The 115,343-nt window shown below is 46.2% G+C and carries 97 protein-coding genes, 8 tRNA genes, 1 other RNA gene and 1 pseudogene (1 of these 107 running past the window's edge); 43 read left to right on the plus strand and 64 right to left on the minus strand.

Annotation, left to right across the window (positions count from 1 at the left end):
* From lepA to WC773_01750, 6 genes are all read right to left on the minus strand, one after another.
* A protein-coding gene (gene lepA / locus WC773_01725) for a translation elongation factor 4 (GenBank protein MFA6082120.1) crosses the window boundary here: on the minus strand, window positions 1-1,748 show its 5' portion. Its footprint begins 52 nt before the window's first position; only the first 1,748 of its 1,800 coding nucleotides appear in the window; it begins with the start codon at window positions 1,746-1,748; its stop codon lies off the left edge, out of view.
* Window positions 1,748-2,338, minus strand: a complete 591-nt coding sequence (locus tag WC773_01730) for a hypothetical protein (protein MFA6082121.1) — start codon at window positions 2,336-2,338, stop codon at window positions 1,748-1,750. Before WC773_01730 ends, lepA begins: the two co-directional genes overlap by 1 nt.
* Window positions 2,339-2,362: 24 nt before the next feature.
* Window positions 2,363-2,899, minus strand: a complete 537-nt coding sequence (locus tag WC773_01735) for a hypothetical protein (GenBank protein MFA6082122.1) — start codon at window positions 2,897-2,899, stop codon at window positions 2,363-2,365.
* A gap of 7 nt (window positions 2,900-2,906) precedes the next feature.
* A complete protein-coding gene (gene murJ, locus WC773_01740) occupies window positions 2,907-4,550 on the minus strand; it encodes a murein biosynthesis integral membrane protein MurJ (GenBank protein ID MFA6082123.1) in 1,644 nt (547 codons plus the stop codon).
* Window positions 4,551-4,705: 155 nt separating this feature from the next.
* Window positions 4,706-6,493, minus strand: a complete 1,788-nt coding sequence (gene ftsH / locus WC773_01745; protein MFA6082124.1) for an ATP-dependent zinc metalloprotease FtsH — start codon at window positions 6,491-6,493, stop codon at window positions 4,706-4,708.
* A 183-nt stretch (window positions 6,494-6,676) separates the two neighbouring features.
* Window positions 6,677-6,754: transfer RNA gene (locus tag WC773_01750), tRNA-Lys, on the minus strand.
* 169 nt (window positions 6,755-6,923) lie between these two features.
* Here WC773_01750 and WC773_01755 point away from each other — a divergent pair.
* The 6 genes from WC773_01755 (at window position 6,924) to glyA (ending at window position 13,509) form a co-directional block, all read left to right on the plus strand.
* A complete protein-coding gene (locus tag WC773_01755; protein MFA6082125.1) occupies window positions 6,924-8,069 on the plus strand; it encodes a glycosyltransferase in 1,146 nt (381 codons plus the stop codon).
* 169 nt (window positions 8,070-8,238) lie between these two features.
* A complete protein-coding gene (locus tag WC773_01760) occupies window positions 8,239-8,763 on the plus strand; it encodes a hypothetical protein (protein ID MFA6082126.1) in 525 nt (174 codons plus the stop codon).
* A 153-nt stretch (window positions 8,764-8,916) separates the two neighbouring features.
* Window positions 8,917-9,204, plus strand: coding sequence for a hypothetical protein (locus tag WC773_01765; GenBank protein MFA6082127.1), 288 nt, complete (start codon window positions 8,917-8,919; stop codon window positions 9,202-9,204).
* Window positions 9,205-9,327: 123 nt separating this feature from the next.
* Window positions 9,328-10,014 carry a 50S ribosomal protein L25 gene (locus WC773_01770; GenBank protein MFA6082128.1) on the plus strand — a complete coding sequence of 229 codons (687 nt, stop codon included), beginning with the start codon at window positions 9,328-9,330 and terminating at the stop codon, window positions 10,012-10,014.
* A gap of 105 nt (window positions 10,015-10,119) precedes the next feature.
* Window positions 10,120-11,886: a threonine--tRNA ligase gene (thrS, locus tag WC773_01775; GenBank protein ID MFA6082129.1), complete on the plus strand. Its 1,767-nt coding sequence runs from the start codon at window positions 10,120-10,122 to the stop codon at window positions 11,884-11,886.
* 147 nt (window positions 11,887-12,033) lie between these two features.
* On the plus strand, window positions 12,034-13,509 hold the full coding sequence (gene glyA, locus WC773_01780) for a serine hydroxymethyltransferase (GenBank protein MFA6082130.1): 1,476 nt from the start codon (window positions 12,034-12,036) through the stop codon (window positions 13,507-13,509).
* 77 nt (window positions 13,510-13,586) lie between these two features.
* On the opposite strand, the gene WC773_01785 is transcribed toward glyA, so the two are convergent.
* The 7 genes from WC773_01785 to WC773_01815 form a co-directional block, all read right to left on the minus strand.
* Window positions 13,587-14,132 carry a four helix bundle suffix domain-containing protein gene (locus WC773_01785; protein ID MFA6082131.1) on the minus strand — a complete coding sequence of 182 codons (546 nt, stop codon included), beginning with the start codon at window positions 14,130-14,132 and terminating at the stop codon, window positions 13,587-13,589.
* 133 nt (window positions 14,133-14,265) lie between these two features.
* Complete coding sequence (locus tag WC773_01790; protein MFA6082132.1) at window positions 14,266-21,120, minus strand: LamG domain-containing protein; 6,855 nt, start codon at window positions 21,118-21,120, stop codon at window positions 14,266-14,268.
* A 166-nt stretch (window positions 21,121-21,286) separates the two neighbouring features.
* Window positions 21,287-21,862 carry a four helix bundle protein gene (locus WC773_01795; protein ID MFA6082133.1) on the minus strand — a complete coding sequence of 192 codons (576 nt, stop codon included), beginning with the start codon at window positions 21,860-21,862 and terminating at the stop codon, window positions 21,287-21,289.
* 147 nt (window positions 21,863-22,009) lie between these two features.
* Window positions 22,010-25,843: a hypothetical protein gene (locus WC773_01800; protein MFA6082134.1), complete on the minus strand. Its 3,834-nt coding sequence runs from the start codon at window positions 25,841-25,843 to the stop codon at window positions 22,010-22,012.
* A complete protein-coding gene (locus WC773_01805) occupies window positions 25,843-26,214 on the minus strand; it encodes a four helix bundle protein (GenBank protein ID MFA6082135.1) in 372 nt (123 codons plus the stop codon). Before WC773_01805 ends, WC773_01800 begins: the two co-directional genes overlap by 1 nt.
* 14 nt (window positions 26,215-26,228) lie before the next feature.
* Window positions 26,229-27,164 carry a hypothetical protein gene (locus WC773_01810; GenBank protein MFA6082136.1) on the minus strand — a complete coding sequence of 312 codons (936 nt, stop codon included), beginning with the start codon at window positions 27,162-27,164 and terminating at the stop codon, window positions 26,229-26,231.
* A 146-nt stretch (window positions 27,165-27,310) separates the two neighbouring features.
* Window positions 27,311-33,508: a tail fiber domain-containing protein gene (locus tag WC773_01815; protein ID MFA6082137.1), complete on the minus strand. Its 6,198-nt coding sequence runs from the start codon at window positions 33,506-33,508 to the stop codon at window positions 27,311-27,313.
* Between the two features lie 503 nt (window positions 33,509-34,011).
* On the opposite strand from WC773_01815, the gene WC773_01820 reads away from it, so the two are divergent.
* Window positions 34,012-34,272, plus strand: a complete 261-nt coding sequence (locus WC773_01820) for a hypothetical protein (GenBank protein MFA6082138.1) — start codon at window positions 34,012-34,014, stop codon at window positions 34,270-34,272.
* Window positions 34,273-34,392: 120 nt separating this feature from the next.
* Here the strand turns inward: WC773_01820 and WC773_01825 are convergent.
* The 8 genes and pseudogenes from WC773_01825 to xseA all read right to left on the minus strand — a co-directional run bounded on the left by WC773_01825 (window position 34,393) and on the right by xseA (window position 41,324).
* Window positions 34,393-34,469 (minus strand) — tRNA-Val (locus tag WC773_01825).
* An 86-nt stretch (window positions 34,470-34,555) separates the two neighbouring features.
* A complete protein-coding gene (locus tag WC773_01830) occupies window positions 34,556-35,041 on the minus strand; it encodes a cupredoxin domain-containing protein (protein MFA6082139.1) in 486 nt (161 codons plus the stop codon).
* A 79-nt stretch (window positions 35,042-35,120) separates the two neighbouring features.
* Complete coding sequence (locus WC773_01835) at window positions 35,121-35,657, minus strand: four helix bundle suffix domain-containing protein (protein ID MFA6082140.1); 537 nt, start codon at window positions 35,655-35,657, stop codon at window positions 35,121-35,123.
* A gap of 82 nt (window positions 35,658-35,739) precedes the next feature.
* Window positions 35,740-38,370, minus strand: coding sequence for an ATP-dependent chaperone ClpB (gene clpB / locus WC773_01840; protein ID MFA6082141.1), 2,631 nt, complete (start codon window positions 38,368-38,370; stop codon window positions 35,740-35,742).
* Between the two features lie 213 nt (window positions 38,371-38,583).
* Window positions 38,584-38,778: pseudogene (locus WC773_01845) on the minus strand (helix-turn-helix transcriptional regulator).
* 178 nt (window positions 38,779-38,956) lie between these two features.
* Entirely contained in the window at window positions 38,957-39,703 is a 747-nt protein-coding gene (locus WC773_01850; GenBank protein ID MFA6082142.1) for a PD-(D/E)XK nuclease family protein, read from the minus strand.
* Between the two features lie 11 nt (window positions 39,704-39,714).
* Window positions 39,715-39,933 (minus strand): exodeoxyribonuclease VII small subunit, encoded by a 219-nt coding sequence (gene xseB / locus WC773_01855; protein MFA6082143.1) that lies wholly within the window; start codon window positions 39,931-39,933, stop codon window positions 39,715-39,717.
* Window positions 39,934-40,142: 209 nt separating this feature from the next.
* The gene (gene xseA / locus WC773_01860; protein ID MFA6082144.1) at window positions 40,143-41,324 is read right to left on the minus strand and encodes an exodeoxyribonuclease VII large subunit; all 1,182 of its coding nucleotides are present in this window, start codon (window positions 41,322-41,324) and stop codon (window positions 40,143-40,145) included.
* A 225-nt stretch (window positions 41,325-41,549) separates the two neighbouring features.
* On the opposite strand from xseA, the gene WC773_01865 reads away from it, so the two are divergent.
* Both WC773_01865 and WC773_01870 read left to right on the plus strand, forming a co-directional pair.
* Window positions 41,550-42,119 carry an RNA polymerase sigma factor gene (locus WC773_01865; GenBank protein ID MFA6082145.1) on the plus strand — a complete coding sequence of 190 codons (570 nt, stop codon included), beginning with the start codon at window positions 41,550-41,552 and terminating at the stop codon, window positions 42,117-42,119.
* A complete protein-coding gene (locus WC773_01870) occupies window positions 42,106-42,357 on the plus strand; it encodes a hypothetical protein (GenBank protein MFA6082146.1) in 252 nt (83 codons plus the stop codon). Before WC773_01865 ends, WC773_01870 begins: the two co-directional genes overlap by 14 nt.
* 21 nt (window positions 42,358-42,378) lie before the next feature.
* Here WC773_01870 and WC773_01875 read toward each other — a convergent pair whose 3' ends face one another.
* The gene (locus tag WC773_01875; GenBank protein MFA6082147.1) at window positions 42,379-43,269 is read right to left on the minus strand and encodes a hypothetical protein; all 891 of its coding nucleotides are present in this window, start codon (window positions 43,267-43,269) and stop codon (window positions 42,379-42,381) included.
* Window positions 43,270-43,278: 9 nt separating this feature from the next.
* Window positions 43,279-43,632 carry a hypothetical protein gene (locus WC773_01880; protein MFA6082148.1) on the minus strand — a complete coding sequence of 118 codons (354 nt, stop codon included), beginning with the start codon at window positions 43,630-43,632 and terminating at the stop codon, window positions 43,279-43,281.
* Window positions 43,633-43,797: 165 nt separating this feature from the next.
* Between WC773_01880 and WC773_01885 the strand changes: the two genes are divergently transcribed.
* Entirely contained in the window at window positions 43,798-44,361 is a 564-nt protein-coding gene (locus WC773_01885) for a TetR/AcrR family transcriptional regulator (protein MFA6082149.1), read from the plus strand.
* Window positions 44,362-44,398: 37 nt separating this feature from the next.
* Here the strand turns inward: WC773_01885 and WC773_01890 are convergent, their stop codons facing one another.
* From WC773_01890 to WC773_01910, 5 genes are all read right to left on the minus strand, one after another.
* Complete coding sequence (locus WC773_01890; protein MFA6082150.1) at window positions 44,399-45,211, minus strand: hypothetical protein; 813 nt, start codon at window positions 45,209-45,211, stop codon at window positions 44,399-44,401.
* Between the two features lie 376 nt (window positions 45,212-45,587).
* Window positions 45,588-46,643: a galactose-1-phosphate uridylyltransferase gene (gene galT / locus WC773_01895; protein MFA6082151.1), complete on the minus strand. Its 1,056-nt coding sequence runs from the start codon at window positions 46,641-46,643 to the stop codon at window positions 45,588-45,590.
* A gap of 365 nt (window positions 46,644-47,008) precedes the next feature.
* Window positions 47,009-47,272, minus strand: a complete 264-nt coding sequence (locus WC773_01900; GenBank protein ID MFA6082152.1) for a hypothetical protein — start codon at window positions 47,270-47,272, stop codon at window positions 47,009-47,011.
* Between the two features lie 4 nt (window positions 47,273-47,276).
* Window positions 47,277-47,555 carry a hypothetical protein gene (locus tag WC773_01905; GenBank protein ID MFA6082153.1) on the minus strand — a complete coding sequence of 93 codons (279 nt, stop codon included), beginning with the start codon at window positions 47,553-47,555 and terminating at the stop codon, window positions 47,277-47,279.
* Entirely contained in the window at window positions 47,549-48,046 is a 498-nt protein-coding gene (locus tag WC773_01910) for a hypothetical protein (GenBank protein ID MFA6082154.1), read from the minus strand. The genes WC773_01905 and WC773_01910 overlap by 7 nt, the downstream gene beginning before the upstream one ends.
* Before the next feature lie 226 nt (window positions 48,047-48,272).
* On the opposite strand from WC773_01910, the gene ssrA reads away from it, so the two are divergent.
* Both ssrA and WC773_01920 read left to right on the plus strand, forming a co-directional pair.
* Window positions 48,273-48,664: a transfer-messenger RNA gene (gene ssrA / locus WC773_01915) on the plus strand.
* 165 nt (window positions 48,665-48,829) lie between these two features.
* Complete coding sequence (locus WC773_01920; protein ID MFA6082155.1) at window positions 48,830-49,102, plus strand: GIY-YIG nuclease family protein; 273 nt, start codon at window positions 48,830-48,832, stop codon at window positions 49,100-49,102.
* A gap of 171 nt (window positions 49,103-49,273) precedes the next feature.
* Here WC773_01920 and WC773_01925 read toward each other — a convergent pair whose 3' ends face one another.
* The 4 genes from WC773_01925 to WC773_01940 form a co-directional block, all read right to left on the minus strand.
* Window positions 49,274-49,903 carry a hypothetical protein gene (locus WC773_01925; protein ID MFA6082156.1) on the minus strand — a complete coding sequence of 210 codons (630 nt, stop codon included), beginning with the start codon at window positions 49,901-49,903 and terminating at the stop codon, window positions 49,274-49,276.
* Window positions 49,904-50,241: 338 nt separating this feature from the next.
* Window positions 50,242-50,874 carry a hypothetical protein gene (locus tag WC773_01930; protein MFA6082157.1) on the minus strand — a complete coding sequence of 211 codons (633 nt, stop codon included), beginning with the start codon at window positions 50,872-50,874 and terminating at the stop codon, window positions 50,242-50,244.
* 321 nt (window positions 50,875-51,195) lie between these two features.
* Window positions 51,196-51,696, minus strand: coding sequence for a hypothetical protein (locus WC773_01935; protein ID MFA6082158.1), 501 nt, complete (start codon window positions 51,694-51,696; stop codon window positions 51,196-51,198).
* A 258-nt stretch (window positions 51,697-51,954) separates the two neighbouring features.
* Complete coding sequence (locus WC773_01940) at window positions 51,955-52,458, minus strand: hypothetical protein (protein MFA6082159.1); 504 nt, start codon at window positions 52,456-52,458, stop codon at window positions 51,955-51,957.
* 332 nt (window positions 52,459-52,790) lie between these two features.
* On the opposite strand from WC773_01940, the gene WC773_01945 reads away from it, so the two are divergent.
* Both WC773_01945 and WC773_01950 read left to right on the plus strand, forming a co-directional pair.
* Entirely contained in the window at window positions 52,791-53,999 is a 1,209-nt protein-coding gene (locus WC773_01945; protein MFA6082160.1) for a DEAD/DEAH box helicase, read from the plus strand.
* Between the two features lie 76 nt (window positions 54,000-54,075).
* Window positions 54,076-54,603 (plus strand): 2'-5' RNA ligase family protein, encoded by a 528-nt coding sequence (locus tag WC773_01950; protein ID MFA6082161.1) that lies wholly within the window; start codon window positions 54,076-54,078, stop codon window positions 54,601-54,603.
* 81 nt (window positions 54,604-54,684) lie between these two features.
* Here the strand turns inward: WC773_01950 and WC773_01955 are convergent, their stop codons facing one another.
* Window positions 54,685-55,389, minus strand: coding sequence for a hypothetical protein (locus WC773_01955; GenBank protein MFA6082162.1), 705 nt, complete (start codon window positions 55,387-55,389; stop codon window positions 54,685-54,687).
* 65 nt (window positions 55,390-55,454) lie between these two features.
* Between WC773_01955 and WC773_01960 the strand changes: the two genes are divergently transcribed.
* The gene (locus WC773_01960) at window positions 55,455-56,114 is read left to right on the plus strand and encodes a class I SAM-dependent methyltransferase (GenBank protein MFA6082163.1); all 660 of its coding nucleotides are present in this window, start codon (window positions 55,455-55,457) and stop codon (window positions 56,112-56,114) included.
* A 5-nt stretch (window positions 56,115-56,119) separates the two neighbouring features.
* Here WC773_01960 and WC773_01965 read toward each other — a convergent pair whose 3' ends face one another.
* The 6 genes from WC773_01965 to WC773_01990 all read right to left on the minus strand — a co-directional run bounded on the left by WC773_01965 (window position 56,120) and on the right by WC773_01990 (window position 61,135).
* Window positions 56,120-57,517 carry an FtsX-like permease family protein gene (locus tag WC773_01965; protein ID MFA6082164.1) on the minus strand — a complete coding sequence of 466 codons (1,398 nt, stop codon included), beginning with the start codon at window positions 57,515-57,517 and terminating at the stop codon, window positions 56,120-56,122.
* Window positions 57,514-58,185, minus strand: a complete 672-nt coding sequence (locus WC773_01970; protein MFA6082165.1) for an ABC transporter ATP-binding protein — start codon at window positions 58,183-58,185, stop codon at window positions 57,514-57,516. The genes WC773_01965 and WC773_01970 overlap by 4 nt, the downstream gene beginning before the upstream one ends.
* A gap of 25 nt (window positions 58,186-58,210) precedes the next feature.
* Window positions 58,211-58,741, minus strand: coding sequence for a hypothetical protein (locus WC773_01975; GenBank protein ID MFA6082166.1), 531 nt, complete (start codon window positions 58,739-58,741; stop codon window positions 58,211-58,213).
* A gap of 68 nt (window positions 58,742-58,809) precedes the next feature.
* The gene (locus tag WC773_01980; GenBank protein MFA6082167.1) at window positions 58,810-59,628 is read right to left on the minus strand and encodes a thermonuclease family protein; all 819 of its coding nucleotides are present in this window, start codon (window positions 59,626-59,628) and stop codon (window positions 58,810-58,812) included.
* 89 nt (window positions 59,629-59,717) lie between these two features.
* Entirely contained in the window at window positions 59,718-60,545 is an 828-nt protein-coding gene (locus tag WC773_01985; GenBank protein MFA6082168.1) for a DNA-directed RNA polymerase subunit alpha C-terminal domain-containing protein, read from the minus strand.
* Between the two features lie 173 nt (window positions 60,546-60,718).
* The gene (locus WC773_01990; protein ID MFA6082169.1) at window positions 60,719-61,135 is read right to left on the minus strand and encodes a DNA-directed RNA polymerase subunit alpha C-terminal domain-containing protein; all 417 of its coding nucleotides are present in this window, start codon (window positions 61,133-61,135) and stop codon (window positions 60,719-60,721) included.
* 209 nt (window positions 61,136-61,344) lie between these two features.
* Here WC773_01990 and WC773_01995 point away from each other — a divergent pair, with 209 nt between their 5' ends.
* From WC773_01995 to WC773_02005, 3 genes are read left to right on the plus strand one after another with little or no spacing between them, the layout of a single operon-like run.
* Window positions 61,345-62,553 (plus strand): hypothetical protein, encoded by a 1,209-nt coding sequence (locus WC773_01995; protein ID MFA6082170.1) that lies wholly within the window; start codon window positions 61,345-61,347, stop codon window positions 62,551-62,553.
* A 10-nt stretch (window positions 62,554-62,563) separates the two neighbouring features.
* Complete coding sequence (locus WC773_02000) at window positions 62,564-63,409, plus strand: hypothetical protein (protein MFA6082171.1); 846 nt, start codon at window positions 62,564-62,566, stop codon at window positions 63,407-63,409.
* A gap of 16 nt (window positions 63,410-63,425) precedes the next feature.
* Window positions 63,426-64,046 carry a GyrI-like domain-containing protein gene (locus tag WC773_02005; GenBank protein MFA6082172.1) on the plus strand — a complete coding sequence of 207 codons (621 nt, stop codon included), beginning with the start codon at window positions 63,426-63,428 and terminating at the stop codon, window positions 64,044-64,046.
* Between the two features lie 518 nt (window positions 64,047-64,564).
* On the opposite strand, the gene WC773_02010 is transcribed toward WC773_02005, so the two are convergent.
* Entirely contained in the window at window positions 64,565-64,927 is a 363-nt protein-coding gene (locus WC773_02010; GenBank protein MFA6082173.1) for a DUF1801 domain-containing protein, read from the minus strand.
* A gap of 256 nt (window positions 64,928-65,183) precedes the next feature.
* On the opposite strand from WC773_02010, the gene WC773_02015 reads away from it, so the two are divergent.
* Window positions 65,184-65,390, plus strand: coding sequence for a hypothetical protein (locus WC773_02015; protein ID MFA6082174.1), 207 nt, complete (start codon window positions 65,184-65,186; stop codon window positions 65,388-65,390).
* 423 nt (window positions 65,391-65,813) lie between these two features.
* On the opposite strand, the gene WC773_02020 is transcribed toward WC773_02015, so the two are convergent.
* Window positions 65,814-65,888: transfer RNA gene (locus WC773_02020), tRNA-Asn, on the minus strand.
* Between the two features lie 70 nt (window positions 65,889-65,958).
* Entirely contained in the window at window positions 65,959-66,417 is a 459-nt protein-coding gene (locus tag WC773_02025; GenBank protein MFA6082175.1) for an SRPBCC family protein, read from the minus strand.
* Window positions 66,418-67,155: 738 nt separating this feature from the next.
* Between WC773_02025 and WC773_02030 the strand changes: the two genes are divergently transcribed.
* Together WC773_02030 and WC773_02035 are read left to right on the plus strand one after the other, a co-directional pair.
* Entirely contained in the window at window positions 67,156-67,566 is a 411-nt protein-coding gene (locus WC773_02030; GenBank protein MFA6082176.1) for a hypothetical protein, read from the plus strand.
* A gap of 138 nt (window positions 67,567-67,704) precedes the next feature.
* Entirely contained in the window at window positions 67,705-68,040 is a 336-nt protein-coding gene (locus WC773_02035) for a cupin domain-containing protein (protein ID MFA6082177.1), read from the plus strand.
* A gap of 63 nt (window positions 68,041-68,103) precedes the next feature.
* Here WC773_02035 and WC773_02040 read toward each other — a convergent pair whose 3' ends face one another.
* The 10 genes from WC773_02040 to WC773_02085 all read right to left on the minus strand — a co-directional run bounded on the left by WC773_02040 (window position 68,104) and on the right by WC773_02085 (window position 80,344).
* Entirely contained in the window at window positions 68,104-69,663 is a 1,560-nt protein-coding gene (locus tag WC773_02040; protein MFA6082178.1) for a hypothetical protein, read from the minus strand.
* Window positions 69,664-70,224: 561 nt separating this feature from the next.
* Complete coding sequence (locus tag WC773_02045) at window positions 70,225-70,488, minus strand: hypothetical protein (protein MFA6082179.1); 264 nt, start codon at window positions 70,486-70,488, stop codon at window positions 70,225-70,227.
* A gap of 1,021 nt (window positions 70,489-71,509) precedes the next feature.
* Window positions 71,510-72,640, minus strand: a complete 1,131-nt coding sequence (rpoD, locus tag WC773_02050; GenBank protein ID MFA6082180.1) for an RNA polymerase sigma factor RpoD — start codon at window positions 72,638-72,640, stop codon at window positions 71,510-71,512.
* A gap of 105 nt (window positions 72,641-72,745) precedes the next feature.
* Window positions 72,746-74,482: a DNA primase gene (gene dnaG / locus WC773_02055; protein MFA6082181.1), complete on the minus strand. Its 1,737-nt coding sequence runs from the start codon at window positions 74,480-74,482 to the stop codon at window positions 72,746-72,748.
* Window positions 74,483-74,654: 172 nt separating this feature from the next.
* Window positions 74,655-76,877 (minus strand): hypothetical protein, encoded by a 2,223-nt coding sequence (locus WC773_02060; protein ID MFA6082182.1) that lies wholly within the window; start codon window positions 76,875-76,877, stop codon window positions 74,655-74,657.
* Between the two features lie 216 nt (window positions 76,878-77,093).
* The gene (locus WC773_02065) at window positions 77,094-77,750 is read right to left on the minus strand and encodes an NAD(P)-dependent oxidoreductase (GenBank protein MFA6082183.1); all 657 of its coding nucleotides are present in this window, start codon (window positions 77,748-77,750) and stop codon (window positions 77,094-77,096) included.
* Window positions 77,751-77,879: 129 nt separating this feature from the next.
* Window positions 77,880-79,112 (minus strand): hypothetical protein, encoded by a 1,233-nt coding sequence (locus WC773_02070; GenBank protein MFA6082184.1) that lies wholly within the window; start codon window positions 79,110-79,112, stop codon window positions 77,880-77,882.
* 266 nt (window positions 79,113-79,378) lie between these two features.
* Window positions 79,379-79,594, minus strand: coding sequence for a hypothetical protein (locus WC773_02075; protein MFA6082185.1), 216 nt, complete (start codon window positions 79,592-79,594; stop codon window positions 79,379-79,381).
* A 58-nt stretch (window positions 79,595-79,652) separates the two neighbouring features.
* Window positions 79,653-80,093, minus strand: coding sequence for an SsrA-binding protein SmpB (gene smpB, locus WC773_02080; protein MFA6082186.1), 441 nt, complete (start codon window positions 80,091-80,093; stop codon window positions 79,653-79,655).
* Between the two features lie 89 nt (window positions 80,094-80,182).
* The gene (locus tag WC773_02085; GenBank protein ID MFA6082187.1) at window positions 80,183-80,344 is read right to left on the minus strand and encodes a hypothetical protein; all 162 of its coding nucleotides are present in this window, start codon (window positions 80,342-80,344) and stop codon (window positions 80,183-80,185) included.
* Window positions 80,345-80,497: 153 nt separating this feature from the next.
* Between WC773_02085 and mgtA the strand changes: the two genes are divergently transcribed.
* The 6 genes from mgtA (at window position 80,498) to WC773_02115 (ending at window position 88,130) form a co-directional block, all read left to right on the plus strand.
* Window positions 80,498-82,990: a magnesium-translocating P-type ATPase gene (gene mgtA, locus WC773_02090; GenBank protein ID MFA6082188.1), complete on the plus strand. Its 2,493-nt coding sequence runs from the start codon at window positions 80,498-80,500 to the stop codon at window positions 82,988-82,990.
* 51 nt (window positions 82,991-83,041) lie between these two features.
* Window positions 83,042-84,121: a hypothetical protein gene (locus WC773_02095; protein ID MFA6082189.1), complete on the plus strand. Its 1,080-nt coding sequence runs from the start codon at window positions 83,042-83,044 to the stop codon at window positions 84,119-84,121.
* Between the two features lie 250 nt (window positions 84,122-84,371).
* Entirely contained in the window at window positions 84,372-84,923 is a 552-nt protein-coding gene (locus WC773_02100; protein MFA6082190.1) for a hypothetical protein, read from the plus strand.
* Between the two features lie 163 nt (window positions 84,924-85,086).
* A complete protein-coding gene (locus tag WC773_02105; GenBank protein MFA6082191.1) occupies window positions 85,087-85,281 on the plus strand; it encodes a hypothetical protein in 195 nt (64 codons plus the stop codon).
* A 17-nt stretch (window positions 85,282-85,298) separates the two neighbouring features.
* Window positions 85,299-87,044, plus strand: a complete 1,746-nt coding sequence (locus WC773_02110; GenBank protein ID MFA6082192.1) for a hypothetical protein — start codon at window positions 85,299-85,301, stop codon at window positions 87,042-87,044.
* A gap of 345 nt (window positions 87,045-87,389) precedes the next feature.
* Entirely contained in the window at window positions 87,390-88,130 is a 741-nt protein-coding gene (locus WC773_02115) for a hypothetical protein (protein MFA6082193.1), read from the plus strand.
* Window positions 88,131-88,290: 160 nt separating this feature from the next.
* Here WC773_02115 and WC773_02120 read toward each other — a convergent pair whose 3' ends face one another.
* Together WC773_02120 and WC773_02125 are read right to left on the minus strand one after the other, a co-directional pair.
* Complete coding sequence (locus WC773_02120) at window positions 88,291-88,530, minus strand: hypothetical protein (GenBank protein ID MFA6082194.1); 240 nt, start codon at window positions 88,528-88,530, stop codon at window positions 88,291-88,293.
* 400 nt (window positions 88,531-88,930) lie between these two features.
* The gene (locus WC773_02125) at window positions 88,931-89,467 is read right to left on the minus strand and encodes a hypothetical protein (GenBank protein ID MFA6082195.1); all 537 of its coding nucleotides are present in this window, start codon (window positions 89,465-89,467) and stop codon (window positions 88,931-88,933) included.
* 140 nt (window positions 89,468-89,607) lie between these two features.
* Between WC773_02125 and WC773_02130 the strand changes: the two genes are divergently transcribed.
* The 3 genes from WC773_02130 to WC773_02140 all read left to right on the plus strand — a co-directional run bounded on the left by WC773_02130 (window position 89,608) and on the right by WC773_02140 (window position 91,215).
* Window positions 89,608-89,684 (plus strand) — tRNA-Arg (locus WC773_02130).
* Window positions 89,685-89,854: 170 nt separating this feature from the next.
* Window positions 89,855-89,930, plus strand: a tRNA-Lys gene (locus tag WC773_02135).
* 136 nt (window positions 89,931-90,066) lie between these two features.
* Window positions 90,067-91,215 (plus strand): polymer-forming cytoskeletal protein, encoded by a 1,149-nt coding sequence (locus WC773_02140; GenBank protein ID MFA6082196.1) that lies wholly within the window; start codon window positions 90,067-90,069, stop codon window positions 91,213-91,215.
* Between the two features lie 169 nt (window positions 91,216-91,384).
* On the opposite strand, the gene WC773_02145 is transcribed toward WC773_02140, so the two are convergent.
* Window positions 91,385-92,002 carry a CHAP domain-containing protein gene (locus WC773_02145; GenBank protein MFA6082197.1) on the minus strand — a complete coding sequence of 206 codons (618 nt, stop codon included), beginning with the start codon at window positions 92,000-92,002 and terminating at the stop codon, window positions 91,385-91,387.
* Window positions 92,003-92,240: 238 nt separating this feature from the next.
* On the opposite strand from WC773_02145, the gene WC773_02150 reads away from it, so the two are divergent.
* Both WC773_02150 and WC773_02155 read left to right on the plus strand, forming a co-directional pair.
* Entirely contained in the window at window positions 92,241-93,155 is a 915-nt protein-coding gene (locus tag WC773_02150) for an ABC transporter ATP-binding protein (protein MFA6082198.1), read from the plus strand.
* A 1-nt stretch (window position 93,156) separates the two neighbouring features.
* The gene (locus WC773_02155; protein MFA6082199.1) at window positions 93,157-94,239 is read left to right on the plus strand and encodes an ABC transporter permease; all 1,083 of its coding nucleotides are present in this window, start codon (window positions 93,157-93,159) and stop codon (window positions 94,237-94,239) included.
* Between the two features lie 31 nt (window positions 94,240-94,270).
* On the opposite strand, the gene WC773_02160 is transcribed toward WC773_02155, so the two are convergent.
* Window positions 94,271-97,024, minus strand: coding sequence for a GDSL-type esterase/lipase family protein (locus WC773_02160; protein MFA6082200.1), 2,754 nt, complete (start codon window positions 97,022-97,024; stop codon window positions 94,271-94,273).
* Window positions 97,025-97,109: 85 nt separating this feature from the next.
* Window positions 97,110-97,601 carry a hypothetical protein gene (locus WC773_02165; GenBank protein MFA6082201.1) on the minus strand — a complete coding sequence of 164 codons (492 nt, stop codon included), beginning with the start codon at window positions 97,599-97,601 and terminating at the stop codon, window positions 97,110-97,112.
* 117 nt (window positions 97,602-97,718) lie between these two features.
* Between WC773_02165 and WC773_02170 the strand changes: the two genes are divergently transcribed.
* From WC773_02170 to WC773_02210, 9 genes are all read left to right on the plus strand, one after another.
* Window positions 97,719-97,994 carry a hypothetical protein gene (locus WC773_02170; protein ID MFA6082202.1) on the plus strand — a complete coding sequence of 92 codons (276 nt, stop codon included), beginning with the start codon at window positions 97,719-97,721 and terminating at the stop codon, window positions 97,992-97,994.
* Window positions 97,995-98,087: 93 nt separating this feature from the next.
* Window positions 98,088-98,161: transfer RNA gene (locus tag WC773_02175), tRNA-Glu, on the plus strand.
* Window positions 98,162-98,310: 149 nt separating this feature from the next.
* On the plus strand, window positions 98,311-99,009 hold the full coding sequence (locus tag WC773_02180; GenBank protein ID MFA6082203.1) for an NUDIX domain-containing protein: 699 nt from the start codon (window positions 98,311-98,313) through the stop codon (window positions 99,007-99,009).
* A gap of 147 nt (window positions 99,010-99,156) precedes the next feature.
* The gene (locus WC773_02185) at window positions 99,157-100,059 is read left to right on the plus strand and encodes an NUDIX domain-containing protein (GenBank protein MFA6082204.1); all 903 of its coding nucleotides are present in this window, start codon (window positions 99,157-99,159) and stop codon (window positions 100,057-100,059) included.
* Window positions 100,060-100,074: 15 nt separating this feature from the next.
* Complete coding sequence (locus WC773_02190) at window positions 100,075-101,463, plus strand: nicotinate phosphoribosyltransferase (protein ID MFA6082205.1); 1,389 nt, start codon at window positions 100,075-100,077, stop codon at window positions 101,461-101,463.
* A gap of 93 nt (window positions 101,464-101,556) precedes the next feature.
* Window positions 101,557-101,940: a hypothetical protein gene (locus WC773_02195; protein ID MFA6082206.1), complete on the plus strand. Its 384-nt coding sequence runs from the start codon at window positions 101,557-101,559 to the stop codon at window positions 101,938-101,940.
* 10 nt (window positions 101,941-101,950) lie between these two features.
* The gene (locus WC773_02200; GenBank protein MFA6082207.1) at window positions 101,951-102,940 is read left to right on the plus strand and encodes a hypothetical protein; all 990 of its coding nucleotides are present in this window, start codon (window positions 101,951-101,953) and stop codon (window positions 102,938-102,940) included.
* Between the two features lie 493 nt (window positions 102,941-103,433).
* Entirely contained in the window at window positions 103,434-103,844 is a 411-nt protein-coding gene (locus WC773_02205) for a hypothetical protein (protein MFA6082208.1), read from the plus strand.
* A gap of 196 nt (window positions 103,845-104,040) precedes the next feature.
* Window positions 104,041-104,116: transfer RNA gene (locus WC773_02210), tRNA-Thr, on the plus strand.
* 582 nt (window positions 104,117-104,698) lie between these two features.
* Here WC773_02210 and gap read toward each other — a convergent pair.
* The 7 genes from gap to WC773_02245 form a co-directional block, all read right to left on the minus strand.
* On the minus strand, window positions 104,699-105,706 hold the full coding sequence (gene gap, locus WC773_02215) for a type I glyceraldehyde-3-phosphate dehydrogenase (GenBank protein ID MFA6082209.1): 1,008 nt from the start codon (window positions 105,704-105,706) through the stop codon (window positions 104,699-104,701).
* Between the two features lie 124 nt (window positions 105,707-105,830).
* Window positions 105,831-106,772: a carbohydrate kinase family protein gene (locus WC773_02220; GenBank protein MFA6082210.1), complete on the minus strand. Its 942-nt coding sequence runs from the start codon at window positions 106,770-106,772 to the stop codon at window positions 105,831-105,833.
* On the minus strand, window positions 106,772-107,629 hold the full coding sequence (locus tag WC773_02225; protein ID MFA6082211.1) for a class II fructose-bisphosphate aldolase: 858 nt from the start codon (window positions 107,627-107,629) through the stop codon (window positions 106,772-106,774). Before WC773_02225 ends, WC773_02220 begins: the two co-directional genes overlap by 1 nt.
* Window positions 107,630-107,687: 58 nt before the next feature.
* Entirely contained in the window at window positions 107,688-108,308 is a 621-nt protein-coding gene (locus WC773_02230; GenBank protein MFA6082212.1) for a hypothetical protein, read from the minus strand.
* A gap of 4 nt (window positions 108,309-108,312) precedes the next feature.
* A complete protein-coding gene (locus tag WC773_02235; GenBank protein ID MFA6082213.1) occupies window positions 108,313-108,753 on the minus strand; it encodes an RpiB/LacA/LacB family sugar-phosphate isomerase in 441 nt (146 codons plus the stop codon).
* 202 nt (window positions 108,754-108,955) lie between these two features.
* Window positions 108,956-110,746, minus strand: a complete 1,791-nt coding sequence (locus tag WC773_02240) for a carboxypeptidase regulatory-like domain-containing protein (GenBank protein ID MFA6082214.1) — start codon at window positions 110,744-110,746, stop codon at window positions 108,956-108,958.
* 96 nt (window positions 110,747-110,842) lie between these two features.
* Window positions 110,843-110,919: transfer RNA gene (locus WC773_02245), tRNA-Asp, on the minus strand.
* A 2,398-nt stretch (window positions 110,920-113,317) separates the two neighbouring features.
* Between WC773_02245 and WC773_02250 the strand changes: the two genes are divergently transcribed.
* Complete coding sequence (locus WC773_02250) at window positions 113,318-114,607, plus strand: ABC transporter permease (GenBank protein ID MFA6082215.1); 1,290 nt, start codon at window positions 113,318-113,320, stop codon at window positions 114,605-114,607.
* Between the two features lie 21 nt (window positions 114,608-114,628).
* Window positions 114,629-115,294 (plus strand): ABC transporter ATP-binding protein, encoded by a 666-nt coding sequence (locus WC773_02255; GenBank protein ID MFA6082216.1) that lies wholly within the window; start codon window positions 114,629-114,631, stop codon window positions 115,292-115,294.
* The last annotated feature ends 49 nt before the right edge of the window (window positions 115,295-115,343 follow it).

A 115,343-nucleotide genomic window follows, 5' to 3' on the forward strand; every position in this document is an offset into this window, starting at 1 on the left:
ATTCTTTTTAACCTTTTTTTACCGGCTTTTTGTTTGTCTAATAATTTATTTTTTCGAGTTACATCTCCACCATATAATTTGGCAGTAACGTTTTTGCCTACCGCCGGAATGTCTTCACGAGCGATTATTTTGCCGCCAATGGCTGCTTGCAACATCACCTCAAATAATTGGCGTGGGATTAAAGTTTTAAGTTTGGCTAAAATGATGCGGCCTTTTTCGATTGCGGTTGATCGGTGCACAATTTGACTAAGCGAATCTACTTCTTCGCCGCCGACTAGGATGTTCAGTTTAACCAAATCACCGGTGCGATATTCAAGCATCTCGTAGTTCATTGAGCCGTATCCCGAAGTAATGCTTTTAAGGCGATCGTAAAAGTCGACAATTAACTCAGAAATTGGCAACTGATATTTTAGAATGGCACGATCTTCATCTAAATAATCTAAGTTAACATAGATGCCACGCTTGTTTCCCGCCATCTCCATTACCGCACCAATGTTACTTTTTGGCAGCACTATTTCTACCACTGCCCACGGCTCGGCTATTTCAGCAATTTTAGTAACTTCTGGCAGTTCGGATGGGGTGTGGATAATGATGGTCGATTCGACACCGTCAGCTTGTTTGTTTATGGTGATTTGGTACGAAACACTGGGCGAAGTGGCAATTAAATCCAAATTATATTCGCGCTCTAACCGTTCTTTAACGATTTCCATATGTAATAAACCAAGAAAGCCGCATCTAAACCCAAATCCCAGCGCTTCAGAGACTTCCGGTTCATAAATTAACGCAGCGTCGTTTAGTTTTAGCTTGCCCAACGCTTCACGTAATTCGGGATATTGGTTTGCATCAACGGAGAAAATGCCAGCGTAAACCAGCGGCTTGACTTGACGATATCCTTCAAGCGCAGCTACATTTTGGTCTGATTCAAGCGTTACCGTATCACCAACGCGCGCCAAACTAACATCTTTGAAACCAGTGATAATATAGCCAATTTGCCCGGCACAGATTGTATTTGATGGTTTAAGAGTTGGCGAAAAATATCCCACCTCAATTACGTCGGTTTCACTTTTGACCTGTATCATCCTGATTTTTTGATGCGCTTTTAACGCGCCACTGGTTATTCGAACATACGCAATCACCCCGCGATACGGGTCAAAAATGCTATCAAAAATGAGTGCCTTTAGCTCATTACTGGGATCAATTTTTGGAGCAGGAGTACGTTCAATTACGGCGGCTAGAATTTCATTTACGCCTTGACCAGTTTTTCCTGATGCAAATATAATTTCATCTTTAGAGATTCCGAGCAGTTTAACAATTTCTTCACTAACCTTTTCCGGCTCGGCTGATGGTAAATCAATCTTATTGACTACCGGAATAATGGTTAAATTATGCTCCATTGCCATATACAAATTGGCCAGAGTTTGCGCCTCAATTCCTTGCGCCGCATCAACAAGGAGGATCGCGCCCTCAACCGCGGCCAAGCTGCGCGACACTTCGTAAGAGAAATCGACGTGTCCGGGGGTATCGATTAGATTTAGCTCATATTCCTGGCCTTGGAATTGGTAGTGCATTCGCACTGGTTGCAATTTGATGGTAATACCACGCTCGCGCTCGATATCCATAGTATCGAGAAGCTGTTCTTTCATTTCGCGCTTGGCTACGGTATTGGTTACTTCTAAAAGACGATCGGCAAGAGTGGACTTGCCGTGATCAATGTGTGCAATAATACAAAAGTTTCGAATATTGTTCATTAATTTACCACTGTTGCGGTTATTTGACCTTGCTCAAGCTTTAGATTTGTTATTTTACCAATAATTCGACTATTTATCAAGTTTGATAGCGAATCTGCTAATCCGGCACGCACTTCGGTAGTCGCTAAAGGCAGCAACCGCACCCCAGCTACGGTAAGATCGTTTACACTGACAGTTAGCTTACCATTAGAATCAACCTTTGGGATCCAATAAAATATTAACGGCAGATCGGTAGGTGTGGTGTAAGTACCGGTAGTTTCTATTTGAGTGGCAGTTGTTTTGGACGAAAGGTTTTTGGTGTTTGGGATATTTAATTGAGTGATAATGTAGTTTATTTGACTATCGGTAATATAGACAAAATATTCTTGACTATTATTAGATGGTTTTGGCAGTATCACCTGAAACCATTTGGCCGAAAATGAGGTTGAGTTCCATGCTTTTTTGCTTAAGCTATCGCGAAATGGCACAATAATCCAGATTGTGAAAAATATTAGACCCATAATTAGTAACACAATCAGCACAAACAAAGCCCACGGAGACAACCGCAAATAAGAATGCAAATTGGTTTTTTGGGTTTTTAGACTTGACATTTTGTAACCCTTTTGATACATTATCTATAGATTTGGACGTAGCGGTGCCGATTTACCTGAAGTCATTGCGACCTGGTATTTAAGCGCTGGACGTCCATTTTTTGTTGAAAAACATTCCTTGTATATTGTTTCAAATGACAATATCAAGTCAGTTTTGTATTGCTTATGAAGTGTTTTAATCGCTCGGTCATGAGCCTCGGATAGCTTACCAAGGAGAGAGAAACTTACCATCGGATCAGGTATTTTTTTATCAGCGCATAAAGCATTTATAATTTTAATAATATTTTTTTCCTGACCAGGGTATTCTATATCTATGATGACATCAGGCTCATGTATCAAATCCGGTTTAAATAATAAATAACAGGCAGCACTAAAAACATAGATTACAAAATCTCGGGGCCGCCCTACCTGCCGAAAGATATCCTGCAACCGTCTTTTGGTGCGAGCAGATATCTTAACTGAACGAAACTGCTTGGACTTACCCATGTAAGATACACACGCCAAAACCGTGTCTTTTTGTGTTTGCTCAACTTTGCCCGATTGGTCAATATATATTTTCATAGAGGATTTATTCCTCAAGCTTTTTCTTCCTAATCAGCCAGCCAAGCTCTTCCATATTGAACCATTTTGCCATTAAGGCGTAGCTGCCAAGGCCAACCACCGCTGCCCCAAACGCCTGAATCATAATGCCAAGAACGGTTCTGGTGCCAAATCCTTCAAACCCAAACGGCACAATATCATTCAAATTTAACCCATTGCCAATTATGCGTAGGGTGAGCCAAGATAAGGCTCCGGAGATAATGGCGATAAAGCTGATCGGCAAAATTCGACGGTACACCTTTGTCATATCACCCCTCCACTGCGACGGTAGCCAAATAATCATTAATACCGCTTGCACCCACATTCCAAAACTATACGCCAGAGCCAGTGATGCCACATCATAACCAGATGCATTACTAAACCAAGACAGCTGAGGCAAAACAACCGCCGCGCCCACCGTGGCCAAACAACCAATAACGCTGGCGTACATTGGTTTCTTGGTGTCTTGCAAAGCATAAAACGCCCTGGCGGTGATAAATACTACCGCCTGAGCCACGAACGAGATGCAAAACCAAGACAATGTGTTGATAGCGCGAATAGTATCTTCCCATGAAGTATGATGGTTAAGACCAATGTATAATCGCATAATTTGAGCGCGAAGCAAGAAGACTAAAATGGTAGCGGGTATTAGTACAAATAAGCTTACACGCAAGGTGCGGAGATAATAGTGCTGGTATTTGTCATGATCTTTTTCGGCTACGGCGTCGGTGAGCGTAGGGAAAACCGCGGTAGCCATCGATGAACCGAAAATCAGCGCCGGGGTAGTTTGAAAATTATTAGCAAAGTTAAAGATAGTCCATGCACCAGCGGACATCGTAGCAGCAATACGAGTAAATGATAACAGTACAATTTGCATCATCCCGAGTGATAATGTGCGCGGGATCATTAGCATCACCACTTTACCCACATTTTTATCAAACATATTTACTTTTGGATTTAATCTAATGCCCACTCCAATAAGCGATGGGAGCTGAACACCAAAGTGAAGCGCTGCGCCAACCACCACCGCCCACGCCACCGCATTGATGCCATATTTTGGTAGCAGCAATGCGCCCACAATGATAGATAGATTATAAACCAGCGGCGCTACGCTATACGTAAAGAAACGACGATGTGCGTTTAGCACGGCGGAAACTGTGTATGATAGACAGAAAAAGAATGGCGAAAGTAGCATAATTCGCGCCAAATTGATCGTTTCGGTTTGCCGCGCCATGGTATTGACTGCGCTGAGTGGGGTAAGTAGCGGAATAATTATAGGCATTAGAAAAAACAAAATCACCAAGGCAATGGTGACAAAAAAAGTTAGCGTTCCCAAAACCGTATTTGCCATATTAGTAGCGTCGGATTGTGATTTGTTTTTGAGCAAATCGGTATAAATTGGAATAAATGCCGATGCAATTGCACCCAGTACCAGTAGATTAAAAATTAAATCTGGGATACGAAAGGCGGTAAAATACGGATCAAGCTGAGATAAAGATTGAGCACGGTTAGACAACAAAATATCCCGCAGCAATCCAAGAACATTGCTTAAGAACAGTGTAATGGTCAACAAAACTGTCGCAGATTTTAAGCTGTGCTCACCGTTAACTAGACCTTTTATCCGATCAACCATTTACCCTCATACATTTTGTTGTAGTAAGATCTATTTTACCTGAAAGAGAACAAAAAGACCAATAAGGGGGCGTAAGGGTTGTAAGGGCAGTTGGGGGTGTCATAACCTCCCCTAACATCCCAAACTCCCCTAAACTCCCTAATCGTCCCCTCCCCCTAGCTAAATAGTCCTTCAAACGTAGCTCGGTCAACTGATTCTTGTTCAAGCAACAACGCTGAAAGTTTGTCTAATACAGCGCGATTTTTAGAAAGCAATTTTTTAGCCATTAATTGCGCTTCGTCCACAATTTTGTAGACCTCTTTGTCGATTTTGGCTGCCACTTCTTCGGAATAATTGCGCTGCTCTGAAATTTCGCGGCCAAGGAAGATCATCTCTTCGTGCTCACCAAAAGTACGAGGCCCAAGTTCTTTACTCATACCGTAGCGCATCACCATATCTCGGGCAATTTTGGTGGCGTTTTTCAGATCATTTGACGCACCGGTGGTCATCTCATTAAATATCAATTCTTCAGCCACCCAGCCACCCATCATCACCACTAAATCAGCCTTAAAATGATTTTCGCTGACATAATGGCGATCGTCCAGTGGAGTGGTTAAAGTATATCCACCAGCCATACCACGCGGAATGATGGTGATTTTTTCTACCTTGTCGGCCTCTGGCATTAGTTGCGCCAAAACGGCATGACCGCTTTCGTGATATGCAGTCATTTTGCGCTCTGCGTCGGTATAACGATGTGATTTGCGCTCAGGCCCCATGGCCACGCGCTCTACCGCTTCACGGATATAATGCTGAGTAACAATTTTTTTACCGTCTCTAACAGCTAAGATGGCCGCTTCATTAACCACATTCTTAAGATCGGCGCCAGAGAAACCGGTAGTGATGGCAGCAATACGAGCCAAATCAATTTCTTTTGATAACGGCTTATTTTGAGAGTGAATTTCCAAAATTGCCACGCGCTCGTCTTTATTAGGCAAATTAACCATCACCCTACGATCAAATCGTCCGGGACGAAGCAAAGCAGGATCAAGCACGTCTGGACGGTTAGTTGCGCCCATAATAATCACGTTGGCTTCGGTTTCAAACCCATCCATTTCAACCAGAATTTGGTTTAAGGTCTGTTCGCGCTCATCATGACTACCGCCTAAGCCCGAGCCACGTTGTCGCCCAATAGCGTCTAATTCATCGATAAAAACGATACACGGAGCGTTACGCTTGGCTTTTTGAAACAGATCGCGCACGCGGCTAGCGCCAACACCCACGAACATCTCCACAAATTCGGAGGCAGACATGGCAAAAAACGGTACGCGAGCTTCGCCGGCAACCGCTTTGGCCAGCATTGTTTTACCGGTTCCGGGAGGTCCAACCAAAAGAACGCCTTTGGGAATCTCGGCGCCCATCGCCAAAAACTTGCCAGGCGAGCGCAAAAATTCCACCACTTCTTCTAGTTCTTGCTTTGGTTCTACTAAACCGGCCACATCTTTAAAACTCAAATGCTTGTTAGATTCGTACGCCTTAACCTTAGATTTACCAAAAGACATCGCTTTCATATTTGAGCCCTGAGCTTGGCGCATCATAATGTAAAAGAAACCAATAATTAATACCACCGGCACGATGGCAGAGAGCAGAGTAATCCACAGGCCGCTATTGCTGGATGGCTGAATATCTATGCTGACTTTATCTGGAGTGATATTATAGTCTTTAAGCTGAGCCGAGCTTTCTTTTTGTGATGTTAATTGGCTACCGTTTTTAAGCGTAGCGTTGACAGTATTTTCTCCAACAACCGTAATTTGCTTAACGTTGTTATTGGTTACTTCATTCGATATTTCTGAGATTGGGACAGTTTGAGAAGTGGCTTGGCGGGGGCGTAAATAACCAAACAAAGCTATGCCCACAAACAGGGCAATAAATATATAGAGAATTTGTTTTGAACAACCTTGTTTCAACGTATCTCCTCGATGAGTTAATTGATAATGTTTAGTTATAATAGACGTAGTGTGGGGTCATAACGTATTAAGCACTAAATTCTAAGCACTAAGCACTAAATAAATCCAAAATAAAAAATTCAAAAGTTTAGAATTTAGTATTTATAATTTAGAATTTATTTGCTATCGCGAGCGATAGCAAATTGGTGGGTCGTCTGGGATTCGAACCCAGGACACCCTGCTTAAAAGGCAGGTGCTCTAACCAGGCTGAGCTAACGACCCTAACGATAAAGATTATAACACAAAAGAAAGGGAATTGCCAAGACCGTTAGGGATTTTTAGGGAGTTTAGGGTTGTTAGGGTGGTTCCTTCCCTAATTGGTCCCCCGCTCTCCCAATCACTCCAATCTCCCTAATTCCCCCAATTGCCCTATTTCTGTTATAATGGCACTATGAAAATACTTGTTTGCACCGAAACCTATCTTCCAACCATTAACGGCGTCGTTAACTCAATTGAACTGTTTAGGCATCAACTTGAAAAAAATGGCCATCAAGTGGATATTGTCGCCCCACACTCTGCCGCCGAAAGCTTTAAGTCTAGATCTCACGTTTTTCGCCTACCATCGCTACCTCTGATCGGGCAGCCAACGCATCCGGTAGCATGGCCAAGCAAATCCCACATCTCAGCCATCATCAGCGAAACCAAACCAGACGTTGTCCACTGTCAAGGTATGTTTGCCTGTGGCTGGCTGGGTCTAAAAGGTGCGCAAAAGGCCAATTTGCCACATGTTTTAACTTATCACACTCATCTTGAGGGATATTCGCACTATGCCGGGCCATTATCGTTCTTAGCCAAACCAATTATGCGCTGGTGGACTAAAAAAATGTGCAACCAATTTGATTTGGTCATCACCCCATCCCCCAGCATGGCTAAGATGCTCAAGAGTTACAAAGTCAAAACCGACATTGTAGCGCTCCCAACCGGTATTGAGCTAAAGGATTACCGTTTTAATGATAAGAAAAAATTGCGAGCAATGCTTAAATTTAACCCAGATGAGGTTTATATTTTATCCGCCGGGCGGTTATCTGAAGAAAAAAATGTCAAACAATTATTAATCGATTTTGGGCGCATTCACGTGCGCAATCCTAAAGTCAAATTATTATTAGCAGGTGATGGCCCCGAGCGCAAAGCGTATGAAACGATAGTAGAAGCTAGAGGATTGCAATCGGTGGTTACGTTTTTGGGCGCACTAAAACACGAAGATCTAATAAATTACTTTGTTGCCTGTGATATATTTGCCTTTCCATCGCTAACAGACACCCAAGGCATCGTATTAATTGAAGCGATGGCGGCCGGATGTCCCAGCGTGGTGTACGATATGCTAGGCCCGGGCGATATTGTTAAGCACGAGGTAAACGGGTTAAAGGCAAAAGTGGGCACGGATCAGTTTTTCCAACACTTATTTGCGCTTGTTTCAGACCAAGATTTAAGAGAAAAAATCAGCATCGGTGGCTTAAGAGACGTTAGAAACTACTCTATCGAAAAAACCGCTGATCAATTGCAACAGATCTACGCTGTTTTATGTAAGAGGCCATAGGGTGTGTTAGGGAGTTTAGGGTTGTTAGGGTGGTTCCTTCCCTAATAGGTTCTACGCTCTCCCAACATCCCTAACGTCCCTAACTACCCTAACCGTCCTTTTCCTATTGACCACAACGACTACTTATTCCATACTATACTTATAGATCAAATAATGTGGGGCAGGATAAATGGGCGCAACATCACCAAGTTGGGACGCAGTAATTGTATTAGTTTACGTTATTGGTGTTGGATATAGTCTAATTTTGCATCGAGAACGAATTGCCGGGCAAATTGCCTCGGCCTATATTTCATTGGCCGTTACCTCGGTTATCACCACTCCGGTGTATAATTTTTTACATCATAACAGCTTCTTAATGAATCAACTTTGGGTACAAAATGACGCCACAACGCAAATGGTTTCGGGTCTGTTGTTTCTTGCTTTAACCATCATTCTTTCCAGCTTTCTGTCGGTGATACCAACCGGGCGAAAATCTGACAGCCTGTCTATGTTTGAGTCTACTTTGTTTAGCTTTTTGTGGGTAACGTTGTTAATTTCAACAATACTATCATTCCTACCGGTGGACAGATTGGTTTTATTTAGCAATCAGTCCAAACTCATCACTCTAATTTGGCAATATCACACCGCTTGGTTAATTATCCCGGCGTTTTTGTTAATTTACTCCGGCTTTAGACGCGGGAATCTTAATTATTAGACCAATTAGGGAAATTAGGGTCATTTGGGACATTAGGGGTTCTTTCCCTAATAGGTTCTACACTATCCCAATCCCCCTAATCACCCCAATCTCCCAAATCGTTTTCCTGTTGTAAAAAAACTATTTTTCGTTTATAATATGGTTTAGGTGATTATGAACAATTTACAACTAAAGCAAATCTGTTTGGAAATTCAAAGCAATTTGCGTTGTGTACATTGTGGCAAGCCATATCAGGCTAACAATATTCACCTACGTAGCGCTTTTAAGAACAATTACTTGTTTCATTTAGTTTGTGAAAATCATAGCGCTATGGCCACCATCACCGTGGTTGGCGAAAAATCACAAAACGTCTTAAAGGTAGTTACGCCGGATGATGTAATGCAATTTAGAACTCAACTGTCCAAGTTCAAGGGTGATTTTAACAAAGTTTTTAAAAAGTAATTCCTCCTCAACCGCCCTACGGGCACCTTCTCCTCCAGAGGAGAAGGGTTCCAAGGTTTTTCCCTCTCCTCCCTGAGGAGAGGGTGGCTGGAAGCCGGGTGAGGAGCCGACATAAGGAATAATATGAGCCTACAACTAAACGCAGATACCCGCAAAATAACTGGCAAAAAAGTTAAGTCTATTAGACGTGACGGTCTAATTCCATTGGTAATGTATGGAAAAGGCTTGCCAACTCATCACCTGCAATCCAACGCCAAACTGTTCTCCAAGTTATTTAAAGAAAGCGGTACCTCTAGCTTAGTTGATATTGCTATTGAAGACGCCAAACCAATTAAAGCTTTAATCAAATCGGTCAGCCTTGATCCGGTATCCAATGAAATTCTTCACGCTGACTTGTTACAGGTAAATATGAAAGAAAAAATCCGCACCGAAATTCCAATTGAATTTGTGGGTGATTCCAGTGTAGTTACCGAGCAAGATGGTAAATTGGTGTTCAACTTAGACGCTCTTGAGATTGAATGTTTGCCAGACGATTTGGTACCAAACTTTGAAGTAAATGTTTCATCTCTAACTGAATTTGATCAAGCAATTCACGTATCTGACATAAAAATCCCAGACGGCATGGAAATTCTAACCGATCCGGAATTGGTAATTGTAGTTGCGCAGGCTCCGTTAACCGAAGCTGAACTTGAAGCCGAACTAGCAGAGCCAGAAAAGACCGAGGAAGAGGCAGTCGCTGAAATGGCCGCCGAAGAACCAGCCGCCGAAGGTGAAGAATTGGGGGAAACCAAAGACGATTTGGGTAATTAGGGGCATTTGGGACATTAGGGTTCTTACCCTAATGAGTACCCCGCACCCCCAATCACCCTAATCTCCCTAATTCCCCAAACGTTTTCTTTATGCTATATTGGCATTATGAAACAAATACGCACAAACACACCCAAAACCAAAGAAATGTCTTCTCAAATTGAGAAAATGCGCCACACTCTAAGCCACTGCTTAGCGGCTGCGGTGCTAAACTTGTATCCCAAAACCAAGCTGGGTATAGGCCCGGTAATTGAAAACGGGTTCTATTATGATTTTCTGTTCGAATCTCCCCTATCACCCGACGATCTAATCAAAATCGAAAACGAGATGCGATCAGTTATCAAACAAAAAATGTCTTTGCGCCAATTTAATTTGAGCCGCGATGAAGCATTGGCAAAGGAAAAAGATCAACCATTCAAATTTGAATTGATTAAAGACCTAGGCGATAAGGAATTAAGTTTTTATAGCTTGGAATCCCCCAATCAACCCAATTCTTTCGTTGACCTCTGCGCTGGGCCGCACCTTGAATCTACCGACCAAGTTGGCGCGTTTAAGCTAACCCATCTTGCCGGCGCATACTGGAAAGGTGACGAAAAAAATCAGATGCTCACCCGTATCTACGGCGTAGCGTTTGAGACCCAGGAAGAACTAGACCAATACCTCAAGCAAATCGACGAAGCCACCAAACGCGATCATCGCAAATTAGGTGTAACGCTTGATCTATTTACCTTTTCCGACCTCGTTGGTGCCGGTTTGCCATTGTGGACACCAAAAGGGACTATTGTTCGCGATTTACTTGATGATTTTGTGTGGAGTTTGCGTCGTGCTAAGGGATACGAAAAAGTGGAAATCCCCCACATCACCAAAAAAGATTTATATGTTAAAAGTGGGCACTGGGATAAGTTTAAGGACGAATTATTTAGAATTAACACCCGTGAAGGCCACGAATTTGCGATGAAGCCAATGAACTGCCCACACCACACTCAAATTTTTGCCCGCAAAAGTTGGAGCTACAAAGAAATGCCGCAACGCTACGCCAACACTACGTTTGTGTATCGTGATGAGCAAACCGGTGAATTAAACGGACTGTCCCGCGTTAGAGCCATCACTCAAGACGATGCCCACGTGTTTTGCCGCGAAGACCAGATAAAAGACGAGATACTGGCAATCTGGGATATTGTAGATGATTTTTATGGTAAATTTGGCATCAAAACAGCTGCTCGTCTATCACTTGGCGACCAATCTCAACCAGATAAATATCTTGGTGATGCCAAAACCTGGGATAAAATGGAAAACACGTTACGAGAAGTAGTCAAAATCAAAAAAACCACCGCATCTGAGGCTATTGGTGAAGCGGCGTTTTACGGGCCAAAAATTGACTTTATGGGTATTGATTCCTTGGGCCGAGAGTGGCAAGTGGCAACCATCCAACTGGATATGAATATGCCAACGCGATTTGGCTTGAGTTTCACCAATGCTGACGGCCACGATGAGACCCCAATTATGATTCACGCCGCCATTATGGGCTCAATTGAACGATTCATGTCCATTTTAATTGAACATTACGCCGGCGTATTTCCGGTCTGGCTAGCGCCGGTGCAAGCGGTGGTGGTACCAATTGCAGATCGGCATAACGGCTATGCCACTACCATTGTCGATCAGTTAAAAGCAAGTGGAGTTCGGGTTAACCTAGACCTCAGACGTGAGACTTTGGGCAAAAGAATCCGAGATCTAGAAATGCAAAAAGTGCCTTTTGTCTTGGTTATTGGCGATAAAGAAGTCGAATCAAAGAAAATTGCCGTCCGCTCCCGTGATGATGGCGACCTCGGAGCAAAAAGCGTAAAAGAACTTATAAAGACCAATTTTCAATTTTAAATTTCCAATTTTTAATGAAAAGATAGCCAATTTTTAAATGACTAAATAAGGAACCATTTAAAATTTAATCATTCGGTACTCATTCATTAATAATTTAAAATTATTATTGTCTCCCAATTAATCCCATCAATCCAATTGAGAATAACTATGAGTAACGCAACAGACATTTTGCAGCTAATCAAACTTGAAGAAACGCGCCAACAAGAAGGCATGGAGCTAATTCCGTCTGAAAATTACGCGTCTAAGAACATTCGCGGCGCTTTGGGCTCGGTTTTAACCAATAAATATTCCGAAGGCTATGCTGGCGCACGTTATTACGGTGGCCAAGAGGTCATTGACCAAATTGAAACCAAGGCCATTGAACTTGCTCGGCAACTGTTCAAATATCAATTTGTAAACGTGCAACCATATTCCGGCACACCGGCCAATTTAGCGGTTTATAATGCTTTGTTACAACCGGGCGATACTATACTTTCGATGGCGCTTGATATGGGCGGCCACCTAAGCCACGGACACAAACTTAGTTTACCGGGAAAACTTTATAATATTGTTAGTTATGGACTACATGAAGAAAATTCGAAAAACGAAATACGAAATACAAAACAAATCCAAAATTCAAAAAAAGAAATTCAAAAAAATGGTACTTTTCGTGCTTCGGATTTCGAATTTAGTGCTTATGATGCCGGACGCATAGATTACAATCAAGTTGCAGAATTAGCCAAAACCCATAAGCCAAAACTGATTGTTGCTGGTGGTAGTGCGTATCCTTATATAATAGATTTTAAGAGATTCAGAGAAATTGCCGACAGCGTTGGTGCTATTTTGATGGTAGATATGGCGCATATTGCCGGACTAGTGGCTGGTGGCGTGCACCCATCACCCTACCCGTATGCGCACGTTGTAACCTCAACCACCCATAAGACAATGCGCGGGCCAAGAGGTGGATTTATTTTGACCGATGATGAAGAAATGGCAAAAAAAATTAACCGCGCAGTTTTTCCCGGAATTCAAGGCGGCCCGCACGATAATAACATTGCCGGTATTGCCATTTGCTTTGCCGAAGCCCTAGATCCAGAGTTTAAGGACTATGCCAAACAAGTTATTCTTAACGCAAAAGCCTTAGCAGATACTGTAGGGGCACCGTCCTCGCTACCGCATCGGATGACCGGTGGTCAACATGAATTGCCCGAGGTTCCAGCCATGGCGGGCGGACATATGAGTCCGCCCCTACACCCCCTAAAAAGAAATTCCTTCAATTCAAATTTCAAATTTCAAATTTCAAATTGTCCTCCCTCTAATTGGAACCCAACCACAGAGAATCACCTACTCTTACTAGACGTCACGCCTTTTGGCCTAGGTGGCTTACGCGCCCAAGATCTACTAGACAGCGTTGGCATTACTGTAAATAAACAAGTTTTGCCGGGTGATACCAGAAAACCGGCCGACCCATCGGGTATTCGGCTTGGATCACCGGCAATGACTACCAGAGGATTCAAAGAAGAACAATTTAACCAAACCGGAAAATGGATTATTGACGTATTATCAAATCCGGAAGACCTTAAGTTGCACCGCGCTATTCACCAAGAGGTAAAAGCACTGTGTAAAAGGTTCCTGGTGCCTTAGGGGAATTAGGGACATTAGGGTGATTGGGGGGACAAGGTACCATTAGGGTTTTGGTTCCCCCAATGTCCCAAATTTCCCTAATGCCCCCAACCGTCTTTCCTCTTTTGGTCTTTTCTGGCATTAAAAAGTTTTTCACTATAACCGCCTTCAGTTTTAAACTTTTCTTCTAGGGAAAGAAGCTGTTTATCTAATAAAAAGGTGGTTAAACTTACAAAGGTTACTAACATATTAGCCGCTAGAGTTGGGTCATTCGGAAAATTAGGTGTATTCAAGGTGTTTTCAGTTACCCAAATTGCCCTAAACTCTCTAAAAACCCTTACATTTTGGTCGTCCTTGCTAAACAAAGGCAAATTTCTCTGTCTCAGAAAATCTTGGAAGTCTAACAACAGCTCCTCTTGGGACGCTTTTGCAACGCCCACCAGTTTTATATAACTCTTTAATGACTTTTCCATATAACCTTCAGCTATGTTTTGCCTACCGCTGCGCGCCGCTTGCACCATTTGTTCAACCAGCCTACTGTTTTCTCTGCTATTAACAAACTGTTTGCAAAATTTGACTGTTAAATCATATACAACAGTCGCCATCATAAAGGAAGCTAGTGTTTTATAACCAGGCTGGGCCATGGTTCCTTTCTTAGGGGAATTAGTAGGCCAATTGGGGGAATTAGGGTCATTTGGGTCATTGGGGGTTCCACCCCTAATTGGTTTATTGTTCCCCCAATCTCCCTAATCTCCCCAAGCCCCCTAACCGTTTCTCTTATTTAACTCTAACGGTTCCGCCGCCGTTTACACGCACCGAACCAGAGTTTACCCGCACCCCAGAGTAGTTTGCCGCTTTAGTACTAGCGGTGTCATCTACCGGAAAACCGGCCAGACCGGCAGGCCAGGCACCGGCATCAGTGCCAACAATGGCAAGACCCCCTAAGCCCAAACCTAAGCTACTTACGCTATTTGAAGGCAAACTGGAATTTGCCGTGGTGTAAAAAACAATTTGTTTTTGCGTAGCTAACGAAATACTGGTTACCCCACTTGCCGTGCCGACCCAAAGGGCAGATTGGTTCTTAACCGGTGAGCCGGTGGACCAGGTGGGATCGTCTGAGGCAACGGAAGAGTTGGCACCAAGAGTGCCGTTGTACCCTAAGCCAGAGGAATCAGCCGCAACTTGCCCGGAGCCTTCATTAAGCTTCCACCAACCGAGAATATTGGCGGATGGATTATCAGTCCTACCAAGCCCGCCGTTATAGAGGGCAGCTACTTCGGCACCAGTTATTGCCCTTGAGTAGATACGCACATCATCAATTGATCCATTAATAAATGCAGAAGATCGGCCAATTTCTAAGGTACCATTAGCCGTATTCAAAGTTTCAGTTGCAGTCCCGGAAACCATTCCATCCATATAAATTGTTTGGCTGCTTGCGCCACTAACAAGTACAATATGATGCCAAGCACCATCATCGACACTATTCGTCGTGGTGGCAGAACCGGCATCGGTACCATCAACAGCGCAGTTCATTTTATGTGCAGTCACACCAGCAATTTTACATATTCGGTTGGCAGCCCACCTAAGGGCTCCGCCACTGTTTGTGGTAGTTTTAATCCAGAATGATTCAGTTATCGCCGATTGACCTGGAATTGATCCGGTGATGACATAGTCAGATCCATCAAAGGTTAAATCTTCCCCCAAATCCCCTGTTTTCATCAACCCCACCGACGTAGCACTGGCCGAGGTGCCACCGATAGCAGGAGAAACGCGCATGGGATCGGTAGTGGTAACGGTAGCGTCAGCACCCAGAGTACCGTTGTTGGCGTTACCGGAAGAATCGTACACGGTCTGCCCATTTATCCCATTAGCCCCACCGTACCGTTCGTCCAGGTGCCAAAGGCCAATGGTGTTTGCATCTGTGGTAAAAGGAACAACAGTGGGAGTAAAATATTTCGTATTAAGAACTGTCCCCGAATAACGTATTGAATTAGAAATACGCACTTCATCAATTGGACCGTTAAACCTTCCGGCTGAGGGACTACCACTTCCAATATATAGCGTTTCAGATGAGGTGTATTTGATATTTGCATTCATGTTACAATTGGCACGTAAAGTTCCATCCACAAATATCCTATATTTAAGATTGGATTGATCAATAGTACCGGCAACATGATGCCATACGCCATCGGCCTGTGAGCTATTAGTAGGACATTCTTCAGTTACCCCATACTGATTCACAAAAAATAAGGTGACTGTGCCATTTGAAGACCATCTGTTCATCCGAAAGCCGTACGCACCATAGTTTAATGGGTAAATAGAACTACCAGATGTTGTATTAAACCACATCTCTATAGTAAAAACGGTTGGTCTCAAACCGGCATTACCTGCAACCGGAACATAATCATCAGTTCCGTCAAACATAAGCGCGTTACCAAATGACTTGCTGTTGTAGTTTGATGTTCCGGTGGAGCCAGTGTTAACGTAATGCTCCACAAAACCACTAGCTTGGGTAGAGTGTTCCTGGATGGTTTCAACACCTAAGTTCGTACCAAGAGCAACAGTGTTGCTGGTATTATCTGCAAGAGATGTACCGGTGGTGACAGATATGGAATTAATGGTATTGGAACGCAGAGCAGGGGTGGAAGCGGTGGAATAGGTAACATCTGCTGTTCCTACTTGGTCGGCGGTGTCTGCATTTACAGCTGTGTAAACATCTAACCCGGCGTGAGTGGTATTAGCACCGTATACCGTGCCAGCATTGGTCATAAATACTTTGGTATAGGTGTCTGAGGCGGTTGGGGCATATTTGTACATTGGTGAATCGGTGGGTGCATTGTTGTTAAGACCTATTCCGGTTAAGTTATTCAAGACATTTAAGTCAGAGGCGGTGGCAAGCGCAACGTATTGTTTTGGAGGAGCTGTGCCTATTACAGTAGGTGAAATATCATTAACGGTAGTGGAGTTAAGAGCAGTTCCACCAGCTGCGGGATACGCCGAGGCGGCACCACGATTAGCTAGAGTAGATTGATAAATTGAATTGCCAGATGAAGTAAATCGTAAAGCGGTATCATCATCTAACCGAATATCGGTTAAACCATCAGCGCTGGCAACGTAAATACGACCGTTTAGAGCTTTTACCTTGAGTGTATTATTTGAGCCGATTAAATTATTACTGGCTTTGGCAAAGCGCGCCCACAGTTTGTTAGTTGATGCGTCTATGATGTCGAGGCCACCGTTGTTGGCCACCAAATTAGTTTTTGAAGGATAACTACGGAGTTTACCACGGGTTGTACCAAAGGATTCGATAGCCAAGGCGTTGATGCGGTAGGTGTCGTAGGTGGAATAGTTTCCTTGAGGGTTCCAACGTACGTAGATTCCGGTGGCACCAAGCTGTTGGAGGGAGGAAGAGATCTGTTGTCGGGTGGACCAGGCGTCTAAGGTGGGAGTGGGGCCACCGGTAGAACCTCGGTACTGGTAGAAGACCGGAGTTTCTTGCTCCACGATGGCGGAGTAAGCGGCTACCGTGGGCTCTGTTGTGGCGTGGAGGAGAGAGTTGTTGGTGACCCAGTTGGAGGTTGAGTTGAAGCCAAAGTTAGTAAGGGTACCATTGTTGCCTGAGCCGGATGAGTCTACGGCGGTGGTTCCGGCAGCGGTGGTATCGTCTAGTTTCCACCAACCAACTAGGCCGGAGTTGGAGACATAGGGAGTGTTGGTGTAAAGAGCTGATGCTTCTGTAGCGCTAATAGATCGACTGTATATTCGGACATCATCAAGCTGACCGTTTAGGTAATTTTGATAATTTGCTGGAACACCTCTCACCCCAAGGGAAAGGTAATTAACCGTATCGACACCAAATGTTGTGGTCTGAGTTAGCGATCCTTGGTTTAAGGAGCCATCAATATAGATACTAATCGTATTATTGCCAATTACACTTGTATCGGTAGTAATTACGGCTGATACCTGGTGCCAGTTACCATCATTCAAGCTCGAACTACTTGAAGATCGCGACATACTATTTCCACTCCCTGTTCCATCTTTTGTACTCACAATTATGATCCCGGCGTTGATTTTTACCCCCCACCCACCAGTGGAGGCCAAATAGTCTCCTTTAGCCACCAGTGTTTGTAGGGAGGCACTTGCAGTTTTAAACCACGTAGAAACGGTAAAAGTCGTGTTTGCAAAGCGATAGGGTGTTTCGTTTGTTACGGCGATATAATCATCCGATCCATCAAACTTCAGACCATACGAATTATAGGAAAGCGCACTGGATTTTTCGTTGAGGTTGCCATAGTAAAGGTAGTAATCAGCATCAGTACTAGAGGCAGCAATAGGAGCGATGGTCTTGAACTGGGTTTGGTTGATAGAGTCTACCTTGCCACCGTTGGTGACCCAGGTTCCGGCGTGACCGGTCATATCGCCGTTGTTAGTACCAGTTTGATCTATTACGGTGTTGCCGGTACCATCGTCCATATGCCAGAGTCCGGCGGTGTACTGATCTTTGGCAAAAGGCGTAGTTTGCGGGGTAAAGTTACTTCTATACCGTACTCTACTACTGACTCTCACTTCGTCAATCTGACCGTTCCAAAACCTACTGCCAGAACTCACTTTTTGACGACCGATTATCAAAGCTCCGGTTGAAGCAGCACCTGCCGTAAACAAACTGGAACTACCTTGATAAACACCATCAATATATAATTGTAATTTTCCATTCGTGTACGTGCATCCTAAATGCGCCCACGTTCCAATTGATACGGTACTACCGTAGGCACTAACACTAGCATCTGAACTATTTCTCATCGCGCAGTAGTACTTTGCTGTGCCGCTTACATCAGCTATACCAAATTGATACGGTGGGTTTGACGGTCCTCCACCCTCATCTTTACTGACGGCGGTCTGTAAAGCACCTGATCCGGGTGTCGGAACGGTGTTAGTTTTTAACCAAGCTTCGTATGTTCGATCTCCAGTTGTGTTAAGGGATGCGTTGTTGGGAATAGTAACGTAGCTACTGGTGCCATTAAAACTAACCGTGTGGCCGTGGGGGAGGAAGCGGGGAACTTCCTGGGTGGTGGAGATGGCACCGTCGGTGGACCAGGTGGGGGAGTTGGTAAATACACCGTTGTTTTGGTTACCAGACGAATCGGCGGCGATTGTACCGGAGCCTTCATCGAGGTGCCAGAGGCCAACAGTGTTTGCATCAGAAACAAAAGGAGTTGTGCGAGGTATGAATGTTCCATTGTATCGAGCAATGTTTGAGATTCGAAATTCATCCTCAATACCACCGAAGCCATAGCTAGTGCCTAGGTTCATCAAGAGTAGGTCTGTTGCTGAGGGCAGATATGCAGAGTAGGTAGCTGAACCATCAAGTTGTCCATTTAAGTACATTTTAAGGGTATTGGCCGAACCATTTCCAGAAATTGCTAAGTGATACCAAATGTTAGGGTCGATTATGTGAGATCCCGATATATTACGATAACTAGTACCGGTTCCAATGTGACAGAACATTTTCTGTGAATAAAAATTACAGCCAAACCCATCATGAGAGGATACCGGATTTCCTTTGGAAAATAGGTATGTACCGAAATCGGAATCAGTTTTTTTGAACCACAATTCAAAGGTATAGTTGGCTGAAAGAGAGGCATCAACATTAGCTGGAATTGTAATTGATTCGTTTGAGTTACTAGTTGTAGAAACGCCACTGGTGGTAAGTGCGGGTTGGTAGACGATGCGGGTGTCGTTGCCATCTGAACGCATTTGGTTGTTATCCATCAAAGTACCACGGTTGGTGGTTGACTCCACGCCGTAGCCCGGGGCGAGGATGGAAGCGACGTTATTGGTAAGATTGAGTTTTTGGCGGAATTGGTAGCCTGGGAGGGCCCAATTGGAAGATGTGTTCATAGACTGGATTCCCGCCTGCGCGGGAATGACACCATCGGTCCAGAGGGGTCCGTTGGTGGTGCCATCGGCAGCTGGGGAGTTGGTACTTCCATTCATGAGGGTGCCGGTGTTGCCGTTACCGGAGGAGTCTACAGGGGTAGTGCCGGTAGCATCGTCAAGGTGCCAGAGTCCTACCGTTGACGCATCGGTGGCAAAGCGGCGGGAGGGGGTGAAGTTGGAGGTATAGCGGGCAGTGTTAGAGATACGGACTTCGTCAATTTGACCGGTCCAAAAATAATTATCTCCGTTGGGATTACTTGCCAGTTTAGTATTATCAATGCTTATTGCCGATCCTGAACCAGCAGTAAACGCATCTAATGCGCCATTTATGTATAGGCTTAAACCAGCGCTATTATACACACCTGCAACATGGTACCATTGATTGACGCTAATAGTGGTGGCGCCTTGTGCAATGGTACCACCTTGGACAAATCGAAATTTTGTGCCATTTCTATCAAGGTACATTTTCTCTGATCCTGCCAGACTTGAATCAATAATTTTAATATACGCTCCACCTACTGTGCTAGTACGAACCCAAGCCTCAAAGGTTATCGTACTACTATTCAAAGATAGGCTTTGTGTCGTATAGTCATTACTCCCATCAAACTGCAGGCCACTGGACGGGACGGTTTTAACCTCGTAAGACTTTTTGGAGGTGGTGGAGGATTGGGCACCAAGGGTTAAGTTGCCTGCTCCGGTTTTGCCACCTGGGGTATTGAAGCTTGGGGTATCGGGGTTATCCCCCACAAACCCATCCATAATGGCGTTAGAGCCGGAGACAAAGATAGGACCGTTGGCTGAGCCATCGGCAGCGGGAGAGTTGGAAGCGCCGTTCATCAACGTTCCAGTATTAGCGTATTGGGATGAGTCTTTGACATAGCAAGGGTTGGCGGCTTCACAGGAGCCTTCATCAAAGTGCCAGAGACCAACGGTATTGGCATCTTCCGATAACCGACGAGAAGGAGTGAAGTTTGTGGTGTATCGTGCGGTATTGCTAATTCTAGCTTCATCATAATATGCACTAGTTGAAGAACTACCGGAGCTATTTGCCGCAAACGTCATTGCTCCTGTGCCAGTATTAGTTGGGCAATTTACAATAGACCTGGTTGAACCAGCTTGACTGCCGTTTTTATACAACTTTAAGGTCTTATCATTCTGATTGATAACATAAGCTAAATGCTGCCAAGCATTGGCTGTAGCGGAGGCTTGGGCGTTATCAGCGCAAGCTGTACTCCCAGAATAAAAAGTAATGCTAAACATGCCCGCTGCGTACAAGACATACAGTTTATTGTTTGATCCATTATTCTTAATAAAAACATAACCGGTTGTATTAATTGGTTTGATCCACATTTCCACCGTATAACTACCACTTCCCGGTCTAAGTGATTCAGAGTCAGGTATCGTAACATAATCATCACTCCCATCAAACTTAAGGGCGCTGGACTTTCGGGTGATGCCGTTCTGCCAGTTTGGATCAATACCTAACTGTTGTTGAGTGTCGGGACTGGAGTCCTGGGATGTATCATAAAGGGTAGTGTCGTTGACGGTGTTGGAAGCTAGGTGGGTATTGCCATCGGCATCGGTAGAGGAGGAGGTGTAGGCACCCGATACCGGGGAACTAAGGTTGGGAATGGTGCCAATTATGATAGCAAAGACGAGGAGAACGGCAGTGGCGGCCGTCAAACCCCGCGGCAAGGGATTTCTATTAGAAACTAAGGATTTTCTAAAGGAGACAATGGATGACCGAAGACGCCTAAAAAAGGATAACAAGGGATTGTAAAGGACAGCAAAGGGAGACAATGAAAGCCGTCCCATAGTTGCCCTTAGGGATTCCCTAGCCATCCTAAGTATTCCTTTAATCTTATTTCCCATTTTTGCCATCATTACCCTTATAATCCTTATGATATTTATCTTTCGTTGGATCGTAGCCATTCTTTATTACATCTTGTAACCATTTCTCATCCTCGACAGCTTTTTTACCTTCTTCATAGCGGAGTTTGGCCAATCTTTGACTTTCTGAAATTAGCCCTTGTTCCCCCACCATCACCTCAATTTTATCCATTTGATTTTTTAGCATTGTTTTTTCGCCCATGCACAGTTTGATTATTTTACTTATTTCCCCTAATGTCCCATCGCGATCCGTTACAATCCTTAACCCTCCCTTGATATCCTTTTCTAGAGCCATGCTATCCTCTAGTAATTCTAATAACGATCCGTTGGAAAAACCCAGAAATTCGTAATATTGCTTGGAATTGTTGCGCCCGTACCCTTCTGAAATGTTGCGAGTAACCGACCGTGCTGAATCTACCATGTGGCCAATGAGCCGGCTGTCTTTGATGGGATGAAGGTTTGCAGCGGTAAATTGTTTTACTAATGCATATATTTCTTCACCTTGGGTGTATGTTAGCAAAGCTTTATAACCTAATGGGTTTCTCATAGGTCCCTCCAGTTTAAGGATGATAAGGGATAGCTAGGGGTTACTATGGAACACAAGGCACCCTCGTTACCCCTCGCCATCCATTGATCTCCCTTGTTATCCTTCGTTGTTGCCATTTGTATTCCTTCATTTAAAATTTAAAATTAGTTATTTAATGTTCACTGTTCCTGTTCCAATATTTATGGTTCCGCCGTTAATTTGGGTGCTTTTTACCGTGCCACCAAACGTCCAGTTGGTATTATTGGTGCCATCGTGGCTGGTACCATTGTTAGCCAAAATGGCACTACCACCACTAACCGAAGCATCGGACCGCGAAACATTAACGTACGAGACGCTCTGCGTGCCGGTAACTTTGGTTAGCCAAGTACCAGATGTGGCAGAATTGCGGAAGAAAATCATCCTACCCAAACTACCCACCCAGTTGATATTGTTCCAAGTATAAGTATCGCCACTGTGGTACTGCACCCTACAACTTGGTGTGGTTATAGCATAGGTGTTGGTGGCTGTGGCGGCGGCACCAAAAATGATGCCGGGAACAAAGCCGGTGCGTTCATCGTCCGATGCATCGGTGCCAGACGGGTTAGATAGTGTTAGATTATAAAACGCGTTTGCGCCGGTCATTGTGCCGGAAAGCGTTTGCTGCCCCACCCCGTTCATATTTATTGTACCAGAGTTGGCGGTGAAAGTACCCGAGTTGGTATAGTTACCGGAGACGGTAAGTGGGGCGGTTGATGAGGCGGTAAATAAGCCTTGGGAAGATATGTTCAAGTTTCCAAGGTTGAGGGTACGGTCGTTTGTTTCGTTATCAAAGGTAGTAGTCCGAATATCGTCGCTCTTACCCACGTTCATGGTTGTGGCAGAAATTACGCCGGTTCCTCCGGTAGCAGCGGTAATGGTATAATTATTAGTTACTGAAGGGTTAGAGAAAGTTAAAGTGTCAAACACCCAGTTAAGCGCGCCACTGGTTGAGCCAAAATTCTTGGAGGCCATAACCCGATTCTCTACCGTGCTCCCCGTACCCATATTAAAAGTGCCAGATCCAGAGATAGTACCGGGGACAGTGAGATCATTGTTCCCTCCAGAAACGGTGCCGTTGTTGATGAGATCAAAAGAATTGGATGCGATAGAGAGGGTGGAGTGGTTAGAAGCTCCTCCATCGAAGCTCATGGTAGTGGCTGCAGCTACGGTAACGGTGTCATCGTTTTGCTGAGGAGAAACTGTCTTGGTGGTGTTGGTATCACCCGAGGCATCCCACACTACGAAGGAATATTGGTCTCCCACCACATACGCAGTTGGCGAGCCACCATCAATTTTAAAACTAACATTTACTCCCGCATTGGTATCAGTAAAAGTAGAACCAACGGTAGCGTTACCAACGCTTACCTCATCACGATAGATGGCGAAGGTAGTAGCATCGGTGGCTGAGGCACGATAGGCGTAGGGACCGGCTGATAAATCGGAGGTACTAAGATCGTAGTTGAGGTCGGTGTCTTCCGTACCGGTACCATAGTAACTATGAACCGAAGCGGACTTTTCCCAAGAGTTTGAAGCATAATCATACTTGTCTGTTTCTTCGGCTTGAGGGGTCTCCGCAACAGCTGTTGGGGTGGTATACGCTCCCCAGATTTTGGTCACACCACCCGAGCCGGCATCTTTTTTAGAAATTATTCCAGAAGAATTTGCTGATGTAATCCCGTTAATTGTTGAAGTTAGTGTTGTATTATATAAGGTTAAATAATTGGATGAAGATGAAGCCCTAAAATCGTAAGTATTAGCTCCCAAACTTCCAAAGTTTCCGTTAATAATTGAATTTCCGGACGACGATAAACTAAGCTGAAATGCATATGTATTGCTGTAGAGAGATGGGGAAACGAAAATATTGTTATTACTTGCCCCTAAATAATATAATCCGCGATATGAGTCATGTATTGTTAAGTTATTAAATATATTTTTCCCAACACTATTACCCAAATGGATTCCTTCTAATGCATAAGAGATATTAACGTTATAAAAATAGTTATTTGTAGACGTCCCTATTGATATTGGATACGAAGTATATCCAATTAGGTTTAGGTTTGATACAAATATTCCGTTACCATTCAAACCAAGTGCTCCACGAATAATATCACTATCATAAATTTGGTTGTTGCTTGTCAAAGTTGGCGAACTAGATGTGAAAGTTGAATTTGAAACAATGTTCCCGCGACTCTGAAGACTTACAGCATGACCACTGTAAAACAAGCATTGATCGATCAAGTTATAGCCAACCCCGGTAATTATGTATATTCCTTGTTTATACGCTTGTTGAACTGTGGTCTTGACAATTCCTTTTGAGTAGGTTGCGTTATTATTTTTACCGCCACCTAAATACATGGCGTAGTTATTTTTTTTAATCCATGTGTAATTTACTGAAACTCCTTCGTTGGCATTTGCTCCATTAACAGCTCCTGTGGCAATACCGGCATAAATGCCATTTGTCCCCCTACCTAAATTACATACATCTGCATGGTTCATCACCGTTTCAGAACCAGTAGGCGCAGAATAGTATGGGGCTTTGGTGCTGTCCACTGTTGATGTGCATGCCGTACCTGATTGGGCAGTCAAATGCGCAAACTGTTCGATCTCATAGTGATCAGTTGCTTGTAGCCCATCCGAAATATGGGCTGTGTGGCCAGTAGCAAGAGAAGTAATTGTGCCCGGATAGGGCACTACAGAAAAAGAGTCGAACGAGGAACCACAAGCAGCATCGGCATTAATTGAAGTTCTAATTAAAAAATAATCAGAAGAGGTTTCGTCATATAGGTACCTTCCGGCTTGCTGGTTGTCAGCCGTGATAAGAGTAGTTGAGTCAGAACAAACCTTGCGTCCGCTACCAGATCCCGATACTGTTTCGGTGAAGGAAGCTGAGGCGGTGGTAGTGTAGGTAAGCTCGGTGGTGGTGTTAGAGGTAATGGGGTAGATGAGGCCTTCAGCCAGTCCTGAGCTGATGCGTAAATATTTATTGGCTTCGGAGTTTGTAGTCCACTCCGCAGAACGAGCGGTATCGGTGAGAGTGGTTTCGGTAGCTCCGGTTGAGGCTTGATCTGCATAGTCCAGGGATCCGAGCATCTGTACCTTTCCCGTTGACTCGTTTTGGATGTAGGTGTCAGAGTTGGTGTTATCTGAGTTGAGCCTTAGGATGGTGTTCTTGTTGATAATAAGGTTACCCTGTCCTGCTCCAGAGGTGAAGCCAACCTCTACGAAGCAGTTGGTACAGTTAGCAGGAGAAGCGTTGTTGTTGATGTCAATGGTAACGGTGCTTCCAGGGGCCAAACCACTCATGGTTTGCAGAGTGGCAGTGTAGCCTGAGGCATAGGCAATCTTAGTCTCGCCATTCACTTCAAGAGAGTCACCGGTACCGTTTCCAACTGTGACAGTGCCGTAGTTAATCACTAGGGTATCGGCAGCGTTAGCAGCTGAGACTATCATAGGATCTTCGATGGTCCAGGTAGGGTTGTTCCCTGATCCGGCGTCAAAGATCACCTTATAGAAGGAGCTGGTACCGTTGAGGGTTCCTGAGAGGGAGTAGGAGCCTGAGGTGGCAGTAAACTTGACTGTACTGGTACTGGCGGTAAAGGTACCTAAGTTACTCCAGGAGCCGGTGGTGCTAATGGTGTAGCTTCCTCCATTTAAGGTGGCGCCGCTGTCTATAGTTATTGATGTAACAGCCGCGGTGGTAACATCTACCGTGATATCTTGCGCCGCAGCAATCTGCACGCTGTCAGCGGTGGTGGGAACTCTGCCGCACGTCCAGCTGGCAGTGCTGTTCCAGCTACCGGCCCCGCCGGCTTGAGATACACAGGCAGAAGCATGCGTCGTTTTCGCACCAAAGAATAGCCAGAGAACACCAATAGTAGCGAAAACGAAAATTCTAAGCACGAAATTCGAAGCACGAAACAAATTCTTAAATTCAAAATTAAAAATACTTAAACTTTTATTCATTACTTTTCCAATTTTTGAATAATTGATCCCAAAATTAACATTAGTTCTTTAGCTTCATTTTGTAGACTTGTTTTTTGTTTATCTGATTCGGAATTTTCTTCTACATAAATTAGATTTAACCAATAGCATGTTTCTTTAGCTTCTTTTCTAGAGATTTTCATTCTCATAACAAGATCTTTCTTGCTGAGTGAATCGTTAGCTTCAAGATAGTTTGCTCCAATAGAACCAGAAGAACGAACGACTTGTTTTCCGTCCTCAATATTTGCAATTGTTTTAGGTAAATTACGGATAAACACCCTAACATCACGGGCAAATTTAGCCGTTCTTTCTTCTAAGTCATAAATTGGGGTCGGATTTTGGTTCATTGTCATTTCTTGTTTTTAATTTAAAATTTATGTGCTTTTAATTTGTTTCGAATTTGGTGCTTCGTGCTTAGTGCTTTTCTAAACAGATGTTTTATGCCATTCCAAATACTTCGTCTAAATCTGATTATCGCAAAACAAACCAGTACTATCGCCCCCATCAACCACCACGGTAGAATCCAGATCACGCGCTCCGAATACATTGCCGGGAACCCGTTGACGGAAAAGATAGTTAGCTTGGCGGTGTAGCGGCCAAACATCAGACCGGAACCTCGCCATTTTGTGCTATACGAACCGGTGTTGTCGGGGTATAGCATTTTGCCGCTCGAACTGATCGCCGTAATACCAACCTCATTATTCTTGTAGTTGTAAAATGTAACGTTTCCACTTGGACGAATGGCGGTGGTAGTTGGATTGGAAATGGTGGCGGACAACTTGAGCGTTGGCGTAAGCGCAACTCGACTGAGCGAGAAATTAGTGATACTTGGAGTAACAGACGCTACGGTTTGGTTTGGATTATAAACCGTTAGGCGAATGAATGCCGCGTCACCCACACCAAACTGCATCGCTCCATAATAACTACCGGGCTTAGCTGATTTTGGCACATACACAGAATAATTGACTTCGCCTTTTTGACTAGCGTTGATAGTAATTTTGGGATTTGAAACAGTTATATAAGGAAGAGTTTCCGATTTATTAGCTTGAATAGTGTTGGTGCTATTTTCTGAAGCTAATTTTAGATCACCGGATGCTTGGTCTGGTGCGGCGCCTGTAACAGTAGCGTTTAGATTTACCGTCGAAGTGGTTTGGTTGATAATGCGCACAACTTGATTTTGAAAGCCACCTTGTGCAAGCGAGATTTCAGCAGTAGTGGGATTTAAGAAAAGCGGCTGCGTAGATGCATGGGCTGATCCGGTTAAGATGGCGAAACCGACAAATATTCCGATGGTAACCACCACAAAGGAACACAAGGGATCATGATGGATAATGGGGGAAGACAAAGTAGCCCTAGTTATCCTTCGGGCAGCTCTTATAATCCTTAGCCGTCCTTTGGTAAGAAGTTTAAAAATTAAAAATTGGGATTTGAGATTTATTTTCATTTTACCTAATTCAAGCTAATGTTTATCAACACAGATGGTAGGATATTTGATGCGTTGGTTTTGACTGCGCCAAAGCAAGAGTTAACCGCACCAATTTCAGTTGAATCAACCGCGCCCGCCGTGGTGGAGGTAACAGCGCAAGTGTTACGAACAGCCCCAAAGATGGCTTTTACATAAGCTTGGCCGTTAGTCATCATTATTGCTTGGCCACTGGCCGAATTTCCAACCACAATTACTCCGGCGGCACCGGTCATAGACGCTACGCCGGTTTGCTTGACTTGGTTGTCTGCCGAGGTATCATTAATAACTGCGCTGGCAGGCTCTGTGGCGGCTGCGGTGTTGGTATAGACGAATGTGCCACCGATAAAGAACCTTGTATCGACTATGTTTGATACGGTGTTAATCCCCGTTGTCGCTTTGGCGATAACTACTGTTGGATAGTTAGCGTTGTACGCTGGCAAATCTACCGACTTATGCACTTCACAAGCTTGTCCGGTGGTTGAAGCGGTACCACTTGCAGTAAGGTAAACGTATTCAATAGACGAAGCATCCAACGCAAGGCTTGAATCAGAATTTACAACACAACGGGAAATCTTGGTTGGGCTGGAAATGCTGTCAGAGGTATAAACTGAGCCAGCGGCAATTTTAATATTAAGCCCAGCGTCTATGCTTGGTTTTAAGGCACTGGTGGCTGAAGTTAAATCTCCCGCTACTGTTCCAGAGTTTGGATCTACACCGACAATCGGCACACCCGGCAAGCTGTTGCCTGAGGCTATTTTACCTGTTACATCAACAGTAAACACCGATACTGAAGAGCTATTCTTTATGGATAGCAGATCACCAGTTTGATCTTGCGCTGCGCTGATTGCCAAGGCGGTATCGGCCGCATTTGCCGATCTAATTACCACCGATCCAGCGTTTACCGTACCAGCAGTTATGGTGGTTGCATTTAGCGTGGTAGTGGTAATTACCGTTGCCATGTTGTTTATCTGAGATTGTAGACTGGCGGTAGTAGTTAATAACGAATTAATCTTTGGCGTGGCGTCGGTGATAAAGGCATCGTGAGATTGCAATATTGGCAAGTAAAGTACGGCCAGTTGGTTGTATTTAACACCGGTTATCTCGCCTGCAGCATTTCTAATTACCAAATCTGGCACGTGCTGGTCTGTTTCTTCAGCAATCAACCCAAAATCTTGTAATCCCGGGGTAGATGAATTTTGATTCCAGGTAAAGTTAACCGGCCGTAAGGATAAAATTGCACTGGAATCAATTACCTTGGTGGTGATATCGGTTTTATACTTTAGCGACGACGATTGCGGAATAATTGAGGTGCCATTTAAGACCAATGCGGTTCCGGCTCCAGCTGCGGCCAGAGTAGCGTCTAATGTCCCTGTAATTGTGGCATTGCCGGTAACAGTTAACCCGGCTGCGGCTGTTAATTCTGTAACGTTATAAGTTACACCGGCAGTGTTAAGATTGACGATATCAGTACCGGTTCCAACTGTGATTGTCTTTCCACCGGTTGAAGTGATGGATGAGTTCTCGGCAAAAACCAGGTTGGACGCGTTACCAGACGCTCCTAATAATAACTGATTAGTACCGGTGCCTTGCAAAATCAAATTACCGCTTGAACTAGATATTATGCCATCAGTTCCATCGTGTGTTAACTGAACGTAGTCAGTATTATCCGAAGCATAAACCCGCAAGTAGTTTTGGGCGCTTGCCATATTGATGTTGGCGATTCCGGTTGACGCCTGTAAATTAACATCGCCGCCTTGCGCAATTAGCGAATATGCCGCAGCTCCGGTTGAGGCAGTGCCTGAATATGTACCGCCTGACAACGTCCCACCTGAAATTGTGGCGCCATTAATCGTACCGGCTGCGGTGATAACACCGGCTGAGGAAACTGCGAATTTTGACACACCATTCAATTGCGCATCGATAAGATTACCAGTAAATCCGGTAGCGGCGTTGACACCGATGCCAGTACCGGCAGTAGACCATCCTGTTGAAGTGGTACCGGCGGGTTCGACTAGTAGTTGAGGCTTGGTAGTGGTAGCATCGCCCCCCGAGAACCAAGTGCCCGTCAACAACGCGGCGGGAGTAGAAGCGGCACCGTTCGATTGGCTGATTAGCTGTCCGGCTGCAATCTGCAACGCATAGTTTGCCGTAGTTGCACCGGATGCGGTTAAGTAAGCGGCAACGTTAGTGCCGGAAGTTGCGTTGGTGTTTGTAACACTGGAATAAAGTCCGTAAGCAGTGAAGGCGGTATTTGCGTTAGCCCCAGAAACGGCGATGTTAAGCGCTTTGCCTGATCCACTAGCTGTACCGGCGGTGGATGTAACCGCCAAGTTAGCCAGATTGCCCGAAGTAAGCGAGCTTGACGAAACATCAACCAAATTTCCAGTGGTAAGAGAGTTGCCTTGAACAGACATCCCCGCAGATGTGCCGGTTTGAGTGGTATTAGATGATGCCACCGCCAAGTTGCCGGTAATTGATTGGTTACCAACGATAGTGCTTCCGGTTGAGGTACTGGCACCAGCAGCTGAGATAGAGAATTTGGAAACGCTGTTTACTTGTAAGTCTAATAGATTTGCCGATTGTCCGGTGGCAGCGTTAACCAGTAAAGCTGTTGACGTGTTGCCGGAGTTGTTTACGACCAAACCAGTGGCTGCGGTAAGAGTAGCAACATTGTAGGTAACGGTTGCGACATTCAAATTAAATACATCAGCGCCATTTCCAACAGTAATAGTCTTACCACCTCCGTCGGCTCCACCTAGCGTTGAGCTTTCTTGGAATAACAAGTTTACCGCGGTACCGGTGCTACCTAAAATAAATTGGCTAGTGCCAGACCCGGTAAGTTGGAGCTCACCGGAGCTACTCGAAATAACTGCATTAGTACCATCATGAGTTAACTCAGCGTATTTTGTACCGGCCGAATCATAAACACGTAGGTAGTTTTGTACTCCGGAAGTATTAATCGCCACAATACCGGTGGTTGGTTGCAAGGCAAGGTTAGTGGCAGCTGGGGTAACGATGGTGCCAATTGATAACACATCGCCAGCAGTGGCAGTGGATATTGTAGTACCACTCCTGGACCAATATCCTACCGATCCGGTGCTAGACGCCACTAGAGTGCCGGCAATAGTTAAATTACCCGCAGAATCAAGTTTAAATATTGACACTCCACCAACCTGCCAATTTGCCAAGTCTGCCGCAGAACCGGCTCCGCTTCCCGGAGCATTCATGCCAAAATAAGTACCACCATTTGCAGCAGCATTTCCACCAACTATGGCGCTACCAACCTGAATTACTGACGCCGTAGATGATGCAGCCGGCACCGTGGATACAACCAACGAAGTACCAGAGACTTGATTAAACGTACCGGTTGACGCGGTCAATACTCCACCGGTGATAGTGGCGGTGCCATCGGTAAGTGTACCACCTTGAATAGTGCCGGTGGCGGTTACGGACGCGCCCGAAACTCCACCAGTAGCGCTAAACGATGCCGCAGAAACCGCTCCAGAGAACGATCCGGTGGTACCACCTGCGATAGATCCGGTATTAATAATTCCTGTAGAATTTAGATTCAATCCGCCAGCTGTAACTGTGACTCCACCAGCGGTAACCGCAAGACCGCCAGCAGTTATCCCAATTCCTCCACTGGTGACTGTAAGCAACCCGGTAAAGTTAGAGGTGCCGTTGACATCAAATTTGTATGCTCCAGGTGCGGCACCAACCCCAATATTCCCACCGTCTGTGCCCAAAATAATATTGCCAGTGCTTACATCACCAAGTGTGATTGTACCGGTGCCTTTGGCATTAATGGTAAGGTTTTCATTGGCGGCAGATGAAATCGTCGAAATATCAGCTCCGGATCCTGCCGCTTTGGCGGTAATCTTAATTCCGGTTGCCGCGCTGGCCGCTGAGGAATCAACCTGTAGCGAGTAATACGTTGAAGTAGTGGACGGTGCCACTATTAACGCGGTTGCCGAAGCATCTGAAGTGATAAGTGAACCCACTTTAAGAGTAGCGTAGGTTGATGCGCCAAGCCTTGAATACAAATCAAACCTGTCTGAGGCACCGGTCCATTGCAACGCTGCATAAGTACTTTTAACCGGGCCAAGATAAAACTGAATCTGCTGGCTATCAACATTGTCGGTAGCTTGATTGGTATCAATTGTAAACGACAATGACGATGTTCCATTCACGTTTGTTGACCCAATGTTTAGATTGTCAAAATAACCGGTGTCAAAGTGCGCGGAGGACGATCCTAAATTAATCCCTGCCCCAGTTGGCACGATACTGGAATTCGTAGCAATGTTTGACCCGGATAATGTTAGAGCGGTCGACCCACCCACACTTAAAGTGGCGCCGGTTACTGAACCAAGGGATACGATGTTACCGGCAGAATCGATGGTGGCCACGTTACTACCGTTACCTTGAACCTGAAACTTTCCCGTAGATCCAGTAGCGATGTTGACACTAAAGTTGGCATCGGTAGCGGTATTCGACAAAACAACAGTAAGATCCCTGGCATCGGAAGTGGTGATTGTATTACCGTTTTCGTATGCTGCTTGCAATGTGGCACCAGAACCTACCCCTGCGCAAGACCCAAACACCGGAGTACCTGACCCATCTGCGACTAAACATTGCCCGGATACACCAGCCGCCGTTACGCTAACATTGCCTGTACCATTACCGTACATAACCCCTTTACTGGTAATAGTGGTTAGCCCTGTGCCGCCATGCTGAACATCAATTGCCGAGCCTTGCCAACTACCAGATGTAATTGGCGATCCGAAAGCAAAACCCGCTCCTGCGCCTGTAGCCGTAAAGGTAGTCAGCCCATTTGCCGCTACCGTGGTTGTGTAATAGTTGCTGTTATCATACTTAACTGTTAATTGTGGTGCGGTGGTTGAGGTAATAGTAACTGGCACCGAGAAATCACCGCCCGAGCTGCTACCGATAAACGCGCCTGCAATATTAACATTTCCGTCTTTATCTACCTTGAATTTAGATACTCCATTGCCTTGAAGATTGATAAAGTCAGCTGCCGATCCGGCACCAGATGCGGGAGCATTTACACTGATATACGTACCTCCGTTGGCTGCCGCATTGCCGCCAACTAAGGCATTGCCAATTTGGATGACCGAAGATGTGGCCGATGCAGCGGGGAGAGTAGAAACCACCATTGAATTACCTGAAACTTGATTCAAATTGAGAGAAGTGGCGGTGATGGCACCACCCGTAATTGTCGCTGTTCCATCAGTCAAAGTACCGCCCTGAACCGTACCTGTTGCGGTTACCGATGCACCGGAAATTCCACCAGTAGAAGTAAGCGAACCGACAGTGACCGGCTTAGCAAACGTAAACGCTGCCCCCGCTCCCGCCCCATTAAATGTGGTAGCGCCATTGGCAGCAACCGAAGCGGTAAAGTAGTTTGACGCATCATATCCCACAGTCAATTGTGGAGTAGTAGTAGAAGTTACAGATATTGGAGAAGTAAACTCTCCTGAGGAAGACCCGCCTGACATGACCGTCCCCGATATGGTAAGGTTTCCACTCGAATCAACTTTAAAGATCGAAGTGCCACCAACTTGTAAATTTATCATGTCACCGACATAACCAGCCGTACTGTTGACTCCAAGGTAAGTGCCACTGGCGTTGCCACCAGTGATTGGCGATCCAAGCTGTAGTAATGAGGCGGCATTTGAGGCAACCGGCGCGCTCGAAATTGACACGGAACCACTAGTGTTACTGTAAATGACGCTGCTTGCACCAGTGCCCGGCTCCATATTCTGCAACTTGTCCGAGTTGATAGCACTGGCAACCGTGCCCAACTGACGGCGCGGAACTAATTCCGGGTCGGTCCCAATACGAATACCGATAAATAGGTTGTTCGATGAAAAGTCGAGCGAGGATGAAAATGCGGTAGATGATCCCAGCAATGTGTACAAAATACCGTTTTTGGCTGCAATAGTTTTAGTTTCAGTCCATAGAGCAGTATCGGAATTGGATGGATACGGATCAGCTGTGGTGCGATCGGTGGCGTAAATGCTGTAACGCACGGTGTAATTGCCATCGTCAATAGGAGTTCGGGTGCTAGGTTGAATAACGCGTAAAGTAAGAGGGATCTGACGTGCCGTAGCCGCTTGCACTTTTGTTGTAACAGGTAAATATGCCATGTTGGACAAAAGCATCGTCAGAATAATGGCGGCTATCCCAACAACCCCTCCGGGCGTATGCCCTACGGGCTGGAGCCTAATCACCCTTACAGCCCTTACGACCCCCCTTGTATTTCCACCTAAGGATGAGCAAAGGATCGCAAGGGATTGGCAAAGGGAGACAAAAGAGAAACCAACGCTTACGCGACCTTCTCGATTATGAGCAGGCTCTACACGTTTTGACCAGCGTGCAGATAGGTTTATTAACTTAGGAAATCTCAAATGGTTCTCCCCTCTTATGAGACTTACTAGTTAATTATATATAATCCAGCTAGATAATGTAAGAGCATTTTTGCGCTTAAATTGAGCACAAATATCGCGCAATAATTTGCGCAAAAGGAATGGATCGGTTTATTTGAACAAAATATAACGTTTTTGAGCCTGTCAATACCAGTTATCCACAGGTAGTCGGCAGCACACGGCTTAATTTGAAATTGTTTCTTGTTCTGCTATGATAAAATCACTGAACGAGAAAACATATGTTAGACATTGTCAACCCATCACAAATAAATCAACTTAATTCTCGAGTTAATCAGGTATCCTTGTCTGCATCGATATCGCTGATTATAACCTCTGCCATCCTTACGCTGGTTTTTGTCGGAGGTACTGCATTTTACGTTTACGGCAATAAATATCCCGGTAACGCTTCTGAGATAATCAATTCCAGAAACAAAAATAACACCGACGCTGGTGCTAATTTAACAAATTCAAACTACCTGGTCCCGCCAGGACCACAATAGTAAGCACTAAATTCGAAGCACCAAGCACTAAATAAATCGTAAATACAAAATTCAAAGCTTAAAATTTGGAATTTTGGATTTGTTTCGAGTTTAGAATTTCGAGCTTAGTGCTTTTCGTCTTGGTGGAACCGAGTGGACTCGAACCACTGACCCCCACAATGTCAATGTGATGCTCTAACCAACTGAGCTACGGCTCCATTATTACGATTATAACATAAAAACGCATAAGTTGAAACATGTGGCTCCAGAGCCACCCCTACACCCCTAACCACCCAAACTTACCCTAACGTACTACCACTTTTCCCGTCTGAGCGGGATTGTAGCGATTATAGTACCCAAAAGTGCCAGTCTTACTAAAACTAACATCTGCACTGCTTCCCACAGTAATAATGCCAATATTCAATGGCAGATAATCTGTGTTAGTAGGATTAGGATTACTAGATAAGTTTAGTTCGTTACTACTACTATTCACAAAATGAACAGTCTGGTTTTTACTTACGCTGATTGTCGCCGGCGAGAATCCGTCTTTACTAAAAGTAACTTGGTTTTCATAAACTATCGTACTTGCGGAGGGCGATGGGCTCGAAGCCGAACTAGGACTATTTGTACTAATTGAGCTCGGATTTGGCGAGCTAGTAACCCGATCAAACGTATTAGGAGTCGGTGAAGGCATTGGTACCGGGTTTTTATTTAAATTACTGTAAGCTAACCACAATCCCGCAATGATTATGACTAAGTAAATTAGTAAATTTAGATTCTTATTTTTCATAATTTAGGACTGTTAGGGTTGTTAGGGAAGTTAGGGCAGTTGGGAAAACCATTAACACCCCCAACCACCCCTAACACCCCTAATTCCCCTTATACTTTTGGTTTTTCCTTTCATTAAACAGTTTTTCACTGTAGCCACCTTCGTTTTTGAATTTTTCTTCCAGACTTGTAATTTGTTTACCCAACAGAAATGTAGTCTGGTTTATAAATGTTATCAGCATATTTGCGGCAATTTTAGGGTCACTGGGAAGATCGGGAGTATTAAGGTGACCTAGGTCTACCCAAACTGCCCTAAACTCCCTAAATCCCCTTACAATTTCATGGTCTTTCCCCAACAGTTCTAGGTTCCTTTGGCGTAAAAAATCTTGATAATCTAACAACAGTTCTTCCTGTGACGCTTTGGCAACCCCAGTTAGTTTGATATACATTTTCAGTGATTTTTCCACAGAGCCCTCGGCAATGTTTTGTCTGCCACTTCGAGCAGCTTGAATCATTTGCTCTACTAATCTACCATATTCTTTACCAGCCAAAAATTTCTGGCAAAAAATTACCGTTAAATCGTATACAATTGTTGCCATTTTAAATGAAGCTAAATTTTTGTAGCCTGATTGGGGCATTTGGTCCTTTTAGGGTAGTTTGGGACGTTAGGGTTGTTGGGAGAATAACCACCCCTAACACCCCTTACCGCTCTAACAACCCTTACGTAACTTTAAACCTAATTTGCTCTTTCACCAAATCAACCTTAATTGTTCCACCAGTATTTATTTCTCCGCGGACAATCATCTGTGAGATTGGATTAAGTAGCTGGTTCTCAATTACCCTTTTTAGCGGCCGAGCACCGTAACGACTATCATAACCGATTTTGGCTAAGTGATCTTTGACCTGTTTGGACACCACTAAATTAATATGCTGTTTATTAAGACGTATTAGTACTAAATTGAGCTGAATATCGACAATTTTGACCAGTTGCTCGGGTTTTAACGGATTAAAGATTATTACGTCATCTAATCGGTTCAAAAATTCAGGCTTAAAATGTTCTTTAAGTACCTCATCAATTTTTTCTTCCAGCTTCACCTCTTCTTCGGCCTCTGCGCTATCACCAGACACAAACCCGAGTCGCTTAATGCCACTTTCAGAAGCGTATTGTTGCATAATGTCCGATCCCAAGTTACTGGTTAAGATAATTACGCAATTCTTAAAATCTACATTACGACCCTTGGCGTCAGTCAATCTGCCGTCATCCAAAATCTGCAACAAGATACTGAATACATCGGGATGCGCTTTTTCGATTTCATCAAGCAGCACCACACTATACGGCCGGCGACGGATCATCTCGGTTAACTGCCCACCTTCTTCGTACCCCACATACCCTGGTGGCGAACCAACCATACGTGAAACAGCGTGTTTCTCCATATATTCGGACATATCAAGGCGCACCAATGCCGATTCGTCATTAAACAGTGCTTCGGCCAGTGCCTTAACCAGCTCGGTTTTCCCCACGCCGGTTGGCCCCAAAAAGATGAATGATGCAATCGGGCGCTTCTCTTCACTTAACCCAGCTCGCGAGCGTCTGATAGCATTTGCCACTGTTGTGATGGCCTCTTCTTGACCTACCACCCTGTGCGCTAAAATTGACTCCAAATCGTTAAGTTTAGCAAGCTCTCCGGACAACATTTTGGTCACCGGCACGCCGGTCCACCGCGCCACTACCGCTGCAATATCGTCCTCGGTTACCTTTTCTTTGAGCATTTTGGCACTTTTTGGTAGCTGTTCTAGCCGAACGTTCTCTTTTTGAATTTCTTTTTCCAATTTGGGAATTTCGCCATAACGCAGACGCGCCACTTCCTCCAAATTGGCTTCGCGCTCGGCAGTGTCGGCGTTCGATTTTAGCACTTCAAGCATTTTGGATTTTTGTCGCACACTGGTGATAATAGACTTTTCTAACTGCCACTCGGCTTCCAAGGTTGATGACTTTTCTTTTAGCTCCGACAGCTCTTTTTGCAACTTTTCTAAACGATCTTTATTTGAAGCGTCATCATCATTTCGAATCGCTTCACGCTCAATTTCCAGTTGCATCACTTTGCGTTTAAGATGATCTAGCTCGGCCGGCATCGAATCTACCTCCATGCGCAATGCCGATGTGGCCTCGTCAATCAAATCGATCGCTTTGTCTGGCAAAAATCGATCGGTAATGTAGCGGGCAGACAGTTCGACTGCTGCCACCAAGGCTGCGTCAGTAATATGCGTGCCATGATGCACTTCGTACTTTTCTTTCACACCTCGCATAATAGCGATGGCGTCTTCGATACTTGGCTCAGACACGTAAACCGGTTGAAATCGTCTGGCCAATGCTTGATCTTTTTCGATGTATTGTTGATATTCTTTCAGCGTGGTTGCCCCGATGGCGTGCAAAGTGCCTCGTGCTAGCGCCGGTTTAAGCAAATTGCTAGCGTCCATTGATCCTTCGGCCGCGCCGGCGCCAACCAAAGTGTGCAGCTCATCGATAAATAGAATAAATTTACCCTGCACCTCATCAATCGCTTTTAACACCGCTTTCAAACGTTCTTCAAAATCACCTCGGTGCTTAGCCCCGGCTAACATTGAGCCTAAATCAAGCGACATTACTTGCCTGTCTTTAAGCGTTTCGGGCACATCACCGGAGACAATGCGGGTTGCCAACCCTTCCGCAATCGCTGTTTTACCCACACCCGGCTCACCAATTAAAACCGGATTATTTTTGGTCCGACGCGTGAGCACCTGCATCACCCGACGCACCTCTTCATCCCGGCCAATAACCGGATCAAGTTTGTTGTTTCGCGCCATATCACATAGGTTGATGGCGTATTTCTCTAAGGCTTGATATTTTTGCTCCGGGTCGGTTGATGTAACTCGCTCGGTGCCCCGAATAGTCGAGAGCGTTTGCAACATTAATTCGCGATTAATACCAAGTTTAGATAGAATTTGTTTTGCTTCAGACGATACCTCTAACATTGCCAATAGCAGGTGTTCAATTGAAACATATTCATCGGTTAAGGTACGTGCCTCTTTTTCGGCTTGATTAAGCACGCGCACCAACGTTGGCGAGATCATAATTGAATTGGCCGCGCTTAGTTTAGGTAAATGCTCAAGCTGAGTTAATAAATCATCCCGAATCACGTCAAAATCTTTATTTACCGATTGAATTAGAGGGCGCATTAGATCTTCGCCAACTTCTAAACTGGCGTAAAACAAATGCAGTGGTTCAATTTGGCTATGATGCAATTCACGCGCCAACTCTTCGGCGCGGGTTAAAACCGCCGCAGTTTTACTGGTAAATTTATTCGGATCCATATTTTCCTCCCCATCCTATCGTAGCATAATCACAATGGCGTCCGTAAAGTAGGCGATCGACAAAACTTACTTACGTATTCTTACTTCAAGCAAATTATGGTCTAAATTGATATTAATATCATCTACGGTGATGCCTGGAACCTCTGCCTCAATAATTACTTCTCTTTTAGTTTGATAAACATCAACAGCAATGTTTTTAGGCAGCTCGGGGATATCTTCTTCAATGATAAAGAGCTGTTCAATTGGCGCCTCAAAGAATCTTGAGATGGCGATGGCCACCGGTACCGATGGTACACATCGCCCGGATTCAAGCGAGATAATCGATTGTCGAGATATCCCAACCGCCTCAGCCAACGCCTCTTGCGTTAGCTCATGCAATTTGCGCATATCTCTAATGCGATTTTTAATTATCGTAATTTCTTCTTGGCTCATTTTATTTCTTTTAGTAACATTGTAAAGTATGCTTTACATTTTTGTCAATACGTTTTGCTTTATGTTTCTTGTTCGAGCGAATGCGAGAACTACCCAATTTTCCCTATACATCACGGAGTTCTCGTTGCACTCGAACAAAAACGAGATTCTAATTCTATTCCCTATCTTCCATTTTCCATTCTCTGCCAATAGGACAAATATCCACAAACTCGCACCACTTGCACGTCATCCCCGGGCTGGCCGATAGTTGTTTGTCAGCTTGAATACGAGAAACAGTATTTACGATTTCTGATTCCATCGCCGTAATATCAGCCTGATCCGGCGAGAAAGCAAAGCGATCATTTTGTTCTAAATACCAGTAGCTTACTTCTGCCGGAATTTGATCCATCGCCCGCGATACCAAAACCGCGTAAGTTAGAAGCTGCGATTTATCCACATATTCCGGATTGTAGCGACTGGTTTTATAGTCAATCAGATGCAGCCCTTTATTCTCGTCCAGATCAATTCGATCGATTCGGCCGCTCAATAAAATGTCATCGGTAATTTCGGATTGAATGTGATGCTCAAAAAAAGTTGGGGTGTTTTTGGATTGATCTTTTATCGCCACCTTAACCATTTCAATCGCACGCTGACCAAAGTTGGCTTCTTCATCACGAGATTTAAATCCGTTACGATTATTACGCCAATCTTGACGCAAAATGTCAACAGATTTTTTTATCGATATTTTTTGATAATTCGGATCAGAAAAGATAGTTTTCAATGCCCCATGCACATGCTGACCCATCGTAAATTCGGGTTTGGCTTTGGCAAATTTGTCACGCAGATTTTCCACATAGATAAACTTATACCGCCGAGGGCACATGATGTAGTTTTTTAATTTATCATAGCTAGCTCGAAACATAGCACGCGCGCTTATTCTTCCCGATCTGAAATGTTTACATCCAGCACCTTAAGCTCGTTTTCTACCTTCGATAGCTGTTTACGCAAACTTTTAAGCAACTCCATACCGGTCTTAAATTGACCGATCGATTTTTCCAAATCCATATTCCCCTGATCCAATTTATCTACAATTTCTTGCAGTTGTGCATATTCTTCCTCAAAACTTTTCATAATATCCCTTTCTTTACTCATGTGATTACTTTTTGTCATTTCGACCCTGCGAGAATGTCGATTCGAGCTTGTTGGCCTCCGCTCGTAAAGCTACGGCTTGGAGAGAGAAATCTGAGAAAGAATCCCTTCAAGTCTTTTCAGGAGATTTCTCCCTCCGGGCTTACGCCCTAAGAGGGCAGGAAGCCACCCTCGACTTGAATGTCGAGGAGTCGAAATGACAATTAATGGCACTACTCATTACTCACCACTTTGCTCTCCACCCTTCCATCCACAAACACCGATGTTATTTGATCTCCGGTTTTGACACTTTTGGCGGATGTTAGCACCTTGTCCCCAATTTTGGTGATTGAATATCCTCGCTTCAAAACCTGCAGCGGATCCAAGCCTGACAATCGCACCGACATCAACCCAATTTTTTGATTCGCAGTCTGAATTTGCTGTTTGACTGCGTTCGACAATCGATGTTCTAAATCGTCCACCCGTCTTAACGGCATCACCAAACTACGATGCAAGCGATGTAATTGTTGGTCTAGCAGGCGTCCCCAATTTACTAAATTACGCTTGACTGCCGATTGCAAGTTGTTTTCAATCGAGTTAAGTTTTAGACCAAATTCATCGTAATCAATTACCGCAATCTCGGCTGCATTGGTAGGAGTAGCGGCTCGACGGTCTGCGACCATGTCGATTAAGGTAACATCTGGCTCGTGACCAACTCCGGTAATAATGGGAATTTTGCTGGCAAAAACCGCGCGCGCCACCGGCTCCGAGTTAAACGCCTGCAGATCTTCAAGCGACCCGCCTCCACGCGCCACAATAATTACGTCTACCGGATAGTTGGCGTTAAAATATTGCACCGCGTTTACAATGTCGGTAACCGCATTTTGACCTTGTACCGCCACCGGTAATAAGTTAATTTTTAGCCCACCTGCCCGATTGCTTAAAATTCGCATAATGTCTTGTAGAGCATCGCCATCTTTAGAGGTAATTAGTCCTAATTTGATCGGGAATAACGGTAGTGGTTGTTTCCATTTATCTAAAAACAGACCCTCTTTGTCTAACTTTTGTTTTAGCTGTTCAAACGCTTTTAGTAAATCACCTTCTCCCACTAATTCCAAGCTTTTGACGGTAAGTGAAAATCGGCCGCTTTTGGTCACAATTTTGGGTTGAGCTACTATTTTTACCTTCATCCCGTCTTCCAGAGCAAACGGCAGTGCAAACAACATCATAAAACAGCTGAGCATAGACTGATCATCTTTTATGTTAAAATACACGAATTTACTTTGGCTGATATTGAATCCGGACACCTCCCCTACCACAGTCAAAGTAAGCGGGTTTAAGATATCGTTAAGCAGATCCGCGGCTTCGGTAACCGAGAAAGTTTGTTCTTGAATTATTTCGGGATAATTTGTCATCGCAAAGGTTAGTTTAACAGCTTTGATTAATACTACGCAAGGATTGGATCAGTTGGGGAAATTAGGGAAGTTCGGGTTGTTGGGAGAGCCAATGGCCTACCAACCGCCCTAATACCCCCTAATCCCCCTAACCGACTCTTCAGCATTTTCTAAGGCTTTCCCCATACTGTTAACTTGTAACCAAAACCGTCGGTAATAGTGTAGAATAGAAATGAGGGGAAAATAATGGAATTAGATAAACTGGATGACAAAGCATTGGTTGCCCTAGCCCAAGAACAACATCAAGGTGCGCAACAGTTGCTTTATCGCCGATACTTTCAGCCGATATACGGCTATCTTGCTTCGCAACTTAGAAACACTCATAACGCAGAAGACTTGGCTCAGGAAACCTTTGTTCGTGCTTTTCAGGGATTGCATAACTATCGCGGTGAGGCAAGCTTCAAAAACTGGCTTTATAAGATTGCCAAAAATCAGCTTGCCGATTATTATCGTGATCAGCATTCCGGCGTAGTCGAGCTAGATGACGCCGCACCGCCAAGACAATTACAAAAGAATATGCTCGACGAAACCGACACCGAAGCAGCTGACAAACAAACAATGCGCCGCTTAAACAAAATGTTTTTCTACCTACCGGCAAAATACAAAAAGGTGCTGGTGTTAAGATTTCTTAAGGGATTCTCTTTAAAAGAAACGGCTTCTGAAATGAATCTAAGCTTAGCCAATACTAAAGTAATTCAACATCGCGCCATGAAACTAGCCCGAACTAAGACGGAATTTGTCTATGAAGAAAATTAAGTCCAAATTTACTTGCAATTCAAAATCCGTGCGCAAGATAGAGCGGTCTGTCTTAAAATTGGCCGGACACCCATCGGTTCGAAACGCCGGATTAGATTTTTATATCACCGAGCGTCAAATATTACTTCTAATTATCTTATCCACGCTGATAATTCTATCGGTTAGCTTTGGTATTCTAACGCCATCCAGAGCGGCTGCCCCAGAATTTAGCGGAACCAATGATATCGTAACACGATAAATATTCTCAATTTATCGTATTTTACCTGCCATTTAAAATGGGGGTTGCGGTTGGAGTATGCGTGACTGTAGGAGTTGGAGTGGATGTATGAGTAACCGTCGGAGTTGGGGTTTTTGTTGGGGAAGTAGCTGCCACCGGGTTAATAACTGCTTTGAAGGCCTTGATATCACCTAACGCCGCCACAGCATCGGCTCTAAACGCTTTTAAATCTGCAGTAACTGCGGCAATAGCGGTGGCAGAGGTACTAGTAGATTTAATATCAATTTTAGCCAAGTCGGTTTTTGCCAGATTTAAATTCGTATTTGCGTCAGCTACCTGTTTCTGATAATCAACTAACGTGGCGGATAAAGCGGTGGTATCAGTACCCGCAGCTTTCTGTGTAGCTATGGTGTTTTGCAGCCGAACGGTCATGGCATTGAGTAAGGCGTAAGTATTTTGTGCTCGATCAACCGCCGCCGATAAATGTAACTGAGGCATTCGCACCAAATATATATGATAATTATCGTAAATGCTTAGTACGTTTGTTTTGGTGGTGGCCAAATCGGTCCCAGCATCAATTTGGCTTTTAAGAGTTGTTAAAGTATTAATATCAGTCTGCGCAATTTGTCTAAGCTCTGTTGATTGAGCTGCGCTTAATCCGGTTAAGTCTTTGTTTATATATCCGTTTAAAGTTGCAATGCGTTGATCAATCAGTTTATCGCCCAGAGTCTGTAATTTAGCTAATTTGTTAGCTGTATTTGCAGATTTGTACGCAGCCAGTGCCTGATCGGCCGTTGCGGACGAGGTAGCAGCCGGGGATGAAGAAGCAGTAGAGGTTGATGGTGAAAAAGTTGACGTTGTTCGCGCCGCTGTAGCGGAGGCGGTACCGATAGTCAAAATGTTTAGTAATAACAGTAAAAATATTTTTTTCATTCTTGCCTCTTATAAACTTGGCTGATTTTCGGATGGCTGCGTTCCGGCAGCTGAAATCGAGCTATCCATTGTAGTAATGCTATTTGTTACAGATGTTGAGGCACTATCCAAATCTGTAGCAGTTACGGGTGCAGTGGAAACTGGCGTAGCGACAGCCGGAGATGCAGTTGAAGAAGCTGAAGAAGTTGAAGAAGTTGTGCTCGCAGATACGCTCGGCGCTGCAACAGGTGAATTAACTGAAATATTCGCAGATTCGCTGTTATTTTGATTGGTTAAATAATACGCGATAAAACCCGACCCCGCTACAATAATTAACCCCAGTACCCACCACAAAATGGCATGGCTTTTATGTTGTTCAGGCATTTTTCTCCTTTGGCTTGTAACTTAATTCTATTTAAAAACACCCCTCTTGTCCATCCTCTCTCCGAGTCTATCGGCTCGTAGAGTCGGAGACCATCCCCTATCATCTATCATCTGAAATGTTGACAACCGCCGAAACAAGTATAAATTAGAACCAAAGGTACTAATTTGAATAATAAAGAAAAAATCCTACAATTTGCGGCTAGCGAGATGTCCAGATTGGGCTTTAATGCAGTATCAATGGATATGATTGTTGAAAAAACCGGCATTGCCAAAAGCAATGCTTATTATCACTATCAAAATAAAGAGGATTTAGGGATAGACGTCCTAAATTTTTGGGCAGGAATTTGGCGCGAATTTTGTGAAGTTACCATCAGCAACAAATCGCTTGAATTCGATATGAAATTTGAGCAGTTTTTTGACCGGATAATTTTATACCAAACCAAAGCCCACTTTCCCGGCCCCCCGTTACTACAAATTGCCGGAGAAATGCAAAATGCACGCGCCAAAGAGATTTATCAAGAAACGTACCGATTTTACTATACGTCTTGTGCGAATTTTATCCTATTAGGGCAGCAAAAAGGTGTGATTAAACGTAATCTGAATGCTGAATTAGCCTCTAGTTTACTATTAAACGAGATTGGTGGGGCATTAATGGAATCGCGAATTTCGCAAAATGCCGCTCCAATTATTAAAGCTAAGCATATTATTAAGTCACTCATTTACGCATAAATATAGCCCGCCACCCTTTCGGGGCAGCGGGCCGTGTTCAGGTCTTGTGGTGATCCAGCCATCCGGCAACCTTGGCGAACATCTGGTAAACCGGCAGCGCCAGATCTTCAATACGGTTGAGCATAGCGGCGTACTCGTCTTCGGTTGGAGCACGCGATCTGGCGGGATCATCGTCACTCAGTGGCATAGTTGAGGCGGCATACCATGCTTCCAGCAATGCGTTGTACCGACGGTCAACAGCCACCGCTTGCGACAGTTCCTGAGCAATATCGCAACCGCGATGCTGTTTTGCCAACTCGATCACGAATTGCCGAGAGTCATCAGGCATCTCCACGCCCTGATACTCCAATACCTTGCGCGTGAGATGCACCGGCCCCTCGACAATCTTCTGTAGCCATTCCAACCGGTCAGCACCAACGCGTGGCTTAAGCAGTCGTGAGCCGAAGATGTGCAATTTGTGCACGAGGTAGTTCCCCAAATCAGCCCTTGCCGTCGTCCCTGTCAGATTTAGGTACCGAAGGGGCGACTGGATGTGTTTGAGCAGACCGTCCGCTTGCTCTGCTCGGCGTAGGTGTTGGCAGAGTCCGTATCCGATGGTGTGATAATGTCCACGAGCCAAGCTGAACGGGACTATGTAGATATTCAGCGGGACGTGATTCCCAGCTGCTTGGGCGATCATTCTTTTGCTCGTCTCGACCATCTCCGCGTAACAATCGTCCCGGCAGATGACCACAAACTCCACATCGCTTCGTCTGTTGATGCCGGCGGCGCGTTTTGGAAGCGTTGACCCAAACTGAATTGCCGCCACCGGCCGCATCTTGGTAATGGCGATTTTTGCGGTTCGAGCCACTGCCCGAATCTCTTCGGTAGTTGGTACCCGATGATGAATCAAGTCGTTCCACGAAAATATCTGTCCCTTTAGGGCACCTCCCCCGAGAAGTTTTGGTAAGGTTCTACCTGTTGACGCCTAAGCGTAGGACTTTTTAGCACAAATGTCAACCCCGTTAGAAGCGAATCCACCCTTGCCTCTAACGGGGTCAATCACCTTGTCATTCCGGGCTCGATTGTTCCGCTAGGGACTAACGATTCCGACCGCAAGGTAGCGAGGAGTATCCGGAATCTATGTAAAAGAATAGTCAAAACCGTGCTTATTTGGGACCTGTCCCCTATTAAATATAAAAGACGCTCCGAGGTTGCCCTCGGAGCGGTGTATTCCAGATAAGTCGCTATGCCACAGCAACCGGTGGAATGTTGAAGTTGAGCTCGGCAACCCTAAGGTCGCTGGCTGCATCCTCGGGAGCGGTCACGTTGATGTAGATTCCGGTGCCCAATTCGAACCCGGCGGCGATTGTCAGGCGGGGCATGATCGTCAGATGCCAATGGAAGTCGCACTCACGATCCTGGTTCACCGGAGCCGTGTGCAGCATGAAGTTGTACGGTGGATCGTTGAGGCTGGCGCCGATGCACCGCAGTATGTATTGGCAGATGCTCGCAAACGCGTTGATGGTGCCACGTTCCATCGCTGCGAACGAAGGCATATGCCTCCGCGGCATAATCCATGTCTCGTACGGGTACTTGGCCGCAAACGGGCAGAAGGCGACAAACTCTGGGTTCTGCGCCACGATGCGCTCGCCTAATTGCTCTTCCTGCTTCAGCATGTCGCAGTAGATGCAGCGATCATGGAAATCGTAGTACCGCGCAGCACCCGCAATCTTCAACATCACATTCGCCGGCACAATCGGCGTAGCGACCAATTGACAGTGCGAATGGGGTTGCGACGCTCCTCCGATTCTCCCCTTGTTCTTGAACAATAGGATGTACTGGAAACGCTTGTCCTGTGTCAGATCAAGAACGCGATCGCGATAGGCCCAGAACACCTCCTGAGCTTGAAGGCCGGTGACGGTCGCAATAGACCGATTGTGATCGACGCTCTCGATGATGACCTCGTGTGCTCCAATGCCATTCATCTGGTCATACATCCCATAACCCGTTCTGTCCAACTCGCCCTCGATGGCCAGCGCAGGGAACTTGTTAGGCACCACGCGCGCCCACCAGCCAGGCTTGTTTGGGGCCGAGTCGGCGGAACGGTAGGCCAACACTTCCGGCGGCGTCATGTACTCATTGCCGGGGCAAAACGGGCATGCATCTTCGTGCTCCCGAAGCGGCGGTTCCGCCACGATCTTGAATTCGTCCGTCCGCTTACTGCGGCCGGTAGCTACAATGACCCACTCACGGGTCACCGGGTCTTTCCGCAATTGCGGATGCGCCGTGACTTTTGGCATTGTAACATCCTCCCCCATGAGTTGTGTGGTACTCGGATGCCCCTACTGTATCTGTAAACAGCAAAATAAGCAATAAGAAAAACGGCCGGCCCCGCTAGGGAGCCGACCGTGGTCGAGTCTCGAAGATCGCATGGCATAACACGACTAAGCCCATTACAACCTTCAACGCCAGGATCAACACTACGATCGTGATCAGGTCACAGTACGGGCTGGCCTTTCTGGCGATGTCCACGGCGCTCGTGATACCACATGTGACCACGAAGACCGTGTAGAACACCCATAGACTCGAATTCCTAGTCTTGGGGTGTATCAACGAGAAGGCAAGGAACGCAAGCGCCATCCACGTAAGCCAGAGCATCATCGCTTCACCCCTCCGTCTCGTCGCTTCTGACAAACAACGTCAGATGCACCGCAACAAATGCGGCGATCAGTAGAACGATGTACATCCATACTTCCTCGAACACTGTCTTCGTAACCCACGTCATCACCACCGACCCCGTAACAGCCAGAGCGATTGTGGCAACGCACAACACTACCCGCACCTTCCGACGAAGACGAACTACGCCTTGAGCAAGCACAAAGACCAAAACGACCATCGCCCCGACGATCCACCACCACGCTACCAACATCGCCCTAACCCTCCTTGGACGCGAGTTGCCCCCGCCCCCAGCGCGTCGTGAACTCGTACACCTCAACCAGACCGATCGCGGATACAACCAGCACGACGCACACGCCCGGACTGGTGAACTGGGACGCCACCATTACCACCGTCAGTATAATCCACTTGGTATAGTAGACGTTCATCTCCGGGGATTGCGGATCAACCTCGATGCTGGACAGATAGCGCTGGTCGTTGGCGATGATTAGCCCCAGCACTGCCAGTGATACTGCCCATATCACCCACGTTAGCATCTTTTCGCCCCTCCATTGGTCTTGTTCCGCCTGGCGGATTTCAGACCCCAGATCAGAAGCAGCCACGTAGTCGGATTATCGGCAAGGGGTTGCTCTTGGTTGACTTGGTCAAGCAGGTCATAGATTGCGATGGCTACCAACAGCGCTTCCATCGCGCAGATGGCTGCCAAAGCCACATATCCCCAACCCGCGTAAGCCCAGCGATGCGTAACCCCTATCATGCATGCCAGCCAACCAACGCCCATAATAATGCGATCGCACACTTTAACACGCTCCGGGTACGCGATCGCGAAGATTACCACCGCTACCATAGCCAGCAGTACTACCGCTTGCCACCCGATCATGACAATCTCTCCCTCTCTGCTCGAAAGACAACCAGAAAACACCAGATGAGCAGACCCGACGCCACCGACGCCATCAAGCGGGCACACAACCACCATCTCCCGGCAAACGTCGAGGTTGGAAATGCGACGATCATCGCCAGCATCCAACCCACCAAAACCAGCAGACGACCATCCTTGATCGTCCTAAGATCGTGACAAAACGTCAGCGGAAAACCGCTGATCAAACAGACCGCCGAAAGGACCATGGCGGCCATTACTGCCCAATGTATTATGTCCATTTGTTCAGGTCCTCCCCCGGGTTCGTTATTGACAATGTACACCATATTTGGTACAATGTACATAGCTAGAACATTAAAAATTTGCAAAAAATCATGGGGCTGTATTAGATTCGACAGGCCGTCCACATTCACCCTTGCATAACGAGACGCTCACTCACTCGTAAAACGCGAGCAAAAAACAATAACTGCCAACAGTTTTGTTAGCAAAGTCAAAGGTGCTTTTGCATCTATGTCCTTTGCGCCAGCTTTCGCCTAAAACCGAAAGCCGTTTGCTTTCTTCTTCGTTGATGAAGAAAGGCCAAGCGTCATATTATCAACGCGCCAAAGTGTAGATTCATTCTGTAAACTTTGAAAGATACTGAATGTGCTGGGATAACTAACTTGGAGTGCTCATTATGTTAGACCAAAAGAAATTTGAACACCTAATTATGTAGAAAAGATGAATGTACCGGTTTGGACAGGAGTGCAACTCTCCTCAGCTCCACCACGCTAAGCGTGGTAATCGGGACGCTCAGCGTCCCACCAAATGTATGGAATTATTCCATTTTTAATGTTACGACGCTAAGCGTCGCAAACTTTGAAAAACGTTTGGATTAGTACTCTTAGCAACAAAAATGAACCAGAAATGGTTCTTTTTTGTTATAATAATATTATGTATTATGTTTATATTTTATTAAGTGATAAAGATGACATGCTGTATTTTGGTAGTACACCAAATTTACAGGAAAGAATCGCAAAACATGACGCTGGATTTGTTAAAGCAACGCAAAACAGGCGACCACTTAAATTATTATACTACGAGGCATATTCATCAAAAATTGATGCGCTAAAAAGAGAGAAGTATTTTAAGGGAGGGAAAGGCCATAACGACCTAAAAGTGCAATTTGAGAATACCTTGCTAAAAAATAATTATATATTTCTCTAAACATTTGTAGAATTCCGTCGCAGACATTTTTGATACCAACATGAAAGTGTTGGTGTTTTTTGTTACAAAAAAACCTACTCATTCAAGTAGGATGTAATCGCCAGAAAATAGAAGCGGGAGGCAGCCAATTGGCTGCCTCCCGTGTGAGACAGGTGTTGCCGGCGCCGTGGGCTAGTCGTGGCCTTGCGGGCAGGCCCGGACATAGTCACCGGCGAATACGCCCGTCACCTGTGTCCCGTAGTTGTACTGGTTGTCGCGGCAGTTGGAGACCCCGACGTAGTATACGCGGTAGGACGCCGGGTAAATGATGCGCCACGTCCACATCTGCCCGTTGAAGTAGAACTCCTGGTGTGTCGGAATGATCGCCGAGTTGTTGGCCCACGTTAGCCTGGAGTTGAAGTAGTGTGGCGCATCGGTATCATATTCGTGCGTGCTATTCCAGTACCAATCGTACGCCATGGCATGCGTGGCCCACGTCAACTCCTCATGCCACAGCTGGTTACCAACAGCGTCGTACGTGCCATTGGTGCCGCCGTACACCGACTGCCAAGTGGTCGTGGCGTTGGCGTCGGTGTAGAAGACCCACCTCGGGTGGATGGCGAAGGTCGCGTTGGCATTACCATTGGTGTATGGTTGACCCATCCACTCGAAGACGAAGAAGACCTCATCTGTCGTGTAGTTGTACGCGCACTCCCAGTCAACCTCGATGTTCGAGTTGTTGAGGTACCCAGGGGTCGCCTGAGCCATCGTCGGGAAGAGCATGACGGCCAGCGCCGCCAGCAGAACGAGATGCTTACGCAATTTCTTCTCCTAGCCCACAAACCGCGGGGGCGGGGTCGGTACTGCATGATGGGTACGACAATCATCGTACGGCATACGGCACCCGACTTGGCTAGTCTTACATCACGTCGATAGGCGCATTCCCCCTTGATTCCGACCGAACCAAAACCACTACCGGTCTTTTGGAAACCACATCTGTGTGGAATCCACCAGATAAGTAAGTTGTTCAGGTTCGGTGCTGTAATACACACAAAAGGTATAATAACACATCCATATTATTTATGTCAATATATTATAAGCGGGAGGCAGCCCGAAGGCCGCCTCCCGTGTGAGACAGATGTTGCCGGCGCCGTACCGGACTAGTCGTGGCCCTGCGGGCACGGCCTGAGCTTATCTTCCGAGAAGAAGCTGAAGGGGTCCCCCCAGTTTCGGTTGTTATCGCAACACTTGGTGTCAACGTGGTACGCCACGCGGTAAGTCGCGGGGTAAATGGCGTCGTAGTGATACATGTAAGGCGGAATGCCATCCCACACGAGCACGTAATGCCTAGGGATAACCGCCGAGTTGAGCGCCCAGGTCAGGTGCGAGTTGAAGTAGTGAGTCGTACCGTCGTAGCTGGCGTTCGATGTATCCCATTCCCACCCGTAGGTCATGGCGTGAGTAGCCCAGGTTATGGACTGTTGCCACAGTATGTTGCCAACTGCGTCGTAAACACCTCCGGAGCCGTACACTTCGTTCCACGGGATAGTGCCGGCGGAATCGGTGTAGAAGATGTAACACGGGTGAATGGTGAAGTCGGCCTCGGCTGACCCATTGCTTGTCGGCATTCCGCTCCACACGATGTTGTACGAGACGATATCAGTGGTGTTGTTGTAGGCCACATCCCACTGAATCGTGATGTCGTCAACGGATACGTATCCCGGTGTTGCCGATACGGGGAGCTGGGCAAACATGACGACCAGGGCCGCCAGCAAAACGAGATGCTTACGCAATTTCTTCTCCTAGCCCTCAAACCACGGGGGCGGGGTCGGTACTGCACCGAGTGTACGGCATACAGCGCCCGACTTGGCTAGTCTTACGGCTTCACGACAATAGGCATTTCCCCCTTGATTCCGACCGGACCAAAACCACTACCGGTCTTTTGGAAACCACTCCTGTGTGGAATCCACTAGATAAGTAAGTTGTTCAGGTTCGGTGCTGTAATACACACAAAAAGTATAATAACACATCCATATTATTTATGTCAATATATTATAAGCGGGAGGCAGCCCGAAGGCCGCCTCCCGTGTGAGACAGATGTTGCCGGTTGGCCCTTAGGGGGCAATCCATGCAGTCGTCGCGGACGTGGCGGTAGCACCGTCACCCTTCACGTACACCTTCAGGGTGACGAGTATGTACTTGTACGGCCACGGGACGTAGTAGGTGATGTCCCTATACGATTGGAAGCTCGGCCGACCCTCGTCGTAATCGGCGTAGTCCTGCCAGATGATGTTGCCGTTCTCGAAGGCCTGCGCTCCGGCCGTCTGACCGGAGGCAGAGCAGCTCCCCTTGAGGTCGCAGGTGATGCCTCCAGAAGTACCTATCCACAACCCGCTCTGCCACGCGTAGACAACAGAGTATGTCGCCGTGGCGTAGCTGTCGTTCTCGTCGTGCCCGACGCCCTTGAGATATCCGGAACCGACCGTGAACGTCCCGGTACCGGTGGTGCTGGTGATGACCGGGGTGGTCTGGGTCATCACCCAATCAGCCATCGAGGAGACGGACAGCGACATCAGCGCGCAGATCGCAACGAACAGCATGGTTAGACGCTTCATTGCTTGGCTCCTGTGTGGTTTGATACAACTGAGCGGGGTCGTTTTGTCTCTGCTGGGGGCATACGACCACAATGTACGTCACCTGGCTTGGCTGGACTAATATCGATTAGCCATCACCTCCTTTAGGAGTTGCGCAAGCCCGACTCCTTTTTGATTGCGATACGACTGAACTTGTCGAACCGCCAGCATATCAACAGTTGGCGACTTGCGCGGGCTACAGGGTACCCACATTATGTGGTTATCGGCTTATGCGCCAACTCAGTACGTTAACGCTGCGGCGTATGCGGTAGTGCCAGTGCCCTTCACGTACACCTTCAGGGTGACGAGCACGTACTTGTACGGCCACATGACGTAGTAGCCGTAGTTTTCCGCCGAGTCGTAGGACGTCGGCCCGTCGTCGTAATCGGCGTAGTCCTGCCAAACAATGTTGCCGTTCTGGAAGACCTGCGACCCCGCCGTCTGTCCAGCCGATGAGGATTGCCCACTGACTATACCCCTGATTCCCCCATTGAAGCCTAACGGTAAACCAGGGCCAACCCACGAGTAGACGACAGCGTACGTCGCCGTGGCGTAGCTGTCATTCTCATCATTGCCGGTGCCCGATAGTGAGTTGACGCCAGCCACGAAAGTGCCGGTCCCGGTAATCGAGTTGATGGTAACAGGACCCTCGAACATCACCCAACCGGCAGGGACAGCCATGGAGGCGACGGACAGCGACATCAGTGCGCAGAAAGCGACGAGCAGCACAGTGAGACGCTTCATTGCTTGGCTCCTTTTTGATTGCGATACGACTGAGCGTTACGACCGTAAAACACCTGGGTACGCAACAGGATCTTCGAGACCAGCTGTATTCCCCTTGCGATTCCTGTCAGTAATGGACTAAGTAGGTTGTTCAGGTTCAGCGCTGTAAAACACAATCAATATATTAACACATCCATATTATTCGTGTCAACATCCGATGCAACAATAAGTATTTGACATTTGAAAAAATTTATGTTAATATTAAAATAATGTGATTTTGAATATCGGGTATGTTGGTAGATGTCTCGTTGTTCAGCGCAAGAGATATAAACCAAACAGAAAGGTATTCATAAATGAATAGCTCTATTTCCTCAGGAACAAAACCGTCTTATAACCGATTTTCGGGCGGAAACCGTCGGACTAATTTTAGTGCCAGACCACGTTTTCGGGGTACCTACATTAGCCCGGAAAAATTTATCAATAAAGCAATTGTGCAAGCCGAACAACCGGCTTATCAGCCACAAAATCGTTTTCGTGATTTTCATTTTGTAGGGACGTTGCAACGAAATATCGAACAACATGGCTATGTTACCCCCACTCCAATTCAAGACCAAGCCATTGCCCCAATTTTAGCCGGTCAAGATTTACTAGGCTTAGCCAACACCGGCACCGGTAAAACAGCTGCATTTTTATTGCCAATTATTCAATTAATTCACGCTGATCCAAATTTAGGCACCGCTTTAATTATTGTGCCAACTCGCGAGCTAGCGCTGCAAATTGACATGGAATTTAGAGCATTCATTCGTGATATGCGTTTATATTCGGCAGTTTGCGTGGGCGGTGCCAACATTTTTCGTCAGATTTCCACTCTTAGACGCAAACCACATGTCATTATCGGTACCCCGGGGCGGCTAAAGGATTTGGCTGACCGCGGAGATTTAAACTTATCTACCACCAGAATTTTAGTACTTGATGAAGCTGACAGAATGTTAGATATGGGCTTTAGTAAAGATATCAATGTTTTGGTAGATATGATCCCCCAAAATCGCCAAACATTGTGCTTTAGTGCAACGATTACTGAAACAGTTAAAGGGTTAGTGGATAAATTACTCAAAGAACATCAAACCATCTCGGTCTGCGCACCGGTAGCCAGCTCTCACATCGATCAAGATGTGGTGCGATACAACTCACCGGAACATCGTCTGGATTTGTTAATTCAAATGCTAACCAAAGCCGAGTACGAAAAAGTGTTGATTTTTGGCGAAACCAAACGCGGCGTGCAAAAATTATCCGAAAAACTGATGCAATCTGGCATCACCGCCGAAGCCATTCATGGCAACAAATCGCAACCGCAGCGACAGCGCGCCTTGCAAGCGTTTCGTGATAACAACGTTAAAGCGTTGGTGGCTACCGATGTAGCTGCCCGCGGATTAGATATTTCCGATATTTCGCATGTAATTAACTACGATCAGCCAAATACGTTTGACGACTACGTTCATCGCATTGGCCGCACCGGTCGTGCCGGCAAAACCGGCAAAGCTCTCACCTTCGTCCAAGGATAGGAGACTGTTCTCAACGTCCCCTGCCTTGGTTTTGGGATGGGTTTAGTGTATAAAGATACCGAGGGGGAAGACAGCGATGGAATACTACGTTGGTGTGCCTCTGCCCCAACCGCTCGACTACTACATCCACGTGGTTAGACGCACGTGGGGGTGCCGAAACAAAAGCGACCCGCATTTGACCTTGATGGTGCCGCGGAGTCTGTTACCAAACCGGACTGAGCGTGAGCTAACCACAGCGCTGGCCGGAATTGCTGCTCAGCCACTGGTATTTGAGGTTTCGATTAACGGTTTTGGGGTGTTTGAGGAAATCGGCAACCTTCATCTGGTTGTGGATCGTAGCGACCAGTTGGTGGCTTGCTGCAAGGCCATCGATCATGCGGTTGAGGGGATTTTGGCACCTTCGGCGTCTAAGTACGCCCATATCCCCAGCCCACACATCACCGTACTAGACAGGCTACCACAAAAAGACCTTGCTTTGGCATTGGCACAGCTTGGCCCGTACAAGTTTGGGCCAACCCACCTTCAATGCAGCACACTCCACCTATTCAAAGATGGCAACTCGACCATCGGCTGGCAGATAGCCCAGACCATCAGACTCAGCTAAACCCGCCCGGTTAACGCCGCGGCGGGTTCAACTTATATAAAAAAGAGGGCGGCCGCGACATGCGCGAACGCCCTACTCCCCCTAGAACTTGACCTCGAGTGATGTGGTGATGGTGTCATTGATGCACCCGGAAGAGCTACCGACGCTCTTCTGCAGTGCAATCTCGGGCACCAACGTCACCTTGCCCGCGGCAATCGGCCGCTTGATGATCAGCCGAAGGTGGCTGACCAGCTCGGGCTGGGCGCCAAACGCGCCATCGTTCCCCCCGGCGGACAACTCCAGATTGCATCCCTTGATGGAGCTTTTGACTCCCACCCGCCAGAACATCCCGCCCTCCAGGATGTTGGGGCTGTCGGGTACGCAGCTGTCGACCGAGATAAACGGTCGCACCAGCCCGCGATTCGCCGTTAGAGACGTGGTCAGGTCGTGCACGTCACCCCGCCAGTGCCCCACCGGCATTAGGTCGAAGAAGCAATATTCGACATTGACATTGGCCTGTCCGCGCCAGATGTTGCTGGCATAGCCGACGCCGTAGTCGATTTCCGACGCCCAGTCTCGGTTCCAGCCCGACCGGGTGGGGACGCATCCCCACACATAGGCGTAGAACGGGCCCTTGGCGGCGGTGGCCATCCCCTGCACCACCGGCTTGTTGTAGATGACGTTCCCGGTCACACTGCCGGTGTACTGGCTGCGCCACTTGATCATGTACGACATCTGCTGGGCATCGGACGTGCGGGCCAAGCCCAGAGACATCAGAATGACTACGACCATCGCCCTGCAATGCATTGCCGTCTCCTTATGCAATCGCTGTAGATATCTGACTTGTCGTTAGCATTTTATAATACTTGAGCTTGTTTGTCAATATCATTGCTCTAAATACTCTAATCTATTACAATAAACTGACTAATAACTTTGGAGCGGCAATGCCAAGAGATACGGCGCATTTTCAAAACAGAGAGCCCAAACTGGAATCATACCTAAGATACCGGCGGTTTTTGTGCGTATCGAAACACATTAAACCAAACAGCAAAGTGTTAGATTTAGGTTGCGGTTTTGATGCCTATTTTCTAAATCGCGTTGCAGATAAGTTGCATACCGGTATCGGCATTGATTTAACCGAATCAAAACAAGCTAACCCACACATTACGGTAATAGCGCACGATGTAAACAAAGAATTGCCACTTGAGGATGATTTTTTTGACGCGGTAGTCTCTATGGCTAATATGGAGCATTTGGATAATCGGGTGCAAACGCTTAAAGAGGCTCACCGAGTGCTGGCACCAAACGGGATGCTGCTCATCACCACCCCATCCACCAAAGCCAAACCGGTTTTAGAGTTCTTGTCTGGTGGCTTAAGACTAATTAGTACCGAAGAAATTGAAGATCATAAATTTTATTACGATCCGCCAATGTTACGCAATGATTTGATTGAGGCAGGATTTGTTGATTCAAATATTTACATCCAACCGTTTCAGCTGAACTTTAATCTTTTTGCCAAATCGATAAAATAAGGTAATTATTCGTATCTAAGTGCTTCTACCGGATTAAGCCTAGCAGCGCGAATGGCGGGGATTAACCCAGACATCATCCCAAGCAGTGTAGTAAAGATAATTACCGCTATCACCAACCACCACGGGAACTCACCCAAATGCTCTAACGGCAAGCTACCTAGGCTGGCGCCGTATTTGGTAAATAGCAGTTTGGCAATTTTGACCAAACCGTAACTGATGATAATTCCAAAAACACCGCCAAAAAATCCAAGCAGTGCGGCCTCAAAAGTAAATAAATGCCTAATAGTGGCCCTGGTGGCGCCACAAGCTCGCATCATCCCAATTTCCTTGGTGCGTTCATACGTGGCCATAATCATGGTGTTGATAATACCAATAGTGGCCACGAATAACGAGATACCGCCAATTACAGCCAACACGATACTAATCAGTAGTAAAATTTGATTGATCTGATCTAGCATTGTTTGGGCGGTGGTGGCCCCATACCCCAATTTTTTTACGCTCTCGGCCACCGTACCAATGTTCTTAGTGTCATCAACCTTTAATAGAATTGACCCGTAGCCTTGTTGCAAAAAATTGTCGGTTTTCGTTAACTGCATAGTTGAACCACACTCGCTGTCTTTATCGCACTTTGGAAATTCCCACTGCACGTTTGTCATTAAATGTCTGGCCCAAGACAAAGTGACATAGCTCTGGCCGTCGTCAATAGCGCCGCTACCAGTAATGCCAACTATTTCGACCGGAATTTCAATGGATGGCTGATTTTCCCACCATGATTTATCGGCATTCATTGGAGGCCGTGGCGGTGGAGATCCCCAATCCGGGGCCGAGTTACCCCCGTTTTGAAATGTTAGGATAACATTTTTACCAACAAGATCATTAGGATGGCTGGTGTAACCCATATCTTGGACAAACCGATTACCGACCAAAATTTTGTCGGTATCGGTGGCCACCAGTTTTCGCCCAAACGCTGTACTGATATTAAAAACCGCGCTGTCCGGATCAAAACCAACAATACTGGCCCAAGTTTTTTTGTCTTGCCCTTCTAGTTTCATTGTTTTTACCCCAATACCATTTACTACCCCGGTTGCCGCAATTACATGATCAAGCCGACGTGCCTGGGCCAAGGTAGTATCATCCATATTCTTACCCTCAGACGGATCACCGTTTGAACCAATTAGACTACTTGAATTCACTGAGTTAGGATCTTTCACCACTGTCACCAAATCAAACGCACCCAGTTGCTTGAACTGATCGGTTAAGGATTGTTTGATACTAATAATGACCGACGCCATTAAAATTAATGAAAGCGAGCCAACCATAATGGCAATGATGGTTAAAATTGTTCGAGCTTTGGATCGGGTTAAATTCTTAAACGCCAATTTGACATAATCAGAAAATCTCATCGCACCCCCTTCAGTCGGCCATCACGAATTGTGACTATTTGCCGCGCTTGCCGTGCCACACTTTCGTCGTGAGTGATAACCACTAATGTGATGCCGGATTTTTTGTTTAAATCTTTTAACAGTTCAACAATTTCTATTCCTTTGCGAGTATCCAAATTTCCAGTCGGCTCATCGGCAATTATTATTTCGGGATTGTTGGCCAAGGCTCTAGCAATGCTAACCCGTTGACGTTGACCGCCGGATAGCTGATTTGGGCGATGATTTACGCGATCTTCTAGCCCTACCGCGTGTAAACACTCAAGCGCTCGTTTCTTGCGATCCCTGGCAGAGATGTGAGCAAAAACCATTGGAATCATCACGTTTTCCAAAGCAGTGTACATTGGCTGTAAATTAAAAGTTTGGAAGATAAAACCAATGCGTTTGTTTCGATAATTCGATAAATCCAAATCGGATACATGGGCAATGTTTTGCCCATCAACTAACACCTCGCCCTCATCCGGAATATCCAACCCGCCAATAATATTGGCCAAGGTTGACTTGCCAGATCCCGACGGGCCAACAATGGCAATAAAATCGCCCTTGTCCACGGTAAAGTTAACGTGATCAAGCGCGTATATTTTTTCGTTTCCCAGTTCGTAAACTTTGGAAACATTTTTTAGTACTATCATTTTCCCCTCCAATTCTGGTATTTGACTACAAAGCCGAGAACGGTAAGACCGAAATTAAAGTATTATCATAATACATCTTGAGCTCGTACTTTCCGGTGGTTAAACTTTCCGGCTCGCAGCTGGTATTTCCACCAGTTAGTGTGGAGTGAACCGCCGTTACTTTATCTACCACATTGGTTTTGGTGGCTAAACTATAAATTGCCATGGCAATATGGCCACTTTCAATTGTTCGCCTGGCGGTCATGTTAACGCAAAACTGATCTGTCGTAAAATTAAAAGTGGTTGTTTTGGTGGTGTTATTTGGGCCAACTTGTTCTCCAACTGCTAATTTTGATAAATATGATGAAGACAAATATTGATTAAACATATCTAAGTTAGGTTGCTCCGATAGCACCACCGGCGTTGCAGTAGGACTAGGACTACTAGACGAGGAAGACGTTGTAGTGGTTGAATTATTACTCAAAAACCACCACACTCCACCACCGAAAATCACTAATAATAAAACCACAATCACAATCCACAAAATGGCGTTACTTTTCTTTGGTTGTTCTTCCAAAATACCCTCCTTGTTGCTTCCCTTTAATGGTACCATCAACAATATTGCCGAGCAACATCGCAACTGGATTATTTTTGCGATTGAGTAGTGTTGCCACTGCAGGTGGATGGGGACCAAAAACCAAGTTGTTTTGATTTTGCATCGCTCTGAGCAGATTTGAATTGAGATTGATATTTATATTTTTGACTAAAATAAGTGTATTCGTGCGCGTAGCCGTTTGCAATCATCCATTCATTGTAAAGCGTGCCATCAGGTAAAAAGACGTACCTAAGCAACCGATCATACTTATCCCAATCGCCTTCTATCGGATCATATTCCAGCCTGACAGTTTGGTGTGATAGCAACTCTTTGCCTTTATCCGAAGCCTCGCGCCCAAAACATTGCACCGGCTTGCGTGGGTCTAGCACCTCTGGCGTATCCATCCCAATCAACCGCACCGAAATTTTACTGCCGTTTACATCAATCACAACCGTGTCGCCATCCACTACCTGATCGATTTTGGTTGATGTCTGCTCGGACAATATTTTAACAATCAGTTGTTTTGAGGCGGTGTTACGATTATTTTGCGGATAAAGTAAGCGATAACTGGCTAAATCGCCAATTTTATTCAGATATTTTTCGGATACAAAAGTAACTGCCCCTACACCGATAATTACGATGAGCACCGAGATCCAAGCCCGCTTAAAATGCTTGAACAATGACCATGCCAACATAAAAATGATCGTTAAACAAAGCAGATATTGGACCACAATATCGGCTTGGGTTGTTGGATATGCGGCGGCGATAATTACTAACGCCCAGCAAATTAGTTTGATCAGCTTAATAAACTGGCTATCGCCACGCTTAAACCAAAGCATTCGAACTAGATTAGAAATATTATTTTTCATTCGCTCTAATAATACTTTAATCCTTTATCGTTTTTTGACAAATAATTAGGGCGGGCACGGCATTCGCCACACCCGCCCACCGCGAGGAACTATCGGAACTTCTGGGGCACGTTCTCGGCGTCCGCTAGCCGATAACCGTTCTCGCCCAACCTCTGTACCACCTCGCTGTAATCGCTCCGGTTGAAGCCACGAATCGTTGATAACGCGGCCGGGGTGCACGCAGCCAGCTGCAGAATGGTTAGAATACCCGACTTCTGTAGCAAGCCACAGGTACGAGCAGGAAAGCCGAGCTCGATGATCCGCCTGATAGTGTCGAGACGCTCGCTCTTGCGGTGTACTTGATCGTCAACGCCGTCGATCTCCCACACTAGCCTACGGGCATCGTGACCCGCCTTACCGAGCAGCCGAGACAGCCGACTCACCCGCCCGTGAAGATTGGCGTTCACATCCATGACGCTTTTTGTCCGAGCAGAGAAGCCAACCACCTCCTCGGCCACCCGACCGTCCATGAACAGCGAGATGGCGGTAGTTGACGCCACTCTTCCCAATTGCTGGGCCAGAGCGGTGCGCAATAACAGGTCGGCGCGCATGGCAGAAAATGCCCGCTCATCCTGCAACACCAGCTTCGCCCGATCTTGTCCTCTCTCGCTGGTCAACCAGTCCCAGAAGAAGCGATAAAAGCTCTGATCGATCTCTGTCCGGCGCAAGAGAATGTCAAAGCTGACCGCTTTGTGTTCACGCTCGTGGTAGAACGTCCGCGCATCCTTGACCGTTGCCGACGCGATGATGGCGTCCATCAGAAGATCGTAGTTTGGCCAGCAATGCGACAACCAGAACTGCTTCGCCTCGGGCAGCACATCCGGAATCAGCTCCCACAACCGCTTCAGGTTGTTAAACGTATTTCTTTGCCCCGCCATCGCTCGCCCTCCTCAGGGTCTCGTGTTATTCATGTTCGAGACGCAAAGAACAATGCTGCGCCAACGTAATGCGCTGATTATATCATTATCGTTATGTATCGTCAATATTTGTTTTATTTACAAATAATTAGGGCGGGCACGGCATTCGCCACACCCGCCCACTTGCGGGAAGACTACCAGAAATCCTTTGGCAACACATCGGCTTCGGCCAACTTAACGCCGAGAATCTCCAACTTCTGCAGAACCTCGTAGTAGCCTTTTTTCCCGAAGTTGCGAACAGATGCCAGCTCGGACGGAGTCAACTCAACCAAGTCAGCAACGGTTAATATGTTAGCCCTCGCGAGTGACTTAAAAGGCCTGACCGAGAGACCAAGATCCCCAATCCATATATGGAGAATCGCTTGAGGAGTCTGAGCATCCGTGTCAGCGGCACCGCCCGCTAGAAATCGCTCCAGATCCCTTCCCTTCAGCTTTTCCTTGAAAAGGCTGACCAGCCGAAGGTTCTGCACCCTCAGCCGGCGATTCTCCTCTAGAACAGCTTGGCACTGCTCAAAGGAGACCAGCCCCTCCGAAGACTCTGTATCCACCATCGTCTAACCCTCCTTAGGGGGTATATTGTCGTGTACAAATCCAATACACAAATTCTAACATTATTTTTATTCATTGTCAATGTTTTTTGACAAATATATTTTTCAGCTATAATTAATTTATGGATCAGTTAGTTGGTTGATCGGTTACTTTGATTATCACCCACAATATCCCATCATAAATATGAATAGATTTTTTATTATCGGGAGGAATGATGAGGAACGTAAAAACAAAAGGAATTTTACCAATCTTTATCGCGCTCATTGTGGTTGGGGCGCTTGGGCTAAGCGCCGCCGGGTATGAGGGCGTTACTTACTACCAATCCAAAAAACTGGTTGAAGCAGGTGATAAATTAATGAATGATGGGCTGTATGCCGAAGCGCTGGCAAAATATGAAATGGCGGGCAATAAATTTAAACCGGGCAAAAGCAAAATTGACTCCAAAATTTCAAATGCTCGTGAACTGTTGACTCAAGATGATACATATAAGCAAGGCACAGCCAGTTATAACAAGCAGGAGTGGCAAAAATGTTTAGATTATTTCAAGCTTGTAACCGATAAATATCCGCAATACAAGGCGGCTCAGGTACGTTATTCCGAATGTCAGAAAAAACTGGCAGATGCGCAAACCGCAGCCGCAAGCTCGACAGCACAGCCCAGCCCAACTCCAACATCAACTCCTTCAACTACAAGAAAACGAAGTACCAGTAGTCCTTCAGCCAGTTCTAGCTCATCCTCCGGAGAATCTACTACTTCATCAAATAACAACTCTTCCAGTTCATCCAGCTCATCAAATGAAGTAGCTTCCAGTTCCCCAAGTAGCCAAACCCAAACAAGACCGGTCTTATATCTACCTTACTCCGGAACCAGCCCGGACAGACTATCTCCAATGGGCGAAACGGTTTTTCACCCCAAACCACAAAATCCTACCGGACATCATGGCATTGATTTTATCTGGTTAGATACTCCGGGAAATGTTGGCATTATCGCCTCAATGGACGGGGTGGTTACGGCCATAAACGCCAACACATCCCATGCTGGCGCGTGGGATGTGCTAACCAGGAGCGGAACATATGGCGTTGATTATACCGAAATGGGTAGCATAAGAAGCGGACTAAAGGTTGGTGATTCAGTTAAGGTTGGTGATTCAGTTGGTTATGCATACCACGATGCAAACAACGTTGACCAGCCAAATTACAAAATGATCCACTGGCAATTCGGCAACCAATCAGAAGACCCGGCAAACCATCCCGGCGTCACAACTTGCCTTTGTCCTTTATCATATTTTGCTAGCAGCGCCTTATCAGCAATTAACACTCTTTGGGCAAACAGCGACTGGAGCGGGACCGAAGTAAATGGTGAACCGGTGGATTTGAAGGCAAACTCTCCATATATCTGTAGCGGTAGTTACGCGCAATAATGATTTTACGATGGATAAAACGCTGGAGGAAAATACGAACGATCAAAATCAAAACAAAAAACCGATTTGGCGATATCTTAGATGGGTTTTACTAGCTTTTGCAATACTGGTCGTTGGCGTTTTGATTTTTCTGTATTGCTACTATTACATCTGGATGAAAATGAGTACTACTATGGTTACTAACGCCGAAAACGCGCTTGCCAACGGCATTAGTATAAATGATGAGCGAGACGATTTTGTGATAATGAGCTCGAACAAAGAAGAACTAAACGCCGAAGACAATCCTTCACCGTATCGGCTGGATTATTTTGACATAAAATCGGTATCGGTAGGTGCAGATGATCAATATCTTTATATCAAGACGACATTTTTTGGTACAATTCCAAAAACCAGCCAAAAAGTAAACGGTGATAATATTGTCGCCATTGCAGCCAAAGCCGAGATTACCGACGACCAGGGTAAGGAATATCTAGGCATGGCAGCAGATTTTGGTTACGTTGCGATTATTGGCATTCCGGCGTTAAACACCTACTATTCTTACGGCGCCACCGGCATTGAATGGCCAGAGAATGCGCGCTACACCCATCAAGACAGAGACAGTAAGGTCTATGGGGGAGGTGGCACTGATTATATTATGGGAGCATACCCGCTTAACAAAATGGGCCTAGAAATGGGGCAAACAATCAACATTCGCTTCCCAATGGAAGTCAGAAGCCATAAATTTACCCACGCAGCCGTGGATGTGCTAGCCGGATCAGGTAAATCACCGGGAATAGTAACGTGGAAATTAGGCTCGAATCAGTACACCATCAATAATAATACTGATAACTCAGCTCAATCTAACGACAAAAAATGATGAGTTAAGGAGAGAAATGAACAAAATTGATCTAAAAAAGAATTTGAAGGATTTATACAATCCTAAAACCAACGTAATTGCCGAAGTTTTGGTGCCAAAAATGAACTTTTTAATGGTAGATGGTAAGGGTGATCCAAATACATCAAAGGAATTTGTAAATGCCATAGAAGCGTTGTACCCGGTGGCATATACGATAAAATTTGATATCAAAAAAAATCTAGGCAAAGATTATGGGGTAATGCCACTTGAAGGGCTGTGGTGGTCAAGTGATCTGAGTGATTTTGCCACCGGTAAAAAAGATAACTGGTTCTGGACGTTAATGATAATGCAACCCGAATTTGTAACCAAAGACCTGTTTGAAAAAGCGCTAGAGAGCGTAAAAGCCAAAAAGCACCCAGCATTCATTGATAAAGTGCGCTTTGAATCGTTTGAAGAGGGCAAATCGGCACAGCTGATGCACATTGGCCCGTTTGCCGCCGAAGGGCCAAATATCCAAAAAATCCACGACTATATAAAAGAAGCAGGTGGAAAGTTTGATGGCATGAAGCAGAAACATCATGAAATCTACCTGTCGGATATGCGTAAAACCGCACCAGACAAGCTCAAAACCATCCTCCGCCAAGCTTTTGTGAAATAGTTTAGGGGACAGATCCTGATTTTAGCCATTCGGGATCCAATGCAAATACTGGTATAATACGATTATGTTAAGCAAATTTGCGTCAAAATTTACTTGGTCGTCGCTGATATTGTCAGTCTATTGGGTTTTGTTGTCGGTCATTATGGATGATCGCGCACAAAATATTTATCAGAACATACCAACAAGTCCGCCGATATTAAAATACGCAATTGATGCAATATTATTATTATTTCTCATCGCAATCCCCATTATCTTTGTATATACAATGATTGTTTATATCAAAATTGCGATGCAAGCTAATTCTTTAATAAAGCAAATCCCAACCACAATAAATGAAAAGGGGGTCACTGTAGCTCTCCCTCTTATCTTCGATTTAATATTCCTTCTGCTACCACTTTATTTACTTTCACATCGGTGATAATTGAGTGCTACTCGGTTTAATGAAAGTGCCGCGCCGGACAAGCTCAAAACCATCCTCCGCCAAGCTTTTGTGAAATAGCGGTAATTATCTTCTCTTATTATTTGACCAAGTTGTAGTCCACAGCAGCTCGGACTAGCTCTTTTAGCTCGGATTCTTTGATTTTATCACCTTCAAAATAGTCAATCGTGCGCCACTTATTTCCATCAAGACCGTTGTTAAAAAGATGGTGTGGGTCAGGAAGATGGGCGCCTTGGTGAAATGTCATTTTAACTTTATCCTTGAACGCGTTGGCAATGCAGACTATGCCACGTTTAGACCAAACCGGCGTGCCCATCCACTTCCATTCTTCAATTATTTCGGGATCCGCTCCTAATATAATTCTACGAATATTTGCAAGAGTTTCCCCGCGCCACCCGTCGGTTTCTGATATCAGATTATCAATTTGTTCTTTTGGTGTCATTTTCTCTCCAGTTAGATGGAGACGTAATTAGTTACAAATATAACAAGACCATTTGCACTACACGGGAAAACCACATATAATTTAACCAATTCGGAATATACTCCTGTCCTGCTCTTGGGGTACATTAAAAGGAGTCCGATTACAAAAATCAAGAGCCCTAAGCTATCTCTTATTCGCTCCAACTCCGCCAGCTGGCGGATGGCGGACGGATCGGTCGAATTGATAGTCGTCAAAAATCAATGTTTTGGAGAATAAAATGGACAAAACAGAATCGCAAAAATTTGCGCGAGACGTCGAAGAAAATGTGCTGAAAAGCGTTCAGGAAGATAAATTTCCGTTGTGGCGCAGATCGCACTGGGATGAATGGGGCTCACCGGTTGGTTTAGGCCTAAGCTGGGCGCTGTTTATTATCCCGTTAGGATTGTTCCTGTACTTTCTGCACTTGGCCGGACTGATTAAATAAGTCCCGGGCGAGTCAACTAAAAAATCAGCTGCAACAGGCTGATTTTTTAGAAAAATAAAATAATAAGTTATTTTTGAAAAAGTTTAGGCGCTTCGCGGTGAATTGCGAAACGCCTTAGGCTGTACCGCTGTGTTCACTAACCCTCGTTAGTTTCAGTACCTTTGGCAGGAATCCACTCGCCGTTGGTATCGATACGGCACGGAAGAATCACAACAGGCGGCACCGGCAAACGCCCCGCGGAGTCAGCTGAAGACGACGCCCCTCCAACACCAAGCAGGTGTCTGCGAGATTCTTCACATTGGGCCAAATACCTCACATTGTACATGATCCCGTTTCCCCCTATATTACCACTTTAGCAAAATTCACTTTGATTGCCCATAAATTAAAAAGCCAGCTATTGTGGCTTTTCTCAAAACTTATTATTGGCTCCCCGGGTCAGATTCGAACTGACGACCAACTCGTTAACAGCGAGCTGCGCTACCGCTGCGCTACCGGGGAATAAATGATTTTCTATCCACATAATAGCATTTTTGCCGCTATCTCGCAACATGCCAGACGTGACTATCAATCAGCTGCAGCCCAGTATGATTTTGATTTTATTTATATACACTCGCTCCCAATACCACATAGAAAACCAACCAAATAATGGCTTTGCGAAAATACGCAAAATGATATTGGCTTTTGAAAGATCATAATTATAAGAATAATTAATTCTGGTGCCGTTTTCGACATCTTCCATTAAAAACTCTTCGTGCCCGGTGGCTTTGAATACAGGGTTAATGTTGTCCGAGATATATCCTTTTCCCGGAACAAGTGTTGTTTTCATAGTTACCGAAATTGGAGGAGTACCAAAAGATTTTGCTTCTGCGTGAATAAGTAAGTTGTTGCCATCTTTGCTGACAATTTTCACCGAATGTGCAACCTGCGGAAAATTCTTTGGCAAATTTTCAAAATCAGTCACTATTTTATAAATAGATTCTCTGGGAGCTTTTATTATCCAACTGTTTTTGAGGTGAATTTTTGTCATTTGTTTTTATTATAATTTAAAATTAACCAGGTTGTAATGCCACGGAAAACTATCAAAAACGAACTCGGATAAAATATCAAACGTATATTCGTACAAAAAATTTGTTTTTATTGACATATTTGAACAATACGCTATAATATTATCTATCACAGCTCTTCACGGGAGTTTTCCATGATGGTCATGAAGCAGGTGCCTGAGGACAGGCAGCGGGTCCAATATTGGAGCCGGTCACTTCTTGTCCTTGGGTCGTATGTGCTGATAGGGTGGGCGTGGAGTTGGTGGGTTGCCATTGCAGCGCTGCTCATCATGTCAGTTGCGGTGGAAGGGCAGCTCAAGAATGTGAATGGCGTGGCGGTTCGGCGAACAATGGCTGAGATGATGGCGTCAAGAAGCCGATATGTCGGTGGCCTGATCGTGGCTCTCGTCGCAGGCGTTGCTTCGATAGCCACTGGGCACATCGCGATTGGGGCTCTGTGGCTCATCATCGTCGCCTGCGCCCACTTTCCCGTACCATGCTTTCGCACGTGATGCCAACTAGGGCGTTTCCGCAGAACATCGCGGAGGCGCCCTAACTTTTTATTTTGAATTTGACGAAATTCACTATTGACTATTACGCAACAGTATGATATAATACTGTTGTTTTGTAATTTAATAACATATTTATAAGCACAGCGTTGTGTATATCCGTTTGGGTGTGCAGATCGCTGTGTTTATCTACATGGTAAATAGGAGGAAACCATGGCACGCAGACCAACTCTCGACGAGTTGCGCCAGTTGGCAACTTGGGGGGACATCAGCCACGTGGTTGACCGCTGGTATCGCGGACACCAAGTACCTCCCGAAGTGATGGAGGCGGTGCAGGTGGGGTACTACGCGATGGCGCGGAACTGGCTCAAGTCGATGCTGCCGGCAAAGATGTATCGTCGCATCACACCGGGCGAACAATACCCGGCCTACCAGTCAGTCGAGACCCGGAACGGACGAGTCCAGATCGGGTCGTACTCGCTGGGACAGCGGCTGACCGCAGCGCGGCGCTGGGCCACCAAGGCCAAGTTGCCGCTGGAAAAGATCGCGGCAGATTACGGCCTGACTCACTTGCTCGCGGTAACACCCGAGCCTGAGCCAGATCCGATCCCGCGCGGCTCATAGCATTCCATCGCAGGGCGTTTCCGCAGAACATCGCGGAGGCGCCCTAACTTTTATCTGATTAAAAAAATAAGACCATCAACGGTCTTTTTTTAGTAACTACCTTATGTCATAAAACTATCACAAAAATAAAGGAGGAATATGGCGAATATCGTCAATAAATCATTCACAGAGTCAAACGAAAATGTGACACCGGAAAAAACCAGGGTTGAAACGGCAACGTTAATTGATCACGAATTTCAACGCGTTACCGCTGAACCAGGTTGGCAATGGTCAAAACATTCAAAACCGGTGGTTGGCGGCAAAAGCTGCCAAAAACATCATTTGCTCTATATTATTTCAGGTAGAATTGCATCAAGAATGTCCGATGGAGATGAGGTAGAGTTTGGCCCGGGTGAAATTGGGATTATCCCTCCCGGCCATGATGGCTGGACAGTTGGAGACGAACCGGCAGTCTGGCTCGAAATCCCCCACTAATTATTAAAAGAATAGGCCCCGACGCATTGCGCGCCGGGGCCTTTGGGCTGGGTATGGGCTGGATTAGCTGGCGGACTTCTGCTCCACCTCGGTCAACGCGATCACCTGTAGCAGCCGCCCGAGGAGCAACTCCATCTTGGGATCGTTCGGAGCCTTTCGAGTCTCCGACGCGATCTTGAGCAGATCAGTGGTGGCCAACTTAAGTGCTTCCAAGTCGCCGGCGTTTGATGCCTGGGCCACCTTGTCAACACCCGCGAGCCTGTCCTGTTCAATCTGCGCATACTCGGCAACTGCCTCGCCATAGACGCGGGCATAGCCGAGCGTACACAGCATTCGCGACAGCCCCTCGCCAGCGGTGATCGGATGCTGCCCGAGCAGCGCCAGCACATTCACGGGCTCAGAAACCGGGGTCGGTTCGGGCTCAACCGGTGCCGGTGTGTCCGGCATCGGTTCGGGCTGCGGCGGCAGGTCGGGCTGGGTCTTCGTGGTTAGCGCCGCAATCTCTGCCTTTGCCTTTTCCGACAGTCGGCAGTGATACCGAATGTGGGACAACGCCTCGGTCTTCTCCAGCAGTCCGTTCTGGATCGCAACCCGAAGGAAACTGCCGGTAGCTCCATCCGACAGTCCAAGCTGTCCGGAAACAACCTTCCCGGCGTCGCCCGCTTGGGTACCGTCCGCGTGAGTAGCCTTCTTCGCGATCTCTTCGAGAACGAGCAGCATCCAGCCGTACTCGTCGGTGCCCTGGACGAAGTACTTGCTGACGATGCCCTTGTTCGGCCTTGCCGGGGTAGGCGATGCGGGTAACTCGGGAACTGCCGGTGGCGGGACTAACACCTTCCCTTCATCGGTCAGCTTGTAGCCGATGACCGCTGGTGGCATCCCCTCAGCCACGGCTTCAAGCAGCTTGGCATCCGCCAACATCGACAGCGCCGTCTCGGCATCGAGATACGACAAGGACTGGAACTCAGTCCGAACCCCCTCTGTGCAGGCCTGGGTCGCAAGAAATGCCCCGTTGCTGCACATACTCGAGATGTACCCCAGAATCCGAACCACGTGGCCATCGGTGGAGTCGATCAGCCCGTGGAACCACACCCTGTCGAACTCCGCCTTAGCATTCCTCCTCACTTCCTCATCCTCCTTGGCAGCAAGTAGCTGCCTGACAGCTTCACGCCTTTCGACGATCATCTCCTCGTGGTGACTGGCGCGCTTCTGGTCTTCGGCCAGAAACATCTCGTTGGCGCACTCACACGCCATGAGCAGAACGCGGTCAATGTGATTCTTGTCCAATGCGCAGCAGCTGGCCGGGAAATCGACCCACCACTGCATGCACGTGTCTGTGCCTCCAGGCTGGAACATCAACTTGAACCGCTTGTTCTTATCGAGCCCCTTACCGACAATCTTCACTCCTCGATCTGCCCTAGACCCCTGCTTCTTCCTGCAGAAACTGGCGTCGATCGTCAGATCGGCATCACCAAACGGGTCTGCGCAAACCGGTGCCACAATTGCAGCAAAGCTCTCCAGAAGTTTCTGGATTACTTGAGGCACCTGGTCTTCACCGGGCAAACCGGCGCCACGATGGCTGGAGTTACGCACAACCCGTGCGCAAATCTGTGGTACGGCCATTAGTTATCCCCCTCTCTCGGTTATTCAAGATCTTAGTGAATACTTTATATCATATTTTTATATCAAAGTCAATAGAAAACCGTGAGTGACTGTCATTCCGGTCCGCCAGCTGGCGGATGACCCAGAACCCATGCTTTCTTGGTGTCATTCCGGGCTTGATTGTTCTGCTAAGAACTAACGACTCCAGCCGCAAGGCAGTGAGGAGTATCCGGAATCTATGTAAAAGATTATTAAGGATATCTAGAGATCTCGCAATGGATTCCATTTCCCATTCTCTATCTACCATCCTCCAACAAAGAAAGACGCCCGGCGGTCTCGCCGCAAGGCGTCTAGTTATGACGACGATGGTTCGTCATCACTTAGTTCCGTAGATCCCCGGAAACGGGGTCATAACACGGTCCTGGGGGCGGTTCAGCCTCATGATGCGTACGTCCGCCGATTCTGCCCGACCAATCGCCTGACGTCTCTCCTCATCGGTATTTGCGGCCTCTAGATCGGCTATCAGCTTCCCACCCGCCTCCGTCCCGTAGGCGCCAATAGTCCACCGTTTTTGCTCCTCAGTCATGCCACTACCTCCTTTTCGAGATTCATGTCATCCCGCTCCAGACGTTTCCGGACAAAGCCCCGGATGCTGCGCGGTCCGTAGTACCCTCGGTCATCCTCGTCCTTGACGAATGGACAGACAAACAGTTCGTCCATCGTCGACGGACAGGTAACCAACTCAAACTCTAGCCCCGGGACTTTCTTCATTTCGCTCATCGCCTCGTCGTTATCCGCTCCATCAGTTATGACAAAGAGCGAAACCCCTAGTTTTTGGTCGCTCATTGCTGCATTACCTCCCATTCGGTGATCGACTAGTCCAACGAGTCAAACCGAGCATCCTCCCACGACATCCGACGAGCCTCGGCCAGCAAGTCTAGCTGCCGGTCAATCCTTGCACCCAACTCGTCCCTCGCGGCCACGATACGTTTCGTCGGACGCGGAAGTAGAACCGGCCCGCCACCTTGAACCAGCCGGTCCAGGAAAATGCGGGTTGATGATGGCTTTGTCTTCATTACGTCTCTCCCAATGAACCGAGATATTATCAATGTTATGTGAAGGTTCAGCTTTGTTATCAGCTTTAGATTACAGCGACATTTGCCTTGACGCAATAGTCTCTTTGTCATTCCCGTGAAGACGGGAATCCAGACTATGAAAATATTTTCCACATAGATTCCGGATCAAGTCCGGAATGACATGGCCGAGTGATTGACATTTTAGAATTGTAGAGTATAATTTGGACTAGTCGCTACATTCTTCACTGAGGGAGGTGAGACAGGGATGTTGTATGTCTGGATTGGAGACATCGCTCCAGACGTTGATAGCGAATACGTCCGCCGACTGGAGCTGGAAGTGGAGACGACAATCGGTCATGCCGTTCACCCCAGACCAGTCAAGTGTTGGGCAGCAAGGGCATTTCGCTGCTCCGATGAGCCACAGCAGACACCTTCGGTCATGACGATCCATGTCATCTCGGCAGGACCGATCCCGGCAACAGACGTGGATCGACTCCAGCAGCTACTTCATGAGATCGCGCTCAGGTTCATCACGGATTGCAATTCAGGACAACATGGGTTAGCAGTTATGGTAGTAGGCTACTCCCGCGACCCGCTGTCCTACCAGTACCTAACGACTGACGACACGCCCTGATCAGCTCAAAACCGCCTACTGCAACCCCGCAGCGGGCGGTGATTTTTTTGTACGACAAGGGTGGGCGGACACATAGGTCCGCCCCTACGTTGCTAGATTAATCATTGTGATTTCGAAATTTATTTCAAATTTCAAATTGTAAATTTCAAATTCGTTACTATCTCAAATAGTCCTTAAGACGATCGGATTGTTCGTTTTTCTTCAGTTTTTGTAGTGATTTTGCTTCAATTTGGCGAATACGTTCACGCGTTACCCCAAACTCTTGCCCTACTTCTTCCAGCGTGTGCGCTTTACCATCTTCGTTTAGCCCAAATCGCATTCGTAGAATTTTTTGCTCGCGCGCAGCTAGTGTGTCCAAAAATTCATCCACATGCCCACGCAATAGCTGGTAGATGGCTGATTCTTCCGGGCTTAGGCTTTCTTTGTCTTCCAAAAAATCGCCCAGCTTTGAGTCTTCTTCTTCACCAACCGGCGATTCCAGCGAGACCGTTTCTTGGCTAATCTTTAAAATATGCTCAACTTTATCTACTTCTAGGCCCATTTCGGCTGCAATTTCTTCCGGCAACGGTTCGCGCCCTAAATCTTGCACTAGCTGACGCTGTACCCGAATTAATTTGTTGATCGTTTCAATCATATGCACCGGGATACGGATGGTGCGAGCTTGGTCGGCGATGGCACGGGTAATGGCTTGGCGAATCCACCAAGTAGCGTAAGTGGAAAACTTGTAACCTTTTTTGTAGTCAAATTTCTCTACCGCGCGCATTAAACCGGTGTTGCCCTCTTGAATTAGATCGAGTAGCTGCAAACCACGGCCAATGTATTTTTTCGCGATTGCCACCACCAAACGCAAGTTGGCCTCGGATAACCGTTTTTTAGATAGCTCATCACCTCTAGACATTGCTTTGGCTAGCTGAACTTCTTCGGTTGGAGTTAATAGTGGGATGCGTCCGATTTCACGTAAATACATTCGCACCGAATCATCGGAAATGTCACGCAGATCGATTGAATCAAAATCGTCATCTTCTTCTAGTGATTTGATTTGTTCCGGAGAAACCAAGCGCGCCAAAATTCCACCGGCGGCGGTGTCTTTGACTTCGATGCCACGGCGATAAAAATAATCGAATAGTGCGTCTAGCTGCGGAATATCATCTTCAATGTTCGGAAATGCTTGTAACATTTCTTGAGTTGTCACAAAGCCATGAGTTCGGCCTTTGCGAATTAGAGCAACCAGCTGGTCTTGAAAATCCAACGGCTCTTCGGTTTTTAATTTTACTACGCGTTTTGTCATATTTGCATTAAAGACGAATTACGAATTCAAAATTCGAAACTTTTTTAAAATTAGATGCTTCGCATCGAAATCACTCGCAGAATGCTCGCGATTATCAAATCCGTCTTACCTCTCATTACTAACTATAATATCATTTTCAATCGATTTTAGCAATGCCTGAGCTTTCTTTTTATCCCCACTCTTGAGCGCTGTGGCAATTGCCTGTGTATTTTGTTGAATTCGGCCTTCGCGTTCCCGATCACCAAACCGCGCCAACCGATCTGAAATTTCAATGATAATTGATGGCTGATCCATTTGTTCGTGACTACGCAGCTGTTCCATCATCAGCTGATTTAGGCGATTTTTCCATGCCGGCGGCAATTCCTTATATATGTCATCTACCTTTTGATTATTTTTTTTAGCTTTACTAATGGCATCGAATACTTTTTGCAGCGAACTGTTATCAAAAATTATCTCCGGCAAAACAATTAACAGATCAAAATACGCCAACATCACACCAATTAACTGCTCTTCTTGCCCATCGGGTTTAACGGCTTGAGGCTTGATAGCAGTTTCCGAGTTAGGGCGAGAAGCTTGCTGATCATTTAATAACACCGCTTCACTTACTCCCAGTTTTCCCGCTAATCGATGCAAATATTCTTCTTTCTCCAACCCGTTTTGCACCGCCGCAATTAATGGTGACAACTTGGCCACAATCGCCTTTTTACCTACTCCGGTTAAATTGGCGTTGCCACCAAAAGCTTGATTAAGGAAAAAATCAAAACAGGGCAATGCCGCATCAACCGCCCCCTTCCAGTCTGCTAAATTATGACGAATACATTCATCCGGGTCTTTACCGTACGGTATAGTGACGGCGTAAGGATTCAAATCTACCTCCCACGCCATAATGGCCGCGGAATACAACGTTTTTTGCCCCGCCGCATCTGCGTCAAAAGCAAAGTAAATTTGATTGGTGTAGCGTTTCAGTAATTTTAGATGATCGCGGGTAAGAGCGGTGCCAGAGGTGGCGATGGTGTTAGCAAACCCAAATTGGTGTGAGGTAATTACATCCATTTGTCCTTCAACTACAATCACTTTGTCTTCGGATCGGATAGTTTTACGCGCCAAGCTGATCCCATAAAGTGCTTCACTTTTACGAAACGCCGGCGATTCCGAGGTATTAAGGTACTTTGCCACGTCATTTTGATCCTGCAGAATACGGCCGGTAAAACCAATTATTTGACCACTGGCATCGTCTATCGGGAACATAATGCGACCACGAAAGCGATCGTAAAAGTTGTTTGAACCGGTTTTTTTGACGCTCAAGCCGGATTTGACCGCCCACTCTAAATCAATCCCTTTTTTAGTCAGCATTGCTTCAATATTATGCCAACCGTCCGGGGCATAGCCAATCTTAAAAGCTTCAATCATTTCTGTTGATATGCCACGTTTTTCCAAATACTGACGCGCCAAATTAGCCACGGGCGATTTTAATAAAATTTGATGATAAAAATTCGATGCAACTATTAGCACTTCCAATATCTTACTTTTTTCAGAGCGTTCTTGATTTTCTTTATCGGACATCGGTGAAATTTCGATGCCTACACGCGCCGCCAGTTTAGACAAAGCTTCTACAAACGATAATCCATCGATTTTTTGTACAAACGAAATAACATCTCCACCCTCATTACAACCGAAACAGTGCCAAGATTGACGCTCGGCGCTTACCGAAAATGACGGTGTTTTTTCACTATGAAACGGGCATAAACCTTTGTAGGTTATACCACTTTTTTTAAGCGTTAGATATTCGCCAATAATTTCGACAATATCTAGCTTAGATTTAATCTCATCTACATCGGCCATAGCAACCTTGTTTTGTGCCTAAAGCATAGCACAAAACAAATAAATTCTAAATTCTAAGCACCAAATTCTAAAAATGTCATTCCGGATTTAATCCGGAATCTATATAAAAAATCTTTTATAGTCTGGATCCCGGGTCGAGCCCGGGATGACAGCTCGGGATACTAATCTCAATTTACAAGCTATTATGCTTGTGTAATATGGCGGTAATAAACAGTTTAATTGCTTGGCGGCGCCAAATTGATACTCCGGCAAGAATCAGCAGAATTGTGCCAGACCCAGCTCCAACCGCCAATTTCATATCATCATTCTTTTTCTGTTCGTCGGTTGATGTTTCTAGCACCGGTGGAGATATTTTTGGCGTCGGAGTAGCGGTGGGAGCAACGGCGATATACGTTAATTTAAGCGTAGCGATAGTTTTACTATCCACCTGAACCGTAGCGGTGCGATCTCCCACTTCTGTTGATGAGATTTCGGTAAACCACTCCGGACCAACCATCACGGTTTTGCCAACCGTAGTCTGACCACCACCCATCAAAATTGCCGGCGTACGATCGGTTAAGAACTTGTCGCTGGCATCTTTTATGCCCACCACAATACGATAAACCGATGTCCCATCGGCGGGAATGTTCGTTCCATCTAACCTGACGTATGTTTTTGTTTGGTCAAATGGCGTTTTCGGCACCGCGGTTGCGGTAGATTTTTTCTTGGTTGAGGTAGAAGTAGATGTAGATGTAGAAGTGCTGCTTGCCCCTTGGCTGGTTGACGCGGCGGGAGTATCGGTACAACTTACCCCGGCAGCGTACGCTGGCGACTCACCAAAAGTTCTGGACGCGCCGCATAGTGTAGCGGTATCGCTTCCCGATGCCTTCCAGTAAGCAATGGTCGAACTATATTGATATGCGTACAGGTCTGAGCTACCGGTAATTGCAATTAATTCATCCACCGTACCATTGGCGCTGGCCGATCCACCCTGACGGTCGATTACAAATGAGTTGAACGAGATAGGAAAATCAATATTACCATTCCCGCCCCAGCTAACCCATGCCGTGTCGGTACCAATACTAAACTGCTTGTAACTCCAACCCGAAGCAATACTGCCCAAATCTGTTTGAAACGTCTCACCATCTTTATCTTTAAATCTAAATTTCCATACGTTTTTAGTATCGTCACCGTTAAACCAAGCAGCCAGCGCTGTTGGAGTTCCAGCAATTGGCATATTTCGCTCCGCCACTGCGTACGCAGAATCGGCGGTAAAATTGTATGATATCTTCATACCACTACCCGTGTATCCACCGGATGACGATAGCGATGTCGAACCGTTTGAGGTGCCATCGGTTTTCCAAGCCGAGCTCACCGCGTCAAAATTATCCAATGTGGTTTTTGACTGAGGCGATAATTTAGTTCCGGTTCCCAAACCCGAAACATTAGAGATAACTTCTTTGACTTTTTCGAACGATTCTTTGTTAGAAAAACCAGATGTCAGCAAGCCGTAGCTATCGCCCTCATCATACAAACGATAAATAAACATCTTCTCTACCTTAGAAACGCTCTTTGCCATCAGCAACGTTCTGGCCAGCCAATTAGCTTGGCCACTGGTACCTTCCGCAGAAGATTGGTAGCCAATTTCAGTGATCCAGATATCTTTACCGCCACCATTTTTGTTAATGTTTCCTACCACCCGGTCTAGTTCACCCACCAAATCACCCCCGCCAAAGTTCACTTTTTCCGGATTGCCGGAGTGATAAACGTGCAAACCAATATCATCAAACGCAGCCCAGCCTCCGGCAGTTTTAATTCCATCCCAAAAATTTGTAGCCTCAATACGAGAGGTTAACCCTGAACAAATAATCTTTGCCGATGGATTTATCCCTTTGATAATCGGATTAGCTTCATTTAAATACGTGGTGTAGTCGGCAGCTGAAAGATAGTTGTCGGCTTCATTCATAATTTCCCACGCCGCAACACCACTGCCAAAATGTGAAACCACCAAATTAACGTAAGCTGTCCACGTTTCGTGTGAGGTACCGGCGCCCGGGTAGGTCAGTAACCCTAAGATTTTTAGACCAGACGCACTCGATTTAGCATAAGCGGCGTCGTAAGGGGTAAAATCCATATTGGCAGAATAGGTGTATTCGTGGCGAATCCAGCCGAAACCGGCTTCGGTTACTTTACTGTTTGCGGTTGATTTGGCAGCATCACCTTGAAGAGACGACACCGCGTCGTTTACTCCAAATTCAGAAGACAGACCGGCGGCGTGAGAAGTGGTAATTGGTGCTAGTTCGGTATAGTTGATATCGGTTAACGGCATTGCATTAAATGAAATAATTAAAGCAACCAAGGTACCTTTAATTAAGCCAACCGCAACACTTGCCCCGTATCGATGTTTCTTTGTCATAATACTATTGTAACAGAGACAATTTAAATTGTCATTCCCGCCCCGAGGCAATGCTCGGGGTAAACTTCGGCGGGAATCTGGTGCCAACCATCCCGAACTTGCTTCGGGGCAGCCTAAAACTAAGATTCTTTTCTGGATCCCCGAATAGAATGTCGGGACGCTAAGCGTTCCTTTGCCCCGCTCAGCGGGGCGGGGATGACAGCTCGTGATATTTATCTAATCTTTAATCTCAAACTTATCGCGGTGATGGATAGTGCTATCACCTTCTGAAACCAAATAAAACATCGAAAACGATGCCGGTACATTTGGCTCGTTGACGATGTCGTTAAAAGCGGTAATTAAATCGATATGCGATAAATAGATTCGATTATAGTCTTGTTCGTCTTTGCCTACCGGAGAATCATCTCTGTTAACTCCGCCTAAACGCACCGCCGTCACCTGTAAATTGTGATATCGAGCGTAATATTTTCCCAGTTCTTCAAGATAAACTTTAGTGGCACCATATAAACTGGTTGGCATGGTGTGATCGGACGCCGAAATAACTCCTTCGTGCCCACGATACTCGCGCACGTGAACCGATGATGCTAAAACAACGTGTTTAATATTGTATCGAACCGCCACCTCTAGCACGTTTAGCGCCATTACAATGTTATCCGGGTCAAATTGGCCTTCGCTGTAAATGTCGCTGTCTTTCCATGCCAAATGAACCAGACAGTCAGTGTCCTTAGGCACGCACTGCGACAGCAATTCTAAATTGGTCATATCACACTGCAAACGGGTTAGCGGAGTTACGTCGTGAAAGTTGGCTAATCCGTCAACAAGCACACTTCCAACTACTCCGGTTGCTCCGGTGATGACTATATTTTTAGACATTTAGATCTCCAATATCCTTTATAGTGTACCACATTTTGAGGATGTAGGATAGGGGGAAAGAATCAGGGCGGCGGAAATTCTTGCACCCTCGGGGAGAAATACGTTCACACCTGTGATTTCAACTCAGTTTTATTGTTCGTTTTGATATAAATCATCCAAATATTTTAAATTTTCAGGGAGATTTTTTAATAACGATAGCGGCAAATCCATTTCCCGTTCCTCATCGATCGCTGATTTTATTGAATCGACGCCAGGCCCGTGATCTTGTTCGACCCGCTGAACAACCCGCTTTAAGGGAAAATGACTAAAATGCAAGCTACCCAACTCAATCGCCGCCCTCAAAAGATAATATCTATTATTCGGTTCGTTAAGATCAGGATTATCACGGCTTTTCCAGTCAAAACAACCTTTAATAAATTGTTTCTGCAAATCTGGGTTTGCCCACACCTTTCCGAAATACTGTTGAATGTCTCGTATCAAACCTAGAATTGGATAGTGTGTCGCGGATGCAGCTTCGAAATCAATCATCAGGTCAGGTTCTTGACCATCTTGGCTGTTGGCCCGAAAAAAGATGTTTTGAATGCCGGCGTCATTGTGAACAAAATACTCATCATCTTGTTTTGGGAAGTGTTCAATTAATAGGTCTATTAGTTGCGGGAGTCGGGAAAACTCTCGAGCCAACTCGGCAACGTCAACCGAGTCACCGACGACTTGTTGCAGATTCTCAACTATCCCGGGATAATCGATAAATGACCGCCTTTGGTCAATCCCGTTTTTGAGTGACTCCGGGGAATCAACCATCTGGCTCCACCCCTCAGCGCCTCTGTGCAAAAATCGAGTCGCGTCCTCATCCGACGGCAATTTGGCAAAACCATGGGACATTAGAGTTTGCGCAGATCGCGAACCATATTTTTGAGCTTCTTCATCACTCAAACCCGAAATATCCTCGTAGCTAACAAATGCACTGCCATCTTCAGATGATAATTTATCAAAAACTACCATCCCGTGCTCCGAATCAATTTCAGAATACGGCAGAGAGACACCTGTGGTGTCGAAACCTAGATCTTGGGCTAGCAATGTGTTTGACACTTCCCGGGCTAGCTGGAGTTTGTGATTCGGCTCTTTCGCAATTTTCCCAAAGCATTGTTTGGTAAAAAAATAGGCGTATCGATCACCTTTAATGAACCCCTCTAAGTTAGTAAATTTGATTTCTTCTGGGCTAATCTGCAGCTTTTCCGCCACCGACAGGTGAATTTTTTGCTCTGGCTCTGATAGCATCGATTCTTCGTGGCCTATTGATTCACTCAGCATGATGTAACCTTTTCCAGCCACGCAACCATCTTTCGAACATTTTCTGCTCATTCAAACTATTTTCCGCTGGCGGTTCTACACCCTTTTCGACCAAACGGGGATATACTTCTGTCCGATATTGAATAATGGTTGGCTCTTGAATGTTCATAAAATAATTATGAGTTCTATTTTCTGATAATTCAAGCAGCCCCTCTTGCACCCCCGAGGTGAAACATGTTCACGCCTATGATCTTGACAAAAAATAAACGTACAAATAACTACATGGCAAATATAAAGAATCAGGGCGGCGGAAAAATCTCCGTCGCCCTCGGCTTGTATTACGCCGCCTTAGCGCGAAACTTCAGGGAACCCCGAAGCCACATGGCGGCCTCGATAGCCCTCATCGCCTGCGACTCGTTGAAGATGAACTCGACACGTTGCTCGCGGCACTCCGAACACCTGACCTGCCTAATGACCGCCTTGCCGTCTTCTTCGGTGGCAACGTATCCGCTCGGTAGAATCTTGTTCAGCGCCTCAATCAAATCCACCTGCATCGCGCGTCTCCCTTGCGACCAGTTTGTAGCTATAATATATCAGTTTTGTGATCAGTCGTCAAACCTTTTTAAGGCTGGTTACTTGCCGTTGTTCTTTGGCGATGTCGCGTTTTTTGATTAGTTCGCGCTTATCATATTTTTTACGCCCCCGCCCAACACCAATGTCTATTTTGGCTTTACCACGCTTAAAGTATAGATATAAAGGAATAAGGGCATATCCTTTTTGTTCTACCAGTCCAATTAGTCGGTTGATTTCGGATTTATGTAATAACAATTTCCGGGTGCGCGTGGGATTCTCCAAACCATTTAGCGATAAATTCATATTAATTAACCAAACTTCTCCACGCAAAACTCTAGCGTATGCCGCAGAAATATCAGCGCGCTTGGCACGAATAGATTTAATTTCACCCCCGGTTAACGCAATCCCCGCTTCAAAATGCTCGGTGATTTCGTAATCAAACAATCCGCGCTTATTTTTGGCAATGGTGTTTTCGGTCATGATCTTACTATAAAATTTTTAAGCTCAAATGTCTAATATTCCTCCTCATCCGCCCTCCGGGCACCCCGCTAAGCGGGGTTGAGGGACGCTTAGCGTCCCACCTTCTCCTCTAGAGGAGAAGGGAGCTTCCAATTAAGCCAATCAATCCAATCAGACCAATTGTGATCAGAGAAAAAATCCTTTCCATCATTAAAAATTAGATGCTTCGCATCGAAATCACTCGCAATTTGCTCGCGATTATCAAATTTCAAAATCTTATATTACATTTCTCCCTCCGGGCGTAGCCTACGGGCGGAGCCAACAGCTCGACAAGGCTCGTAGGGTCGAAATGACAGCTCAGAAAGTTTCGTGCTTAGAATTTAGTGCTTAGTGCTTTTTCATTTTAGTTGCTAAAATGAAATGGTATGGATGCTATTAATTTTAATTCAAAACAAACCGCGCTTTTAAACCGTCTTTACTCATCACCAAACGGGCTAACCGCGGATGCTGTAAGACGTCGTCAAGCAAAATACGGCCCAAACAGCGTCGTCACCCAAACTCGCCGTACCCTCTTAATCAGTTTTTTGGAAAAATTTACCAATCCGTTAATCATCTTGCTACTATTCGCCTCATTTTTCTCGATGCTAACCGGTTCAATGTTAGATTTTGTAATGATATTGATTATGATTTTGATCAGCGTGTCATTAGACGTCTATCTTGAACATCGCAGTGAGAAAGCGGCGGAGCGATTAAAACGACAAGTTGAGGTCAAAACCGATGTAATGCGCAACGGGATGCTAACCGAAATCCCCTCAAAAGAGATCACGGTGGGAGATTTGATTTCTGTTGAGAGCGGTAGCGTTATCCCGGCCGATGTTAAAATTATCTCAATTAAAGATTTGCACATTGATGAATCAACGTTAACCGGCGAGTCGTTTCCACAAGAAAAAACCATGGGTCAGCTTGCGTACATGGGCACATTGGTGGTAAATGGCGAAGGCTTTGCGGTGGTAGAAACCATCGGCAAAGATACTCGATACGGCAAAATCGCCACCGATCTGGCCAATGCCAGCCCCGAAACCAATTTTGAACGCGGTATTCGGCAATTCGGCTATTTGGTAATGAAAATTGCCATTTGCTTGGTGCTGGTGGTCTTCTTGATCAACAGTTTTAGCGGACATCAGCTGATCGATTCTTTTCTTTTTGCCCTTGCTTTGGCTATTGGCATCACCCCGGAACTTTTGCCGATGATTATGACCGTAAACCTAGCCGAAGGGGCGCTAAAAATGTCTAGAAAAGGGGTGATTGTCAAACATTTGCCTTCGATTCATAACCTAGGCAGTATGAATATGTTGTGTACCGATAAAACCGGCACGCTGACGGAAAATAAAATCATCTTAGAAAAATACGAGAATTTTGACTTCAAAACCGACCGTAAAGTGTTGCAATTCGCTCATGCTAACTGCACTCATCAATCAAACATCCGCGGGCCACTGGAAGAAGCGATATTAAAACATCATGAGGTCAGAGACGCGTGGCAAAAAATTGATGAGATTCCGTTTGATTTTGTGCGCAAACGCTTATCGGTGGTACTGAAAAAAGATGGCAAAACAATACTAATATGCAAAGGTGCATTAGAAGAAATGTTGCCTGAGCTTGATTTTTACGAACACGATGGAGTGGTTAAACCACTTACCACGCGTAGTAGGCAAAAAATTTCTGACCGCCTGTCTGAGCTAAGCAAAGATGGTTTTAGGGTATTGGCGGTGTCGTATCGCGAATTAAAAGCTAAAAATCAGCACGCTACTTATTCAAAAACCGATGAAAAAGATTTGATTTTCTTAGGACTTACCGCATTTCAAGATCCACCCAAGCAATCAGCAAAAAGATCGCTTAAACAATTAGCCGCATCAGGTATCGGACTCAAAATATTAACCGGAGACAACCCCGAAGTTACAATGAAGGTATGTAAAGATCTGGATTTGGCCGTTTCCGGGGTTTGTATTGGAGACGATCTACTTCACTTATCTGAAGAAAAGCTGGTGGAAAAAATAAAAGCTAACACCATTTTTGCCAAGCTTACGCCGGATCAAAAAAAATTAGTCATTAGCACCTTACAGCGCAGCGGGATGGTGGTTGGTTACCTTGGAGACGGTGTGAACGACGCTTCGTCGCTCAAACAAGCCGATGTCGGGATATCTGTTGAAAACGCCACCGATGTAGCCAAGGAGTCCGCTGATCTCATTTTAATGCACAAATCACTAGAAGTACTGCTTGAAGGCGTAAAAGACGGACGCAAAGTGTTCATCAACACCACCAAATACATCTTTATGAACTTTGGCTCCAATTTTGGCAACATGATTTCAATGAGTGTGGCATCATTCTTCCTCCCATTTATCCCCATGCTGCCAATTCAAATCATTTTAAACAACCTAATCTACGACGTCTCCCAGTTAAGCTTACCCACCGACAATGTAGATAATTCGGAAACAGCCAAACCATTAAAGTGGGATATAAATCAAATTAAACGATTTATTTTTATTTTTGGCCCGGTCAGTTCAATTTTTGATATTCTTACATTTGTTGGCCTGCTGTATATTTTTCATTCCAGCGTAGGATCGTTTAGATCCGGATGGTTTATTGAGTCGCTTGCCACTCAAGCAATGGTAATGATTGTACTTAGAACTAAGATTATACCGTTCTTTAAGAGCAAGCCGTCAATTTGGGTTAAGGTATCTGCTTCGGCAATCGTTATGTTTGCCATTATTATCAGTCAGAGCCCACTGGGGAAAATGTTCGAATTTAACGTCTTGCCAATTGGGTTTTGGCTATTTATGATTGTAGTGCTTGTCTTAAACGTGTTTGTTAATGAATTTGCCAAACACTGGTTTTATTCACGCGAATCACGGTTAGCTTAAATTTAATATCATTATTCTAATTTAGGTTTATGATTAACATTAGAGGGGAAAATGCTCGAACGCAAAAGTGAATTAGTACTGAGTCCTAAAGATCTAAAACCATCAGACGAGCGATTAAAAGTAATCGGAGTTTTTAACCCCGGGGTTACTCGCTACAATCAAAAAGTAATTATGCTTGCTAGAGTGGCCGAGGCAGTAAAAAACGTTGAGCGAAATCAGACTTGCTCGCCCCGAATGGTGTTTAGCGAGCTCTCCAAAGTCAATCTAGAGGTAGATTGTTTTAGAACTGACGATGAAAACCATGACCCGCGAAAGGTAGCTTCAGACAATGGGCTGGTAAGGCTAAACTTTATTTCAAGGCTTGCATTAATTGAGTTAAACCAAAGCGGACAAGAAATAATTAAGGTTTCTTCGCCATCCGCGCTACAGCCCATAAATGAGTATGAGGAATACGGTGTAGAAGACCCACGCATCTCAAAAATTGATGATACGTTTTATATCACCTACGTTTCAGTCTCAAAAAAATGCGGCATTTGCACCTCGTTAATGTCTACCAAAGATTTCGTCGATTTTAAGCGGTTAGGCATAATTTTTGATTTAGAAACCAAAGACGTAGTGCTGTTCCCTGAGCAAATTGACGGTAAATTCGCCGCGTACACTCGGCCATCCAGCCATACTCGGCTGCATCATTCTAATTTGCTATTGGCATATTCTACCGATCTAATTCATTGGGGAGAATATCAGCACGTGCTAACCAGTCCAGAGGTGGGATTTGATTCGAATAAACTTGGCCCAGGATGTCCACCGCTTAAAACCAAGCACGGTTGGCTTAATATCTATCATGGAGTAGAAAAAGTAGATGATTCAGACTCAATTGGAGTGTATTCCGCCGGCGCCTTTTTGTCAGACCTAGACGACCCGTCGAAAGTGATTGCCAGAACAAAATCGGCCATTATGGCACCGTTTGAATCGTTTGAAACCACCGGATTTGCCCCATACGTCGTGTTTCCTACCGGCGTAATTCAAGACCACTTAAACCCTGACATTTTACAAATTTTTTACGGTGCCGCAGACACAGTAGTCGGCCGGGCGACAATCTCCCTAGCAGATGTAATTAACGCGATGGAATAAATCAGATGACAGAGGACGGAAGACGGAAAACTGAGAGTGTCATATTATTCTGTCATTTCGACTCTGCGAGAATGTCGATTCGAGCGTGTTGGCCTCCGGCTCGTAGACCCTCCGGGCGTAAGTCCTACGGGCTGGAGCCTACGGCTCGGAGAGAGAAATCTTAAAAAAGAATCCCATCCCGTAATTAAAAATTTCAAATTTCAAATTATCGCAATTGTACTGTCAACCCAGAATGTGATTAAATAGAAGTATGCACACCGTTACCCATCAAATCAAAAATAAGGTTATGGCTTTAAAGGCCGATGGCGGCACCAAAGCCGGAATTTTGCGTATCTACCAACACACCGGCCAATTTAGATCGGTAGAAGATCTACGTGATCTGACCGAGCAAGAACAAGATTGGTTTCGATTAGGTTTTGAACATTACTTAGACGATCAAAATCACGTTGTGCGCATCCTACATTCACCTAGGCATTTTGGTAAAACAATTTTTTATTTATCGCTAATTTATTTTGTTACGCTAATCACCTGGATGAGTTTACTTATTAAGTACACCACCAGCCATTCGCATTCCATTGATTGGTCTATGGTGTGGAACTGGGTGGTTTTGGCGGCGGTGCTTAATCTTTGTCTGACGTTCTATGGTATCTATTTGGAGATGCGGTCCCTTAGACAACAAATCACTGCCAGCCAACGCATTGTGGCTGCGGTAGCAATTATTGCCCTAATTGTCGCCATTTTAGGAAATGTTCTCTCACCACTGTCCAGTTCGGCTAGTACCCTTGCCCCATTTATTAAGTAAATTTGCTTCTATTCAATTTTTTGATATCATTGTAATGTCAAAAAACCCGCTAGAGTGAACTAGTTGTTTTCAGTTTATTATCAGGCAAAATCAGTGTAATTAGGTAGGCAGCCAAAACGGAAGGTGGATTGTTATTAATCTAGAATATAAATTTAGAGCGAGCTTGGCAGTTTGGATTGCGGCATTTTTAATCATCACACCGCTTCACAGCGCGCACGCATATATTGATGCCGGCACCGGTAGTTATGCAATTCAAGTTACTATTGGAGTAATCTTTGGCGCCGGGTACGCTCTACGTTCGTTTGGCGGGCGTTTTGTCACCAAAATTAAGCACTATCTGCGTAAAAACAAAGACTAAACACCGTGAATCTCAAAATGATGGATAATTTTTCCAAGCTCAAATTTAAGAAAAATTTGTACTATTTTTGGTATTGCTTGATTTTGTTTGCGATTTCTTCTTTTCCGTTAATTTCAAACTGGCTATCTAATCGATATCAGGTAACCGCAGCTGATTTGGTTCTGCCGATTATTTTGAATTCAATAACCGCGCTGGTGGTTGGTGCAATTTTCTGGCGCCAATACAAACAAAACAACTTAATTGGGGTGCTAACAGGCGGATTTACCATTTTGTTCTTGACGCACCAATTTGCTAATCGATTAAATGCGGCTGGCACATTAATCAAAACAATCACCCCGTTTGCTAGTTATTCCACTGGTGTTTCGTTTTTTCAGTACCTGTTTTTTCTGATACTGGTAATTGCAATCATCATGTATTTCTCGCACCGCCTCATTGCATACTTCCGCAACCAAAAATGGGAATTGGTAATATGGTATCGTTCCGTAATAATTACCGTAATTACCATCTTTATTGTTCAATCCATGTTGGTCATTAAAATTGTCATTGCAGAATGGGCGCAATTTAGCTATCGCCCACCAACCCTTTCGGCAAATTTAAATACGACAAATAAACCAGATATTTATTACATCGTTCTAGACAGATACGCCAATCAAAACGTGCTCAAAACCCAATTCAATTTTGATAACGGGGATTTCTTGAATTATTTGGATAAAAACGGCTTCACAGTAAACAATGACGCGCATAGCAACTATCCTTTTACTACGATGTCTATTTCATCAACGATGAATGCCAACTATCAATCCGATATCGTGCAAAAGTTCGGCGGTGCATCTGAACAAACTTTAGAGCCGTTTCACGATTCAATTAGATACAGCTCGGTTATTCAATCGCTCAAAAGTGCGGGATACAAATTTATCCAACTAGGCAGCTGGTATGAAGCCAGTAATCAAGCACCGCTTGCAGATCAGAATCACCAACCCGACGGCCAACTTATCATACTAAATCATACTTTTACCCTGAATGATTTTGCCAAAAACCATTTAACTAACTCGTGGATTGGGCAAATTGTCTCTCGCGGACTAAATATTGGCCATTTTTCTGTACTTGGTTACAGCCAAATTAGCGAAGCAGACGCAACATTATATAAAATCCAACACCTCAAAGATTTTGCCAGCCAGTCTGCGGGCGGACGAGTAATCTTTGCGCACTTTTTAATCCCCCATGAGCCCTATTTGTTTAACGCCGATGGATCGTATTCCACCAACCCCACCAGTGACAGCGTGGGAAAGCCGATCAAAACAAAATATACCGACCAAATTAAATTCATCAATAGTCAGATGAAGACCGTGATCGATCAGATCAATAAATCAAGTAGCAATCAAGCGATTATTGTTCTGCAAGCAGATGAAGGTGCGTATCCGATGCAAATGAACGGTCAGCTAAACGGGCAAGCGATTGAAGAGGAGTTATCGGCAAGTGATATGCGCAACTGGTCGGATGCAGATTTGCAAATGAAATATGGAGTTTTAGCCGCATATCACATTCCAAAAGCTTCTGCGGCCCAAATTCAAACCAGCGCCGATTCGGTTAATGTGTTTCGGTTAATTTTTAATACCTATTTTGATGCCAAAATGGATTATTTACCCAAATGTTATTATGCTTACCCAAACGGGCGCGCACAGTCGTTTGTCTTTGCCGATATTACCAAAAGATTGACAGGTAGTGATAACTCCTCCTGCCCCACCAACAGCAATTTTAAGTAGAGATTATTGTCGATTCTATCTTTGTCATTCCGGGCTTGACCCGGAATCTATATAAAGAATTAGCTCCGCACTTGGTCTAGCACGGAGCTGTTGGGGGTGACGGGTCGGCGCAGCCACCACCATGCTAGTGATGCAGTCGAGTATCCGCCTCTCCTTTTTGCTGCTGACTTATAGCTGGCAGCAGATACAAGATATGTTGACCATACAATAGCAAAGATAAATGGTTTTGACACAATGATATTTTGATCAATATGTGTAATTATGATATACTTACGCTGTTTTTCAACGATCGTTCGTTAACATACCTCTGACACTATCGTACGCCACCCGAAAGGACATACGGATATGACAGACCAGGTGTTGGACGAGCGTTTTCAGGCAATGAAAACGTTGTTCACGCAGTTGCCTGAGCTAGTGGAATACCTTGCTCGTAAAGGCAGCATACATTCACAGCAAGTCTGCCAAGCGATCACGGGGAAGCCGGACTATCGGACTGCGCTTGATAATGCAGATGACCCATGGATGTTAGCAAGCTTCTTGCGCGTCGAGATGGACACCGAAGTCCTTAGGCTGATCAAGCAATACCTGAACGATCATCCGCAAAAGTGGCTTCTGGTCTATGCCCGTCCCGCCTGCACAACGGTGCTATGCCCGTACAAGGCAGAGAGCATGTACGCAGTGCTATATCGCAGTCTATCCGAGATGGTTGACGGTGGAGTTGTCGGTCTCGATGCTACCCAAGTCATCCGATCAATCCTGTGCGATCATGACCAACACGACGCACGACGTTCTTCTTACATGCTTGGTGCGGCGGCGGTGATCGTCGATCTAACCGAGCAATTGTGCCGTGCCAAGGCAGAACTGGCGGCGCTACGAGACACGCATGACCCAGCGGGTCAGAAACAGACCCAATGCATGTTTTGCCCAGACACTGCTGTCTGGGAGCGACATACCCAATTCACTGGCATTCATCCGTTCTGCCAGAAGCATGCTGAGCTCGAATCCGACTTCGGTAAGGATGGCGTCGACAACTTCTTCTGGGTGAGGGTTGAGGAGGTTTCCACGGAGGAAACGTGGTCAATCTAGGTATCGAAAGCAGATGCCATGCCCAATAACCCAAGTGCCCATCGGATCGTCGCTTCCGATGGGCTTCGTTTTACGTCAAGAAATAAGTCTGAAAAATATATAAAGAATTAGCTCCGCACTTGGTCTAGCACGGAGCTGTTGGGGGTGACGGGTCGGCGCTTCATTGTGTCTTGTCTTCCAGGCAGAAAGGCACGCTGTTGCGCGCGATCTCTTCGTCATCGAACGGACCGAATTCATTACGATACTTGGGGGCGCGACGACGCACCGGTTTGTTGGCTACATCGTCAGGCACGTCTGGTTTTGGATCGGGTAGCTGCTTCAGCCGCGCCTTCTCCTTCATACGTGCGAGGCGGTGAACCAACCATGCAGCCACCACCACGCCAATGATGCTGTCAAGCACGTGGATCTCCTTTCCGTCGCCTGGGCTCCCGGGGTGCTGGAATCCGGCGGGGTCGTTCTCCCGGTTCGTTGGTTGGTTCGCTGAGATAGGTGGTATGGGTCACGCCTCTTTTGATGATCGAGGTACCTTGTTTCGGCTTCCAAGTCACGAGCCACACACCAATGCCAGTTAGTGCAACAACGAAGGCAATCATGCCCAACGCCACAAACGCAGTCTGAAGCATCTCGCGCTCCTTGTCCTATCCGGTACTTATGAAAGTGCACTGCTTCAGCACCAGCTGAGATCTCCCTTCTGCGGAAGTCCTACCGTAGACAGATACTATCGTTATATCATATTTTAATCCAATAAAGAATCAGCTCCGAGCGGGTGCACGGAGCTGAAAGAACCAGGAGTCGGGCGTCTACCGAGAGGGTTGGTAGTGTCCGAGCAACCACAGGAAAGCGAACACCTTGTGTTCGACGGGATCGCCCCGGATCACGGCCGTAAAGCGGCGAGCGCCTATCGCGTACTGGTCGAAGATGAACTCGGCCGGAATGTCGTCCGGTGTCGGGTGGAGACTGGGGTCGAGTAGGCCCATGAAGTCGGCGGAAACCTCACTGGGGCTGTCAACCGAGATAATCCACTGGTCCCCGGGTTTCATCACCAGCGTCAGCCCGTCTTTCCGGATAACCTCTACTACCGGCATCATGACGCTACCAGGAATCTCGAATTCGGCAACCACGTTCAGGCAACCATTCTCCGCCTGAGCGAACGCATCAAGGCCATTTATCCCCAGGGCATCCGGGACCGCACTCCTGACGAAGTTGAGGCATCTCCAGAACTGGCTTCCCAGCCGTTCCAGAACCTCATCCGGCCGATTGGGGCAACTAATGCTGCCTGGAGGGTTGAGTGTCTTCCAGCCATGCAACGATCTACGATCTATCTTGGTGCACCGCATGATCGTATCCTCTCTGTGAAGGTTCTTGTCGTACGTCAGATACTATCGTTATATCATATTTTCATAAAAAAAAGGGTTTGACGTCTACCTATTTTGTTTTTCGTGAAAAAATGTTAAAATATGAGTTAGGTGATAAATAAGCGCCCGTAGCTCAGCTGGATAGAGCGTCTGACTTCGGATCAGAAGGTCGAGGGTTCAAATCCTTCCGGGCGTACCATATCGCACCATCTTGCGAAATCACTCATTTCAGGCACCCATCTTGCGGAATAACACATTTGGATACTCGTTTCACTCGCATCCAATTACAGAATGCTCGCTTTGGTCGCATTCTGAGCGCGTTATTCTACGCAAGTGGATGCTCGCTCGGGCGACGATACGCCCTCGCTCGCACCCATAGCTCAACTGGCAGAGCAGCTCCCTCTTAAGGAGAAGGTTACAGGTTCGATTCCTGTTGGGTGCACCAAAAATTCGACGTTTATCGTCGTTTTTTTAATCCCTAAAAAATCCCTTGTTATCCATCGTTTTCCATGAGACAAAAATATTTGACTTTAGACCAGATAAATATTAGCTTAAAGGTATAGTAACAAAGAAAGGAAACTATGAAATTTCGCATATTTGTGGTGGCGTTATTCTTGTCCGGATTTATGGCAATCCCAGCCTACGCAGCGGATTTAAAAGCACCTGAGAGCCCATCCACCAACGTAACCGTTGGCACAGACACGGTTTGGAATAACTTATATGTCGCCGGCTCTAACGTGACTGTTGACGCTCCGGTTTTGAAAGATTTGGTTGCAGCTGGCGGCAACGTAACGGTCAATGACCCGGTTGCGCACAGCGTTTTGATCGCTGGTGGCACGGTCTCACTAAAATCAGATGTAGGCCAGAACGTGCGCGTAATGGGTGGCACGGTTGATATTACCGGCAGCATTGGCGAGGATTTGTTGGTTGCCGGAGGCACCGTTACCATAGATTCAAACACCGTAGTTAAAGGTGATCTACTAGTAGCCGGTGGCACAGTAACCGTTAACGGTAAGGTTGATGGCACACTCAGAGCAACTGGCGGCGATATCATCATCAACGGACAAGTAGGTAAAGACGTTATTGCTAAACAAATCAGCACCCTCGAGCTGGGAAGCACATCAGTTATCGGCGGCAAACTGTCCTATTCATCACCTGTTGAAGCCACTATTGCCACCACCGCGCGAGTCGTTGGCGGCGTTGATTATCAAAAAATTAGTTACCACAACAACGGCGTGGGTGATTCTTTGGCCGGTTTGTTAGTGTTTAGCGCCCTAATGAAGGCGTTGGCGTGGCTGGTAATGGCTTTGATTTTAGTTTACGGATTTGCCCGCTCTACCGCACACGTTGTCGAACAAAACAAAACCAAATTTGGCTTATCACTAGGCATTGGTTTTATCGCAATTATTGTTGTTCCAGTATCCATCGTCTTATTCACGGTTTCACTAATTGGCTCAAGCTTGGCCGCTGTTTTAGGATTATTGTTCATTCTTGCTTTAATTCTTTCGGGGGCATTTGCGGCAATCTGGATTGGATCAGAGATCGTACGATTAATATCAAAGTCTAAAACTGCCCGCCTTGACTGGCTATCGGCACTAATTGGCGTGATTGCATTAATGGTTTTGGGCGTCATTCCGGTGTTGGGTTGGCTTGCTTGCGGTGTAATATTCCTATCAACCTTTGGTGTATTAGTACGAATATTATGGTCTCATTTTCCACAAAAGGCCTAACTAGCAACACATTTATAGCTCTGGTTATATTAACGTATTAACATGTAATCAGGGCAATACTGTTATCAATTAAATAAATATTCGACCTCCCAATCGGTCAAATATATCCAATTTATCCAATTGGAAGATACCATTAGTTTGAGATTAACTTACGGTTGTGCGCCGACTTTTATGAATGCACAATAAATCCGCGAATGATTGGAGAATTTAATAGAATCTTTCGCTTAGATACCCATCCGGAAAAATAGTTACGCTCAATTACTTCAATAGTATTACCGTTAATCGAGGTAACCACCGCTGCGTGGCCGGGACGACTCTCGGTTGTAATCAAAACCGCACCATCTTCCGGAATATTTGAGTTCGGTTTATTCGAGATTGCAGCACCGGAAATGTTGATACCACTAACCGCTCTGGCAAATGGAACACATTGACCGGATTCGGGGTACAATTTTACCGCATCAGTTACTGCTAGAATTAGAGAATTGATTTTTTTCGATGCCAAAGCTTTAGCTCTTGCTTCAGCCTGTCTTTTATTTACAATAGTTTGGTTTGAGTCACCCACAGTAATGGTAAGCGTTTTGGCGACACAAATAGCACCAGCAGATTTCGTTGAAATATTAATTTCACATTCTGGGTTTGAAGATGGGATATTCTCTGACTGTGCGTGAATTGCGGGCGGTGTTTGAAAAGGTAATGTGCTAATGGCAATTGCCAGTAGCCACCGCGCGGCTTTTGACGTACAAATACAAAACTCCTTGTTATACGGAAGAAGAAAGTTAAGCCCCACTCACTTTGTTCTTATCAGTAAGCACAAAAAAAGTATGACATAATCATACTTCTACTCATTTCTTACCGACCTATACATTCTACAGCACAGCGCAATAAATGTCAACCCCTTTATGAAAAAATCAGGCGATAATCGGCTCAAGATTATCTAAGTAACTTAAGTATCTTAGGTTACTTAATGTGCCCGCGAGATAGTTGTCAAAATGGCTATCAATCTTTATAATGAGTTAGGAGAAAAAGTGGAAAATATCATTACAGTCAAAAATTTGAAGAAAGCTTATGGATCGCTAAAAGCGGTTGATAATATCTCATTTGAGGTCAAAAAAGGTGAAATATTCGGTTTATTAGGCGAAAACGGCGCCGGCAAAACCACTACTTTAGAAATGATTGAGGGTTTACGAAAGCCCACCAGTGGAGAAATTAAGGTACTAAATTTTGACATTCGCCACGATTTATCCAAGATCAAACACATTATCGGTGTCCAGCTTCAGTCTTCGGCCTATTTTGGCTTCCTTACACTGGTTGAAATATTAGATTTATTCGGCAGTTTTTACCAAAAAACCGTTAATCCGATGGAGTTGTTAGAGCTTGTAGATCTTAAAGACAAGGCAAAATCATACATCAATAACCTATCTGGCGGGCAACGTCAGCGATTTTCGATTGTGGCAAGCCTGGTAAATGACCCGCAAATTGTCTTTTTAGACGAGCCAACGACCGGCCTAGACCCAATTGCCAGACGTAATTTATGGGATTTAATCATTAAAATTAAGGCGCAAGGCAAAACTATTGTGTTAACTACCCATTATATGGAAGAGGCCGAAATTTTGTGTGATCGTATTGGCATTATGGATTCGGGCAAAATTGTAGCGCTTGATAAAACCCACAATTTGATTGAAAAAGTAAAACATCCCTACAAAATCCACTTCATTACCCCAAACCTATCTCAAAAATCGTTTGATGCTCTCAATAAAATTGGCATTTTAGAAGAACTGGCGGGAAAATCGCACCATTATGAGCTCAGATTACACACGAAACACGATCTAAACGACTCTTTGTCACTAGTGCAAAAAACCGACCCCGAAAGTCTGTCTGTCGGCCGCGCCAGCTTAGAAGACGTGTTTATTGAACTTACCGGAAAAACATTGAAAGATTAAGATGATAAAACTATTTATTGCCGATATTAAATTACTTTTCCGAAACAAACAACAATTGTTTTGGTCACTAATGTTTCCGCTCATTTTCACCGTAATATTTGGCTTTTTCTTCGGAAGCGACACCACTTCCGCCGGTACGGTAGCATTAATTAACAATGCCAATACTCCGGTAGCATCATCGCTTGAATCTGTCATGAACAGCGCCAAAGTATTCAAGGTACAAAAAGAAACCAACATAGATGATGCCAAAAAATTGCTAAAAAACAGCAAAGTGGTGGCGGTGGTGGTAATCCCAGCCGATTTTGGGGCGCAATCGGTATCCGCTTCAAAAAATCTACAACTAATTTCCGATCCCGGCAATGCGCAGTCAAATTCGATTGTAAGCGGATTTTTGAATCAGTTCCTAACTACCCTCAATTTTCAATCGCAAGGAATCAAACCGATCTATGGCATTGATCAACAAAACACCAGCACCAATACATTTAATTACTTCGACTTTGTGCTGGTTGGATTGATTGGAATGGCATTAATGAACAGCTCGGTTCAGGGCGTGGCAATTTCGATGGCGCAATACAGAGACGATCAAATTTTGAAGCGAGTTACGACCACCCCGTTGCCATCGTGGAAATTTATTATCGCTCAGGTATTATCACGCTTAATTGTGAACGTTATCCAAGTTGGCTTAATTTTGGGAATCGGCGTCTACGCTTTCAACGGGCACATTTACGGCAATTTGGGTATGATTTTTGCACTAGCGATGCTTGGTGGGATTTTATTCCAGCTGCTCGGGTTCACCGTGGCAAGCTTAACTAAAACCACTCAAGCGGCAGAAGGCATGGCCACCGCGGTTACTATTCCAATGATGTTTTTAGCCGGTGTCTTTTTTCCGATCGATTCATTACCAAAATGGCTAAACAGCATTGTGCAGTATCTACCGTTAGCACCGTTATTAAGAATGATCCGAACGGCAGGTTTAGAAGCGGTTTCACCATTCGAAAATCCGATCAATATAGTGATTGTCTGTGGTTGGATTGTTATCCTATTGGCTATTTCATCTCTCAAATTCAAAATGAACCCGGAATAAGCAACGATCTCGAGCAAATATCGTAATGGTTTTATTTGAGTTTGCGCGTTCGTCGTAATCTAAAGAGTGCGTAAACTAATATTGCAATAATACACGCAGAGAAAGCATAGACAATCCATGCCCACAGCGGCAATGGATCTTTAGCAGCTTTAACAACTACGATTTCGGCGCGGTACGTTCCCGTGTTTACGGCCGGATCGGCAACCGCAACACTTTTTTCATAGCCAATGCCTTGGTACGCGAAAGCTAATACATGATCACCGACCGGAATGTTATTATAAACAACCACTCCATCTTCGTCCGTACTGGCGGTTTGAGGATCCGAGTGAATTGTAACCTCTAGTTTGCTAATGGGCTTGCCATCCGCATCCACTATTTTAAATTTGACTGTTTTAATCACTTTTTGACCATTTTCCATTAGAATTTGGGTGTCAAAGAACTGTGAATCAGTGTCTGCTGTTGGACTAACTGAGGCAACCGGTGACGCGGCGGCGGAAGGAGAAGCAGATATGGTAGACGCCGGGGTGGCTGTTGATCGAGTAGTAGCCGCGGTTGAATTTGTAGTGGTTGACGTAGTTGCCGTTGGGGTTGATGATGCCTCAGCGGTAGAAGTTGGAGTTGGTGTTGATGTCGCGGCGGTGGTAGGAGTAGAAGTAGGAGTTGATGTTGGGGTAGGGGTTGCGGCTGGTGAATCATCAACTGAAAAGCTTATTTCGTAGTCGCTACTGTTTGTATTGCCAGCGCTGTCTAAACATCGGACATAATAGTGATATGTATTGCCGTCGGCTAAACCAGATACGGTTGCGGTATGAGAGGTACCATTAGAGGTGGTAAAACTGCCTGTCATCACTCCGTACGCCGTTCCTGCCGAGGTGGAGTATTTACACGTTGATGAACTATCAGTGGTCACAGATAATGTAGCCGAAGTGGTAGACGCATCTAATGTTCCGGAAGGAGACCCGCCAGATAAAACCGCAACGGTTTTATCTAGATAAATGCTCACCACGCCTTCGGCGATGTTGCCAGCGTTGTCAGTAGCCTTGATAGTAACCGTGTGGGTACCATCTGCAACCGCAGAGACATCTAGAGTATACGGGCTGGTAATTGAACTACCATATGCTCCACTGTCTAATTTTAACTTATAGTTTGCAACGTCGCTGGCTGCATCACTGGTTGAAAACGACACGCTAATGGTGTCACTGTTTGTGGTCGCCGCCGGATCTGCAACCGGAGTAAAACCAGCCGGCGCAGATTTATCTACATAAACAGATACGGTATGTTCCCTAAAGTTACCTGCCGTATCAATCGCTTTAACGGTTACGGTGTGAGTGCCATCTGCCACTGCCGCAATGTTCAGCGTGTATGGGCTGGAAACGCTATCGGTGTAGGCACCGCTATCTAGCTTGATTGAATAGCTCGCCACACCGCTGCCCGCGTCTGTGGTAGAAAATGAGATATCAGCCGAATTAGCAGATGTCCACGACGCCGGATTAGATGTAGGAGTAAACGCCACTGGTGCAACAGAGTCAAACCCAATGTCGGCAATTGCCTGAGCAATCTGACCGTGGCCGGCAGTGTTATAATGAACACCATCTGAATTATACGCAGTTTGGATGTCCCATAAATTGCCCGCATCACCGCCACTTCTGAATTGCCCAACATACGATGAGGCATCAACAACAATTGCCTTAGAATAGTTGTTTGCTAATGTTGTGAGCGATGCATTCCAATCATCTCTAGTTTGCATTTGAGTGGTTGTTCCGTTTGTCCAAGGTAAAACTTTAATTACAACAATTCGATCAAGCGAAGATTCTGCTTGAGCTGCATCTAACATAGACGTCCAATTAGCCAAAAACGTAGCCTTTAAAACCCCGCCAGCGATATCGTTTACACCACCTTCAATCACAACTGCCCTCGGTTTAAGAGCAACTATGTCAGCGGCGAAACGGGCGCTAATTTGAGCTGTAGTTTGAGAGCCAATTCCCATGTTTTGATAACTATAGCCGGTCAATACGCCAAACTGACTCTCTATCGTAGACGCAATATTTGTGGTTGCGGTAGCCTCAAGAAAACTGTAATGCGCCGGATGCCCGGCGATAATTGAATCACCAATAAAAGCTACCTGAGGCGCCTGCATATAAAACTCAATGGGGAGAACAGCACCGGCCAAAAACTCAGATGACCCCTCCCAGTTATAATCTGTAGTAGCGACCGCTGAATTTGTATGATAGTAACTAGTTACCCCAGTAATTGACGTCTTGGCATAAAAAAACGATCCTTTTGTAGAAAGGATGACTTGATAACCGTAATAATCCCCTTCTTGGACACCAGCAATTGGTGAGGCTAAATCTATTGTGGAATATTGCCCGGAGCTTAAACTGCTAATCAAGTTTTCACTCGCTCCAACCAAATCATATGTAGCGCCATCTTTACGCCAAATTTTCACATAAAACTGCGCCAGTCCGGTGGTAGAAACTGTATAAATTCTAATGCGACTAACTGTCCCGCTTTCCCTAATACGATATTTTTGACCGATGGTAATATAATCACGGGTAGATGTATCGGAGCAGATTCCTGAGGCACATCCCCAGTTAGCCGCACCGGTAGTAATAGTATCATACGGAGCCACTAATACTTTGTCAGAGTTTGCGGGATAGTCAGGATAGGCTAATGCGGTTTTAGGATTCACATACGATGGCGCCTCAGCCAGAACCGATATAACAAGAAGTACGGTAACCAGTATCCAGAAAAAATGTCGCTTGGTGGGTAGTATTTTTTTAATCATATATCTCTCCTTCATATCATTATATCATTACAAAATCTATTTTCTAGACATATGAATACCGCGCCCGTCTTGGGGCGCGGCTTGGTTATTCCTGGGTGGTACCCCAGTCGTACGATCTGGGACCGACGCGAGTAGTTGGTCCGGTAAAGGCTGGTTGCTTGTCACCATTGCCGCCGTTCTTGTCGTGTTGCTGACGCACCTGGCCAGATGTGCCGGGACGATCAATCCGTTTTGCTTTGGTCTGATGTCCACGATCGGTGGATTGCGGGGCATGTCCGTTCCCCGGATATCCGCGACTTCGCGATGAAGGAGTAGAGACGGCTTTGGCACCCTTGGTTGTGGGTGCTGCGCTAGCGCGATCCGCAAAGTCCCGAAGTACCTTGCACTTTCCCGGATCGCCCAGCATCTGACCATCCAGTCCCACGATCTTTTCCGGGCAATCAGCGTGCTTCTGATCTCCGAGCTTTATCCGCAAAGGCAGTTCCTTCGCGTTTAGCTTCGGGTTTTCTCCCATATAGACTTTCGCCTCCCACGCCTCAAAACATACAACACAGTGCCCATCGTCTATGGTATCCACGGCATTCTCCTTGTGAAAGGTCGGAGGTAGTTGAATACAACAAGAGATCGTGCGTTCACGACCCCCTCTGATACCACTAAATACTTTTATCAGATGAATTACAATACAATATTTGGTATGATCGAGTTAGACAAACGGGAGGGAGATACAACCATGCCAAGGGCGCGAAAGCATCGGACACGCGCGGAAGTGCACGAAGCGATCATGGCCAAGCTTCGGGAAATGCCCCCGGAAGAAGCGGAGCGGGTATTGGAAAGACTTACCGCCGAGCCATATCCCCAGCCAGGTCCAAAACCATGGATCACTCGTGAGGACGTCGACGCGGTGATCGAACGAATAAGGCAGATGACCCCTGAGCAACTTGCCGAGAAGCTATTTCGTGAGCCAGTTTAAGCGCCTTGCAATTCAGCCACTCAGACCTGTGCAGTTGCGCAGGTCTTTTTTTGTTGCAAGGTGTGATTATTTATGTTAAAGTAATTATAGTTTGGCCTGTTCGTCTATCGGTAGGACATCGCCCTTTCACGGCGGCAAGAGGGGTTCGACTCCCCTACAGGCTACCAATAAACTCCGCTTGCGCTTCGCTTATTTGGCGAAAAGTGGGCAAAGTTTATTTACCTTGACTGTAGGAATAGGTATTCCGAAGCCATAGCGAAGGATACCCCTACAGGCTACCAAGCATTTGTGAATATCGTGCCTTAAGAGGAGAAATATGTCATCAGCAAATACTGGCTCAACTGATAATATCCGTTTTGCCGTTTTGGCCGCCGATACGGTGCTGCTGACTTTTCAAAATGATAAATTATTTGTCAGATTAGTGTCTGTTAATCGCCCACCACATTTCCCCGAAGGGAGTAAAGGCTTGCCAGGGGGGCTACTATTTCCCGATGAAGTCGCAGAACAATCCGCTGCCAGACATATACAAACAAAAGGCGGAATTAATCCTGATAAAGTATACTTGGAGCAACTTTACACATTTAGTGAGGTTGATCGTGATCCACGTGGCCGGGTTGTCGCAGTAGCATATTTGGCCGTAGTACCATGGGATCGACTTGATCCAATCGAAAAACAGAATAATAACGACGCATGGTGGAGTGAGGTTAGCAAAACTGGAAATCTAGCCTACGATCACAATAAAATTTTAGATATGGCTTTAACAAGACTTCGCCATCGTATTTCTTACTCAACGATTGTATGTAAGTTATTACCAAATGAATTTAGTTTGACCGAATTGCAAGATATTTTTTCGGTTGTATTATCAAAAAAACTTGATAAAAGAAATTTCCGAAAAAAAATACTCAAATTAGATATTCTGAAACCACTCTCCCACAAACAAGATAGTCGACCATACCGACCCGCGCGGCTATATACATACAAATCTTCGGACGTTGAAGAAATAGATATCATTTAAACATCGATCTCAATTTATTTTTATCTTGAAAGACCCTGAAAAGGGTTTTTTTGTTGGGGGGGTATTGACAACGTGTAATTTATACACTATCTTAGAAATAGATAGTGTGATTTTTACACTTAGCACATTAACAACAGGAGATATACGATGCCAAATGGTCCTGCAGCTGTGGGGGTAGTCGTTGCCCGATTTCAAGTGCCCGAGCTTACCCTCGGTCATCAAGCTCTGATTGAATTCGTAGAAAGCCAAGTCAAGCAAGTCTTGCTCGTACTCGGCACATCGGAAGCCTTTGCCACCAGCCGCAATCCCCTCAGCTTTGCCGCTAGACGGGAGATGGTTCTGGCATCGTACCCCAATGTCAAGGTGGTCAGTCTGGCTGATCACCCATCCGATTCCGTCTGGTCCACTAACCTGGATCAACTGATCAAAAAGATGTTCCCGGACCAGTCGGTTTCCCTCTACGGGTCGCGCGATTCCTTTCTAACCACCTACTCCGGCACCCTGCCTGTGGTTGACTTTCCCGCCTTACCTTGCCTGTCTGGAACCGAGAACCGTGTCGCCCTTCTAGACAACCCACCAACCAGCCCCGATTTCCGCAAGGGGATTGTCTACAGCCAAGTCGCCCGAGCCGGGATCCCCTACGCCACTGTTGATATAGCAATCGTCGATGAGAACAAGGGGCTCGTTCTCTTGGGTGGCAAGCCAACTGACGGAGACCGCTATCGTTTCATCGGCGGTTTCGTTGATGTTAACGATGAATCCCTGGAACGAGCCGCAAAACGCGAGGCTTACGAAGAAACCGGCGGTCTCGAGATAGACGATCTCCGCTACTTCGGATCAGCGAAGGTCGTTGATTGGCGCTACCAAGGAACCGGCGATGGAATCTTGACTAGCTTCTTCGCCGCAACCTACATTTTCGGTTGCGCAAAGGCCCAGGACGACATCGCACGAGTGAAATGGGTACCGATCAAGGAAGTCAAGCAGTACCTCGTCCCGGAACATCAGATTCTGGGCAGCATGCTCCTCAAACAGCACCATCTGACACGATAAGAAAGGGAGACGACCATGTCTGACAACATCATCCTCCTCACCGACAGCTACAAGCCAACCCACGGCCCCCAGTACCCGCCACGCACCCAGACTATCTTCTCGTTCTACGAGAGCCGGGGCGGCCTTTTCCCTGAGACCACCTTCTTTGGCCTCCAGTACCTGATCAAGCGATATCTGCTCGGTCAAGTGGTGACCGAGGAGAAGATCGAGGAAGCCTATGAAGTTCTGGGGAGCCACTTCGGCAACTCGAATTACATGAACCGGGCTGGCTGGGAATACATCCTGAAGGCACACGGTGGACGGTTGCCAATCCTCATCCGGGCCATACCGGAGGGGACATCGATCCCAAACCACAACGTCCTCATGACGGTGCAGAACACCGACCCCAACGGCCTGCCATGGCTCACCAACTACCTGGAGACTCTGCTCTGCCAGGTCTGGTACCCCTGCACGGTCGCCACCCAGAGCCGGGCCATGCGCCAGGAGATCCTCCGCTTCCTCGAGGAAACGGGCGATCCCAGCCAAATCGACTTCAAGCTGCATGACTTCGGTTTCCGGGGTTCCACCAGCGTGGAGTCAGCTGGTATCGGCGGGGCGGCCCACTTGGTCAACTTCAAGGGGACTGACACCCTCGAAGCCATCATGGTCGCCCGTCGTTACTACGGCGAGAACATGGCCGGCTACTCGATCCCAGCCGCCGAGCACAGCACCATCACATCCTGGGGCAAAGAGCACGAGGCTGACGCTTACGCCAACATGCTCACGGCCTACCCCACCGGCACCGTAGCCGTAGTCTCGGACAGCTACGACGTATTCAACGCTTGTCGCTCCATCTGGGGTGGACAGCTCAAGGAGCGCGTTCTGGCCCGAGACGGCGTCCTCGTCATTCGCCCCGACAGCGGTAACCCCCCGGAAGTGGTCACCCAGGTCCTCGATATTCTCGGGCAGACCTTCGGCTTCACCACCAACGACAAGCAGTACAGGGTACTGCACCCAAAGGTCCGGGTCATTCAGGGCGACGGCATCGACTACGCCATGATCACCCAGATCCTGACCGCTATGCGGCAGGCGGGATGGTCAGCTGATAATCTCGCCTTCGGCTCCGGCGGCGGTCTGCTCCAGAAGGTCAACCGAGACACCCAGCGTTTCGCCTTCAAGTGCTCAGCCGCTCAGATCGACGGAACCTGGCGCGATGTGATGAAGGACCCTGTCACTGATCCCGGCAAGCGTTCCAAGGCGGGCCATCTGGCCCTTGTACGCAACAGCGCCGGCGACTGGAAGACCATGCGCGAGTCAGACGCCGAAGCCATGGGATTCTCCAACCAACTAGTCCCTGTCTTCAAAGACGGCGCCCTATTGGTTGATTACAACTTCCAGTCCATTCGAGATCGCGCCGCGATGTAAGTCGCAGCACCTTCCGGCCTCCTATCGGGGGCCGGTTTTTCTGTAAATTTTTTTATTAGCTCGTTTATGATGATTTTTTGGTATAGTGGGGGTATGGAAAAATATGAACTATGGTTCCGATTAGCGTATCGGGACATAATTTTAACCAAAAAAATGACCGCTGCCGTGCGTCCGGGAGATCGTCGTGCGCCAAATAACAAAGGAACTAGCATTGGCGAAAATGTGATTATTCGGGTGATGAAACTACCGGGTAATGAAGCTGAAAACATCAACCCGATATTTACAGATGATAATATTCCTGCCAAAATAACGGCGATTGAGGTTAAGCGCTTGCAAGATGTTACGCCAGCGGATCTGATCGGATGTTCGGCAGATTGTTCGGATTGGCACGGCGTGGCAAACCAGCTAAGCTTAATCTACAACCAGGTATTTACCGGGCCCGAAGAAGTCAGCATCGTCCGGTTCGAATACACATAGGAGGACAGCCATGATAATTCAGAAGTTGATCGATTCTAAGATGCTGACAGTTGCGTCAAAAGCGCAAGATAATCCGCCTAGTCTAGAAGGGTTGGATTTCTTCGCGGTTGGATACGCAGCCAAGGATTACCCCGCCCAGACGCCTCGGCTGTGGAACGCGCTTTACGCGCAATTTGGGCTGAATGTCCGCAATATCCGACTGATTGGATCACCGGAGGTAGCGGGTGATGTATTCGATGCCTATCGGAATGACGACCGGTTTCTGGGCGGCGACGTCGGCGCTGGCATCAAGGACAAAGCATGGGTGATTGTCGATCAAATTGACCCGCTTGCCCGTGCAATGCAAGCGATCAACGTGGTAGTGCGAACAGACCACAAACTGGTCGGCTACAATACCGACGGCCATGGATATGTGGCCGGCTTGCAACAGGTAATGGATGCGACAGACAAAACCATCCTGATCTTAGGGGGTGGCGGCACCGCCAATGCCATCGCCTTTGCCGCAGCGGCCGCCAGGATGAAGCTGATCATCCTCAACCGCACCGTCAGCAAAGCAAATGACCTAGCCGTGCGAGTTAACCAGTTCTGCAACAAAGCGGTAGCGGTTTCAGGTGGGCGTGAGATGATATCAGCCGAAGCGCCGAAAGCCGACGTGATCGTTAGCGTAATCGACGATCCGCATTCACCGCTCGACCAATTCTCGGCACTGGGCGAGATTGAATTACCGGCAACACCAGACAGTCTGTCTCGAAACGTCGCCACCGCTACCAAAGTAATGCGAACGCTAAAGCCGGGTGTGCTGATTTCGGATGTTGCGTTACGTGACAAGCCAACCGCAACGTTGCAGTTAGCAGCCAGCACCGGGCTAAAGACACAGGATGGCCGGCCGATGGTGCTAGAACAGGCCATTCTGGCGTTTTGGCTCGTCAACCAGCGGCTGCTCAAACCCCGCCGCATTACCCAAGCTCAAGTTGCAAAGGCGATGCGCCAAATCGCCTAAGGCAAATCCGTCAACCTAAGCCCTGCACCTTCGGGTGCAGGGCTATTTTTTTACATTAACATTGACAGAGACTGGTATAAATGATATTTTATGACCAAGATCGTCCACTACGTATCAAGGGGGTGAGTTGCGATGCAAGTACTTGGGAAGGTTGTAAGCATCCAGGAACCCGTTGCCCTGTTGTCCGGACAGGAATCTGACGGGGTTACGATCCTATCGGGCACGGAGTGCTTTGACGTCCTGTTCCCCAAGGGAGCGGTAACTCCGCACATGGTTGGATCGCTAATCGTGTTCGAGATGGCCGAGGAGATCATGGTCGCCCGATATGGCAGCCAGCCAAGATGCGTCGTGAGCATCGACCCGCCCGACGCGACACTCGGACACTAGCCATACCGCCGAACCAGGCGCTGTGCAAACCGCACAGCGCCTGAAATTGTACTTGACAGCAAAAGTGTAGGGTATATAACGGATATATAAGAAAGAAAGGATATATATGGAAAAAACACATATCGTCCCCAAAATCTATGGATACGTGGTCTGCTTGGTAGCAGTAATTGTTACTTTGGTGGCACTGGGAAATATTGTTAACGCGATATTTGATCGCGCCAATCCAACCAGCGTAAGCGACTACAGATACAACTTGCAAAGTCATGATGTTTCTTCGTTTGCTGCGTACAAAGCGGACTATCAATCTAACCTGAACTCAGCTGAAAACAAAACCGCCACCACAGTAGTTTTGTCTGACGACCAATTGAGAACAAATTATGAGGCTGCCCGCACCAGTCAAATTGATGCGGTAAAACTGGGCACAGTCAAAACAATTACCGTTTTTAGCATTCTGCTGGTTGTAGCGGTAGGATTGTTCGCCAGTCACTGGATCTGGTTACGTAAATTTGAGAAATAGTTTCTAACTCAATTTGAGATAAAATAACGCGCTAGCCTAGCGCGTTATTTTGTTATGGTAAAAAAGTGAGAATAACTAAAATTTATGTTATAATATAGCCAATGCCGATATAGCTCCCTCCTTCGCCAAGGCTTCGGAAGGGCAAGCAGCTGGTTAGTACTGCAATAAGTGCTTTCGCCTGCCCCTCGTAGCCAATGCCGACATAGCTCAGCTGGTAGAGCAGTGCTTTCGTAAAGCAAAGGTCATCGGTTCGATTCCGATTGTCGGCTCCAGATTTTTGCAATCTATCGCCGCGTTTTCAACGACCGGATCCAGATTTTTGCAATCTATCGCCGCGTTTTCAACGACCGGCTCCAAAAAAATTCTCCGCCAGGGAGAATTTTTGTTTGTCTTAAATATTAGTAGACCGGTCCCGAAAGCGATGCCATCGGGACCGGGTTGTGCACGACCATCGCGCCCGTTGCCTAACCAAGGGATGGAAAGCGCTCTGCTTCCCAAGCCCCGCCGTGACGGGTTAGGTAACGAGCGGGGTCGCTGGTGTTACGAGGACCTTCATGTGAGTCCTCCTGGGTGAGCGCGGTGGTGGCTTTGGACATCTAGCCTGGCGCTCATCAGTAAAATATCAAAAACGATTTTCGCTGTCAACAAAAAATAGAGCGCACGCTGATTTGCCAAATCCGTTGCCACCCTTAAATATCCCTAGTAATCCTTAGCGATTCGAAAATCGCCTCTCCATTTTTAAATAAATTCGAGATTCCAAAAGTTTAAAAATTAAAAAACTATTTGACATTTGTCATTAGAAATTAGTCATTAGACATTTTCTATATAGATTCCGGATCAAGTCCGGAATGACATCAGAGTTTTTGACCCACCAGTACTGCTTCTTCAACCAATCTGTTGGCATAGCCCCATTCGTTGTCGTACCACGCCACCACTTTAACCAAATCGCCATCTACCACCTGCGTTAACGACAGATCAACAATCGACGAAAAGTGGCTCCCAATAAAGTCCGACGATACCAGTGGCTCTTCGGTATAGGACAAAATCCCCTCATAGCGCTTCATTTTATCCACCGCTTTTTTGAACACCTCGTTTACCTGCTTGACGGTGGTTTTTTTCTTCAACAAAAAGGTAAAATCAGCCAATGACACCACCGAAGTTGGTACCCGAATTGCCAATCCATCAAACAAGCCCTTTAGTTCCGGCACTACTTGATGAGCAGCGCTGGCGGCTCCGGTAGATGTTGGCACAATGTTCATACCAGCACTTCTGGCGCGGCGCAAATCTTTGTGCGGCCCGTCTTGCAGATTTTGGTCGGCAGTGTACGAGTGGATAGTGGTCATCATCGCCTTTTTCACTCCAAACTCGGACACAATAATTTGGGCAACCGGTGTAATACAGTTGGTGGTGCATGAAGCATTTGAAATAATTTCTTCTTTATTGTATTTGTTGTCGTTGACCCCCATCACCAGCGTAACCGCACCGTCTCCCTTTGCCGGAGCAGAGATAATTACTCGCTTTGCTCCTGCACTAATATGCGCATGGGCGTCTTTTGGATCGGTAAATCGCCCGGTGCACTCTAGCACAATATCGACATTTTCTTTTTTCCACGGCAATGCTTTGGGATCTTTTTCGGCGTGAACTTTAATCTTGTGACCATCGACCACCAAATTGTCCCCTTCAACGCCAATATTGGCATCGTATTTGCCATAGTTTGTATCATATGATAGTAGATGCGCCAGCGTGGCAGGATCGGTTAGATCATTAACCGAGGCGATGTTAAGCATTGGTTTGGTAAGGGCAATTTTCAAGGCGTTTCGCCCAATTCGACCAAATCCATTTATCGCGATATTGATAGACATAGTACTCCTTAATTTGAAATTTGAAATTTTTAATTTGAAATGTAGACCACGCTTTAGCGTGCTTGAGGAAAACAGACTAAAGTCTGGACTACGTATATTAGGTTACAAATTTAAAATTCGTCATTTATTTATACATTATGCCAGTTTTGGCGCCAACTTTCATCACCACGCTCTCGGAATTAGCCAGCCCGTGCTCGAGCGCGTTTTTGAAGGTCATGCCGTGCATCAACCCGGCCACTGCGCCACTACCCAGTGCGTCTCCGGCACCGGTGCTGTCAACCGCTTTAATATGATGAGGCGTTAGCGAGACAGTATTCTGATGATCAAATGCCCATATTGGATTTGCGCCATCTGACACAATCGCTTGAACAACTTTCATTTTTTTCAATTCCTTAACCGCATTTTCAGAAGTAATATTTTGCTGAAAAATCATCCCCGCTTCTTCTCGATTGATAATTAGCAGGCTTATTTGTTTAAACCAACGCTCCAAGTGCATATAATCAATTTTAAGATCTAGTTTGCCCGGATTCCACGCGATTTTAATATTATTTTTATTGGCCCATTGCCACACGTGTTCAATGCTAGGGGCAAGCCCGTTAAGCGATGTAACATACACCCAGCGAGACTTTAGATTATCCAAAACCGCCAGATCGTCTGTGGTTAAATGCCCGGCCGACCCACGATCGGTTAAAACAGTGCGCTCGGCATTTGGATCAATCAAAATAACCGATTGACCGGTTTTGCCGCCCTTGGCTACGATTATATGGTCGATTGGAATATTATCTTGGCGTAAATCGTTTTTAACCAAATCCCCGGCATGATCTGAGCCAACTTTGCCAATAACAGTAGCCAAAAGACCCTGACGCTTAAAAGTAACCGCAGAATTGGTGGCGCCGCCGCCGCTTTGCTGGATAATGGATTCAACATCGGTTTTTGTACCCAACGCAAAACATTCATCCACCCCAGATGGCGAAGCCGTGTCATTATGCTGATGCGCGTTCTTTAGCTTAACTAAAGTATCAAGCAATGAAGCACCAATCGAAATACAGTCAAAATCTTTACTCATCACGCCTTCCCCACGCTGCCAAACATCACCATTTTCTGCTTGACTACTTTATTGATTGAGTCTCTGCCGGCACCAATAATCTCTCGGATATCATAAGCCTCGCTATTTGATCTTAAAAACTGCCGCACCGCTGAGCTGAAAGCTAAACGCAAATCGGTATCGATATTAATTTTGACTACTCCGTTTCGAATAGCGATATGGATATCTTTAAGCGAATTTCCCGAAGCACCGTGCAACACTAACGGAAAATTACAGGCTTCTTGAATCTGTTTCAACAGATCAAAATCGAGTTTTTCTTCGGCAGTGGTGATGCCATGAGCGTTACCAATCCCAACCGCCAGCACGTTTACCCCGGCTTCACGCGTAAACTTTACCGCTTCCGCTACATTGGTCTTAATTGGTTCTTTGTTTTCGATGTAATCTTCGCGTCCCATCACCGCACCCAGCTCGGCTTCAACCGAAGCGCCATGCTTTTTGGCCATCGCCACCACTTTGATAGTCTTGGATAAATTATCCTCAAAACTATCATGATTAAAATCTACCATTACCGAAGTGTATCCAACTTCAAGGCATTTTTGGGCGATATCTACAGTGCGGCCATGATCCAAATGGATTACAATCGGTACTGTTGATTTTTTAGCCATCTGTAAAATAACACCAGTAAGATTGTCGAACCCGGCATAATCAAGCGCTTTTTCGCTGGTTTGTACAATCGCCGGCGATTTTAGTTCCTCAGCCGCTAAAATTACCGCCTGCGCAGATTCAATATTGGTTACATTAAACGCGCCGATTGCATATTTACCGGCAAATGCATGCGGAACTATCGCATCTAGTGATACTAGTATATTCCCCTCCAACTACTATTATTTTAGCAGAAAGATCGTAGTAATACGAAATGCAGCTTACAGTATTCGACTAGTTGCTCTGTCCTTGTAACGATAATAGACTTTCTTCCGGATTTGGTTTATTAAAAATAGCACTGTGAATCACGGCTGCATCTGCGTGACCAATTAATTCGAACTTTGACTGCTCTATCCCACCATCTACTGCCACAAATAAATCTGAATTAATGTTTTTAACTTCGGTGATTTTCCCAATCATATCTTCTTGAAACGGACGCCCGCTTTCACCCGGACTAACCGTTAAAATTAGCACACTCGAAATTGAATCAAGATACGGCCTAATTAATTCAACCGGGTCTTCGGGCGACAGTGCAACACCTGCTTTTAGGTTGAGAATTTTGGTTTGCTCTAAAAAAACACCAAAAGTTGCCGCTTTAGGATGAGCATAAATATAACGCACTTTTTCAGCCTTAATACCATCCAGATATCGCGCCGGGTCCATTACCATCAAATGCACATCACAAATATTGTGCTGAACAATGTTAAGCTGATCGCTTACGCTAGGCGTTGCACCCGGCACCAAAGTGCCATCACACACATCCAAATGCACCACGTTGGCCACCAATTTAACCAAATCAACCTGGTTTCGAACTTCTTCAAGATTACGAGCTAAAATGGACGGGATAATCTCCATTACGTCAATCCAAATCGGTAATTTTTTTTAACCGACGTATATGACGTTCCTCGGCAGAAAATGGGGTGTTCAACCAGTTATCCACAATTTCAATAGCCGAATCCTCGCTTAAATAAGCCGCACCCAAGCACAAAACGTTAATATTATCATCAGATTTGACCCGCTCGGCCATTGCCGGTAACGCCACCGTACCCGCTAAAACACCTTTAACTCTATTTGCCGCCATACACATTCCCACACCGGTGGCGCAAATTAAAATTCCAAGATGACTTTTTGGATCTTTGCTTATCTCTTTTGCCACTTTAATGGCTAAGTCGGGATAATCCACTGGATCTGCGGTATCGGTGCCAAAATCTGTTACCTTAATTCCCCGACCTTTCAAAAACTTTACCACGCTTTTTTTTAATTCCACCCCAACGTGATCATTAGCGATAAAAATGTCCATAATTCCCCTAATTTTAAATTTTCAATTTTTAATTTCAAATGAAAGGCAACCAATTTTAAATATCTAAATAAGGAACCTTTTTAAATTTTATCATTCGGTACTTATTCATTTAAAATTTTGCCTTTAAAATTTTAAAATTGTTAGTGAGATATTTCTCAGTTTTTTTAAGCCAATTTTACGAAATTAAAATTACGCTCGAATACTAGCTTCCCACCACTCCAACTTGGTTACTATTTGTCTCCACAATCTTCCTCACCGCGCCACCGGCAATACCCACAATGTTAGTGGTTTTTGCCCCATTGAGCGATGTCCCCACAATCACGTAATTTTGATCCGGTGTCAACATAATGCTAGCTGCGCTGCCGGTACTGGTCAATTGCGTCTCATTTTTGCCATTACTATCCGCCACAAAAACGTCAGTTTGGCCGTTTCTAGTATCAATGTAAACCCAACGCCCAGACGAAGTCTTTAACGTCACACTATCCAAACTACCCGGATCGTAAATAGTACGAGTATAAATACGATCGCGTACCGTAGGCGTGGCGGTTGAATCGGTCTGATTAGGCGTAGTGTTGGACAAATTAATATCCAATGTTTTGTAGTTATAACTGGAATCGCGATAGCTGTACCGCACCGACGTACTAGTCAAAAAATACAAATCTTGACCCGAGTTAATCTCGGCGTTACTAATACGGCGCAAATTAGAACCATCAATCTTAACACTAAAAATACCCTTGGCATCGCTTAAACCAGGCGTACCGTCGGCTACGCCGTAGGCATCTTGAGTGTAAACCACCGTCCCGCCATCACTACTAACACTCATGGTCACAATACTTGTCAAAATGTTGGTAGATGTGGCTGGCAAAACATTCAACTGAATTCGAGCCTTGGTATCAGTCCGATACGCCATAATTGCAGTTTGGCTTGGCGATGCGCTACTGGTGTAAACATACACGATGGTGTTATTCGAAGCCCAGCGAATGTACTTTGGATCATTGTCGTCGGTTGCTTTGGTAATGTTCCCGGCCGTGTCTTTTAGATACAGCTTTGTGGCCGCCTGACCGCTTTGAACCACTCCATCACGATCAGATAGAAAGGCGAGAGTTTTTTGATTTGGTGATAACAACGGCGCAGTATTACTACCCGTATATTTATCGGAAAAGAGATTTTTCGGCGTAGCGCCCGTTACATCGGTAGTCAACAAATCAATCTTACCACCCTTTTCCTGCTCAAAAATAACCGATAACTTTGGCTGCATTTCTGCCTTAATAGCACCAAAGGTTTTGTCTGATTTGATGGTAAAACTCTGCTGCCAATCAATATAACCGGTCTTTGTAACCTTAATTTGGGTTACATCAGCTTTAATCATAAGTGTAAACGCGCCACTGGCATCGGTATCCCCCGCCACCGTACCGGCCAACAATTTTGCCTCAGCAATGCCCTTACCGGAAACGTAATCTACCACTGTTCCGGTTAAACTAAACGTTTTGTCGGGCGCTTTTTCCAAAATAATGTCAGGCAACGGGTTAAGCCCGCGATAAAGCGTGGCATCAAAGGTTTGCGGTGAATAATCGGTCTTAGTGGCGGTAACAGTAATTTTTCCGCTAATCAAGCCGGACATGTTGGCCACTCCATCACTATTAGTGGTAGCAGAGACGCTGTCGATCATCACCACCGCACCGGCAAGCGGTTTATTAGTGTCTTTTTCCATCACCCGCACCGAAACTTGAGCGGCATTGTACCAATTGCTAAATTTGGTAAATAAATCAAATTGCCACACGCAAAAGCCGGCAACAATCAAAATAATGGTCACTAATACTGAGATGACGATTTTACGATTAAACGAGATTTTTAGCTCTACGTTAGATGGTTTTACTTTGTGCTTTGAGTTTGACTGATCGGGCTGATCGTCTTTTTCCTCGGCACTCGCGGCTTTCTGATCGTTGGCTTGTGCTTCTTGGTTGTCATCCGAATTGTCAAAAGTCAGATGCATATTCTGCCCCTTTTATTTAAGATTAAGCGATCGGACCAAAATATGCAACAAATCCTTCGACAAAACCAGGAATCTAATCCTGAGCTTGTCGAAGGATGGCGCGAGCGACCGGACTTGAACCGGCGACCTCCACAGTGACAGTGTGGCGTTCTAACCAACTGAACTACGCCCGCATTTACCCCGTTCTGCGGGGTTAGTATTACTATAACACATTTGGAGGATAGAAAATAGAGGGGATCACGACCTGTCATCCCCGCCCCGCTAAGCGGGGCTAAGGAACGCTTAGCGTCCCGACATTTTATTCGGGGATCCAGAAAAAAACCTAGAAGTATTTTTCATAGACTGCCCCGAAGTAAGTTCGGGATGGCTGGCGCCAGATTCCCACCGAAGTCTACCCCGAGCTTTGCCTCGGGGCGGGAATGACAACCTGCTCTTGACTCACACCACTGTTTTTGCCATAATCGAGGTGTTAAGACGCATAGGGCGTTGATCTTGAACAACTTGCCCCATCGCAACCGTGGATACTGCTTACCTCTCGGAAGCGATGGCATCTCCTGCAAAAGTATTCAAGGAAGCCCTGTGCGCGTCGCCCCCACTCCCGAGCCCGGTCAAATGGGGCTCAAGTCCCGTTCAAAAAACGGAGAAGCGTATGAAGCAGTTCGTCGCCTAACCTATCAGCGGGGTGGTCTCGGCAACACGCACCTGTTGGATAGGTTGCGCGCCCGGACCATTAGATGTCCACTCTCGGTCGGCGTTGAGCGGATTAGATACCCGCTTCAGGTCGACCACGTCTGTTAGGATGTCGTTGTTTGTTGAACAGAGGCGCGGTGGGTGGGCGAACCCACCTCGCCTCTGGCCTCATCGTCACACATCATCCGCCAGCCGCGCAGGAAACCGCGCATCCAGCCCCACCTTTCTTCCTACATCCCTTTAAGCGAGGTTCGCCTCGTGTCCCAAGTCGCGCCCCCTCCCAGCCCGGGAGTGGGGCGCTTCTCATTTCCGTCGCCTTTTCACACCTCCGAGGTGTTTGCCGTTGCCACGGTTTCACCTCTGAGGAGTGAAATGTCTCTGTCCTCCGTCATCAGTCATCTGTTTTCCGACAGGGGTATTGACAACCATTTTTATTCTGCTATAATGGATCATGTACGCCGATAAAGGCGTTGACCTTGAACAACTGAAAATCCATATCCTCGTCCGGTTAGAGTCTGGTTAAACCGGCTTGTGGACAGGGTCCACCAGTGGTTCGGGATTGACGCCTTTTCGGCGTTTTGACAAGTTATTAGTCGTTTTTGCCCTAAAATCCAGCACGTCGAAAGGAAGCACGTCCATGAGGGTGCACGAGCCGTTCGTGAACTTGGAGAAGAACATATGCACGTTCGACGGCAGCACCGGCAACTCGATCAGCCCGGACGCCGGCCTCAGCGCGTGACCGCCTCCGGCGCCGCCTAGGCCACGGGCCTCGGCGCGCCCAACACGGCGCGTAGCGTGGTGCACGGGGCGCGGTGCGGCGAGGAGCGTCCTCCCCACCGCGCGCCCGTGGTCTCACAGCTGTTATCTTCCTTGAAGGGAGGCGTCGAGATGAGAGTCGCGACGTCGGGATTCACCTAGCGGAAGCTAGGTCGGCCTACCCCGCGGTGTTCGGGCCAACCGGTTGGCAGAGGCACACCCTCTCGCCGGCTGGCGACACTGTGGGTCACTCCCTCCCCCGGCAGATCCGCCGGGAAAGGAGACACCCCCATGAACCTGCACCAAACCCTGGCCGCCATCAACGGCGGAGGGTAGCACGCGCTCGGCGGTTCGCGTCTGAGAGTCCGGGTACACCCCGGTTAAGATGAGGGGATCCGACACATAACGCGGATCGTGATCTAGTCGCACCTGTGAGAGTAAGAAGCTGTCCGTGGGCGGCTAACCCACGGAGCGCATCGATGGAATCTGCGCGAGCAGCGTCGCTGGCATAGGCCGGCGGTCATCTCTGCCGCAAAGCAGGTTCCGTCCTCGGGGCGGGCGTCGCACAGAGGGCCGTGATTCACTGGCCCCGTATGACACGCCTGGCCCGTCGCGACGCGGAGGGGAACTCGGCTGAACCAACCCCCTCCGCCTCGCCGTACGAAGTACAAACCGGCGCGTAGCGCGCCACACTACCAAATCGATCCTGGGCGGGACTCCTTCTCGCCCAACATGCCCGCAGCTTTGCATCCTGCGACCATGGCTCGGCCGCTTCCCATCATCGGGGGGCGGCCGTTCTACTTTTTATACACCTTTTAGAGGTGTTTTTTTGATTGAAAGAACGTAGCCCAAGCTTCTTGAACGTGAATTGGGAAACTATAATGTCATTTCGACCCTAGGAGATTGTCAAATCGACTATGTTGGAGAAATCTGAGAAAGAATCCCTTCCCGTCTTTTCTTGAGATTTCTCCACCCTCGAGACAACGCTCGAGGCTCTGCCCGTAGGCTACGCCCGGAGGGAGTCGAAATGACAGATTGTGGTCGATGGTTTGCAACACATAAGATGATCTAGTATTTTTGTTAAAAACGTCTTAGAATAATAATCGACAACATAAAGGAGTTTATATGGAAGTACTACGCAATATGTGGCGACGCAAGTTTCGCTCATTTTTAACCATTATGGGCATTTCTATCGGAATTTTTGCCTTTACGGTGATGGGATCGCTGGCCCTAAAATTTAACAAAATGATTTCAGGTGGCAAGGATTACGTTACCGGGCAAATTACCATTATGCCTAAAGGCACTAGCTTTTCCACCGGCGCCACCACCAGCACCTTGCCGGTTTCGGTGCTTGATAACATCGCCAAAGTAGATGGTGTAGAAGCGGTAATGCCAACAGTGCAGCTAGCACTATCAGATCCAGATCCAGACAATCCGGCCGCCAGCAGCGCTTCTTTCGGTACGCCACCCACCATTGTTGGATCAGACTATTCATCCGCCTTCAAAAACAAAAACTGGGATAAATTGGCTATGAAAGAAGGGCACAATATTATCGCCAGTGAAGGTGATGATAAAGTTGCTATTGGCATTAGTATTTCGGCCGATAAAAAACTACACGTTGGCGATAAAATGACCATTCGTGGAAAAGATTTTACGGTGGTTGGGGTAGCTGACCGCACCAATACCGGCCCGGATTCGTACATTTTTATGAACATTAAACCGGCGCGCGAAATGTTAATTGAGTCTAATCCATTCTTAAAATCGCTTAAAGATCAGGCAGACAAAGCCAACGCTATTTCCGCTGCCGCTCTGGCGCAGTTGCCGGCAGATACCCAAGCCCAATTGGCACAGGCAAAAACGTTTAAGGTTGAAGACGTCAATTCCATGGCTGCGGCTTCGTGGAAAGACGGTTACGACCCAGAGACAGTGGTCAAAAACATCAAAGATAAATACAAAAATGAAGTGTTGGTAATGTCGCCAAAAGAGTTAGGTGATCAGATAGATAAAGCATCAGTGCTACTAAATGCGGTAATTTTAGGATCAGCGTTAATTGCCTTAATTGTAGGTGGTTTTTCGGTGATCAATACTATGATTATGTCGGTTTCCGAGCGCACCAAAGAAATTGGGGTCAAAAAAGCCATCGGCGCTAGCGGTTGGACCATCGCCAAGGAGTACACATTTGAAGCGGGCGTAATTGGCATTTTAGGTGGTTTGATTGGAATGGGGTTGGGGCTGCTAATGATTACCATCGTCAATCATAATTTGGCCGACAAAGGCGCGGAGATCTTTTTGGTACAAAACAGCTTTTTGGCCGAAGTGGTGCTGTTTAGCTTTTGTTTGGGCATTGTGGCCGGCATTATTCCGGCGTGGCGTGCTAGTAGGTTAAAGGTGGTTGACGCCATCAGAGAGCTATAAGGAGATAAAATGAGTGAAGTAATAATTTCAGCCAAAAACATCCAAAAATCGTACCGAATGTCCAAAAAGAACCTGGTGCAAGCATTACAAGGCGCAAATATTGAGGTTCATAAAGGTGATTTTACTGCGATTGTGGGGCCATCGGGTGGCGGAAAATCAACCATGATGCATATTTTGGGGTTGCTTGATCGAGCCGATGCAGGTGAATTGACTATTGATGGTGCCTCGGTCGGTTCGTTGAAAGAGAAACAAGCGGTTAAATTTAGATCAAAAAAAATTGGCTTTATTTTTCAAGGATTTAACTTATTGCCATCGTTGACCGCTTTGGAGAATGTGATGTTGGCTGGACGATACGGCGGAATGAAAAAAGGCCAAAGCAAAGCTCGCGCACTGGAATTGTTGAAATTGGTCGGATTAATTGAGCGAGCAGGGCATCGCCCCGCCGAACTATCGGGAGGACAGCAACAACGCGTCGCCATTGCCCGAGCATTAATGAATAATCCGGCGATTATCTTAGCCGACGAACCAACCGGTGAGCTGGATTCCAAGACATCTATCGAAATAATTGAGATGTTAAAGAAATTGAATCGAGATAATAATCAGACATTTGTAATCGTTACGCATAATCCCGAAGTAGCCGCGGCATGTAAAAAAACCATTGTGCTAAAGGATGGAAGAAACGCGTAACTGACACTCGCCCGATGTCATTCCCGCCCCGAGGCAAAGCTCGGGGTAG

The sequence above is a fragment of the Patescibacteria group bacterium genome (genome assembly GCA_041660565.1).
Lineage (GTDB): Bacteria > Patescibacteriota > UBA1384 > CAJBMM01 > CAJBMM01 > JBAZWC01.

Excerpts from the sequence above, each read along its gene's own strand:
- WC773_01730 (MFA6082121.1), bottom strand. The coding sequence starts at position 2,338 with ATGTCAAGTCTAAAAACCCAAAAAACCAATTTGCATTCTTATTTGCGG.
- WC773_01735 (MFA6082122.1), bottom strand. The coding sequence starts at position 2,899 with ATGAAAATATATATTGACCAATCGGGCAAAGTTGAGCAAACACAAAAA.
- murJ (MFA6082123.1), bottom strand. The coding sequence starts at position 4,550 with ATGGTTGATCGGATAAAAGGTCTAGTTAACGGTGAGCACAGCTTAAAA.
- WC773_01755 (MFA6082125.1), top strand. The coding sequence starts at position 6,924 with ATGAAAATACTTGTTTGCACCGAAACCTATCTTCCAACCATTAACGGC.
- WC773_01760 (MFA6082126.1), top strand. The coding sequence starts at position 8,239 with ATGGGCGCAACATCACCAAGTTGGGACGCAGTAATTGTATTAGTTTAC.
- WC773_01765 (MFA6082127.1), top strand. The coding sequence starts at position 8,917 with ATGAACAATTTACAACTAAAGCAAATCTGTTTGGAAATTCAAAGCAAT.
- WC773_01770 (MFA6082128.1), top strand. The coding sequence starts at position 9,328 with ATGAGCCTACAACTAAACGCAGATACCCGCAAAATAACTGGCAAAAAA.
- thrS (MFA6082129.1), top strand. The coding sequence starts at position 10,120 with ATGAAACAAATACGCACAAACACACCCAAAACCAAAGAAATGTCTTCT.
- glyA (MFA6082130.1), top strand. The coding sequence starts at position 12,034 with ATGAGTAACGCAACAGACATTTTGCAGCTAATCAAACTTGAAGAAACG.
- WC773_01785 (MFA6082131.1), bottom strand. The coding sequence starts at position 14,132 with ATGGCCCAGCCTGGTTATAAAACACTAGCTTCCTTTATGATGGCGACT.
- WC773_01795 (MFA6082133.1), bottom strand. The coding sequence starts at position 21,862 with ATGAGAAACCCATTAGGTTATAAAGCTTTGCTAACATACACCCAAGGT.
- WC773_01800 (MFA6082134.1), bottom strand. The coding sequence starts at position 25,843 with ATGAATAAAAGTTTAAGTATTTTTAATTTTGAATTTAAGAATTTGTTT.
- WC773_01805 (MFA6082135.1), bottom strand. The coding sequence starts at position 26,214 with ATGACAATGAACCAAAATCCGACCCCAATTTATGACTTAGAAGAAAGA.
- WC773_01815 (MFA6082137.1), bottom strand. The coding sequence starts at position 33,508 with ATGCTTTTGTCCAACATGGCATATTTACCTGTTACAACAAAAGTGCAA.
- WC773_01820 (MFA6082138.1), top strand. The coding sequence starts at position 34,012 with ATGTTAGACATTGTCAACCCATCACAAATAAATCAACTTAATTCTCGA.
- WC773_01830 (MFA6082139.1), bottom strand. The coding sequence starts at position 35,041 with ATGAAAAATAAGAATCTAAATTTACTAATTTACTTAGTCATAATCATT.
- WC773_01835 (MFA6082140.1), bottom strand. The coding sequence starts at position 35,657 with ATGCCCCAATCAGGCTACAAAAATTTAGCTTCATTTAAAATGGCAACA.
- clpB (MFA6082141.1), bottom strand. The coding sequence starts at position 38,370 with ATGGATCCGAATAAATTTACCAGTAAAACTGCGGCGGTTTTAACCCGC.
- WC773_01850 (MFA6082142.1), bottom strand. The coding sequence starts at position 39,703 with ATGTTTCGAGCTAGCTATGATAAATTAAAAAACTACATCATGTGCCCT.
- xseB (MFA6082143.1), bottom strand. The coding sequence starts at position 39,933 with ATGAGTAAAGAAAGGGATATTATGAAAAGTTTTGAGGAAGAATATGCA.
- xseA (MFA6082144.1), bottom strand. The coding sequence starts at position 41,324 with ATGACAAATTATCCCGAAATAATTCAAGAACAAACTTTCTCGGTTACC.
- WC773_01865 (MFA6082145.1), top strand. The coding sequence starts at position 41,550 with ATGGAATTAGATAAACTGGATGACAAAGCATTGGTTGCCCTAGCCCAA.
- WC773_01870 (MFA6082146.1), top strand. The coding sequence starts at position 42,106 with ATGAAGAAAATTAAGTCCAAATTTACTTGCAATTCAAAATCCGTGCGC.
- WC773_01875 (MFA6082147.1), bottom strand. The coding sequence starts at position 43,269 with ATGAAAAAAATATTTTTACTGTTATTACTAAACATTTTGACTATCGGT.
- WC773_01880 (MFA6082148.1), bottom strand. The coding sequence starts at position 43,632 with ATGCCTGAACAACATAAAAGCCATGCCATTTTGTGGTGGGTACTGGGG.
- galT (MFA6082151.1), bottom strand. The coding sequence starts at position 46,643 with ATGCCAAAAGTCACGGCGCATCCGCAATTGCGGAAAGACCCGGTGACC.
- WC773_01900 (MFA6082152.1), bottom strand. The coding sequence starts at position 47,272 with ATGTTGGTAGCGTGGTGGTGGATCGTCGGGGCGATGGTCGTTTTGGTC.
- WC773_01905 (MFA6082153.1), bottom strand. The coding sequence starts at position 47,555 with ATGCTAACGTGGGTGATATGGGCAGTATCACTGGCAGTGCTGGGGCTA.
- WC773_01920 (MFA6082155.1), top strand. The coding sequence starts at position 48,830 with ATGTATTATGTTTATATTTTATTAAGTGATAAAGATGACATGCTGTAT.
- WC773_01935 (MFA6082158.1), bottom strand. The coding sequence starts at position 51,696 with ATGAAGCGTCTAACCATGCTGTTCGTTGCGATCTGCGCGCTGATGTCG.
- WC773_01940 (MFA6082159.1), bottom strand. The coding sequence starts at position 52,458 with ATGAAGCGTCTCACTGTGCTGCTCGTCGCTTTCTGCGCACTGATGTCG.
- WC773_01945 (MFA6082160.1), top strand. The coding sequence starts at position 52,791 with ATGAATAGCTCTATTTCCTCAGGAACAAAACCGTCTTATAACCGATTT.
- WC773_01950 (MFA6082161.1), top strand. The coding sequence starts at position 54,076 with ATGGAATACTACGTTGGTGTGCCTCTGCCCCAACCGCTCGACTACTAC.
- WC773_01955 (MFA6082162.1), bottom strand. The coding sequence starts at position 55,389 with ATGCATTGCAGGGCGATGGTCGTAGTCATTCTGATGTCTCTGGGCTTG.
- WC773_01965 (MFA6082164.1), bottom strand. The coding sequence starts at position 57,517 with ATGAGATTTTCTGATTATGTCAAATTGGCGTTTAAGAATTTAACCCGA.
- WC773_01970 (MFA6082165.1), bottom strand. The coding sequence starts at position 58,185 with ATGATAGTACTAAAAAATGTTTCCAAAGTTTACGAACTGGGAAACGAA.
- WC773_01980 (MFA6082167.1), bottom strand. The coding sequence starts at position 59,628 with ATGAAAAATAATATTTCTAATCTAGTTCGAATGCTTTGGTTTAAGCGT.
- WC773_01985 (MFA6082168.1), bottom strand. The coding sequence starts at position 60,545 with ATGGCGGGGCAAAGAAATACGTTTAACAACCTGAAGCGGTTGTGGGAG.
- WC773_01990 (MFA6082169.1), bottom strand. The coding sequence starts at position 61,135 with ATGGTGGATACAGAGTCTTCGGAGGGGCTGGTCTCCTTTGAGCAGTGC.
- WC773_01995 (MFA6082170.1), top strand. The coding sequence starts at position 61,345 with ATGATGAGGAACGTAAAAACAAAAGGAATTTTACCAATCTTTATCGCG.
- WC773_02000 (MFA6082171.1), top strand. The coding sequence starts at position 62,564 with ATGGATAAAACGCTGGAGGAAAATACGAACGATCAAAATCAAAACAAA.
- WC773_02005 (MFA6082172.1), top strand. The coding sequence starts at position 63,426 with ATGAACAAAATTGATCTAAAAAAGAATTTGAAGGATTTATACAATCCT.
- WC773_02010 (MFA6082173.1), bottom strand. The coding sequence starts at position 64,927 with ATGACACCAAAAGAACAAATTGATAATCTGATATCAGAAACCGACGGG.
- WC773_02015 (MFA6082174.1), top strand. The coding sequence starts at position 65,184 with ATGGACAAAACAGAATCGCAAAAATTTGCGCGAGACGTCGAAGAAAAT.
- WC773_02025 (MFA6082175.1), bottom strand. The coding sequence starts at position 66,417 with ATGACAAAAATTCACCTCAAAAACAGTTGGATAATAAAAGCTCCCAGA.
- WC773_02030 (MFA6082176.1), top strand. The coding sequence starts at position 67,156 with ATGGCACGCAGACCAACTCTCGACGAGTTGCGCCAGTTGGCAACTTGG.
- WC773_02035 (MFA6082177.1), top strand. The coding sequence starts at position 67,705 with ATGGCGAATATCGTCAATAAATCATTCACAGAGTCAAACGAAAATGTG.
- WC773_02040 (MFA6082178.1), bottom strand. The coding sequence starts at position 69,663 with ATGGCCGTACCACAGATTTGCGCACGGGTTGTGCGTAACTCCAGCCAT.
- WC773_02045 (MFA6082179.1), bottom strand. The coding sequence starts at position 70,488 with ATGAGCGACCAAAAACTAGGGGTTTCGCTCTTTGTCATAACTGATGGA.
- rpoD (MFA6082180.1), bottom strand. The coding sequence starts at position 72,640 with ATGACAAAACGCGTAGTAAAATTAAAAACCGAAGAGCCGTTGGATTTT.
- dnaG (MFA6082181.1), bottom strand. The coding sequence starts at position 74,482 with ATGGCCGATGTAGATGAGATTAAATCTAAGCTAGATATTGTCGAAATT.
- WC773_02060 (MFA6082182.1), bottom strand. The coding sequence starts at position 76,877 with ATGACAAAGAAACATCGATACGGGGCAAGTGTTGCGGTTGGCTTAATT.
- WC773_02065 (MFA6082183.1), bottom strand. The coding sequence starts at position 77,750 with ATGTCTAAAAATATAGTCATCACCGGAGCAACCGGAGTAGTTGGAAGT.
- WC773_02070 (MFA6082184.1), bottom strand. The coding sequence starts at position 79,112 with ATGAGCAGAAAATGTTCGAAAGATGGTTGCGTGGCTGGAAAAGGTTAC.
- WC773_02075 (MFA6082185.1), bottom strand. The coding sequence starts at position 79,594 with ATGCAGGTGGATTTGATTGAGGCGCTGAACAAGATTCTACCGAGCGGA.
- smpB (MFA6082186.1), bottom strand. The coding sequence starts at position 80,093 with ATGACCGAAAACACCATTGCCAAAAATAAGCGCGGATTGTTTGATTAC.
- mgtA (MFA6082188.1), top strand. The coding sequence starts at position 80,498 with ATGGATGCTATTAATTTTAATTCAAAACAAACCGCGCTTTTAAACCGT.
- WC773_02095 (MFA6082189.1), top strand. The coding sequence starts at position 83,042 with ATGCTCGAACGCAAAAGTGAATTAGTACTGAGTCCTAAAGATCTAAAA.
- WC773_02100 (MFA6082190.1), top strand. The coding sequence starts at position 84,372 with ATGCACACCGTTACCCATCAAATCAAAAATAAGGTTATGGCTTTAAAG.
- WC773_02110 (MFA6082192.1), top strand. The coding sequence starts at position 85,299 with ATGATGGATAATTTTTCCAAGCTCAAATTTAAGAAAAATTTGTACTAT.
- WC773_02115 (MFA6082193.1), top strand. The coding sequence starts at position 87,390 with ATGACAGACCAGGTGTTGGACGAGCGTTTTCAGGCAATGAAAACGTTG.
- WC773_02125 (MFA6082195.1), bottom strand. The coding sequence starts at position 89,467 with ATGCGGTGCACCAAGATAGATCGTAGATCGTTGCATGGCTGGAAGACA.
- WC773_02140 (MFA6082196.1), top strand. The coding sequence starts at position 90,067 with ATGAAATTTCGCATATTTGTGGTGGCGTTATTCTTGTCCGGATTTATG.
- WC773_02155 (MFA6082199.1), top strand. The coding sequence starts at position 93,157 with ATGATAAAACTATTTATTGCCGATATTAAATTACTTTTCCGAAACAAA.
- WC773_02160 (MFA6082200.1), bottom strand. The coding sequence starts at position 97,024 with ATGATTAAAAAAATACTACCCACCAAGCGACATTTTTTCTGGATACTG.
- WC773_02170 (MFA6082202.1), top strand. The coding sequence starts at position 97,719 with ATGATCGAGTTAGACAAACGGGAGGGAGATACAACCATGCCAAGGGCG.
- WC773_02180 (MFA6082203.1), top strand. The coding sequence starts at position 98,311 with ATGTCATCAGCAAATACTGGCTCAACTGATAATATCCGTTTTGCCGTT.
- WC773_02185 (MFA6082204.1), top strand. The coding sequence starts at position 99,157 with ATGCCAAATGGTCCTGCAGCTGTGGGGGTAGTCGTTGCCCGATTTCAA.
- WC773_02190 (MFA6082205.1), top strand. The coding sequence starts at position 100,075 with ATGTCTGACAACATCATCCTCCTCACCGACAGCTACAAGCCAACCCAC.
- WC773_02195 (MFA6082206.1), top strand. The coding sequence starts at position 101,557 with ATGGAAAAATATGAACTATGGTTCCGATTAGCGTATCGGGACATAATT.
- WC773_02200 (MFA6082207.1), top strand. The coding sequence starts at position 101,951 with ATGATAATTCAGAAGTTGATCGATTCTAAGATGCTGACAGTTGCGTCA.
- WC773_02205 (MFA6082208.1), top strand. The coding sequence starts at position 103,434 with ATGGAAAAAACACATATCGTCCCCAAAATCTATGGATACGTGGTCTGC.
- gap (MFA6082209.1), bottom strand. The coding sequence starts at position 105,706 with ATGTCTATCAATATCGCGATAAATGGATTTGGTCGAATTGGGCGAAAC.
- WC773_02220 (MFA6082210.1), bottom strand. The coding sequence starts at position 106,772 with ATGAGTAAAGATTTTGACTGTATTTCGATTGGTGCTTCATTGCTTGAT.
- WC773_02230 (MFA6082212.1), bottom strand. The coding sequence starts at position 108,308 with ATGGAGATTATCCCGTCCATTTTAGCTCGTAATCTTGAAGAAGTTCGA.
- WC773_02235 (MFA6082213.1), bottom strand. The coding sequence starts at position 108,753 with ATGGACATTTTTATCGCTAATGATCACGTTGGGGTGGAATTAAAAAAA.
- WC773_02240 (MFA6082214.1), bottom strand. The coding sequence starts at position 110,746 with ATGCATCTGACTTTTGACAATTCGGATGACAACCAAGAAGCACAAGCC.
- WC773_02250 (MFA6082215.1), top strand. The coding sequence starts at position 113,318 with ATGGAAGTACTACGCAATATGTGGCGACGCAAGTTTCGCTCATTTTTA.